The organism is Nonomuraea antimicrobica (genome assembly GCF_039536965.1).
GTDB classification, from domain to species: Bacteria; Actinomycetota; Actinomycetes; order Streptosporangiales; family Streptosporangiaceae; genus Nonomuraea; species Nonomuraea antimicrobica.
This window is the reverse complement of record NZ_BAAAZP010000003.1, coordinates 151,919-259,407: the sequence shown is the minus strand read 5'-3', so window position 1 is coordinate 259,407 and position 107,489 is coordinate 151,919. Positions and strand designations below refer to the sequence as shown.

The 107,489-nt window shown below is 72.1% G+C and carries 91 protein-coding genes and 1 pseudogene (1 of these 92 cut by a window edge); 51 read left to right on the top strand and 41 right to left on the bottom strand.

What is annotated here, in order from left to right; genetic code table 11:
• The 4 genes from ABD844_RS01240 to ABD844_RS01225 form a co-directional block, all read left to right on the top strand.
• The coding region (locus ABD844_RS01240) for a hypothetical protein (protein ID WP_344871992.1) at nt 1–684 on the top strand (684 nt) is incomplete at its 5' end.
• On the top strand, nt 666–1,994 hold the full coding sequence (locus tag ABD844_RS01235) for an O-antigen ligase family protein (protein ID WP_344871990.1): 1,329 nt from the start codon (nt 666–668) through the stop codon (nt 1,992–1,994). The genes ABD844_RS01240 and ABD844_RS01235, both read left to right, overlap by 19 nt.
• On the top strand, nt 1,991–3,229 hold the full coding sequence (locus tag ABD844_RS01230) for a glycosyltransferase family 4 protein (RefSeq protein WP_344871988.1): 1,239 nt from the start codon (nt 1,991–1,993) through the stop codon (nt 3,227–3,229). Before ABD844_RS01235 ends, ABD844_RS01230 begins: the two co-directional genes overlap by 4 nt.
• Before the next feature lie 29 nt (nt 3,230–3,258).
• Entirely contained in the window at nt 3,259–3,999 is a 741-nt protein-coding gene (locus tag ABD844_RS01225; protein WP_344871986.1) for a class I SAM-dependent methyltransferase, read from the top strand.
• Here the strand turns inward: ABD844_RS01225 and ABD844_RS01220 are convergent.
• Complete coding sequence (locus ABD844_RS01220) at nt 3,950–4,354, bottom strand: cupredoxin domain-containing protein (RefSeq protein WP_344871984.1); 405 nt, start codon at nt 4,352–4,354, stop codon at nt 3,950–3,952. The genes ABD844_RS01225 and ABD844_RS01220 overlap by 50 nt on opposite strands.
• Nucleotides 4,355–4,584: 230 nt before the next feature.
• Here ABD844_RS01220 and ABD844_RS01215 point away from each other — a divergent pair, with 230 nt between their 5' ends.
• A complete protein-coding gene (locus ABD844_RS01215; RefSeq protein WP_344871982.1) occupies nt 4,585–5,781 on the top strand; it encodes a type 2 periplasmic-binding domain-containing protein in 1,197 nt (398 codons plus the stop codon).
• An 89-nt stretch (nt 5,782–5,870) separates the two neighbouring features.
• Complete coding sequence (locus ABD844_RS01210) at nt 5,871–6,752, top strand: sulfotransferase family protein (RefSeq protein ID WP_344871980.1); 882 nt, start codon at nt 5,871–5,873, stop codon at nt 6,750–6,752.
• On the opposite strand, the gene ABD844_RS01205 is transcribed toward ABD844_RS01210, so the two are convergent.
• The 4 genes from ABD844_RS01205 to ABD844_RS01190 are packed head-to-tail and all read right to left on the bottom strand — an operon-like array spanning nt 6,694 to nt 12,878.
• Nucleotides 6,694–7,935, bottom strand: a complete 1,242-nt coding sequence (locus ABD844_RS01205; RefSeq protein ID WP_344871978.1) for an MATE family efflux transporter — start codon at nt 7,933–7,935, stop codon at nt 6,694–6,696. The two genes, ABD844_RS01210 and ABD844_RS01205, sit on opposite strands and share 59 nt — an antisense overlap.
• Nucleotides 7,936–7,967: 32 nt before the next feature.
• Complete coding sequence (locus ABD844_RS01200) at nt 7,968–8,927, bottom strand: GumC domain-containing protein (protein WP_344871976.1); 960 nt, start codon at nt 8,925–8,927, stop codon at nt 7,968–7,970.
• Between the two features lie 10 nt (nt 8,928–8,937).
• The gene (locus ABD844_RS01195) at nt 8,938–10,461 is read right to left on the bottom strand and encodes a sortase (protein WP_344871974.1); all 1,524 of its coding nucleotides are present in this window, start codon (nt 10,459–10,461) and stop codon (nt 8,938–8,940) included.
• Nucleotides 10,458–12,878, bottom strand: coding sequence for a substrate-binding domain-containing protein (locus ABD844_RS01190; RefSeq protein ID WP_344871972.1), 2,421 nt, complete (start codon nt 12,876–12,878; stop codon nt 10,458–10,460). Before ABD844_RS01190 ends, ABD844_RS01195 begins: the two co-directional genes overlap by 4 nt.
• 248 nt (nt 12,879–13,126) lie before the next feature.
• Between ABD844_RS01190 and pstC the strand changes: the two genes are divergently transcribed.
• Genes pstC through ABD844_RS01160 form a run of 6 tightly spaced genes read left to right on the top strand, consistent with a single transcriptional unit; the run spans nt 13,127 to nt 21,749 of the window.
• Entirely contained in the window at nt 13,127–14,074 is a 948-nt protein-coding gene (gene pstC, locus ABD844_RS01185; protein ID WP_344871970.1) for a phosphate ABC transporter permease subunit PstC, read from the top strand.
• Nucleotides 14,071–15,171 (top strand): phosphate ABC transporter permease PstA, encoded by a 1,101-nt coding sequence (pstA, locus tag ABD844_RS01180; protein WP_344871968.1) that lies wholly within the window; start codon nt 14,071–14,073, stop codon nt 15,169–15,171. The genes pstC and pstA overlap by 4 nt, the downstream gene beginning before the upstream one ends.
• A complete protein-coding gene (locus tag ABD844_RS01175) occupies nt 15,168–15,986 on the top strand; it encodes a phosphate ABC transporter ATP-binding protein (RefSeq protein ID WP_344871966.1) in 819 nt (272 codons plus the stop codon). Before pstA ends, ABD844_RS01175 begins: the two co-directional genes overlap by 4 nt.
• A gap of 14 nt (nt 15,987–16,000) precedes the next feature.
• Entirely contained in the window at nt 16,001–17,869 is a 1,869-nt protein-coding gene (pstS, locus tag ABD844_RS01170; protein ID WP_344871964.1) for a phosphate ABC transporter substrate-binding protein PstS, read from the top strand.
• 9 nt (nt 17,870–17,878) lie between these two features.
• On the top strand, nt 17,879–20,287 hold the full coding sequence (locus ABD844_RS01165; RefSeq protein WP_344871962.1) for an Ig-like domain-containing protein: 2,409 nt from the start codon (nt 17,879–17,881) through the stop codon (nt 20,285–20,287).
• A gap of 19 nt (nt 20,288–20,306) precedes the next feature.
• Complete coding sequence (locus ABD844_RS01160) at nt 20,307–21,749, top strand: phytase (RefSeq protein WP_344871961.1); 1,443 nt, start codon at nt 20,307–20,309, stop codon at nt 21,747–21,749.
• Here the strand turns inward: ABD844_RS01160 and ABD844_RS01155 are convergent.
• Entirely contained in the window at nt 21,721–22,911 is a 1,191-nt protein-coding gene (locus ABD844_RS01155) for a glycosyltransferase 87 family protein (RefSeq protein ID WP_344871960.1), read from the bottom strand. The genes ABD844_RS01160 and ABD844_RS01155 overlap by 29 nt on opposite strands.
• 130 nt (nt 22,912–23,041) lie before the next feature.
• Here ABD844_RS01155 and ABD844_RS01150 point away from each other — a divergent pair, with 130 nt between their 5' ends.
• Nucleotides 23,042–24,511 carry a DUF2079 domain-containing protein gene (locus tag ABD844_RS01150; protein ID WP_344871959.1) on the top strand — a complete coding sequence of 490 codons (1,470 nt, stop codon included), beginning with the start codon at nt 23,042–23,044 and terminating at the stop codon, nt 24,509–24,511.
• Between the two features lie 68 nt (nt 24,512–24,579).
• On the opposite strand, the gene ABD844_RS01145 is transcribed toward ABD844_RS01150, so the two are convergent.
• Together ABD844_RS01145 and ABD844_RS01140 are read right to left on the bottom strand one after the other, a co-directional pair.
• On the bottom strand, nt 24,580–26,379 hold the full coding sequence (locus ABD844_RS01145) for a hypothetical protein (protein WP_344871958.1): 1,800 nt from the start codon (nt 26,377–26,379) through the stop codon (nt 24,580–24,582).
• Nucleotides 26,380–26,580: 201 nt separating this feature from the next.
• The gene (locus ABD844_RS01140) at nt 26,581–27,150 is read right to left on the bottom strand and encodes a hypothetical protein (RefSeq protein WP_344871956.1); all 570 of its coding nucleotides are present in this window, start codon (nt 27,148–27,150) and stop codon (nt 26,581–26,583) included.
• 269 nt (nt 27,151–27,419) lie between these two features.
• On the opposite strand from ABD844_RS01140, the gene ABD844_RS01135 reads away from it, so the two are divergent.
• Nucleotides 27,420–28,109 carry a hypothetical protein gene (locus ABD844_RS01135; protein WP_344871954.1) on the top strand — a complete coding sequence of 230 codons (690 nt, stop codon included), beginning with the start codon at nt 27,420–27,422 and terminating at the stop codon, nt 28,107–28,109.
• A gap of 147 nt (nt 28,110–28,256) precedes the next feature.
• Here ABD844_RS01135 and ABD844_RS01130 read toward each other — a convergent pair whose 3' ends face one another.
• Nucleotides 28,257–29,117: an NAD(P)-dependent oxidoreductase gene (locus ABD844_RS01130; RefSeq protein ID WP_344871952.1), complete on the bottom strand. Its 861-nt coding sequence runs from the start codon at nt 29,115–29,117 to the stop codon at nt 28,257–28,259.
• Between the two features lie 93 nt (nt 29,118–29,210).
• Here ABD844_RS01130 and ABD844_RS01125 point away from each other — a divergent pair, with 93 nt between their 5' ends.
• Together ABD844_RS01125 and ABD844_RS01120 are read left to right on the top strand one after the other, a co-directional pair.
• The gene (locus ABD844_RS01125) at nt 29,211–29,792 is read left to right on the top strand and encodes a TetR/AcrR family transcriptional regulator (protein WP_344871950.1); all 582 of its coding nucleotides are present in this window, start codon (nt 29,211–29,213) and stop codon (nt 29,790–29,792) included.
• Between the two features lie 489 nt (nt 29,793–30,281).
• Nucleotides 30,282–30,830, top strand: a complete 549-nt coding sequence (locus ABD844_RS01120) for a hypothetical protein (protein ID WP_344871948.1) — start codon at nt 30,282–30,284, stop codon at nt 30,828–30,830.
• 67 nt (nt 30,831–30,897) lie between these two features.
• Here the strand turns inward: ABD844_RS01120 and ABD844_RS01115 are convergent, their stop codons facing one another.
• The 3 genes from ABD844_RS01115 to ABD844_RS01105 are packed head-to-tail and all read right to left on the bottom strand — an operon-like array spanning nt 30,898 to nt 32,347.
• The gene (locus tag ABD844_RS01115) at nt 30,898–31,524 is read right to left on the bottom strand and encodes a dihydrofolate reductase family protein (RefSeq protein ID WP_344871946.1); all 627 of its coding nucleotides are present in this window, start codon (nt 31,522–31,524) and stop codon (nt 30,898–30,900) included.
• Entirely contained in the window at nt 31,521–31,997 is a 477-nt protein-coding gene (locus tag ABD844_RS01110) for an SRPBCC domain-containing protein (RefSeq protein WP_344871944.1), read from the bottom strand. The genes ABD844_RS01115 and ABD844_RS01110 overlap by 4 nt, the downstream gene beginning before the upstream one ends.
• A complete protein-coding gene (locus tag ABD844_RS01105) occupies nt 31,994–32,347 on the bottom strand; it encodes an ArsR/SmtB family transcription factor (protein WP_344871942.1) in 354 nt (117 codons plus the stop codon). The genes ABD844_RS01110 and ABD844_RS01105 overlap by 4 nt, the downstream gene beginning before the upstream one ends.
• A gap of 247 nt (nt 32,348–32,594) precedes the next feature.
• Here ABD844_RS01105 and ABD844_RS01100 point away from each other — a divergent pair, with 247 nt between their 5' ends.
• From ABD844_RS01100 to ABD844_RS01050, 11 genes are all read left to right on the top strand, one after another.
• Nucleotides 32,595–33,533, top strand: a complete 939-nt coding sequence (locus ABD844_RS01100; RefSeq protein WP_344871941.1) for an ABC transporter ATP-binding protein — start codon at nt 32,595–32,597, stop codon at nt 33,531–33,533.
• Nucleotides 33,530–34,285: an ABC transporter permease gene (locus ABD844_RS01095; protein WP_344871939.1), complete on the top strand. Its 756-nt coding sequence runs from the start codon at nt 33,530–33,532 to the stop codon at nt 34,283–34,285. Before ABD844_RS01100 ends, ABD844_RS01095 begins: the two co-directional genes overlap by 4 nt.
• Nucleotides 34,278–35,075 carry an ABC transporter permease gene (locus tag ABD844_RS01090; protein ID WP_344871937.1) on the top strand — a complete coding sequence of 266 codons (798 nt, stop codon included), beginning with the start codon at nt 34,278–34,280 and terminating at the stop codon, nt 35,073–35,075. Before ABD844_RS01095 ends, ABD844_RS01090 begins: the two co-directional genes overlap by 8 nt.
• 210 nt (nt 35,076–35,285) lie before the next feature.
• Nucleotides 35,286–36,536, top strand: coding sequence for an ABC transporter substrate-binding protein (locus ABD844_RS01085; RefSeq protein WP_344871935.1), 1,251 nt, complete (start codon nt 35,286–35,288; stop codon nt 36,534–36,536).
• Between the two features lie 21 nt (nt 36,537–36,557).
• Nucleotides 36,558–37,496 (top strand): carbohydrate ABC transporter permease, encoded by a 939-nt coding sequence (locus ABD844_RS01080; protein WP_344871933.1) that lies wholly within the window; start codon nt 36,558–36,560, stop codon nt 37,494–37,496.
• Nucleotides 37,493–38,320 (top strand): carbohydrate ABC transporter permease, encoded by an 828-nt coding sequence (locus tag ABD844_RS01075; RefSeq protein WP_344871931.1) that lies wholly within the window; start codon nt 37,493–37,495, stop codon nt 38,318–38,320. Before ABD844_RS01080 ends, ABD844_RS01075 begins: the two co-directional genes overlap by 4 nt.
• Before the next feature lie 24 nt (nt 38,321–38,344).
• Nucleotides 38,345–39,277 (top strand): dihydrodipicolinate synthase family protein, encoded by a 933-nt coding sequence (locus tag ABD844_RS01070; RefSeq protein ID WP_344871929.1) that lies wholly within the window; start codon nt 38,345–38,347, stop codon nt 39,275–39,277.
• The gene (locus tag ABD844_RS01065) at nt 39,274–40,011 is read left to right on the top strand and encodes a FadR/GntR family transcriptional regulator (RefSeq protein WP_344871927.1); all 738 of its coding nucleotides are present in this window, start codon (nt 39,274–39,276) and stop codon (nt 40,009–40,011) included. Before ABD844_RS01070 ends, ABD844_RS01065 begins: the two co-directional genes overlap by 4 nt.
• Nucleotides 40,004–42,130 (top strand): alpha-galactosidase, encoded by a 2,127-nt coding sequence (locus ABD844_RS01060; protein WP_344871925.1) that lies wholly within the window; start codon nt 40,004–40,006, stop codon nt 42,128–42,130. Before ABD844_RS01065 ends, ABD844_RS01060 begins: the two co-directional genes overlap by 8 nt.
• A gap of 41 nt (nt 42,131–42,171) precedes the next feature.
• Nucleotides 42,172–44,019: a hypothetical protein gene (locus ABD844_RS01055; RefSeq protein ID WP_344871923.1), complete on the top strand. Its 1,848-nt coding sequence runs from the start codon at nt 42,172–42,174 to the stop codon at nt 44,017–44,019.
• Nucleotides 44,020–44,201: 182 nt separating this feature from the next.
• The gene (locus ABD844_RS01050) at nt 44,202–45,782 is read left to right on the top strand and encodes a DUF7405 family protein (protein WP_344871921.1); all 1,581 of its coding nucleotides are present in this window, start codon (nt 44,202–44,204) and stop codon (nt 45,780–45,782) included.
• Between the two features lie 36 nt (nt 45,783–45,818).
• Here ABD844_RS01050 and ABD844_RS01045 read toward each other — a convergent pair whose 3' ends face one another.
• On the bottom strand, nt 45,819–46,751 hold the full coding sequence (locus ABD844_RS01045; protein WP_344871919.1) for a dihydrodipicolinate synthase family protein: 933 nt from the start codon (nt 46,749–46,751) through the stop codon (nt 45,819–45,821).
• Between the two features lie 120 nt (nt 46,752–46,871).
• Here ABD844_RS01045 and ABD844_RS01040 point away from each other — a divergent pair, with 120 nt between their 5' ends.
• A complete protein-coding gene (locus ABD844_RS01040; RefSeq protein WP_344871917.1) occupies nt 46,872–47,282 on the top strand; it encodes a PepSY domain-containing protein in 411 nt (136 codons plus the stop codon).
• A 53-nt stretch (nt 47,283–47,335) separates the two neighbouring features.
• On the opposite strand, the gene ABD844_RS01035 is transcribed toward ABD844_RS01040, so the two are convergent.
• On the bottom strand, nt 47,336–48,520 hold the full coding sequence (locus tag ABD844_RS01035) for a 4-hydroxybenzoate 3-monooxygenase (protein ID WP_344871916.1): 1,185 nt from the start codon (nt 48,518–48,520) through the stop codon (nt 47,336–47,338).
• Between the two features lie 204 nt (nt 48,521–48,724).
• Here ABD844_RS01035 and ABD844_RS01030 point away from each other — a divergent pair, with 204 nt between their 5' ends.
• Nucleotides 48,725–49,444 (top strand): IclR family transcriptional regulator, encoded by a 720-nt coding sequence (locus ABD844_RS01030; protein WP_344871914.1) that lies wholly within the window; start codon nt 48,725–48,727, stop codon nt 49,442–49,444.
• Nucleotides 49,445–49,475: 31 nt separating this feature from the next.
• Here the strand turns inward: ABD844_RS01030 and ABD844_RS01025 are convergent, their stop codons facing one another.
• Nucleotides 49,476–50,420: an IclR family transcriptional regulator gene (locus ABD844_RS01025; protein WP_344871913.1), complete on the bottom strand. Its 945-nt coding sequence runs from the start codon at nt 50,418–50,420 to the stop codon at nt 49,476–49,478.
• Between the two features lie 172 nt (nt 50,421–50,592).
• Between ABD844_RS01025 and ABD844_RS01020 the strand changes: the two genes are divergently transcribed.
• The 8 genes from ABD844_RS01020 to ABD844_RS00985 all read left to right on the top strand — a co-directional run bounded on the left by ABD844_RS01020 (nt 50,593) and on the right by ABD844_RS00985 (nt 59,906).
• Nucleotides 50,593–51,666 carry a fumarylacetoacetate hydrolase family protein gene (locus tag ABD844_RS01020; protein ID WP_344871911.1) on the top strand — a complete coding sequence of 358 codons (1,074 nt, stop codon included), beginning with the start codon at nt 50,593–50,595 and terminating at the stop codon, nt 51,664–51,666.
• Nucleotides 51,663–53,276: a thiamine pyrophosphate-binding protein gene (locus tag ABD844_RS01015; RefSeq protein WP_344871910.1), complete on the top strand. Its 1,614-nt coding sequence runs from the start codon at nt 51,663–51,665 to the stop codon at nt 53,274–53,276. The genes ABD844_RS01020 and ABD844_RS01015 overlap by 4 nt, the downstream gene beginning before the upstream one ends.
• Nucleotides 53,273–54,733, top strand: a complete 1,461-nt coding sequence (locus ABD844_RS01010; RefSeq protein ID WP_344871909.1) for a benzaldehyde dehydrogenase — start codon at nt 53,273–53,275, stop codon at nt 54,731–54,733. Before ABD844_RS01015 ends, ABD844_RS01010 begins: the two co-directional genes overlap by 4 nt.
• A 139-nt stretch (nt 54,734–54,872) precedes the next feature.
• Complete coding sequence (locus ABD844_RS01005) at nt 54,873–55,931, top strand: ABC transporter substrate-binding protein (RefSeq protein ID WP_344871907.1); 1,059 nt, start codon at nt 54,873–54,875, stop codon at nt 55,929–55,931.
• A gap of 122 nt (nt 55,932–56,053) precedes the next feature.
• Nucleotides 56,054–56,902, top strand: a complete 849-nt coding sequence (locus tag ABD844_RS01000; protein WP_344871905.1) for an ABC transporter ATP-binding protein — start codon at nt 56,054–56,056, stop codon at nt 56,900–56,902.
• A gap of 4 nt (nt 56,903–56,906) precedes the next feature.
• Nucleotides 56,907–57,764 (top strand): ABC transporter permease, encoded by an 858-nt coding sequence (locus tag ABD844_RS00995; RefSeq protein WP_344871903.1) that lies wholly within the window; start codon nt 56,907–56,909, stop codon nt 57,762–57,764.
• A gap of 120 nt (nt 57,765–57,884) precedes the next feature.
• Complete coding sequence (locus tag ABD844_RS00990) at nt 57,885–58,466, top strand: NADPH-dependent FMN reductase (RefSeq protein ID WP_344871901.1); 582 nt, start codon at nt 57,885–57,887, stop codon at nt 58,464–58,466.
• A 9-nt stretch (nt 58,467–58,475) separates the two neighbouring features.
• Nucleotides 58,476–59,906, top strand: a complete 1,431-nt coding sequence (locus tag ABD844_RS00985; RefSeq protein WP_344871899.1) for an MDR family MFS transporter — start codon at nt 58,476–58,478, stop codon at nt 59,904–59,906.
• A 203-nt stretch (nt 59,907–60,109) separates the two neighbouring features.
• Here ABD844_RS00985 and ABD844_RS00980 read toward each other — a convergent pair whose 3' ends face one another.
• Together ABD844_RS00980 and ABD844_RS00975 are read right to left on the bottom strand one after the other, a co-directional pair.
• Nucleotides 60,110–60,538 carry a GlcG/HbpS family heme-binding protein gene (locus tag ABD844_RS00980; protein WP_344871897.1) on the bottom strand — a complete coding sequence of 143 codons (429 nt, stop codon included), beginning with the start codon at nt 60,536–60,538 and terminating at the stop codon, nt 60,110–60,112.
• Nucleotides 60,539–60,579: 41 nt separating this feature from the next.
• The gene (locus tag ABD844_RS00975) at nt 60,580–61,425 is read right to left on the bottom strand and encodes a hypothetical protein (RefSeq protein WP_344871895.1); all 846 of its coding nucleotides are present in this window, start codon (nt 61,423–61,425) and stop codon (nt 60,580–60,582) included.
• A gap of 240 nt (nt 61,426–61,665) precedes the next feature.
• Here ABD844_RS00975 and ABD844_RS00970 point away from each other — a divergent pair, with 240 nt between their 5' ends.
• Nucleotides 61,666–62,478, top strand: a complete 813-nt coding sequence (locus tag ABD844_RS00970; protein WP_344871894.1) for a FadR/GntR family transcriptional regulator — start codon at nt 61,666–61,668, stop codon at nt 62,476–62,478.
• A 16-nt stretch (nt 62,479–62,494) separates the two neighbouring features.
• Here the strand turns inward: ABD844_RS00970 and ABD844_RS00965 are convergent, their stop codons facing one another.
• Nucleotides 62,495–62,971 carry a cupin domain-containing protein gene (locus ABD844_RS00965; protein WP_344871893.1) on the bottom strand — a complete coding sequence of 159 codons (477 nt, stop codon included), beginning with the start codon at nt 62,969–62,971 and terminating at the stop codon, nt 62,495–62,497.
• A 216-nt stretch (nt 62,972–63,187) separates the two neighbouring features.
• Here ABD844_RS00965 and ABD844_RS00960 point away from each other — a divergent pair, with 216 nt between their 5' ends.
• The gene (locus ABD844_RS00960) at nt 63,188–63,625 is read left to right on the top strand and encodes an ester cyclase (protein WP_344871891.1); all 438 of its coding nucleotides are present in this window, start codon (nt 63,188–63,190) and stop codon (nt 63,623–63,625) included.
• Between the two features lie 124 nt (nt 63,626–63,749).
• Nucleotides 63,750–64,121: a DoxX family protein gene (locus ABD844_RS00955; RefSeq protein ID WP_344871890.1), complete on the top strand. Its 372-nt coding sequence runs from the start codon at nt 63,750–63,752 to the stop codon at nt 64,119–64,121.
• A 54-nt stretch (nt 64,122–64,175) separates the two neighbouring features.
• Here ABD844_RS00955 and ABD844_RS00950 read toward each other — a convergent pair whose 3' ends face one another.
• From ABD844_RS00950 to ABD844_RS00915, 8 genes are all read right to left on the bottom strand, one after another.
• On the bottom strand, nt 64,176–65,339 hold the full coding sequence (locus ABD844_RS00950) for an RNA polymerase sigma factor (protein ID WP_344871888.1): 1,164 nt from the start codon (nt 65,337–65,339) through the stop codon (nt 64,176–64,178).
• A 25-nt stretch (nt 65,340–65,364) separates the two neighbouring features.
• Nucleotides 65,365–65,742 (bottom strand): YciI family protein, encoded by a 378-nt coding sequence (locus ABD844_RS00945; RefSeq protein ID WP_344871886.1) that lies wholly within the window; start codon nt 65,740–65,742, stop codon nt 65,365–65,367.
• Nucleotides 65,743–65,860: 118 nt separating this feature from the next.
• On the bottom strand, nt 65,861–66,634 hold the full coding sequence (locus ABD844_RS00940; protein ID WP_344871884.1) for a maleylpyruvate isomerase family mycothiol-dependent enzyme: 774 nt from the start codon (nt 66,632–66,634) through the stop codon (nt 65,861–65,863).
• A gap of 110 nt (nt 66,635–66,744) precedes the next feature.
• Nucleotides 66,745–67,284, bottom strand: a complete 540-nt coding sequence (locus tag ABD844_RS00935) for a DUF1707 SHOCT-like domain-containing protein (protein WP_344871882.1) — start codon at nt 67,282–67,284, stop codon at nt 66,745–66,747.
• A complete protein-coding gene (locus ABD844_RS00930) occupies nt 67,281–68,084 on the bottom strand; it encodes an ABC transporter permease (protein ID WP_344871880.1) in 804 nt (267 codons plus the stop codon). Before ABD844_RS00930 ends, ABD844_RS00935 begins: the two co-directional genes overlap by 4 nt.
• Nucleotides 68,081–69,046, bottom strand: coding sequence for an ATP-binding cassette domain-containing protein (locus tag ABD844_RS00925; RefSeq protein WP_344871878.1), 966 nt, complete (start codon nt 69,044–69,046; stop codon nt 68,081–68,083). Before ABD844_RS00925 ends, ABD844_RS00930 begins: the two co-directional genes overlap by 4 nt.
• Before the next feature lie 29 nt (nt 69,047–69,075).
• Nucleotides 69,076–69,981 (bottom strand): DUF4097 family beta strand repeat-containing protein, encoded by a 906-nt coding sequence (locus tag ABD844_RS00920; RefSeq protein WP_344871877.1) that lies wholly within the window; start codon nt 69,979–69,981, stop codon nt 69,076–69,078.
• A gap of 116 nt (nt 69,982–70,097) precedes the next feature.
• Nucleotides 70,098–70,643 (bottom strand): hypothetical protein, encoded by a 546-nt coding sequence (locus ABD844_RS00915; RefSeq protein ID WP_344871875.1) that lies wholly within the window; start codon nt 70,641–70,643, stop codon nt 70,098–70,100.
• Between the two features lie 249 nt (nt 70,644–70,892).
• Between ABD844_RS00915 and ABD844_RS00910 the strand changes: the two genes are divergently transcribed.
• Both ABD844_RS00910 and ABD844_RS00905 read left to right on the top strand, forming a co-directional pair.
• Nucleotides 70,893–71,831, top strand: a complete 939-nt coding sequence (locus ABD844_RS00910; protein ID WP_344871873.1) for an SDR family NAD(P)-dependent oxidoreductase — start codon at nt 70,893–70,895, stop codon at nt 71,829–71,831.
• Nucleotides 71,831–72,673 (top strand): SDR family NAD(P)-dependent oxidoreductase, encoded by an 843-nt coding sequence (locus tag ABD844_RS00905; protein WP_344871871.1) that lies wholly within the window; start codon nt 71,831–71,833, stop codon nt 72,671–72,673. The genes ABD844_RS00910 and ABD844_RS00905 overlap by 1 nt, the downstream gene beginning before the upstream one ends.
• Here the strand turns inward: ABD844_RS00905 and ABD844_RS00900 are convergent.
• Together ABD844_RS00900 and ABD844_RS00895 are read right to left on the bottom strand one after the other, a co-directional pair.
• Entirely contained in the window at nt 72,633–72,800 is a 168-nt protein-coding gene (locus tag ABD844_RS00900) for a winged helix-turn-helix transcriptional regulator (RefSeq protein ID WP_344871869.1), read from the bottom strand. The two genes, ABD844_RS00905 and ABD844_RS00900, sit on opposite strands and share 41 nt — an antisense overlap.
• Nucleotides 72,801–72,812: 12 nt before the next feature.
• Nucleotides 72,813–73,778 (bottom strand): prolyl oligopeptidase family serine peptidase, encoded by a 966-nt coding sequence (locus ABD844_RS00895; RefSeq protein WP_344871867.1) that lies wholly within the window; start codon nt 73,776–73,778, stop codon nt 72,813–72,815.
• Between the two features lie 72 nt (nt 73,779–73,850).
• Between ABD844_RS00895 and ABD844_RS00890 the strand changes: the two genes are divergently transcribed.
• Nucleotides 73,851–74,336, top strand: coding sequence for a MarR family winged helix-turn-helix transcriptional regulator (locus ABD844_RS00890; RefSeq protein WP_344871865.1), 486 nt, complete (start codon nt 73,851–73,853; stop codon nt 74,334–74,336).
• A gap of 18 nt (nt 74,337–74,354) precedes the next feature.
• Here ABD844_RS00890 and ABD844_RS00885 read toward each other — a convergent pair whose 3' ends face one another.
• The 8 genes and pseudogenes from ABD844_RS00885 to ABD844_RS00850 all read right to left on the bottom strand — a co-directional run bounded on the left by ABD844_RS00885 (nt 74,355) and on the right by ABD844_RS00850 (nt 89,994).
• Complete coding sequence (locus ABD844_RS00885) at nt 74,355–75,572, bottom strand: TIGR02679 family protein (RefSeq protein WP_344871863.1); 1,218 nt, start codon at nt 75,570–75,572, stop codon at nt 74,355–74,357.
• Entirely contained in the window at nt 75,569–79,570 is a 4,002-nt protein-coding gene (locus ABD844_RS00880) for a TIGR02680 family protein (RefSeq protein ID WP_344871862.1), read from the bottom strand. Before ABD844_RS00880 ends, ABD844_RS00885 begins: the two co-directional genes overlap by 4 nt.
• Nucleotides 79,567–80,787 carry a TIGR02678 family protein gene (locus ABD844_RS00875; RefSeq protein ID WP_344871860.1) on the bottom strand — a complete coding sequence of 407 codons (1,221 nt, stop codon included), beginning with the start codon at nt 80,785–80,787 and terminating at the stop codon, nt 79,567–79,569. The genes ABD844_RS00880 and ABD844_RS00875 overlap by 4 nt, the downstream gene beginning before the upstream one ends.
• Nucleotides 80,777–82,291 (bottom strand): TIGR02677 family protein, encoded by a 1,515-nt coding sequence (locus ABD844_RS00870; protein ID WP_344871858.1) that lies wholly within the window; start codon nt 82,289–82,291, stop codon nt 80,777–80,779. The genes ABD844_RS00875 and ABD844_RS00870 overlap by 11 nt, the downstream gene beginning before the upstream one ends.
• Nucleotides 82,292–82,406: 115 nt before the next feature.
• Nucleotides 82,407–84,788 carry an ExeM/NucH family extracellular endonuclease gene (locus tag ABD844_RS00865; RefSeq protein WP_344871856.1) on the bottom strand — a complete coding sequence of 794 codons (2,382 nt, stop codon included), beginning with the start codon at nt 84,786–84,788 and terminating at the stop codon, nt 82,407–82,409.
• Between the two features lie 265 nt (nt 84,789–85,053).
• Entirely contained in the window at nt 85,054–86,121 is a 1,068-nt protein-coding gene (locus ABD844_RS00860; RefSeq protein ID WP_344871996.1) for a metallophosphoesterase, read from the bottom strand.
• 1,194 nt (nt 86,122–87,315) lie between these two features.
• Nucleotides 87,316–88,112: pseudogene (locus ABD844_RS00855) on the bottom strand (phosphodiester glycosidase family protein); the annotation flags it as partial.
• Nucleotides 88,113–88,707: 595 nt separating this feature from the next.
• Complete coding sequence (locus ABD844_RS00850) at nt 88,708–89,994, bottom strand: esterase-like activity of phytase family protein (protein WP_344871854.1); 1,287 nt, start codon at nt 89,992–89,994, stop codon at nt 88,708–88,710.
• Nucleotides 89,995–90,446: 452 nt separating this feature from the next.
• Here ABD844_RS00850 and ABD844_RS00845 point away from each other — a divergent pair, with 452 nt between their 5' ends.
• Nucleotides 90,447–92,054 (top strand): glycosyl hydrolase family 28-related protein, encoded by a 1,608-nt coding sequence (locus ABD844_RS00845; protein WP_344871852.1) that lies wholly within the window; start codon nt 90,447–90,449, stop codon nt 92,052–92,054.
• 68 nt (nt 92,055–92,122) lie between these two features.
• On the opposite strand, the gene ABD844_RS00840 is transcribed toward ABD844_RS00845, so the two are convergent.
• Together ABD844_RS00840 and ABD844_RS00835 are read right to left on the bottom strand one after the other, a co-directional pair.
• Nucleotides 92,123–93,505, bottom strand: coding sequence for a type I glutamate--ammonia ligase (locus ABD844_RS00840; RefSeq protein WP_344871851.1), 1,383 nt, complete (start codon nt 93,503–93,505; stop codon nt 92,123–92,125).
• 179 nt (nt 93,506–93,684) lie between these two features.
• A complete protein-coding gene (locus ABD844_RS00835; protein WP_344871849.1) occupies nt 93,685–94,617 on the bottom strand; it encodes a LysR family transcriptional regulator in 933 nt (310 codons plus the stop codon).
• A 68-nt stretch (nt 94,618–94,685) separates the two neighbouring features.
• Here ABD844_RS00835 and ABD844_RS00830 point away from each other — a divergent pair, with 68 nt between their 5' ends.
• From ABD844_RS00830 to ABD844_RS00820, 3 genes are all read left to right on the top strand, one after another.
• Complete coding sequence (locus tag ABD844_RS00830) at nt 94,686–96,047, top strand: sensor histidine kinase (protein ID WP_344871847.1); 1,362 nt, start codon at nt 94,686–94,688, stop codon at nt 96,045–96,047.
• A gap of 90 nt (nt 96,048–96,137) precedes the next feature.
• On the top strand, nt 96,138–97,988 hold the full coding sequence (gene asnB, locus ABD844_RS00825) for an asparagine synthase (glutamine-hydrolyzing) (protein ID WP_344871845.1): 1,851 nt from the start codon (nt 96,138–96,140) through the stop codon (nt 97,986–97,988).
• 212 nt (nt 97,989–98,200) lie between these two features.
• Nucleotides 98,201–98,827: a hypothetical protein gene (locus ABD844_RS00820; protein WP_344871843.1), complete on the top strand. Its 627-nt coding sequence runs from the start codon at nt 98,201–98,203 to the stop codon at nt 98,825–98,827.
• 90 nt (nt 98,828–98,917) lie between these two features.
• Here ABD844_RS00820 and ABD844_RS00815 read toward each other — a convergent pair whose 3' ends face one another.
• Nucleotides 98,918–99,382, bottom strand: coding sequence for a molybdopterin-dependent oxidoreductase (locus tag ABD844_RS00815; protein WP_344871841.1), 465 nt, complete (start codon nt 99,380–99,382; stop codon nt 98,918–98,920).
• Nucleotides 99,383–99,697: 315 nt separating this feature from the next.
• Between ABD844_RS00815 and ABD844_RS00810 the strand changes: the two genes are divergently transcribed.
• From ABD844_RS00810 to ABD844_RS00795, 4 genes are read left to right on the top strand one after another with little or no spacing between them, the layout of a single operon-like run.
• Nucleotides 99,698–101,626 (top strand): bifunctional copper resistance protein CopD/cytochrome c oxidase assembly protein, encoded by a 1,929-nt coding sequence (locus ABD844_RS00810; RefSeq protein ID WP_344871839.1) that lies wholly within the window; start codon nt 99,698–99,700, stop codon nt 101,624–101,626.
• Between the two features lie 57 nt (nt 101,627–101,683).
• A complete protein-coding gene (locus ABD844_RS00805; protein ID WP_344871837.1) occupies nt 101,684–102,073 on the top strand; it encodes an ArsR/SmtB family transcription factor in 390 nt (129 codons plus the stop codon).
• Nucleotides 102,073–102,984: a cation diffusion facilitator family transporter gene (locus tag ABD844_RS00800; protein WP_344871835.1), complete on the top strand. Its 912-nt coding sequence runs from the start codon at nt 102,073–102,075 to the stop codon at nt 102,982–102,984. The genes ABD844_RS00805 and ABD844_RS00800 overlap by 1 nt, the downstream gene beginning before the upstream one ends.
• A gap of 46 nt (nt 102,985–103,030) precedes the next feature.
• Nucleotides 103,031–104,071: an alcohol dehydrogenase catalytic domain-containing protein gene (locus ABD844_RS00795; protein ID WP_344871834.1), complete on the top strand. Its 1,041-nt coding sequence runs from the start codon at nt 103,031–103,033 to the stop codon at nt 104,069–104,071.
• 58 nt (nt 104,072–104,129) lie between these two features.
• On the opposite strand, the gene ABD844_RS00790 is transcribed toward ABD844_RS00795, so the two are convergent.
• Together ABD844_RS00790 and ABD844_RS00785 are read right to left on the bottom strand one after the other, a co-directional pair.
• On the bottom strand, nt 104,130–106,808 hold the full coding sequence (locus ABD844_RS00790) for an ABC transporter substrate-binding protein (protein WP_344871832.1): 2,679 nt from the start codon (nt 106,806–106,808) through the stop codon (nt 104,130–104,132).
• Nucleotides 106,809–106,949: 141 nt separating this feature from the next.
• Nucleotides 106,950–107,489: the 3' portion of a hypothetical protein gene (locus ABD844_RS00785; RefSeq protein WP_344871830.1), read on the bottom strand. It continues 378 nt past the right edge of the window; the window shows 540 of its 918 coding nt (coding positions 379–918); the start codon falls outside the window, past its right edge; its stop codon occupies nt 106,950–106,952.

The window sequence follows — 107,489 nt, the reverse complement described above, 5'->3', positions numbered from 1 at the left end:
GGCCTGCGCGCCGCGCTCGCCGGACCGGTCGCGCGCCGCGCGCTCACGGCCCATCAGGTGGTCTTCGAGCTGGACCGCGCCCGGACGTTCGACGCCTACCAGCTCCACTACTACGACCACTGGTCGCTGGCGCCCGACGTGCTCGACTACGTCAAGGACGCGGGACTGCCGGTCGAGGCGTGGGAGGTCGGCTCCTTCTGGCCCGGCAGCGGGTACGACCCGGCCGCCCACGGCGCGGAGACGGCGAAACTGGTCACGCACCTGCTCGCCGGTGGCGTTCGCAAGCTGGTCTACCTGCCCGTCTACCACTCGCCCGGGGAGATCGCCGGGGTGGAGACCTGGCGGGCCCTGTACGGGGCCGACGGCCGGCCCCGACCGGCCCGGTCCGTGCTCGACCGGCTCAAGGCGTACAGCTCCGGGCAGTGGCGCCGCCTGCCTGCGGTGGAGGGCGGTGTCGAGGGCGGCGCGGTCGCCTGGCAGGGCGGCACCGTGCTCGTCCTTTGGAGCGAGCGCCCGGTCGAGCTGCGACCGCCCTCCGGGACAGTGGTCACCACGGCCGCGCTGCCCGGCGGCCCGGCCCGGCCGTTGACCGGCGGACGGCCACTGGCGGTGGGCGCCACGCCCGTTCTCGTCACCGTGCGGGCGCCGATCGAGGAGACCATGAAGTGGCTGAGGGCGTCGTGATCACCAGAGCGCGTACGGGGTGGCCGCTGGTCCTGGGAGCGGCCGCCGTCGCCGTGCTGACCGGCGCCCAGGTCGCCGCCGCGGCCTCGCGCGCCGCCGTCGTGTTCCCGGTCGTGGCGGTCGGGCTGGCGCTGCTGGTCTACCTGGCGGTGACCAGGTTCGCCGCGTTCGTGGGCGCGACGCTGGCCGTGCGGGCCTCGCTCGACACGGCCAGGGGCACGCTCGACACGCGCGTGGTCGGCGACTACTCCGAGCTGCCCGCCTGGCTCGACCCTGGGACGGCCGTGGGTGTGTTGTTCCTGGTGGCGGGGCTGGCCTGGCTCGCGGCGCAGCCGTGGAAGGGCGTGCACCCCGCGATCCTGGCGTTCCTGGGGGTGGCCGGGCTCAGCACGCTGGGGTCGTACGATCCGGCGACCAGCGCCGCCGAGCTGCTCCGCCTGGCCACCTGGCTGCTCATGATGGTGGTGGTCGGACGGCTGACGAGCGAGGAGCCCGCGCTGCGCGGGCCGCTGCTCACCGCCGTCTTCGCCGCCGCGGTGCCGCCCGTCGTGCTGACCGTCCACCAGGTGGTGACCGGTGCCGACCAGGCGTACGTGCACGGGGTGCTGCAGCCGCACGGCACGTTCTGGCATCCCAACGGGCTGGGCCTGTTCTGCATGCTGCTCGCCCTCATGGGGGTGAGCCTGCTGTGGTGGAGCCGGGGCAGGGCGCGGCTGCTGCTCGCCGTCGTGGTCGCCGGGCTGGCGTTCGCGCTGGTGGCCAGCGAGGCGCGGACCGCCTGGCTGGGCGCGGTGGCCGGCCTGGTGGTGGTGGCGATCGCCCAGGACCGGCGGCTCCTGGCCGTCGTCGGGCTGGCCGGGGTGGCGGCGGCGGTGGTGCTGCCGTCGAGCCTGGGCGAGAGCCGTACGGACGCGGGCTACGCGGGCAACTCGGTGGTCTGGCGCTTCGACCACTGGGAGCAGGCCCTGGGCCTGATGGAGCGGAATCCGGTCACCGGCACCGGGCTCGGCACGACGAAAATGCTGATCATCAAAGAGGTGCACAACGACTATTTGCGCGCGGCCGTGGAGACGGGGCTTCTCGGACTGATCGCCTACCTGGCACTGCTCGTGACGCTCGCACTCATCGCCGCCCGCGCGCTGCGCGCCACGCGGGCGGGGCTCGAACGGGGGGTGGCGGTCGGGCTCGCCGCCTGCGTCGCTGCGCTCGCGGTGGCCGCGCTGGCCGACAACGTCATGACCTCTGTGGCCGTCATGTGGTATTTCGCGGCGTTCGCGGGCCTCACACACGGAAGCGGAGTCCGCAAATGAGAATCCTGCATGTCAACAAGTTCCTCTACCGGCGCGGGGGCGCGGAGTCGTACCTGCTGGATCTGGCCGAGCTGCAGCGGGAGAGGGGCGACCGGGTGGCCTTCTTCTCGATGCGCCACCCCGACAACCTCACCGTCCCGTACGAGGAGCACTTTCCCCGGCACATCGAGATGAACCCGCTCCCGCGCGGCCCGCTCGGCAAGTTACGCGGCGCCGGGCGCATGCTCTGGTCGAGGAGTGCCCGGCGCGGGATCGGCAAGGTCATCGCCGACTTCGAGCCCGACGTGGCCCACCTGCACAACATCTACCACCAGCTCTCACCGTCGGTGCTGGCCGCGCTCAGGACCGCGGGGGTGCCGATGGTGATGACCCTGCACGACTACAAGCTCGCCTGCCCCTCCTACTCCTTCCTCGACAAGGGCACCCCGTGCACGGCCTGCGTCGGCGGCAGCCTGCGCGAGCCGGTCAAGCGCAGGTGCAAGGGCGGCTCGCTGAGCGCCAGCATGGCCGTGGCCCTGGAGACGTGGCTGCACCGCCGCTTCGACGCCTACGACCCCGTCCACCGGTTCATCTGCCCCAGCCGCTTCATGGCGGGGCAGCTCACCCAGGCGGAGATCTTCCCCGACCGGCTGCGGATCCTGGACCACTTCGCCGACGACGGGGGATCGCCCGCGAAGACCGTCCCCGGTGGGCCGCTGGTCTGCGTGGGCAGGCTGAGCCCGGAGAAGGGGTTCGACGTCGCGATCAAGGCGCTGGGCATGCTGCGCGGGTTCGGCGAGCTGGTGATCGCGGGGGACGGGCCGGAGCGGATGGCGCTGGAGCGGATGGCCGACGAGGTGGCGCCGGGACGGGTGCGCTTCACCGGCCGGCTGCCCAAGGAGGAGGTGCTGCGGCTGATCCAGTCGGCCACCGCGCTCCTCATACCCTCCCGCTGGTACGAGAACCAGCCCATGACGATCCTCGAGGCGTTCGCCTGCGGGGTGCCGGTGATCGGCACCACGCTGGGCGGCATCCCCGAACTCGTCGTCGACGGAGCCACCGGGAAGCTGGTGCCGCCGGACGACCCGCTGGCGCTTTCCTCGGCGGCGCTGGCATTACTCAAGAATCCGCAGGAGACGCTGGAGATGGGCCGTTCCTGCCGCGAGGTGGCGCGCCGCAGATTTTCGCCGGAAGGCCACTACGCCGGGCTCCGCGAGATTTACCGCGAGGCCGTCAAGGCGGCGAATTCCAGCTAGCCGCGGCACCGTTTCAGGAAGGCTGATTCATGACGCAATTCCGGGCCCCCGGCAGCGCCCCCGACTCCGCCGACGACGATCTGGGCCGGCGGCTGCGCCGCCTGCTGATCGGCCGGCCTGGCTCGCTCAACACGCGGCTGCGCGCACGCAGGTTCGGCCTGCTGCTGGACCGCTTCCCCGACCTGGAGTCGATGGAGGTCGTCGACCTCGGCGGCACCGTACGGACCTGGACCAGGGCGCCGGTACGCCCCGCGCACGTGCACCTCGTCAACCTGGAACCCCCGGTGGACGAGGTGCCCGACTGGGTGAGCGTCGAGCTGGCCGACGCCTGCGACCTTTCCGGCCCGCTCGCCCGCCGCCGCTTCGACCTGGTCTTCTCCAACTCGGTGATGGAGCACGTGGGCGGGCACGAGCGGCGGGCCCGCTTCGCCGAGACCGCCTACCGGCTGGCCAGCCGGCACTGGGTACAGGTGCCGTACCTGTACTTCCCGATCGAGCCGCACTGGGTGTTCCCGATGTTCCAGTTCCTGCCGCTGCGCGTGCAGACGGCCCTGGCCCTGCGCTGGCCGCTGTCCGGCGTACGGCCGCGCACCCGCGCCGAGGCCCTGGTCGCGGTCATGGAGATCGAGCTGCTCAGCCGCACGCAGATGCGTTACTACTTCCCCGACTCGACGCTGCTGGCCGAGCGGGTGGCCGGGCTGACCAAGTCGCTCATCGCGGTCAGCTCGGCGCGGGCGTGGCAGGCTCCTGAGACGGCTCGGGAAGGTTGATCTCCACCAGGCCCGGCCTGTCGCCGGGTGCGACCTTGTAGGCGAACGTCCCCGAGGTGGGGAAATCCCGGGTGAACGACCGCCCCGGTCTGATCACCCCGGACTTCGTGCCGTCCAGCATCGTCACCGTCTGGTCGCTCGACGTGCCGTTGTGCCAGGTGACGCGGTCTCCGGGGCCGGCGATCAGATGGCGGGGCACCGGACCCCGCGCGGTCAGCTCGATCTCCTTGCCCGCGGCCACGTCGCCGGTCGCCGCGGCGGGTACGTCGGGGGCGGCGGCCCGGCCCGTGCTCCCGCCGCAGGCGACGGCGGACAGGGAGACGGCTGCGGCGATGATCACAAAGGCTGTCCTCATGGCACGGCACTATCCGCCGCCCGACCAAGAACAAAAGACACGGCATATGCTCGGCAAGTAAATGGACGGACAATTTTCGGCGCATCGGGGAAAAGCCGGGATGTCGGCGGGAGTGAAGGATTCGTTCCCCTGGCGGACGCGACCCATTTGTTTTCCTGGAGTGCCAGGGGCGTGATTATCGGCGAGGCGTCGTAAATGTCCCCAACCCCCTACGGACGGATTGAGGATTCATGTCCGCTGAAAACAGCACCCCTCAGAACAAGAAGATCCGCCGCTTCCTGACGCGCCTGGCCGTGGTGGCCGCCGCGTTCGTGAGCGTCGTCTCGATCGCCGCTCCGGCGCAGGCCATCCCGCCGTTCAACAACGGCACGATGGACTTCCCGATCCGGGGCGCCGGCTCGGACACCACCTACGAGGCCATGGCCAACCTGGACAAGGCGTTCAACGCCTCGCCCGGCTGCGCCCTGCGCGTTCCGCCGGCCACGCCGCAGTTCCAGTGCGACCCGCTGGACCAGGCCGCCGCCAACCAGCTCGAGAACTACGACCACGAGATCGCCTACAGCCTCTTCGCGCAGGGCACCTCCGCGGGCCTGCGCGGGCTGTGCGAGTTCGGGGCGTCCGGCGTCACCCCCGTCTACTACGCGCGTTCCTCCTCCGGCCCCGGCAGCCGGCCCAGCCAGTGCGTCAACAGCACCGACCAGCTCCGGTACGTGGCCTGGGCCAAGGACGCCATCGCCATTCCCAAGTGGCTGGGCGGCCCGGCCGGCTCGGTGGCCAGCCTGACGCACGACCAGCTCCGCGAGATCTTCCTCGACGTCTCCGGTGACGGCTGCGCCGAGAACTGGAGCGACTTCGGCGGCGGCTCCGGCCAGATCATGGTGCACGGCATCCAGACCAGCTCCGGCACGTACGCCACCTGGCAGTCGTTCCTCGGCGGCGACCCCAACACCTGCGTCTCGGCGACGGGCGGCCAGGTGCTGTTCGAGAACGAGTGCACCCCGATCAACAACCTGCCCGCGGCCGACCGGCAGCGCTCCATCTGGTGGCTGTCCTTCGGCAAGTACCAGACCGGCGCCGCCACCTGCACCGACGCCGCCACCGACCTGATCTCGGTGAACGGCATCGCCCCCGAGCCCGGCACCATCCAGGACGGGTCGTACCAGTACAGCCGGTCCCTGTACAACGTCTACCGCCTCGCCAACCCGGCCGTCCCGGCGCACGTCCGCGGCTACATCGGTGAGAACGGCTGGATCTGCAAGTCCAACGGCTCGCACAGCAAGCCGATCGGCAACACCGGCCCCGGTGTCGCGCACGCCAGCGCCGACCGCAACTGGGGTCAGCACATCGACCAGATCATCGCCGACGCCGGTTTCGTCAAGGTGAACCCGACCGGCAACAAGTGCACCTTCACCGACGTGAACGTCTGACCCCTCTGAACACCGCGACGTCATGAGGACCCGGCCCCGAGCGGCCGGGTCCTCGACCCATGCCCATGGGAGGACGCCTTGGAGGACATGTGCTGAGCTTCGTGATCGGGACCGGCCGCTGCGGGTCCACCCTCGTCCACGAGGTCATGGCCCGCCATCCCGCGCTGGGCTTCGTCTCCAACCTGGACGACCGCTCCCCGCGCTGCCCCTCCTCCGTACGGCGGCGCAGCGGCGCGATCTACCGCCGGGTCCCGCCCGCGCTGACCAGGAAGGGACGCGTGCGCTTCGCCCCCTCCGAGGGCTACCTGGCCCTGTCGCGCGAGGTGTCACCGCTGCTGGCCGACCCGTTCCGCGACCTGACGGCCGACGACCTCACCCCGTGGCTCGCCGACCGGCTGCGCCGCTTCTTCCTCGGCCGCTGGGAGGCCGCGGGCACCCCGCAGTTCTCGCACAAGTTCACCGGCTGGCCCCGCGTGGGCCTGCTGCGCGCGGTCTTCCCCGAGGCGCGGTTCGTGCACGTCGTACGCGACGGCCGGGCCGTGGCCAACTCGTGGCTGCAGATGCCGTGGTGGCGGGGTCACCTCGGTCCCTCCGGGTGGCACTTCGGCCCGCTGCCCGAGCCGTACGCGCAGGAGTGGGAGCGCTCGGGCCGCTCGCACGTGCTGCTGGCCGGGCTGGCCTGGAAGCTGCTGATGGACGCCTACGAGGCCGCCGCGCCGCCCCAGGACCGGTGGCTGGAGGTCAGGTACGAGGACGTGGTGGCCGACCCCCGCAAACACGTCGAGCTGATCCTGGACTTCCTGGGCCTGCCCTGGACCCCGGCCTTCGAGCGCGGCTTCGCCCGGCACCGCTTCAGCTCCGGCCGGGCCGACTCCTACCGCACCGACCTCACCCCGGCCCAGCAGGCGCTGCTCACCCACTCGCTGGAACGGCACCTGCGGCGTCACGGCTACCCGACGACACCGCTCTGAACTGGCGGATCCACACCGGCAGGGCGAGCCAGTTGACCGCCGCGAGCCCGATGACCGCTCCCGGCGCCCCCGCGACCAGCGCGCCCGCCACGCCCGCGGCGATGGAGAACGGCACGACGCCCACCCGCACCAGCGCGCTGCGCCGGGCGTCGCCCGCCGCCCGCAGGCCGACGGTGACCGCCGTGACGGCCGCGATGCCCGCGTAGAGCGCGATCTCGGCGACGAGGACGGGCCGGGCCAGCTCCCACGTCTCCCCGGCCAGCGCGGTGCCGAGCGCCGGGGGTACGAGCAGCGTGCCGCAGCCGTACAGGAACGACGCCCCGACCAGGACGACGCCGAGCCGCAGGACGGCACGGCGCAGCCGCCCGCGCCGGTGCGCGGCCACGGCGGACGGGATCGTGGCCAGGTGGCCCGCCTGCAGCACCACGTTGAGTGCGCTGAACAGCACCTCGGCCGCCCGGATCGCACCGAGCGCGGCCAGGCCGCCGAACCAGCCGACCGCGAGCATGGTCACCTGCCGGCCGCCGCTGCGGGCGGCGAAGTCGATCACGTAGCCCGGCAGCAGGTCCCGGTGCGCCCGCAGCCAGCCGGGCACCCGGGCGAGCGAGGGCGGGCAGCGGGCGTGGAACGCGCCCTGCACCGCGCCGGCCGCCGCCGACAGGCCCCAGGCGAGCACGTACCACTGCACGTCCCGCGGCCCGTGCGCCTGCACCCAGCCGACGGTGACGACCTGGGCGAGCACCCAGGTCAGGTCGCCCGCCATCGCGGCGGACTGCCGTCCAGCGGCCAGGAACACGAACCGCAGCGCGTCCTTGACCAGCAGCGCGGGCAGCGACCAGGCCAGCGCGGCGAACACCGCGCCGAGCGTGCCGCCGGTCAGCGCCGAGACCGCGAGCAGCGCGGCGAGCCCCGCGAGCCCCAGCGCCAGCGCGGCACCGGCGGAGGCACGGGAGGCGGCCCTGTGCTCGGCGGCGCCCGCCTGCCGGTCATGGGCGCTGAACCGGACGAGCAGCGGCTCGGACGCGACCGCCCTGGACACCCCCGTCATGATCAGGTAGACGGCGAAGGCCGCCCCGAAGGCGCCCAGCCCGTCGGGGCTCGCCTCGCGGGCGATCACGATCGTGAGCAGGACGTTGCTCAGGCTGGCCAGGACCTGGTCGGCGAGCGTCCAGAGCCCTTTCATCGACCCCTTCTCGGGCCTTTTCCTCGGGCCCTTCATCGGGTGGGCACGGGCACCGGGAGCGTCGTCTCGGGCACCACGACCTCGCGACGCCCGCCGAACCCGCGCAGCACCGCCAGCAGCGCCGCGATCAGCAGGCCGACCCCGGCCGACAGGGCCGCGGCCCGCAGCACCAGCGCGCCGCGGGAGGCGGGCACGGCCTGCGCGGTGACCGGGGTGATGGACGCGGTCGCGGCGGTCAGGTTCGCCTCGACGTCACGTGCCTGCTGTTCGGTGGTGGCCAGCTTGCGCGCGCTCTGCACGACGGCGTCCTGCAGCCCCTGGTACTCCTGGACCTGCGGGGCGAGGCCGGTCAGCCGGCCGTTGAGGGTCTTGATGGTCTTGCGGATGTCCTTGGGCTTGCGCTGGGAGACCGGGGCCAGCAGCTCGGTCTCCAGCCGCGAGATCTCGCCGAGCGTGGCCCGGTAGCGCTCCGCGGGCAGCCCGCCGTACTTCTTGACGGCGGCGGCGAGGTCGGCCTCGGCCTTGTCGGCGATCTCCTTGGCGCGGGCGTTGGCCGAGCCGGCGGCCGTGACCGACTGCCGCAGCAGCGTGTTCAGGGCGACGGTGGTCGCGACGCGGGTCGCGGCGGTCACCTGCTCGGGGTCGTCGCCGGTGAAGTGCACCCGGACCAGCGTGCCGCGCTGGCCGCCCTGGACCGGACGGCCGGTCGTCAGGCTCTCGCGCACGTCGTCGACGCCCACGCCGGTCTGCCGGGCGACCTCGTTCACGACTCCGGCCGAGGTGACCAGCGTACGGAAGGTCGAGATCGTCTGCTCCACGGCCGCGGCGCCGGCCTGCCCCGGCGCGGCGGGCACCTGGACCTCCGAGGAGTGGGTGTAATCAGCGGGCCTGGTCAGGGCCCAGCCCGCGCCGCCCAGCCCGGCGACCAGCGGGATCGCGATCAGGTGGGCGACGAGCCGCCGGTTGCGGCGGGCGTAGTCGGATAACTCCATCGTCGGTCCTTCAGTAGGTGGAGGGGATCAGGCGGGTGGCCGACTCGAACCAGAGCAGCACGGTCGCGAAGAGCACGGGGCTGGTGAGCACATACGTCGACGTCGTCCGCCAGCGCCGGTAGAGCACGATCGTGCCGAACAGCACACCCACCGTGGCCAGTCCCCACAGGATCGTGGGCAGCCAGCCGCCGGGGTCGCGGCCGAGACCCAGCTCGTCCACCTCGACCCGGGCCTGGTCGAGGATCTTCAGCCCGGCCGGTTGGCCGTCCAGCTTCGAGACGACCGCCAGCCGGCCGCCGTCGTCCGTGTCGCCGCTGGTCAGCAGCGTCAGCCGGTTGACGAACGTGCCCTGCGACAGGAAGTCCTTCTCGCCCGTCCTGGCCCGCTCGACCAGCTCGACCGTGTAGGTGAAGCGGCCTTCCTGGCTGCTGGCGGTGATCTTGTCGCCCGGTCGCAGCTCGCCGATCCTGGCGAACGGGCGGCCGTACAGGTCCCGGTGTCCGGCCAGCACGGCGTTGCCGATCTGGCCGGGCATGGGCGAGGGCCGGTAGTGCCCCACCGCCTGGCGCAACTCGCCGGTGCCGGTGCCCTGGACCACCACCTCGCGCAGCCCGATCGCGGGGATCTCCAGGAGCACCACGGGCGTGCCCGGCTGCGGCACGGCCGACAGGTCACGGTCCCCGGCCATGGGCGCGGCGGCGATCGTGGCGGACGCCTTGAAGTCGTCGTTGAGCTGGTCGAGCATGATCCGCTGGTTGCGCTCGTACGTCAGGTGGCCGAACCAGGAGGCGTAGAACGAGAACGCGAGCAGCAGCACACCGGCGATCGTGATGGCCGTCACCAGCGGACGGCCGAGCTTGCGCAGCTCCGGCGGGATCGTGAGCCTGCGCCGCCGCGGCGGCGGCACGGCCTGTCCCGGCATCCCCGGATACCCGTAGTACGGCGGAACCGCCCCCGGAGAGTACGGAGGCGCCGCTCCCGGCGGCACGCCCTGATACCCGGTGAAGGCGCCACCACCGCTGTGGCCGGCCGCGTGCGGCTGCGGCGGGACCGGCCCGTGACCGCCGCCCGGCTGCCCCGGAGCCTGGTGACCGGGCACCGGGAACGTGAGCATCAGCGGCTGCTGGAGGTTGATCGGCGAGTTCGGCATCAGGTGCATGACCGGCATGACCGGCGTGCCGGGCGGGAACGGCGCGCCGTACGGCGGCACGGCCGGATGGCCCTGCTGCCAGCCGGGCCCGCCGGGGTCGGACGGGTGGGGCCGATGCGCGTTGACCGACACCCCGAGGCCGCTCATGGCGGCGTCGTACCGCGTGCGCAGCATGTCGGCCCGCACCCGCAGCGCGTGATGTGACCTGGCCGCCGTGCTCGCCTGGGTGAGCAGCACGGCCAGGGCCCCGGCGTGCACCAGCGTGCTCTGGCGGTCGGCGTGCGGCGCGCCCGCGGCCACCAGCGCCACCGCGGCCTCCAGTTGCATGACGGCCTGCTCCGCCTGGTTGACCAGGTAGGCCGGGTCCGTGTTCGCGTTCGTCATGCCTGAGGAGTCGGGGTCGTGCCCGTGCCCTGCGCGTCGCCGTCGCGTCGCCGGCTTCTGAGGATCTCGTACCCGCGCCAGCCGCCGCCGAGCAGCACGCTGAGCGCGCCGATCGTGGCGACGACCCCCGCGGGCAGCACCCACGCGGCCGGGGGGATCACGCCGCCGCGCACCGAGCCCTCGCCGCTCGACTGGGCGACCGGCGTGACCGTCGTCGAGACCCCGGGCGAGGGCACCGCCAGGATCGCCGGGTCAGGCTCGCTTGCGGCGGGCGGCGTCTCGGGCGGGGTCCCGGAGTCCGCGATCGGCTGGATGTTGTCGCCCGGCGACCCGGCGGCAGGGGGCGTGCTCCGGCTCTGTGTCGAGGACGGGGTCGAGGTGGGGGACTTGGCGGGCTTGGGGCTCGGGCTGACGGTGACCCGCTGGGTCACGGTCGGCGTGGGCAGGTCGCCGTCGTCGCCGGGACCGTTCTGGCCGCCGCCGTTGCCCCCGGGGTTGGACGACGAGGGCGTGGGGGAGGGAGACCGGGTCGAGCTGGGCGTGGGCGAGGACGTCGGGGTGGGTGACGTGGTGCCGGGGGGCTGCTCCGGGTCCGGCGTCCGCAGCATCCGCACCACCTCCTCGGCCTGCGCGCGGAGCTGCTGGGGCAGGGCGGGGGCGCCCAGCTCGGCGAGCTTGTGCTGCCCGGCGTCGCTGATGGCGTACTCGATGAAGGCGGCCAGCGTCTTGCGCTTGGCCGGCGGCAGCGGGTTGCGCCCCGACGCGTCGGCCTTGGGGACCATGACGTAGTGGACCATCGGCAGCGGGTAGGCGTCCGGCCTGTCGGCCCGGTCGAACACCGGGCTGTAGGTTCCGTCGGCGTTCCTGGTCATCGTGCCGAACGCGTCGAGCACGGCCTCCTTCGTCGGCAGCACGTACCGGCCGGCGGCGTTCTTCACGGGCGCGGAGTTGATCACGTACCCGTTCGCCTTGGCGGCGGCCACCTGGGTGGCGTCGGTGAAGCCGAGCATGCCGTCGAGCTGCTTCGTCTCGTTGCTCTCCTGGTACGTCTTCCCGTCCACCTCGATGCGGTTGACGCCCTTGCCGCCGAGGGTGGCGATGTACTCGGCGGCGATCGCCCCGTTGTCCGCCGAGGTCTGGTCGAAGGCGACCGCCCTCGGGTCCAGCACCAGGTCACCGGGGGCCGACTCGTACAGCTCGGCGAACCGCCCGGACGGCAGCGTCGCGCCCAGCCAGGACGAGATCACCTTGTTCTGGGCCGACTGCCCGGCCCGCAGCACGGCCTTCTTGTTGAGCTGGGGCAGCCCGCACCCGCGGTTGTCGTTCACGGTCGGGCCCTGGAAGGAGGAGTCGGACCACTGGCCGTTCAGTCCGAACATCGTCGCCACGGAGTCCGGCGACATCCGGGTGCCGGCCAGTCCGAGACCGCCGAACTCCACCCCGTTGGCGATGCTGAGCCCGGTCAGGGAGATCGGGGCGTAGGCCACCTCGCCGCCGGTCTCCTCGCGCGTGTGGCTGAGACCCGTGATGGCGAAGTCGGAGCCCTGGGCGAAGCCGCTGGAGAAGCCCTGCTTCAGCTTGCTCGCGCCGAGCACCGACGTCCCTCTCAGGTAGGAGACGTCCCGCGCGGGCGAGGCGGCGCGGACCCCGACGAGCCAGTCGGTGACGACCTCGGAGATGTTCACCGAGCCCGCCCCGTTGATGGGCGCGTCCTGCGGGGCCTGCGGGGTCGGCAGCGGCTCGGGGGCCTTCACCTCCACCCGGGGCTTCGGCGGGGCGGGGTTGACGGTCCTGACGGGGACGCCGTTCGGGTTTTTGATCCGTACGGGCCTGCTGGCCGCCGCCAGCGCCGGGTCGGCGAGGTCGGTACGCGGGTTCGGCACGAGCTGCCAGACGGAGCCGGTCTTGGTGAAGGTGAGCGGCTGGGACCACTCGCACTCGCTGACCGTGACGATGCAGGAGGACTCCAGCCCGGTCTCCGGGTCGGTGGCTCCGTTGCACTCGAAGACCGAGTTGCCCTGGTAGTTGGAGACCTGCGTCTGGTTGAACGTGCCCGCCTTGAAGCCCGCGCTGAGCGAGCCCTCGCCGTTCGCGCCCGTCTGCGCGTACCGGCGGGTCTGGTGGGCGCAGTGGAACAGCCCGTTGTTCCACCGCGCCGACAGGTACAGGGCGACGAAGTCGGGATGCCGGCACTGGGTGATCACCACGGGCATGTTGGGGGTGAAACCCTTCCACCGGATCTCCACCTGCCCGCCGGGATCGATCTGCACGGCCTGTACGCCGTCGGCCCGCGTGGCGTTCGACCAGACCTCGACGGTGGGACTGGGCACCACGTTCGCGGCGGAGGGTGACGAGGCGAGCACCGCCGGGCCGGTTATGGCAACGATCAACAGCAGGGCACGCTTGCGCCTGTCCACCGCTCCACTCCATGGGGTAGATCCGACAATCCACGACCAGAGAAACCGGCGCGGGGCCCGCCCACAATGCCGCGATGAGTCCGCCCGCCACTGTTCCGCCCTCGTTCAACCGGTCGCGGCGAACCGGACATTTACCTAGATTTCCGCCCCGAACTCTTATGGCGGCGTTAACCCCACGGCGGCTGGGGCGTACCGGGCCGGGGCGGACACTTGGGCCCGACTCATGGACGCAGACGGTCGGAGCACCCGTGACATTGGAGACACCCCGCATCATCACGGCCAGGCTGAGCCGAGGTGACCGCATCTACCGCGTCGTCACCACCATGGCCGCGGCGACCGTGCTGGTCACGATCGTGCTCATCACGGTGTTCCTGGTACTCACCGCCCTGCCCGCCTTCCAGCGCGCGGGCTGGTCGTTCTTCACCACCACCGCCTGGAACCCGGACGAGACGAGCGGCAAGTTCGGCATCGCCGCGATGATGTACGGGACCTTCGTCACCGCGCTGATCGCGATGGCCTTCACCGTGCCGATCTCGATCGCCACGGCCGTCTTCATCAACGAGTACGCGCCGCGCGCCACCAGGGCAGGGCTGACCACGTCCATCGAGGTGATGGCCGCGATCCCGAGCATCATCTTCGCCGGATGGGGGCTGCACGTGCTCATCCCGTTCCTCGACCCGATCGAGCAGTGGGCCGTCGACCACCTGGGCGGGGTGTTCTTCGTGTTCGAGGCCCGCGAGGTCGGCTCGTCGTACTTCAACGTCGGCCTGGTCATCTCGCTGATGGCGATCCCGATCACCACCTCGATCGTCCGGGCGGTGCTCGACCAGGCGCCCCGCCACGAGTGCGAGGGCGCGCTGGCGCTCGGGGCGACCCGCTGGGGCATGGTGCGCACGGTGATCCTGCCGTTCGGCCGCACCGGCATCGTCGGCGCCTCGATGCTGGGGCTGGGCAGGGCGCTGGGCGAGACGATGGCGGCCACGCTGATCTTCAGCTTCGCCTTCGAGATCAAGCCGCGCATCTTCGAGAACGGCGGCGTCACCATCGCCAGCGGCATCGCGATCTACTTCAAGGAGTCGCGCGACGCGGGCCTCAGCGCGCTGATGGCCGCAGGCGCGACGCTGTTCCTGGTCACCTTCGTCATCAACCTCCTGGCCTCGCGCGTGGTGCAGCGGGCGGAACGGGCCGCCCGATGACCGTCACCGCACCGGCCGGTCCGCAGGAGCGCACCCGCCCGCCGGCGCCACGCCGCCGACCGGGGGCGTGGCGGCTGTCCGACACCGTCGAGCTGTCCGCCTCGGCGGCCTCCGCGTTCGTGCTCACCTGGCTGGTCTTCGCCCGGCTGATGCCGTTCACCGTGCAGCCCGCCGGTTTCGCGCTCTGCTGGTACGCGTTGTTCCTCGGCACGTACTGGGTGGTGACCAGGGACTCCGGCGGCCAGGTCGTGGCCAGGGACCGGATCATGACGGTGCTCATCTCGACCGGAGCGCTCATGGCGCTCGCCCCGTTCGCCCTCGTCGTCGGGTACGTCGTCTACCGCGGGCTGCGGAGCCTGCGCCCGAGCTTCTTCGTCGAGACCATGCAGCTCACCGGCCCGCTGCAGCCCGCCACGGACGGCGGCGGCCTGCACTCGATCCTCGGCACGCTCGAACAGGTCGGCATCGCGGCGCTGATCTCGGTGCCGCTCGGCATCCTCACCGCCGTCTACCTCAACGAGGTCAGAGGGCCGATCGCCGCGCCCGCCCGGCTCGTCGCCTCGGCCATGACCGCCCTGCCCTCGGTGGTCGCCGGCCTGTTCGTCTACGCCCTGCTGATCGTCCAGCTCCGCTGGGGCTTCTCCGGCTTCGCCGGCAGCCTGGCGCTGGCCATCCTCATGCTGCCCACCGTGACGATCTCGGCGGAACAGGTGCTGCGGATCGTGCCGGGCAGCCTGAGGGAGGCGGCGCTGGCGCTCGGCGGGCCCGAGTGGCGGGCCGTCGGCATGGTCGTGTTGCCCACGGCCAGAGCCGGACTGATCACCGCCGTGGTGCTGGGCACGGCCCGCATCATCGGCGAGACCGCGCCCATGATGCTGACCACGGTCGGCACCGCGATCCTCAACCCCAACCCGTTCGGCGGCATCCAGGACGACCTGCCGCTGTTCATCTACCACCAGATCCGCGCCCCGCAGGACACCTCGGTCGACCGCGCCTGGGCGGGCTCCCTGGTCCTGCTGTTGCTGGTGCTCCTGCTCTTCCTGCTCGCCAGGATGGGCTCCGGCGGGCCGCGTACGAGAAAGCGAGGACGGCGATGACCGCCGACACCCAGGTGATGGAGGCCGCCGAGCAGCCGGGCCCGGCCGGCGGCACGCTGGACGCGATCGGGGTGAGCGCCTGGTTCGGGCAGCGCAAGGTGCTGGAGAAGGTGGACATCGTCATGCGGGCGGGCGAGGTCACGGCGCTCATCGGGCCGTCCGGCTGCGGCAAGTCGACGTTCCTGCGCATCCTCAACCGCATGCACGAGCTGGTGCCCGCCGCGACGCTGGCCGGGTCCGTGCTGCTGGACGGCGAGGACATCTACGGCACCGAGCTGCGCCTCACCGAGGTACGCCGCCGCATCGGCATGGTCTTCCAGAAGCCCAACCCGTTCCCCGCGATGAGCATCGCCGACAACGTGACGGCCGGGCTGAAGCTCAACGGCCTCAGGTCCGCCGACAAGGAGACGCTCATCGAGGAGTGCCTGCGCCGGGCGAGCCTCTGGGACGAGGTGCGCAACCGGCTCCCCGCGCCCGCGGGCGGCCTGTCCGGCGGCCAGCAGCAGCGGCTGTGCATCGCCAGGTCGCTGGCGGTCCGCCCGGACGTGCTGCTGATGGACGAGCCCTGCTCGGCACTCGACCCGACCTCGACCAGGCGCGTCGAGGAGACCATCCACGAGCTGAAGGAACAGGTGACGATCATCATCGTCACGCACAACATGCAGCAGGCGCAGCGCGTCTCCCAGCGCTGCGCCTTCTTCCTCGCCGAGGAGAACGCCCCGGGCCGGGTCGTCGAGCAGGGGCCCACCGAGCAGGTCTTCCACGAGCCCGAGGACCCGCGTACCGCCGACTACGTCAACGGCCGGTTCGGCTAGACCCGAGGAGCATCATGTCCGTCGGACGCCTGTTACGGATCACCCTCGCCACCTGCCTGGCCCTGCTCTGCACCGCGGCCCCGGCGCCCGGCGCCGCCGCACGGGTGCGCGCCGCCCTCGCCGGGCCCGCGGTCAACGGGTCGGGATCGACCTTCGCGGCCCCGGCGATCGACCAATGGCGGGTCGACGCCGGCGCCAAGCTGGGGCTCGCCGTCAACTACAACGCCAACGGGTCCACCTCGGGCCGCAACCAGTTCGAGCAGAAGCTGGTCGACTTCGCCTCCAGCGACGTCTCCTACCGGTTCCCCGACAACCTCGCCAACGAGCCGACGCCCTCGTTCCCGTTCACGTACATGCCGCTGGTGGCCGGTGGCACGGCCATGCTCTACAACCTGAAGGACAACGCGGGCCGGCGCATCGAGGACCTGCAGCTCACCGGTGAGCTGATCATGAAGATCTACCACCAGTACTGGAAGTCGAACGGCAACCTGTTCTGGGACGACCCCATGATCAAGGCCGAGAACCCCCATCTGGAGTTCCGCCTGCCGAACACGCGGGTCAGCGTGGTCGCCCGCAAGGGCGGCTCGGGCACCACGGCGGTCTTCACCGGCTACCTCAGGACGATGGCGCCCCAGCTCTGGCACGAGTACCTCTCCAACACCGGCCAGAACTGCTACGGGGGCGCGCCCTGCCTGCCCACCAGCGACTGGCCGGCGGAGCGGGGCGGCGAGCTGCGCGCCGACTCGGCCGGGCTCGCGGACTTCGTGGCCTCGAAGGACGGCACGATCGGCTACGCCGAGTACGCGTACGCGCTGCAGCGCAACCTCCCGGTGGCCCGGATCAAGAACAAGGCGGGCAACTACGTGCTGCCCACCGCGTGCAACCAGGCCATCGCGCTGACCAACGCCGAACGCAACCCCGACGGCACCTACAACCTCACGAAGGTCTACGACCACGACCACCAGAGCGCGTACCCGATCTCCAGCTACAACTACGTGATCGTGCCCGCGGGCGGCTCCGACCCGGCCAAGGGCGAGACGATGGCCAAGTTCGTGCTCTACTCGATCACCGACGGCCAGAAGCTCGCGGCCGACCTCGGGTACTCGCCGCTGCCGAGCAACCTCATCAAGCAGGGGTTCGATGCGCTGGTGGACGTGCCGGGACACCCGGAGATCCCCACCGACCCCGACAAGTGGGGCAAGTTCTACGAGAGCCTGACGCTCCCCGACGGCACCACGTGCGGAAAGGCGGGCGAGACCGGCCAGGACGGCGGCGGCGTCGACGGCGGTGGCGGAGTCGGCGGCAACGACGACCCGGGCACCGGGAACGGCGACCAGAACGGCAACAACAATCAGGACCCGAACGGCAACAACAACCAGGACCCCAACAACGGCGGCAACAACAACAACCAGAACAACGACCAGAACAACAACCAGACCCAGAACCCGAACCAGAACAACGGCCAGAACAACCCGGGCGGCAACACCGGCCAACCCACCGACGGCCCCAAGAAGAACACCCCGGGGAACACCGGCAACACCCCAGGCCAGGACGGGGGCCCCACAGGCGGCGCCGACCCGACGACGGGCGGCAACAACAGCACCTCGCCCACGGCCGGCGGCGGCCAGCAGACGACGACCACCGGCGGCGACCCCACCCTCGCGCTGCAGCAACAGCAGCAGACCCCCGGGCAGTCGGCCGGCGCGACCGCCAACAACCTGATCGATCCCCGCCTGGCCGCGGACTCCGCCAGGAGCGTGGACAACACCGCCAAGTCCGTGGCGACCCCGTGGACGCTCTACGTCGTCGCCCTGGTGATCATCGTCGGCGTCTTCCTCCCGCCGCCCGTGCTCCGGCTCGTACGCCGGCGAAACCGTTCCTAGGAGAGGCACGTGGCGCTGCGCCGCTTCCTGATCGCCCTCATGCTCGCGGTCACCGGTCTGGCGATCCCGGCCCCGGTGGCCGCGGGTGCCGCCCTGTCCGCAGGCGCCGCCGACGCCTCGATCGCCGCGCCCGCCGTGGACAGCCTCCGCCCCGCCGGTCCCCTGCTCCTGCGGGGCGCCGCGAGCGGGGCTGCGCGGGTGCGCGTCGCCGTCCAGGACCGGGTCAGCCGCCTGTGGCTGCGGCCCGACGGCTCCTTCGGCGACTACCACGCCTTCCCGGCGAGCCTCGACGGCACGGCGTGGTCCCACACCTGGTCGCAGGCGGTGCCCGGCGAGTACGGCGTGCAGGTGACGGCCTACGACGCGGCCGGGGTGCCGGATGCCACCCTGCCCTGGGCCCCGTTCACCGTCGTCGCCCTCCCTGCGGCGGGCACCGGCGCCGCGACCGCCGCCCCCGCCGCGCAGGAACTGCTGCCGGTACGCGCGGCCACCACCGCGCGCGGCCTGGCCAGAGCAGGGGCGGGCGTGGCCGCGGTGGACCTCGCGATCAAGAACCGGGTGACGGGCCAGTGGTGGCGGGCCGACGGCACGTGGGGCGCGCACCAGTGGCACCGGACCCGGCTGGCCACGCCGGGAGGTCCGCTGACGGAGTGGAGCTTCGCCTGGACGCCGCCGCAGGCGGGCGAGTTCGCCACCCAGGTACGCACGACCTCCGCGGACGGCGGCACCGCGCCCGCCGCCGAGTGGCCGTTCACCGCGTTCACCGTCGACGCCGCGGAACCCGACGCGGTCATGGACCCCGCCCAGGCCGGCGCCCTGCCGGTCGGCCGGCCCGCCGAGTGGCGGGGACGGGCGAGCGACGCGGTGGGCGTGGCCGCCGTGTACGTCGCCGTCCAGGACCGCGCCAGCAAACAGTGGTGGCGGGCCGACGGCACCTGGGGCGCCTACCAGCGGCACGCCGCCACCCTGACGGGCCCGCCCGGCGACGAGACCTGGTCGGTGCGCGACGGGGCGCCCGCCTTCACGGTCACCGGCTGGTCGTACTCGTGGACGCCGCCGCGCGCCGGGGACTTCGGTATGCAGGTGACCGCCGTGGACGCGGCGGACCAGCCGGACCTCAGCCCGTCGTGGGCGCCGTTCACCGCGGCGGGCGGCGGCGCCGACACCGTGCGCCCGGCCGTCGAGATCACGTCACCGCGTGACGGCGACGTGCTGACCGCCGGTCCGGTACGCCTCGCCGGCACCGCGACGGACGACGCCGCCGTGACCGCGATCTACGTGGGCGTCATGGACACCGCCACCGGCAGGTGGTGGCAGCAGCCGGGCGGGTGGGGCACCGCTCCCCGGCTCACCCCCCAGGTCACCGGGCTGGGCACGCGGCACGCGGCGTGGTCGTACGTGCTGCCGCAGCCGCCGAGCGGCCAGTACCTCGTGCACGTCGAGGCGTTCGACGCGGCCGGCAACCGGGCCGAGGTCGGCGGGAGCCTGCCGCACCTGCGCGTCCGCTACCAGCAGGGGGCGCAGCGCCTGGCGACGCTGATGTTCGGGCGGGCGCAGTGGCAGGCGGTCGACCCGTGGTGCGCGCCGCTGCGCGGCTCGATCCCGCTGGGGGAGGTGGCCTCTCTGCTCGGGCAGCGCGGGATCCGGGCCGTCCCGACGGTCGTCGTCGACCGTACGCGGACCGGGGGCCGCTACTGCACCAAGGGCTTCGCCGACTACTCGACCTGGGAGGACCTCGCCGACCTGCGCGACCGGTACGGCTGGCAGGCGATCAGCCACAGCAGGACGTACCCCGCCGACTTCGCCGGGCTCACGGAGGACGCGCAGCGCTCGGAGTCGTGCGGCACGATCCCGGACCTGGAGGCGCACGGCCACCAGCGGGCCTGGGGGCTGTTCGCCTACCCGAACAACCAGTATGACCTGGCCGCGCAGCGCGACGTGGTCGCCCGCTGCTTCGCCTACGGCCGCACGTACGGCGACGGCGTCAACACCCGGCCCGGCACGGCCTGGCCGCACTTCCAGAAGACGTGGAGCTTCAACGGCGGCCGGTGCAACGACCCGGCGCTCACCTGCGCGTCCTGGGTGTCCGACCCCAAGGCGCGCAGCCACCCCGACAACGTCAACAACTTCCCGCCCTACCAGTCGCCCGAGGCGCTGGCGGCGTTCCTGTCGGGCGGGGCGGACCAGTGGCGCGCGCTGCAGGGCTACCGGCTCCTGCGCGGCCGGCGCGTCAACGCGGACGGCGCCGGTCAGTGGGACTGCACGAGCGCCGACTGGCGCGCGCACTGGACCAACAACGCGGAGTCGTACTGCCTGAACGACTTCCTGAGCGCGCTGGACCGGGTCCGGGGCGCCACCTTCACCGACCCGGCCGGCGTGGCCGAGGCGTGGGGGCGTGGCCGGCCGGTCACGCCATGAACGGAATGGGGTTCGCCAATTGTCTGCCCTGAGGGTCTCGCTCGCGCTGGGCGTCGCGGTGTGCGCCGTGGCGGTGTCCGCCGGCGTGTCCGTCGGCGTGTCTGTCGGCGGGGCCACGGACATCCTGCTCGTGGCCGATCCGGCGCAGGAGCCGCCCGGCGTCGTGAGCGCCGACCAGATCGAGACGCCCGAGGACGGGCAGGTCGAACCGATCGAGGACGGGCAGGCGGACCCGCCGGTCGAGGGCGAGACGCCCCCCGCCGAGCCGCCCGCCGAGGGAGAGGTCCAGGTCACGCCGGAGGCCGAGCCGTCCCCGACGCCGTTCGTGCCGTCCGCCAAGCCGCTCAGGGAGATCTCCAAGCCGGCCGGCCAGGTGGTCGACCCGGCGATCTGGGTGCACCCGCGCGATCCCGCCAAGAGCGTCGTGGTGAGCGCGGCGGGCGCGGGCGGCCTGCACGTGCACAACCTGACGGGCACGGCGAAGCAGCGCCTGTCCGGCAACGGGGCGAGCCTGGCCGGGGTGGACGTCGCCTACCGGTTCAGGTTCGACGCCAAGTGGTCCAACGACCTCGCGGTGGCGGCCGACTCCGCCTCCGGCGGGCTCAGGTCCTTCGCCTTCCGCCCGGTCGCCGCGGACTGGGGCAGACCGCTGGTCGAGGACGTCACCGCCAAGGGCGCGCCCGCCGTCTTCCCCGGTGGGGGAGCGCCGGAGCACCTCGTCACCTGGCGCGACGGCGGCAGGGTCTACGCCGTCGTGAGCCGCGCGGGCACGGGCACGCTGGCCCTCGTCCGGCTCCTCGCCAAGCCGGGACGCAAGGTCGGCTACCAGGTGATCAGGACCGTCGACCTGCCCACCTGGTTCACGCTGAGCAGCGGCGCCGCCTGGTCGCCGTGCGAGGCCCCCACGGTCGCGGGCCTGACCGTGGACCGCAGGGCCCGCACCCTGTACGTCGCCCAGCAGGGCGTGGGGATCCTGCGCCTGCGGGCCGACCTCGGCGACCAGCCGCACCTCGTGGACGTCGTCAGCGGCTTCGGCGCCGACACGTCCCGCGACGAGGCGTCCGGGCGATGCGTGCCGGGAACCGACCCGGGCGAAGGCGGCGACCGCCTCGTCGGGCTCGGCGGGCTGGCGTTCTACCAGGGCGCCGGGAGCAGCGGCTACCTGCTGGCCTCCAGCAGGGACAACAGCCGCGTCGCGGTCTACGGCTCGGGGGGCGGGGCCGCGTACCTGGGGCAGTTCAGGGTGGGCTCGGCGCCGCACATCGACCCCGTGCAGGGCACGCTCGGCCTGGACGTGCTCAACGTGCCCGCCGGGCGGCACTTCCCCAAGGGCGTCCTGGTCGTCCAGGACTCCGCCGACACGCCGGAGCCCGCGGGCGCCGGGCTCAAGCTCGTCCGCTGGGACACCGCCGCCCGCCTGCTCGGCCTGGCCGTCAGTCCGCGGGGATGGGCTCCCCGGTAGTGCTGCGCCACAGCCGTACGCAGGACAGCACGGCCGCGGCCACCAGCAGCCCGTTGCGCAGGAGGAGCACCCCCACGCCCAGGGGGGTGCTCTCCTGGACCGCCACGAACAGCGTCGGGAACTCCACCATCGTCACCGCGGTCGCGGCCAGCACGAGGGACACCACGGGACGCTGGGAGGAGTCGCGGGCCGTGGCGCACACGGCCGCCAGCCCGACCAGCCACACCAGGTACTGCGGGCTGATCACCCTGCTGGTGACGACGAAGAGCAGCACGGCGGCCAGCGCCGCGTCATAGGGCGTGGCGTCGGTCCAGCTCCTGACCCGGCGCCGCCAGTACAGCAGCCACAGCAGGCACAGGGCCGTCGCGACCAGCGACCACTGGCCGACCTCCCTGGTCCACGGCCCGATCATCTCCATGGAGCCGTAGCTGGAGCTGACCTCGCCCGGCCAGCCCGCCCAGCGGGCGAGGTGGAAGCCCAGCGCCCACACCGACTCCACCTCGACGCCGCGGTCCCGCTGCGCCGTGAGGAAGTCCGCGCCCTGCCCGAGGAAGACCAGCACCACCAGCGTCGTCACCGACGCACCCGCCGCCGCCCCCAGCACCGCGCGCCGCGCCTGCCCGCCGCTCGGCACGCCGACCAGGGCCAGCGCGGGCCAGAGCTTCAACCCGGTGGCGACGCCGAGCAGCAGCCCTCCGCCCGCGGGCGAGCCGCGCAGCCGCAGCAGGCCCAGCACGGCCAGGGCGGCGACCGCGAGGTCGTACCTGGCGTAGACGACGGGGCCCAGCAGTGGCACTCCGGCCAGCCACACCCACAGCCCGTGCTGCCTGGGCTGGTGGGCGAGCGTGACCGTGACGAGCGCGTCGCAGGCCACCAGGATGGCCATGAAGCCGCTGAGATAGCCGAACGGCAGCACCCCGGGAGCCACCATGAGCAGCGCGGCGCCCGGCGGGTACTGCCACGTCGGGTCGCCCACGGGTAAGGAGCCCGTGGTGCGCATGACGTCGTACCAGTTCCGGTAGACGCCGGCGACATCCACGTTCACGCTCTCGAAGAGCGTCACGACGTCCAGGACCATGAGCAGCAGGAGCACCCTGCTCGCCAGCCAGAGGTACGTGATCGTCAGGGCTGTCCTGGCGGACAGGCGCTGCGAGGTGATCACGGGCGGAGCCTAGCGGCCCAGGATGACCACGCCCTGTACGGCCCGGGAACACCTGGTCCCGCCGCGCGTGCCCGCAAGCTTCACGCCGTGTTCCCCCGGCATCCAGCATCGGCTGCCTAGAGTTGCACCCATGATCGGGAGCCGGGTGGCGGCACTCGCGCGGACCATCGGCTCTCCCGCGGATCCGGCGACCGCCGGTCGCACCAGGCAGGCGATGGCTCTCGGTGCGCTCGTGGTGCTGGCCTTCAGCGCGTACGCGCTGCTCAGCCTGACCAAGCACCGCCTGTTCCAGACGACCAGCGTCGACCTGACGATCTTCGACCAGGCGGTACGCGGCTACGCCCGCTTCCAGGCGCCGACGAGCGCGCTCAAGGGCGTCAGCATCGGCCGGGCCGCGGACTGGAACCAGCTCGGTGACCACTTCTCGCCGATCCTCGCCCTGCTCGCGCCGCTCTACTGGATCCATGACGGGCCCGAGACGCTGCTCGTCGCCCAGGCGGCGCTGCTGGCCGGGGCCGCCGTGCCGATCTGGCTCTTCGCCCGGCGCAGGCTCGGCGTCCTGCCCGCGTACCTCACGGCCGCCGCGTACGCGCTGTCCTGGCCGGTCGCCCAAGCCCTGAATTTCGACTTCCACGAGGTGGCCCTCGTCCCCCTGCTGACGGCGCTCCTGATCGAGCGGTACGACGCGGGCCGGCACGCCACGGCCGCCCTTGCCGCCGGGGCCCTGCTGCTGGTCAAGGAGGACATGGGGCTCACGGTCGCGGCCTTCGGCGTCTTCGCCGCCTTACGGGGGGACCGTTCGCGCGGCGCCGCCTACTTCGCGGCCGGCCTCGGGTGGGTGCTCCTGGTGCGCGCGGTGCTGATCCCGGCCGTGGGCGGCGATCCCGAGACGTATTGGGCCTATGACCACTTCGGCAGGGACGTCCCCGGAGCGCTGGCGGCGATGGCCGGGAACCCGCTGGACACCCTGCAGTACCTGGTCACCCCCGCCGTCAAGGCCGACACCCTCCTGCTCGTCCTCTGGACGGCGCTGTTCGCCTGCCTCTGCTCCCCGCTCCTCCTGGTGGCGCTGCCGCACCTGCTCGAACGCATGCTCTCCGACAACGCGAACTGGTGGGGGACGAACTACCACTACGACACCTTCACCGTCGCCATCGTGCTCTGCGCGGGAGTGGACGGCGCGGCCCGGCTCGCGCGCCGGTTCGGCCGGGCGGGGATCGGCCTGACCTGGGCCGCCTGCGTCTGCGCCGTCGCGCTCACGCTCGCCCCGCAGCACCCCATGGGGCAGTTGGCCAGACCCGGCTTCTACCGCGCCGGGCCGGACACCGTCGCCGCCGCGCAGGCGGTCGGACGCGTGCCGGACGGCGTCACCGTCGAGGCCGCCAACAGCCTCGGCCCCCACCTCTCGTCGCGGACCACGGTGCTGCTGTGGGAGGACGGGAAGCAGAACGCGCCCTGGGTGGTGGCGGACACCGGGCGGCTCGCCTTCCCCTGGCCCTCGGTGGCACGCCAGCGGGAACGGGTCGAGGAGCTGAAACGCGCCGGCTACCAGGTGATCTTCGACCAGCACGGCTACGTCGTCCTGCGCCGCCCGTCCTGAGGTGGGCGTCCGGAGGCGGGCGTCCGGAGGTGGGCGTCCTGGGGCGGGCGTCGTGGGGCGGGCGGAGGTCAGCGGGCCGGGGGACGGGCCGGCGCGGGCTCCTCGCAGTAGTCGCCGGTGGTCGGCACGGGTGGTGTGGAGTCGGTCCAGACGTCCCAGGCGGCCTGCCAGACCGTGCAGCGGTCGAACACCCACTGGTGGACCCGGTAGGCGGCGTCGAGATTCGTGCGATGGATGATCATTCCGTCGCACGCCACGTCGAAGTCGTCGGCGCCGTCCGCGTCGGCGTCGACGTAGCGCTCGTAGCGGTTGGGGTCGTCCTCCGCCGGACCGGCGCAGTAGCGGACCACCTCCCGCATCGCGTAGCGGTCGGCGGCGGGGTCGGCGGTCGGGAGGTACCAGCCCGGCGTGCCGCTGCCCTCGACGGGCGGCGGGCCGAACTGGGTCGGGCCCAGCTCCATCAGGCGGAAGACCGGGTGCCGCTCGGCGTACGCGGCGAGGACGCGGTACTTGTGCCAGTCCTTCTCGCGGAAGTTGTGGTTGTTCGGGTCGAAGGTGTGCCGGCCGGGGTTCGTCACGCCCACCGTGTAGCGGTCGGCGGCGTCGCCGAAGACGGTGTCGAATCCCTGGTCGAGGATGTGTTCCATGGCGGTCGTCGTGCGGTTCCTGCCTTCGGCCGGCGGGGTGACGTCGAGCATGGCGATCAACGTGGTCCGGGTGAACTGCGACGCCATGAGCCGGGTGGTCGAGACGTACGCCTCGGCCTGTTTGAGCGGGTCGGGGAGGGCAGGCTGCACGGGGCAGCCGGGCGGGTCCCAGGTGAAGTCGGCGTAGTCGATCCGGCCGAGTACGCCGACGTCGGCGTTCCACACGCCGCACCTGGTGGGCCTGCTGCTCCACATCTCGGGGTAGTGCGGGGTGCCCGCTCCCGAGAGGTAGATGCCGGCGAAGTCGGGATATTCCGCCCGGCCGTCGTACCTGGCGGCGATCTGGGACGTCACGGCCGCGAACAGGTCGCCCATCACGTAGTCCCACGGCAGCGTGCCGACCCCCTCTCCGCCGGGGAAGTGGTAGGCGGGCCGGCCGAGGCGCTGGTAGTACCAGGTCGGGGTGGCGTAGTCGCCGGCCTTGACGATGAAGATCGTCGGCAGCGGCAGCCCGCCGCGCAGGAGACGCTGCCGCTCGGCGTAGTCGAGGGCCTCGTCGATGCGCGCGGTGTCCAACGGCAGTGACGGGTCGGGCTGCAGGGTGCGCCAGGCCACGATCACCGCGATGCCCTGCACCCACACGGGCACCGCGCCCCTGACCTCCTCGATGTACCGCAGGCCCGCCGCGACCGGGGCGTCGGCCCAGCCGTTGGTGACGTAGACGCCTTTCGGCAGCGCGGGAACGACGCCGCGCACGCGGGCCACCGGGGTGAAGGCGATTCGGTCCGTCACCTCGCCCGTGGCGTCGTGGATCTCCGCGGTGTGCGGGACGTTCGCTTCGAGCGCCGCCGTGTCGAGTTCGTAGCGCATGTACCCTTCGTCGCACGCCAGCTCGGGCGGTACGACCTCGCGGACGGTGCCCGCTCCCTCCCGCGCGACCACCAGCCGCGAGGCGCATTCGTCGGCCCGCAGCACCACCGTCCCGGCCACCGCGACCGGCACGCCCGGATCCCGCGCCACGAAGCGCGTGAGGAACGTCGGCCCCGGCCCGTCGCCGCGCCCCGGAGCCACGGACCCCGGCTCCGACGTCGGCCCCGACGTCGCGCCGGCGGCCACGGACACCGGCAACGCGGCCGTGGCCACCATGGACAGTGAGCACACGGACAGTGCGGACACCAGCAGTCCGAGCCTCGCCACGACACCCCGCACCGCGATCTTCATGTCGCGTGCACCGTAAGCAGGCATCCGCAGGGGCGGCAACAAACACCGCGTTGACCCCGTGTGAACCTCCGGCCAAGACCGCGCCCGCGCCGCTGCCCGCCCCGAACGACCTGACCGTCTGTGCGAGCCGACCGAAGCCTGGAGTCGGTGGGCGCCGCGTCACAACGGGGCCCACCGAGGTCATGGCCGGTCAGGTGGTGGCTAGAAGCCTCGGCACTGGTCTTCCTTGTTGCCGTCGACGACGTTGGCGCTGCCGGTGGGCGCCGGGCGGTTTTCCTTGCACTGGAGGTTGCCGTCGACCCGGTTGCGCCGGATCTCCGCGCCGTTGCGGTTGCCGACGACCTGGATGCTGCCGCCGACCCGGTTGTCGTTGGCCTTCAGGTGCCGGCCATTGGCGTCGTACTGGATGTCGGCCTTGATGTGTGACGACTCGACCGTGGCCGCACCGCCCTGCTTCACCTGGACGCTGCCGCCGATCACCGAGGAGGCGACGACGGACACGCTGCTCGCCCCCTCCGCCTGGACATTGCCGACCACGCGCACGCCGCGGGCGAGCAGGGTAGCGTTTCGCTCGACCTTCACGGTGCCCTTGACCCGCGTGCCGTTGAGCGTGCACTTCCCGCCCTGCGGCACGCGTACGTTGTCCAGGGTCACCGCGCCGATGGTGCCGTTACAGGTGCGTTCCTCGGCGAGGGCCGGGGTGGCGAGCATCGCTGCCCCCATGCCGACCCCGAGGACGGTCCCGGCCAGAGCCAATCCGATCTTGCGCATCTCGTATCCTCCGTCGGTGTCGCTTTCTGCGTTAAAGGCAGGATTTCGACCGGCGGTGAGGTCAACGTGAGATCGACGTGAGGGCCTTCTCATGTACTTTCCGTGCAAGGAAAGTGCTTCCTGCGAACGCTTCGTCAATGCCCGCTCCCGCACGTGATCAGTCCTGGTCCAGGTTCCGATCAATTGGATGAGCGGCATTCATCTATCGGGTCTCCGTCCCGCCCATCACGCTGTAGCCGGACCCTCTCGAATGGACGGAGGAGCAGCAGGTGAGAAGTCTGAGAAGAGGCGTCACGGTTCTCGTCCTGGCCCTGGTGGCCGGGCTCTTCGGCGCGGCGCTGACGGCCGTGCCGGCGCAGGCCGAAGCGGGCTGGATCGCCCCGGGCAGCACCGTCTGCACGGGTCAGACGGGATCGGGCACCGGAGTGGTCATTCACGCGACCAACAACAACGGGCCCGCGGTGTGGACGGTGCGGGCCGCCGCCACCGCCGGCGGCCAGGAAACGGAGATCTTCCGGCGGGTCACGGCCGAGATCCCCGACCATCCCACCATCACGCATCCGACCCCCGGTTTCCACTTCTACCGGATGTGCGTGACGAATCCGCGTACCGACCAGTTCAGGATGGTCGTCTCGTTCAACATGCAGACGAAGGATCCGGCGGGCCAGGCCGGTGCCGCGCCGCTCACGGCGGTGCTCACGCCGCATGAGAGCGGCGGAAGCTTCTGCGGCGGGCTCGTCTCCGGCGCCGTGCGGTTCGTGGCGAACTCCGACGTGCCGGTCCAGTTCCGGATCACCGGGGTCGACGGGAACGACCGGCACCACACGATTCTCGACGTGACCGGTACGGCCGTCGACCAGGCCGTCACGGTGCCGCCGGACGTCGTGGTGGTGTCGGCGTGCGTGCACAACTCGTCCTCGGTCAGGGCCACGGCCTCGTACGACCTGCGGACCTCGTAGTCATCACCGGGCCGCGCGGTCGCCGGGCAAGGGACCGGCCGGGACGTCACACTCCCCGGCCGGTCCTCCTGCTCTCGGGCCACGATTTCCGCGAAGGACGCCACCCCTTGGCCACGTCGCCCCTTACCACGTCGCCCCGGCGGCTCCTCAGCGGTTCTTCAGCACGCCGATCAGGCTCGTGAGGCTGTCCTGGGCGTGGCCGTCGGTGGCGCCCCGGCGGAAGATCTCCAAGACGGCGGACGGAAGCGAGTCGTCCACCCCGGCCGCCCGCGTGGTGTGCACCACGTGCTCCAGGCTCGCCACGCCCATGCTGACGCGGTCGACGTCTCCCTCGTGGTTGCCCGCGGTGATGCGGGGCGCGTAGAACTCCAGGAAATACCGCAGCTCCAGGGTCCGCACCGCGTGCGGCAGGAAGTCCTCGGCCGAGATGCCGTTGGCCTCCGCCACCGCCTGACCGTGCAGATAGCCGGTCAGCGCGGTCCAGAACATGTCGATGCCGATCTGGTAGTACAGCGCCGCCAGCCCGTGGTCCTCGCCGAGATATTCGATCCCGGTCAGCACCTCAAGGGCGGGCCGGTGTGCCTCGACCGCGTCCTCGGGCCCGCTGTAGTAGGTCATGGAGCCCGGCTTGCCGATGCCCGGTGGCGGCACCAGCACACCGCCGGTGACCTGTACGGCTCCGCGCTCGGCCAGCCACGCCGCCGCCCGGCGCGACCTGTCGGGGTTGTCGGAGGTGAGGTTGGCCAGCGTACGTCCCTTCAGGGCGGCCGGTGGGGCCTGCGCCAAGATGGCGTCCATCGCGTCGTAGTCGGTCAGGCTCAGCACCACCAACTCGTTGGCGGTGAGCGCCTCCTCGACGGACTCCGCCCTCTTCGCACCCCGCGCCACCAGCTCGTCCGCCCTGGCAGGGGTGCGGTTCCACACGGTGACCTGGTAGCCGGCGTCGAGGTAGGCGCCGACCATGGCCTGCCCCATGGGGCCCAACCCGATCACGGTCACGGACTGCATTCTCGCTCTCCTCATCACTAGAACGAACGCTCTATCGAGAGAGCGACGATAGCACACCACTAGAACGAACGATCTACCTAGTACGATGAGACCATGCGAACCCAGCACGAGATCGGCACCAGGGAGCGGATCGTCCGGACGACCTCACGCCTGATGCAGCGGCAGGGCTATGAGGCGACCGGCCTCAAGCAGATCTCCCTGGAGGCCCGGGCCACGCTCGGCTCGGTCTACCACTTCTTCCCCGGCGGGAAGCGGGAGCTGGCGATCGAGGCGGTCCGCCACGGCGACAGGGAGTTCGCCGACTTCCTGCGTACGGTGTTCGACCAGGAGGACGACCCGGCCGCGGCGATGCTCGCCTGCACCCGCGACCTGGCGACCGGGCTGCGCGAGTCCGGCTGGCTGGACGGCTGCCCCGTCACCACCACGGCGCTGGAGAGCGCGGGCCGTGAGCCCGAGATCCAGCAGGCCGCGGAGGCGGCCTACGAGAACTGGCGCGCGCTGGTCCGCGACAAGCTCACGCGCTCCGGCTTCGCCCCCGACGTGGCCCACGACCTCGCGCACAGCGTGATCAACCTGCTGGAGGGCGCGGAGCTGTCGGCGCAGGTGTCCCAGAGCGAGGCGCCATTGGTGATCGCCGGCAGGCATCTCGCCCGGCTCGTCGACTCCTACCGGTGACGGCCTCGTAAGCGCGCCTGACTTCCTCGCGGCCTTCTTCGAACACAGGTTCGCAATGCGGTAAGGTCCGCGGGTAGCGTGATCATGGTGTTCGGCGTGCGCTCCCTGCGCTGCCGATCACCTGGTCGCATTTCCGAGAAGACACGGAAAGGCGAAATGAAGCGCATTTAGGGGTGTTCGCCATCGCAGCACTGACCTCGGGTTTCGGGTCCGCGCCTGCCTCGGCTGCCGACGTGGCGGTCGAACCGCTGGCGGCCACGGCGGCCGCCGCTCAGGAGGTCGCGGCTGGCTCGGAGACGGCGGCGCCAACCTGCGGAATGCCACTCCTTACGACGTCCAGACCGTGATCACGGGCGAGATCCTGCCGGGCACCGGCATTCCGGCCGACACCAAGCCGGGCTCCGTCGTGCCTGTGCCGGGCAACTCGGGCGGCAAGACGCTCACCACCTCGGGCAAGGTCTACTTCGTCACCGCCGACGGGCGGCCGCAGTGGTGCACGGGCACGGCGATGCAGTCGCAGTACCGCAACCTGGTGGCCACCGCCGGGCACTGCGCTCTCGACCTCGCGACGAACGCCGGGCTCGGCAAGTCGTCCCCACCCCCGAGGGCGGACTGGCCGACTCGGGCAGGCTCGGCGACCGCGTCGGCGGGCTGGGCCTGGCCTGGAACCAGCCGCTGGGTGAGCCGGTCGTCGTCTTCGGCTACCCGGCCGGTGCGCACCTCGACGGTAAGCGGCCGTACTCGGGGGAGAGCCTCGAATCGTCCCGGGGCCGCACCTCGTCCGCGGCGGTCCCGAGTCTGAAGGCCGAGGGGTTCGTCACCGTCGACTCCCCGTTCACCGGTGAAGGCGCGCTCGGCTCGTCCTGGGTCTCGCACTACACCGACGGCCTGGGCTACCTGAACGGCATCACCGTCAGCGTCGCCGACACCGACGGCGACCAGCGCTACGACACGAGCTTCTCGCCGTACTTCGACGGCGGGGCGTTCCAGATCTACAAGGCCGCCGCCCCGTCGTGGACCGGTCGCGTCATCCTCTGACCAAGACCTGCGGCACCGTACCGTGGCGGTCCTGGGCTGCGGCTTGTCCGCGGCCTGGGACCGGCCCTTATGCGAAGGCGGTGACGCCCTCGTACACGCCTTGGGTCGCCGGGCCCGTGGTCTCGTATTCGAGGAGCAGCAGACCGTTCGGCGTCGCCTCGTGGCGAACCAGGCGGAGACCGGACGCGGCGCCCGGCACGCCCAGAAGACGCCTGCCGGTCCTGAGCACCGTGGGCGCGACCACGAGCCGGACCGTGTCGACCAGGCCCGCCGCCAGCAGTGTGTCGCCCAGTCGGGCGCTGCCGTGGATCTGGAGTTCCCGTCCCGGTCGCTCCTTGAGCTCGGCCACCGTCCGGACGGGGTTCCCGCTGAGCACGGTCGTGGGGTGCCAGGCGCCCTCGGTGAGAGTGCTGGACACGACGTACTTCGGCAGCGCGTTCATCCGCTCGGTGAACGGGTCGGCCGGATCGGTGATCTTCGGCCAGTCGCGGGCGAACGCCTCGTAGGTGCGCCGGCCGAGCAGCAGGCCGTCGGCGAGGTCGAGCCAGTCGGAGGCGCGCTGGAGGAACGTCCCGTCGATGTGGGGCACGAGCCAGCCGCCGCGGGTGAAGCCGTCGCCGGTGTCCTCGTCCGGCGAGCCGGGGCCCTGGCTGACTCCGTCGAGCGTGACGAACTCGGTCAGGGTGAGCCTCATCGCGGGTCTCCGCCCTCGGCGAAGGCGGCCAACTGGGCGGCGACCGTACCCCAGCCGTCGGCGAAGCCGAGCTTCTCGTGAAGGGCGCGGGCCTCCGGGTCGCGGTGCCGGACGAGCATCCGGTAGTCGGTGCCGTCGGGGTGGTCGTCCAGCGTGATCGTGGCGGTCATCGCGACGGGGGCGGGATGCGCGGGCCGCCAGGTGCTGTCGATCGCGTTGGTGAACACGATGCGCCGCAGCTCGTCGACGGCGAGGAAGCACGCGTCCAGGTGCGGGACGAACTCGGCCCCGTCGTCACTCAGCCGCGTCACGAACGCCCCGCCGGGCCGTGGGTCCAGCCGGTCCACCAGGCAGCGCGACGGAGCCGGGACCCACCATCGCGCAAGCCGGGCGGGGTCGGTCCAGGCGCGCCACACGGTCGCGCGCGGGGCGCGGATGATCCGTTCCAGGCTGAGGTCGAGGTCGGGGTTCACCGCTGGTCCTCCTTCTGGTCGGTGACGAACGGGTCGGTGACGAACTGTTCGAGGCGGTCGGTGCGCTCCTCCCAGATCCGGCGCTGCTCCGCGAGCCAGTCGTCGACGAGGGCGAGCCGCTCGCGGTTGAGCACGCACGTGCGTACCCGGCCGGACTTGGCCGTGTGGATGAGCCCGTTCGACTCGAGCGTCCGCACGTGTTTCATGAACGAGGGGAGGGTCATCGGGAAGTCCCGGGCGAGCTCGCCGACGCTCGTCGGCCCGCGGCCGAGGCGTCGTACGACGGCCCGCCTGGTCGGGTCGGCGAGCGCGATGAACACGCCGTCCAGTTGTGCCGAATACTGTGCCATGGGGCTAAGTAATACTGGACCCCCGATGGTTAGCGCAAGAGCTAAGTGTCGGGCGTCTCCGTGCGTGGGTGGTGCGGAGCCCGCTCTGGCCGGGCGGCGGCGGTGGAGTTCGGGCTCCACCACATCTCAGAAAGCGTCCTGCCATTTATCCGATTGTCCGCCGAAATCGCCGGCCAGAAAGCTCGGAAAAGTCCGCTGGTAATGAAAACAACTTGCAGGAGGCGTGTTCCGTAGAAAGAATTCTTCCATGATCGAAGTCGAGGGGTTAACCAAAGTCTTTCGCCGGCCACGCACTTTCTCCGGACCTTTCGGGGCGTTACGCACGCTGGTCACCCGCCAGTACGACGACAAGACCGCCGTCGACGACGTCAGCTTCGAGATCGACGAGGGTGAGGTCATCGGCTACCTCGGCCCGAACGGCGCGGGCAAGTCCACCACCATCAAGATCCTCACCGGCATCCTCACCCCCACGAGCGGCACCGTGCGGGTCAACGGCCTGGTGCCGTGGCGCGATCGCTCGGCCAACGCGCGCAACGTCGGCGTGGTCTTCGGCCAGCGCAGCCAGTTGTGGTGGGACCTGCCGCTGATCGAGTCGTTCCGGCTGGTGGGCTCGCTCTACGACGTTCCCGCGCCGCGCTTCGAGGCGTCCATGAAGAGGCTGCGCGACGTGCTCGGGCTCGACGAGTTCCTCGACACCCCGGTCCGGCAGCTCAGCCTGGGCCAGCGGATGCGGGGCGACCTGGCCGCGGCCATGCTGTACGACCCACCGCTCCTCTACCTCGACGAGCCCACCGTCGGGCTGGACGTGCTGGCCAAGGAGGCCGTGCGCGAGTTCATCGTGGAGACCAACCGCGCCGGCCGCACCACCGTCATCCTCACCACGCACGATCTGGCCGACGTCGAGGCGTTGTGCGAGCGGATCATCCTCATCGACCACGGCCGGGTGCTCTTCGACGGCGCCATCGGCGCGCTGGTGAACCAGCCCAGGCGGCTGGTGGTGCTGCTGGAGTCCGCGCCGGAGGAGGTGCGCGGGGTGTCGCGGGACGCCGAGGGCCGCCACGTCTTCGAGATCCACGACGACCTGCCGGGTGTGATCGCCTCGATCGCCGCCGAGCACACCATCCGCGACCTGTCGGTCGAGGAACCCGACCTGGAGAGCGTGATCAAGGGGATCTACACCCGATGACGCGCATCGGTTTCCGCCTCGCCCTGGCCTACCGCAGCAACATCGTGATGACCTGCGTGACGCTGGTCGCCCAGGTGTTCCTGCTGCGCATGATCTGGACCTCGGTGTACGGCTCACGCCCCTCCGCCGCCGGGCTCACACTGGAGGCGCTGCTGGCCTACCTGACCCTGGCCAACCTCCAGGGCTTCGCCACCCAGACCCTCGTCTCCCGGACCGTCCACCATCGCATCCGTACCGGCATGGTCTTCTTCGACCTGGCCAGGCCGGTCGGCTACCTGAGGCAGATGGCCGCCTTCCAGGTCGGGAACACCGTGGGCGGCCTGCTGCTGCTCGCCCCGGTCGTCCCGGTGGTGCTGCTGGTCGGCTCGATCACCACGCCGGTCAACGGCCTGGGCTACGTGGTCACGCTGGTGCTCGGCTACGTGATCGCGGTGCAGCTGGCGCTGCTGATCAGCCTGATCGGCTTCTGGACGATGGAGATCGGGGCGATCTCGCTGCTCTACCGGCTCGTCAGCCAGTTCTTCGCCGGGACGATGGTGCCGCTCGCCTTCTTCCCCGGCTTCCTGGGCGCGCTCGCCGAGGCCCTGCCCTTCAAGTACCTGGGCTACGTGCCCGCGGCGGTCTACGTCGGTCACATCCCGGACGTCACGGGCCCTGTCCTGGTCGAACTCGCCTGGGTCGCGGGGCTCTGGGGCCTGCTCGCGCTGACCTGGTCACGGGCCCACCGCAGGGTGGTGATCCAGGGTGGCTGAGATCCTGCGCGCCCTGCGGCTGTACGTCCTGCTCCAGCGCGCCTCCGCCCGCGGCGCCATGCAGTACCGCATGAACACCGTGATCGGCATCCTCAGCGGGGCGATCTGGCAGGGCACCGGGTTCGCCTTCATCTGGGTGGTGATGCACACCTTCCCGTCGCTGGCGGGCTGGGGCCTGGCGGAGATCGCCTTCCTGTACGGCCTGCGCCTGACCGCCCACGCCCTGGCCATGATCCCCCTGATGAGCATGAACGACATCCAGTGGCTGGTCCTCGGCGGGGAGTTCGACCGGTTCCTGCTGCGCCCGCTCAACCCCCTCGTCCAACTCATGGGCAACCGGATGGGCATCGCCCAGTTCGGCGACCTGCTCGTGGGCCTGACGCTGCTCGCCGTGGCTAGTCAGAGCGCGCAGGTCCCGTGGAGCGCCTGGTTGATCGCGTTCTGCCTGATCGCGATCGTCGGCGGCGCCCTCATCGAGGCCGCCTTCTTCCTCGCGCTCTGCTCCCTGTCGCTGCGCATGATCGACACCTTCGCGCTGCGGGTCTTCGTCGACGACGTCTTCAGCAAGTTCGGCTCGTACCCGATGAAGATCTTCGGTGGCGCGGTCGAGTGGGTGCTCACGTTCGTGGTGCCGGTCGCCTTCGTGGCGTACGTGCCCGCGAGCGTCGTGCTCGGCAAGCTCGACAGCCCGTGGGCGCCGGCCGCGCCGCTGCTGGGGGTGGTGCTCGTCGCGCTGGCGTACCGGGTCTGGCGAAGCCAGCTCGACCACTACCAGAGCGTCGGCCACTGAGACCCGCCGAGCCTTGGGAAAGCCCTTTCTAGCTGGGGAGGCCGCGTAGCCCCAACGGGTCTGCGCGGCCCTCCGGATTCGGTCCTCGCGGTTAACCGTCCCTGTCATCGGAGGTGGGTGGTCCGTAACGAACGCGAAACATCTCATTGACAGAGGTCAGATATCTAATCTATGTTCCGGTCCTGCTGATCCACGAAACAGGAGGGCCTCATGAGACTTGGTGGGGTTTCGCTTCGCCGCGTCGCGGCGCTGCTCATGGCGGGTGTGCTGGCGACGGGATGCGGGGGAGGCGGCGGGACCGACTCCGCCGGAGACAGCGGTGGCGAGAAGACGCTGACCCTGTGGCACTACTACGGCCCGCCGGACAGCGCGACCGGAGGGGCGTTAGTGCGACTCGTGGAGCGGTACGAGCGCGAGCACCCGGGCGTCGACGTCCAGCCGCGGCACATCCCGTTCGGCGACTTCACCCGCACGCTGCTGCAGTCCGCCGCCGGCGGCGAACTGCCCGACATCGCGCTCATCAACGCCTTCCACACCCAGGCGATGGTGGAGGCGGGAATCATCCAGGAACTCGACGACAAGGTCGCCGCCTGGGGCAAGAAGGACGGCTTCTTCCCGGCGAGCTGGCAGACCACCCAGGTCGGCGGCAAGACCTACGGCCTGCCGCACCTCGCCGACGCGTACGCGCTCTACTACAACACCGACCTGCTCGACGAGGCCGGCGTGGAGCCGCCGAAGACCTGGGACGAGGTGGCGGCGACCGCGAAGAAGCTGGCCACCGGCGAACGCCAGGGCCTCGCGGTGAGCGGCATCGAGGGCGACGAGGGAGCCACCGGCCTGATCATCCGCATCCTGGCCGCGGGCGGCGACGTCGCCAAGGTGAACACGCCGCAGGCGACCAAGGCGCTCACCCAGTTCAAGGAGATGGTGGACTCCGGAGCCATGTCCAAGGGGATCCTGGGCTGGAACGAGGAGGACGTCAAGAACCAGTTCGCCAACGAGCGGACCGCCATGATGATCAACTCGGCCACGTACGTCAGCACCCTCCGTACCGAGAAGCCCGACCTGAAGTGGAAGGTCGCGCTGCTGCCCAAGGACGCGCAGAACCCCACCCTGCTCGGCGCGGAGAACCTGACCATCACCTCCGGCAGCAAGAACCCCGATGCGGCCTGGGACCTGATGACGTGGATGCAGCGTCCGGAGGTGCTTGCCGAATACCTCCCCGACCGGAACAAGCTGCCCGCCCGCAGCGACGTGCCCCCCGGCGAGGACGAGGCGCGCGCCGTGTTCCAGGAGCAGCTCAAGTCGGCCTGGGTGCCCGAGGGCCCGCTGGCGGCCTCCGCCAGCGAGGTGTTCACCCACCTCCAGGGCGCGCTGCAGGCCGCGATCAGCGGCTCGGCGAACGTGGGCGACGCCCTCACCCAGGCTCAGCAGAAGATCGACCAAGCGCTGGCCGGCTGAAGGCCCAGGTGAGGAGAGGCAGTGGCTCTGCTGCTCGGTAAGCGCTCCGCCGCGGCCGCGGGGGGAACCCCGCGCCCGCGGCGGCAGGTGCCGATCTCGACCTATCTCTTCGTGCTGCCCGCGGTGGTGTTCGTCACCGTCACGGTGCTGTACCCGCTCGTCTACAACATCGGGGTCAGCTTCCGTGACGTGGGCGTACGCGAGATCGTCGCCGGTGGCGGCGACTTCGTGGGGTTCGACAACTACCTGAGCAGGTTCGCCCGGCCGGAGTTCGGCCGCGCGCTCGCGATCTCGGTGATCTACACGGTGCTCTGCGTCGCGCTGTCGTTCGGCGGCGGCCTGGCGATGGCGGTGTTCCTGAACCGCCGATTCCCCGGCCGCAACCTGATGCGCTCGGTGCTGCTGGTGGCCTGGGTGCTGCCGAGCGTCGTCAGCGCCAACATCTGGCGGTGGATGCTCGACGGCACCTACGGCCTGGTCAACACGGCGCTGGGCGCGCTCGGCCTGCTCGAACGTGACGTGTTCTGGCTGGTCGAGCCGACCACGGCGCTCGTCGCGGTGGTCCTTGCCACCACGTGGACCATGGCCCCGTTCGCGATGATCCTGCTGCTGGCGGGCCTGCAGAACATCCCCGACAGCCTGTACGAGGCCGCCCGCATCGACGGCGCGAACACCTGGCAGCGCTTCACCCGCATCACCGTGCCGCTCCTGCGGCCGGTCAGCATGACGGTGCTGATGCTGCTGTTCGTGACCGTGTTCAAGACCTTCGACACCATCTACCTGATGACCCGCGGTGGTCCCGGCGGCGCCACCACGATCCTGCCCATTCACGCCTATCTGGAGGCTTTCCAGTTCTTCAGGTTCGGCACCGGGGCCGCCGAGACGACTGTCATGCTGTTGATCCCGCTGCTGCTGAGCGTGTTCTACTTCCGCTCGCTGAGGAAGGAGGAGCTGTCGTGACCTCCCTCCGCGCCTGGCTGAGCACGTCGATCGGCATACTCCTGGCCGCCCTGTACATCGTGCCCGTCTACTGGATGGTCGCGACCTCGCTCAAGCTGCCCGGCGACATCTTCGCCAGCCCGCCCGACCTGGTGCCCTCGCCGGTCACGTTCGGCGCGTACGCCGACAGCGTGCTGAACAACTCGGCCGTGCTGCGCGGCCTGGGCAACAGCACCGTGGTCGGGGCGGCCACGACGGTGCTGACGCTCGCGCTGGCCCTTCCCGCGGCGTACGGGCTGGCGCGGTTCCGGCTGCGCTTCGTCAACGCCTTCCTCCTGCTGTTCCTCGTGGTCCAGATGATCCCGGCGATCAACGTGGCGCTGCCGATGTTCGTGATCTTCAGTAATCTGGGACTCGTCAACACCTACGCGGGACTGGTCGTGGCCAACTGCTCCCTGGCGCTGCCTCTGGCCGTGACCGTGCTGCGGCCGTACTTCCTGGCGGTGCCCGGCGAGGTCGTCGAGGCGGCCCGGGTCGACGGCTGCAACCAGTGGCGGGCGTTCGTCCGCATCGCGCTGCCGGTGTCCGTGCCGGGCATCGTCACCGTCGCCGTGGTGAGCTTCCTCGGCGCCTGGGGCGAGTTCGTCTTCGCGCTCGCGCTGGCCACCAAAGACGAGATGCAGCCGATCAGTGTGGTCCTCGCGGGGCTGACCAACGCGTTCGGCACGCGCTGGAACGACGTCATGGCGGTCTCCGCCGTGGTCGCTTTGCCGATCTTCCTGGCGTTCCTCTTCCTGCAGCGCTTCGTCGTCGGAGGTCTGACGGCCGGGGCCAGCAAGAGCTAGCTCCCAAGAGAGAAGGGTTACTTGATGCACGTTGTTCCCGGAGGCACCGGCCTCGAGATCTGGGCGGCCGTCAACACGCCGTTCGGCCCCGAAGGCGAGCTTCGCCTGGAGGCCGTCGGCGAGCAGGCCGCCCACCTGCTCGGGGAGGGGGTGAACGGCGTCTTCGTCGGCGGGACGACGGGGGAGTTCCCCGCCCTGTCCACCGCTGAGCGGTTGGAGCTGGCCGCGGCGTGGGCCGAGCACCGTCCGTCCGGGCTGGGGCTCGCTGTGCATGTCGGGCACACCGCCCTGGGGCAGGCGTGCGAACTCGCCGCTCAGGCGGCGAGCCTCGGGGCCGACATGATCGCCGCGGTGGCCCCCTACTACGGCACCTCCGCCAAGGTGGAGGCGGTGGTGGCGCACCTGGCCAAAATCGCGGAGGCGGCGCCCGGCGTGCCGCTCTGCTACTACCACATTCCCGGCATGACGGGCCTGGACCTGCCGGTGTCCGCGGTGGTCGCCGAGGGCGTCAAGCACGTCCCGACGCTGGCCGCCGTGAAGTTCACCGACGGCGACCTGCTGGAGTTCGCCAGGACCCAGGAGGTCGCGCCCGGCGTGCGCGTCTTCTGGGGCAAGGACGAGCTGCTCCCGGCGGCGCTGGCGCTGGGCGCGCGGTCCGTCATCGGCAGCCTGTACAACTTCCTCGCCCCCCGCGCCCGGCAGGTCTTCGCCGCCGCCACGGAGGGACGCCTGGACGAGGCCGCCCGCCTGCACCGTCCCTTCCGGGACGTGGCCGAGCTGGCCGACCGGCTCGGCTCGCTCGCCACGGTCAAGGAGCTGGTCTCCCGGTTCGGGCCCCGCACCGGGCGGTGCCGCTCGCCGTGGGACTCGCTGCCCGCCGACGCGATGGCGCAGATCGACCGCCTGGCTGAGGACCTGCGGCCGATCGTGGCGGAGCGGACGGGGACGGCGAGTTGACCAAGTCGCCCATCTACCGCGAGGCGCAGGCCCGCCTCAAGGAGTACATCCAGACGCACAGGTTGCGTCCGGGCGATCGGCTGCCGCCGGAGGCGGCCCTGGCCAGTGAGCTGGGCGTCAGCAGGCTCTCGCTGCGGGAGGCCACCAGGAGCCTGCAGACGCTCGGGGTGATCGAGGCACGGCACGGCAACGGGCTGTTCGTCTCCGCCTTCTCCTTCCGTCCCATCATCGAGCAGTTGCCGTACGGGCTGGCCGACACCGGCGCCCGCTTCGGCGAGATCCTGGTGGCGCGCGAGGCCATGGAGGTGGGGCTGATGGCGTTCGTCGCCAAGCTCCCGGCCAGCGTCGAGCTGCACGAATGCGAGCGGCTGGCCAAGGTGATGGGGGAGCGGGAGACGGCCGGGGTGCCCACCTCCGACGTGGACAAGGAGTTCCACCTGCGGCTTTACCGGGCGCTCGGCAACACGCTGGTCGACCAGGTTATAGAGACGTTCTGGGAGCTGTTCGCCCGGCTGGGCGAGGCTCTCAAGGCGCCGGGGACGCGCCGCCTGGCGCCCATCCACCTGGCGATCGTGCGGGCCCTGCGCGAGGGGGACGCAGAGCTGGCGGCGGCCGAGATGCGCGCGCACTTCGACGACGTACGCCGGCGGATCGCCCTCATCGACCCGGCGGACGCCCGCCCGCCCTCCGGCGAACAGGCCCCACCGGCAGGTCAGGGCGGCGCGCATGCCTGAGCCGCTGATCCTGAGCGCCGACGGCACGGCGCTCGTGCTGAGCCTCGACGGCCCCGGGTTACCCAGCGTCCTGCACTGGGGCCCGGCCCTGGGCCCGCTGGACGGCGTGTCACTCGACGCGCTGACCGGCGCCTGGGCCCCTGCCCGGCTCGGCGCCTCCCCGCCGAGCCCGCCCGTGCTGTCGCTGCTGCCCGGCGAGCACGAGGGCTGGCAGGGACGGCCCGGCGTCGCTGGACATGGCGAGGGCCGACTGCCCCACCTGCGGTTGCGTACGACGGACATCGAGGCGGAGGCTCTCGCGGGCCGGGTGCTCGTCCGAGCCGAGGACGCGGAGGCGGGCGTCGGCACGGTGACCGAGCTGCACCTTGAGCCCCAAGGGGTGGTGCGGCTGCGGCACACCCTGACCAACCTCGGCACCACCCCGTGGACCCTGGCCGCGCCGCTGTCACTGCTGCCGGTGCCCGACCACGCGGGCGAGCTGATGGACTGGACCGGACGCTGGGGCCGCGAGCGCCACCCCCAGCGTTCCCCCTTCCACCAGGGCATCCGCTCCCTGGAGCTGCGCCGGGGACGCACCGGGCACAGCGCCACCGGCCTGCTGGTCGCCGGCACCCCCGGCTTCGGCTTCCGGCACGGGGAGGTGTGGGCGGTGCACCTCGGCTGGAGCGGCAACCACCAGCACCACGCCGAGCGGCTTCCCGAGGGCTGGTCGGTCATCGGCGCGGGCGAACTGCTCGGCCCCGGCGAGGTACGGCTGGCCCCGGGGGAGTCGTACGAGTCCCCGTGGGCCTACTTCGCCTACTCCGACCGCGGCCTCGACGGTGTGAGCGACCGCCTGCACCGGTGGCTGCGCGCCCGGCCCGGCCACCCGCGCACGCCCCGCCCGGTCGTGCTGAACACCTGGGAGGCCGTCTACTTCGACCAGCGGCCCGACCACCTCCTCACCCTGGCAGAACGCGCCGCCGAGATCGGCGTGGAACGGTTCGTCCTGGACGACGGCTGGTTCCACGGCCGCGGGAACGACACCGCCGGGCTCGGCGACTGGCACGTCGCGAAGGACACCTGGCCCGAGGGGCTCAACCCGCTGGCCGACCGCGTCCGCGAACTCGGCATGGAGTTCGGGCTCTGGGTCGAACCCGAGATGGTCAACCTCGACTCCGACCTGGCCCGCGCCCATCCCGACTGGCTGCTGGCCGCGCCGGGCCGCACCCCGCGCGAGTGGCGTCACCAGCACGTGCTCGACCTGGCCGTCCCCGACGCCTTCGAGCACATCCTCGGGCGGCTGGACGCCCTGGTGAGCGAGTACGGCGTCGGCTACCTGAAGTGGGACCACAACCGTGACCTGCTGGAGGCCGTGCACGACGGCGGCCCCGGCGTCCGGGCGCAGACCCTGGCCCTCTACCGGCTGCTCGACCGCCTGCGCGAGCGGCATCCACGGCTGGAGATCGAGTCGTGCTCCTCCGGCGGCGCGCGCATCGACCTCGGCATCCTGGCCCGTACCGACCGGGTGTGGGCCTCCGACACCAACGACCCGCTGGACCGGCAGGACATCCAGCGCTGGCTGTCGGTCCTGGTGCCGCCGGAGCTGATCGGCTCGCACATCGGGCCGCCGACCGCCCACGTCACCGGCCGCGCCGCCGACCTGCCCTTCCGCGCGGCCACCGCGTTGTTCGGCCACGCGGGGCTGGAGTGGGACCTGACCACCTGCTCGCCCGAGGAGCTGGCGTACCTGCGCCGCTGGACGGAGGCGTACAAACGGCTGCGGCCGCTGCTGCACGGCGGGGAGGTCGTCAGGGTCGACCCGGGCCACCGGCCCGAACTCCTGACCCACGGCGTGGTCTCGGCCGACCGCCGTCATGCGCTGTTCGCCTGCGTCGCCACCGCCACCTCCCCGTACGTCGCGCCGCCCCGGCTCCGGCTGGCCGGGCTCGACGAACACGCCACCTACCACGTGACACCCCTGACCGACCTGACCGCCGCCCCGGACCGCCGCTTCCGCCAGCCGGCCTGGTCGGCCGCGGGAACCACGCTGCCCGGCGCCCTGCTCACCCGGGCGGGGCTCGCGGCCCCGCTGCTCAACCCGTCCCAGGCAATGCTCATCGAGCTTCGCGCCCGCTGAGCCGTAACGGATCCCTCTCAACCCCCATGCAAGGAGCCGTCATGTCCCATGCCCCCGTTCCCCCGATGTCGCGGCGCAGCCTGCTCGGATACGCCGGCGCAGGCGCCACCGGCGCGGTCCTCCTCGGCGCCTCCCCCGCCGCGGCGCAGACCGAGGCCGGACAGACCGAGGCGGCTCGGCGGGCCGCCGCGGCGCTGCCGGTGGCCAGCGCGTCCGCGGTCGCGTCCACTCACGTACCTCCCACGCACACGGTGCTGCGCACCGACGGCTACGCCGAGCCCGGTGACGGCGGCGGCGCGCTCTACCGGCGGCTGACCGCCGCCCCGGCCAGGACCGACCGGTGGCACCTGAAGTCGGCGGACGGCGCCTGGTGGGAGATCGCCGACGACGTGGTCTCGGTCCGGGCCCTGGGCGCCAAGGGCGACTACGACGAGGAGAGCGGCACGGGCGCCGACGACACCGAGGCCCTGCTGGCCGCCGCCCGCCTGAACCGGGTCATCTACGTGCCCGGCACCGACAAGACCTACCGGACCACCCAGCTCATCTCGCTGCAGCTCGACGGCACGACCTGGTACGGCGACGGCTACCGTTCCAAGATCACCCTGTTCTCGATCGAGACCGGGGCCGGCGCGCTGATCGGCATCCGCGGTGACGCGCCCACCACGGCCGACGGCCCGCCCGCGCGCACGGTACGCGGCGTCCGGGTCTCCGGCCTGCACCTGGACACGCGCAACACCAAGAACAACAACGGCCTGGGCGGCTCGTTCCTGGCGGACGTGCGCGTGGACAACATGTACTTCAGCCGCATCGGCCGCAAGGCGCTGACCTTCCAGTACCACTGCCGCAACGTGCAGTGCCAGGACGTCACGATCTACAGCACCGCGACCGAGCCCGGTTCGACGTTCTCGGCGATCAGCGTGGAGGGGCAGACGGCGGGGGTCGACCTCAGCTACTACCCCGGAGGCGTGAAGAGCACCGCCGACCTGGCCGGCACCGACATCTCCGACATCGGGTTCACCAAGGTGTCCTGCGCGACCACGGGCTACAACGGCATCGTGGTCTCCAACGCCTACCGGGTGAGCTTCCGGGACATCGACTTCGGCAACACGTCCGGAGCGGGATCCTTCGTGATCTTCACCCGGCTGGTGCGCGACAGCCACCTCAGCGGCATCCGCGGCGGCGACACCAACCGCCGCATGATCTTCTTCGACGCCAACGTGCGCAACTGCTCGGTGCGCGACTTCCACTTCGGCGCCACCCTCGGCAGCGCCGCCGACGGCCGGGCGATCCACTGCGCGGGGCCGTCGAACACCTTCGCCGACGGCTCCGTGGCGCACCGCAACTCCGCGGCGCCGGAGGCGGTCTTCGTCACCGCCGCCAACGTCACGGTCTCCGGCCTGGAGGTACGCGAGAGCACCGGGACGTTCGTGCTCAACGGCGCGCCCGCCGCCGAAGGGCTGACCCTCACCGGCTCGCACTTCGCCTCGGCCGGGGCCGCCGCGTTCCGGGTCAAGGGCCCGAGGACCGTCATCCACCACAACCGCTTCGACGTCGCCGGAGCGCCGTTCGCCGGTCGCTTCGAGGGGCCCGACAACCAGTGCGTCGGCAACACCATCGCCGGCACGGGCGAGCAGCGGCTGATCGTCACTACCGGGGCCTCGGCGCTGATCGCCATGAACACCTTCGGCGCGGGATCGAAGATCAAGTTCGACGGCGGCACCCTGTACGCCGGGGCCTGCTTCGGCAACACCGGGCTCGACGGCATCGCCCCCAACCACCTGCCCATGGGCGGCGGCGCGCTGCACGTGGACGGCGGCGGCCGACTGCGGGTCAAGCCCACGCCCTTCACCTCCGACACCGACGGCACGGTCGTCGGCACGCAGACCTGACCCTCAGAGCGCCGGTGGTCACCGGGAAGGCCGTCGCGCCTTTCCGGTGACCACGGGATCGGCCCTGGGAAAGTCCATTTCGAATAACCGCCGCTTATTTCGGAAATTAGTCGGGATAAAGCGCCGTCCAAAATGCGGAAAAACCGGTTTTGGTGGGCGGGCGGCGTGGTACGACGCCCGGCATGGCAGGCAGCGAAGGAAGCGACTCGCCCGAGGCGCAGAACAAGAGAATGCCGAGCAGACGGTATCTGCTCGCCGGGGGCACCCTCGCCGCGGCCCTGGCCTCCGCGGGAATCTACGAACTCGTCGACGCGCTGATCGGGACGCCGGAACGGCCGACCCCGCCCACCCCCTCCACCCCGCCGGCCCGGCCCGCCCTGCCGCCGGAACAGTACGTCTTCCCACGCCCGCGCGTCATCATGGACGACGGCACCGGAGTCGCCAGCAGCAAGGGCACGATGGCGGTCGCGATCCCGCCGTACCACGCTCATGTCATCACGGCGAAGCTGAACGTGCCGGCAAACGCGAAATCCCTCCAGGCGGCGCAGCGCCGCCTGGAAGAAGTGCTGCGCCGCCTGGAACAGCAGTTCCCGCCCGCCCCGAGCGGAGTCACCGTCACGGTGTCCTGGGGCCTGCCGTATTTCGAGCATTACGTTCCCCGGCTCGGGAAGGGTTCCAGTTATTTCGACGCCGGCACGGCGTATCCGGCGTATTTGCCGGTGGACCTGACCACCTCGAAAGAGCGCGGAAAAACCGTTTACGCGCTGCAGGAGTCGAGGACCTTTCCCAGCGACGAGCCGCCACCCGGCTTCGGGCCGATCCGCCTGGAACAGAACGACATGGCCGTCCTGCTGCGCGGCGACTCGCTCACCACCCTCATGGCCGCCACGAACGCGCTGTTCGGGACGGGCGACGACCAGGCGGGCGACCTGTTCAAGGTCACCAGCATCCGCCGGGGCTTCACCGGCGGCGGGCACACCGGAGGGCAGACGCTGGCCAGCAAGCTGGCGATCGAGCACGACCTGCCGGGCGCGAAGCTCATTCCCCGGCAGTCGCCGATCTTCCTCGGGTTCACCACCACGCTCAGGGACGCGGAGAGCTCCACCCCCGTCTCCAACTTCGAGACGTTTCCCGGCTGGACCGACCAGTGGCCCAACGGCTATTTCAAGCAGGGGACCATCATGCCCCTGTCGCACCTCTTCCAGGACCTCGTGGCCTGGTACTCCACGACGTTCCCGAAATTCGAGGACCGCATCCACGCCATGTTCCGCCCGGGAATCTCCTTCCCGCCGAACACGGTCACGGCGGACCCGCCCGAGCAGAACGAGGCCGACGTCCTTCACGACATAGCGAAATTCCACGCCTACGGGCACAACGGGAGCATGCAGCCGGTGAACCGCCTGCAGCGGGAACTGACCAGCAACTACGGCCACCGCTACCCCGTGAACACGGCCATCACGAACCGCGGCGACTTCGCCACGATGGACAACCCGTTCCACTACACCTCGGATCCCGCGGGAGACCATTACAGCAAGCAGCCGGCCGCCGGGCTGCATTTCCTGCTCTTCACCCCGACGACCGAGATCTTCAACCGCGTACGTCTCGCCATGGACGGCGAGCTGCCCGGCGGCAAGCGCGCCTCCTTCTCCCCGCGCTCCCGGGCAGCGGGCCTGAACTCCGTCGTGCACACGACGCACCGGCAGAACTTCCTGATCCCGCCGCGCTCCCACCGGTCCTTCCCGCTCGCCGAGTTCCTGGCCTGAACGCGGCGGCGCGGGCCGGCGGTCACCCGGGTCGGCTCACCGGGCGTCCGGGAACAGTTCGGGCAGGTCGGCCCGGGCGATCGGGCGCAGCCGCAGCGCGTACGCCTCATCGACCGACCGGTACGGCCACCGGATCCGGGTCCCGAGGTCGGCCCAGCCGCCGACGTGGGCCAGGAACTTGTCGAGCGCCGGGTTGGAGTAGCCCTCGGCCTGGAGCGGGGCCACGTACTCGGCGAAGAACCGGGCGATCCGCCGCTCGACGTCGCGCGCTGCCGCGCCGTCCGACCTGATCAGCCGCTGCCAGGCCATGGCGCCGGTGGGATTGAGCGCGGCGATGTTGGAGTAGGAGCCCTTCGCGCCCAGCTCCGTGCCCGTGGCGAGGGTGTGCCCGGCGACGAAGAGCGCGAGGTCGCCCGCCTTGCCGGTGATCTCGGCGTACCAGGCGGGGTCGCCGCCCGCGACCTTCATCCCGATGAGCGCGGGCAGGCGCTCGGCGAGCACGGCGTACTCGTCCGGCCCCACCTGGGTCTTGGCGTGCGGCGGGTTGTAGAGCACCAGCGGGACGGGGTCGGCCACCTCCGCGGCCCGCTCCAGGAACGTCAGGACCTCGGACCGGGAGAGCGGCACCCAGTCGGGCAGCGTCACCTGGATCGCGCCGGGCTCGACCGCCCGCGCCATGGCCACCCGCCGCAAGCAGGCCCGCGCGCTCATGTGCCCGGCGCCGATCTGGACCGGGCGTCCCGCGAACCGCTCCGCGACCAGCTCGTTGACCTGCTGGAACTCATCGTCGTCCAGCTCGTGGAACTCACCGGCCGTGCCGTGGGCGTAGACGCCGTCGAGCCCGGCGGCGGCCAGCACGTCCAGCTCGTCAAGCAGGCGGGGGCGGTCGATGGTGTCGTCGGGGCGGAGCGGCAGCAGCACGGTGCCCCACGTTCCGCTGAGGGTCTCGCGGGAGAGAAATTTGGACATACAACGAATCTTGCCCCCTCGGCCGCACGCGCGTTCCCGGCACCCCTCCAGGAGCCCGGCCTTAACCGCCGCTTAGCGCGCGGTTACCGGGGCCGGCGGTTGAGTGAGGCCATGCAGCTCATGAAGAGGTTCATCGTCGTAGGTACCGGAGCCGTCACGTTGATCGCGGGCGGAGGCGTGGCCCTGGCCGCGACCGCGTCCGCCCCGGCGGGCACGACCGCTCTCACCATCGGGGCTACCGGTAAGGTCACCAGACAGCAGGCCGTACGCATCGCGCTCAAGGCGGTGCCGGGAGCCAAGGTCACCAAGGTCGAGTACGAACGCCGGGGCACCCGCCCGGACGTGTGGGAGATCAAGCTCCTCAAGGGCTCCCAGCGCCACGAACTGTACGTCGCCGTCGCCACCGGCAAGATCATCCATCACGAGAGCCGCCGGGCCGACAAGGACGACCACGGCGGTCGCGACGACGACGACGGCCGGCACGGCGACGACGACGACCACGGAGGTCGGCACGGCGGCGACGACGACTGATCGCGCCGGTCCCGGGTCACCCGCGCGGTGACCCGGGACGGCACACCCGAGGCTCAGCCGTGCGGCCAGCCCGTGTACCCCTCGGCCAGGTACGTCGCCCCCGCACGGGATCCGGCGACCGCGTCCAGCTCGCCGAGCTGCCTGCGGACGTCGAAGTCCGAGGACTCCTCGATGGAGTGGAGCATCGTGGTCATCCAGTAGGAGAAGTGCTGGGCCCGCCACACCCTGGCCAGCGCGCGTTCGGTGTAGTCGTCCAGCGCCGAACGGTCGTTCTTGCGCAGGGCCCGTTCCAGCACCTCGGCGAGCACCCGTACGTCGGCGAGCGCCAGGTTGAGCCCCTTGGCGCCGGTCGGCGGCACGGTATGGGCGGCGTCCCCGGCGAGGAGCAGGTTGCCGTGGCGCATCGGCTCGCAGACGTACGAACGGAACGGCAGCACGGTCTTCTCGAAGATCCGGCCCTCCTTCAGCGTGAAGCCGTCCTCGCCCGCGAGGCGTGCCTGCAGCTCCGACCAGATCCGGTCCTCCGGCCAGTCGTCGACCGCCTCCTCGGGCGAGCACTGGAAGTACATCCGCTGCACGCGGTCGGTACGCTGGCTGATCAGCGCGAACCCGCGATCCGACCGGGTGTAGATGAGCAGTGGCGCGCTGGGCGGGGCCTCGCACAGGATCCCGAACCAGGCGAACGGATACTGGCGGAAATACTCTTTGCGCCCGGCGACGGAGAGGCGGGTCATGCTGCGCGAGCCGTCCGCGCCGACCAGGACGTCGCAGCGCACCTCGTGGGCCACGCCGTCGGCGTCGGTGAACAGCAGGCCCGGCCGGTCGGAGGTCACGTCCACCACCGACGTCTCGGTCACGCCGAAGCGGACGTCGCCGCCGTCGCGCAGCCGGGCGTCGGCGAGGTCGACGAACACGTCGGTCTGCGGGTAGAGCCAGGTCGAGGCGCCGACCAGCCCCTGGAAGTCGATCCGGTGGCTGACCCCGCCGAAGCGCAGGTCGATGCCCGAATGCTCGTGCCCCTCGCGCAGCACCCGGTCCGACACGCCGGACTCGACCAGGAGCCGGACGCTGTCGCGTTCGAGGATGCCGGCGCGGTGGGTGTGCTCGATCTCGTCACGGGTGCGCAGGTCGATGACCACCGACTCGATGCCGGCGACGTGCAGCAGGTGCGACAGCATGAGACCGGCGGGCCCACCGCCGACGATGCCCACGGTGGTGCTGGAGACGGTACGGGGCATGCGGCTTCCCTTCACTGATCGTCGGGACGTCGGGCGGGCACGTGCCCGGGGCAGCAGCGTGGCCTGGCGCGGGTGCCCGGTTCGAGCCTAGGCTTCCACTGAGCGGAAGGACAGGACGACGGCGAGGGACCGGACGGCGGACGACGCGAAGGACGGGCCGGAGGGCAGGCGATGGCGGGTAACACTTCGGCACCGGGTGCCACGGTGGTCTCGCGTGCGCTGGCGCTGCTCTACGCGTTCGACGACCGGCACCGCCGGCTGACGCTCACCGAGCTGGCCCGGCGGGCGGGCCTGCCGGTGCCCACCGCGTACCGGCTGGCCGGGGAGCTGGTCGCCGGTGGTGCGCTGGTGCGGCGGGCCGACGGCGCGTACGTCGTGGGCCGGCGGCTCTGGGACGTCGGGCTCCTCGCTCCCGTGCAGACCGGGCTGCGCCGGATCGCCGCGCCGTTCCTCAACGACATCCACGCCGTCACGCGGGCGACCGTGCACCTCGCCATCAGGGACGGCGCCAAGGTGCTCTACCTGGAGCGGCTGTCCGGGCGGGCGTCGGTCCCGGTCGTGAGCCGGGTCGGCGCGCGGCTGCCCATGCACGCGACCGGCGTCGGCAAGGCGCTGCTCGCGCACGCCCCGTACGAGGTCCAGGAGGCGGTGATGGCCGACCTCGCCCCGCTCACGCCGTACACGATCACGCGTCCCGACCGGTTGCGCGCCCAACTGGAGCAGGTACGCCGCGACGGCTGCGCCACGACGGTCGAGGAGATGACCCTCGGGGCCTGCTCGATCGCGGTCCCGGTGCGCGGCAGGGACGGCGAGGCCGTCGCCGCGATCGGTGTCGTCGTGCCGACGCTGAAGCGCGACCGCGCCCGGCTGCTGTCGGCCCTCCAGGTGGCCGCGCAGGGCGTCACGCGCAGCCTCGGCGGCTGACCCGGTCGCCGTGCCGCCCGGTCAGAAACTTTCAGGATCTGTGCCCGCGCAGGTCGAGCGTGATGGCGGCGGCCGTGGCGGTGAGCGTCGGCGCGAGCGCCACGAGCTGCCTGCGCGTCCACCGGGTGCGCGGGGCCGCGACGGTGAGGGCGGCGATCGGCCGGCCGTGCGCCCCGTTGACCGGTACGGCGATCGCGCACACCTCGACGAGGTGCTCGCCGAGGTTGAGCGCGTAGCCGCAGTCGCGGGTCTTCTCCAGCTCGTGTTCGAGCGCCTGCCGCTCCGGCAGCGTGTACCGGGTCACCCTCCGCAGCTCGGACGGGTAGTAGGTGCGCAGGATCGCCTTCGGCAGGTACGCGAGCAGCACCTTCCCTCCGGCGGTGGCGTAGGCCGGTAGCCGGGCACCGGTGCGGGTGGCCACGTGCAGCGGCTGGCGGGACTGGACGCCGTCGATGAACAGGGCCTCCGCGCCGTCGAGCACGACGAGGTTGACGGTCTCGTCGACCACCGAGCGCAGCCGGGAGAGGTGGGAGTGGCCCACGGCGACCAGGTTGTGATCGACCCTGCTCTGCTCGGCCAGCTTCCGTGCCGCGAGCCCGAGCCGGTACCTGCGGGAGTGCGGGTCCTGCTCGACGAAGTCGTGCTGACGCATGATCGAGAGCAGGCGGTGCGCGGTGGACACCGCGACGTCTAGCTCCCTGCTCAGCTCGCTGACCCCCAGCGACTCGTGGGTGGCGAGCACGAGCAGCGCCCGCAGGCACTTGCTCACGGCATCGTTCGGCTCGCCCTTCGGCGGCAGAGCCTCGTTCGGCTCGCCCTTGGGCGGCACGGCATCGTTCGGCTCGCCTTTCGGTGGCACAGCCTCGTTCGGTTCGCCCTTCGGCGGCACGGCGTCGTCCGGCTCGCCCTTGGGGGCGGCCGGGTCGTTCGGGTCGCCCGTCGGCGGGGCCGGGGCGGTGGGGTCGGTCTTCGGCATCGTGGAAATCCTCGGCTCCATTATTGCCCGGTTATCTGGGTCGTCATTAGCGTGCAACCTCCAGGAAATCTTCGCCAGACGCATGCGACGAAGCCGCAGGAGTTTTCGACATGTTGGAAAGGAGGGGCTCCACGTGGACGCTTCTTCCCCGGCCCCGACGAGGGCGGTCTGAGTGAAACTCGCGATCAGGCGTACCTATCTCGGCGACCGGCTCTGCTTCCCGGACGTCGTCGGCGACCGTCTCGTCGACGTGCAGGCAGCGTACGCCCGCATGCTGGAGACCCGCGGCAGCCACCGGGACGACGCGATCCCGCGGTCCCGGCGGGAGATCGCGGAGACCCTCCCCGCAGCCCTTCAGGCCGATCCGGACCTCCGGACCGTACGCGCGGCGCACGAGTGGGCGCTGGCAGCCGTCGGCACCGGCGACCTGACGGACGACTGCACGTGGTCCGCCGAGCGGCCGTCGTACGGCCCGCCCATCGGACGTCCCCACACGATCTGGGGCATGACCGGCAACTACCCGAGGGACCGTCAGGCACCGCCCCCGGCGGACGACGCGCCGCCCCGTCCCCTCTCGGGCTTCCTGAAGGCGCCCGGCGCGCTGGCGGGCCCGTACGACGACCTCCGTCACCCGGCGATCAGCCGCCGCGTCGATCCGGAGCTGGAGCTCGCCGTGGTGATCGGGCGGCGCTGCCACGGGCTCGACCGCGAGAACGCCATGCGCGCGGTGGCCGGCTACGTCGCCCTCGTCGACGTCGGCGCCCGTGACATCTCCGAGCTGGACAACCGCCGGATGGACCGGGGAAAGGGGTTCGACACCTTCGCCATCGCCGGACCCTGGTTCGTCACGGCGGACGAGATCCCGGATCCGCACGCGCTGCGCGTCCGCTTCTGGGTCAACGGTGAGCTGCGGCAGGACGGGAGCACGTCGGAGATGTTCCACGACATCCCCGAGCAGTTGTGCTGGCTGACGCGGGCACTCACGCTCGCGCCCGGCGACGTGGTCTCGACGGGCACGCCGCCGGGGGTGCGCAGCGTGGTGCCGGGTGACGAGCTGCGCGGGGAGATCGAGGGACTGGGCGTGCACGAGAACACCGTGGTCCCCGAGCCCGCGAGCCTGGGGTCCGCACCCGGGTCGCCCGCAGCCGTGTCGCCCGGGTCCGTGTCGTCCGGGTCCGTGTCGACTGGGTCTGTGTCGACTGGGTCCGTGTCGACTGGGTCAGTGTCGATCGGGGTGGCGCGATGAGGACCGTCCGCGATGCCACGATCGACGTCCTGCGCCGGTGCGGGGTGACCCGGCTGTTCGCGAACCCGGGCTCGACCGAGATCCCCTTCCTCGTCGACCTGCCCGACGACCTGGAGTTCGTTCTGGGCCTGCACGAGGGCGCCGTGGTCGGCATGGCGACCGGGCACGCGATCGCGACCGGGCAGCCCGCGCTCGTCCAGCTGCACACGACGGCCGGGCTGGGCAACGCCGTCGGCGCGCTGGCCACCGCGCGGGTCAACCGCGCGCCCCTGGTCGTGCTGGTGGGCCAGCAGGACCGCCGCCACCTGGCCATGGAGCCGTTCCTGGCCGGGCGGCTGGAAGGGCTGGCCGGGGCGTACCCCGTGTGGGAGCACCTGCCCGTCCGGCCGCAGGACGTCCCCGGCGCGGTACGGCGGGCGTTCCACGAGGCGGCCCAGCACCGCGGCCCGGCCATCGTCGTGGTCCCAATGGACGACTGGTCGGCCCCGTTCGACCCGGACCTCGACGTGGCAGGGCCGCTCGCGGTGGCGCGTGCCCGCAGGCGGCCGGGGCCGGACGTCGAAGGCGTGGCACGGCTGCTGGACCGGGCGGAGTCGCCGGTGCTGGTGGTCGGGGCGGGCGCCGACGAGCAGCGGGCCTGGGAGGCGCTGGTCACGCTGGCCGAACGCCTCGGCGCCCCGGTCTGGCAGGAGGCGTTCGGCGCCCGCGCCGGCTTCCCGCAGGACCACCCGCAGTTCGCCGGTCACCTGCCGGCCGGCCGGTCCGGTCTGCGGGCGGTGCTCGCGGGCCACGACGTCGCGCTCGTCGTGGGCACGGGCGCGTTCCGCCAGTACGTCTACGAGCCGGGCCCGCTCGTGCCGGACGGACTCGCGGTGGCCGTGATCTCCGACGACCCGGACGAGCTGCACCACAGCCATGCCGACGTGGCCCTGCTTGCGGACGCAGCGTCCGCGTGCGCGGCGATCACGGAACGGCTGCGGCCACGGCCGGTCACCGCCGTCCGGCGTCCGTCGCGGGCCGTGGCTCCCCCGGGCGCGGGTGGCCGGCTGGCCGCCGCGCACGTCTTCACGGCGCTGGCCGAGCGGCTGCCGCGCGATGCCGTACTGGTCGAGGAGACCCCGTCGTCCCGGCCCGAGCTGCACCGGCTGCTGCCGGCCCGCTCGCCACGCGGGTTCGTCAGCGCGGCGATGGGCGGTCTCGGCTTCGCCCTGCCCGCGGCGGCCGGGCTCAGGATGGGCGACCCCAGCCGTCCCGTCGTGGCCGTGCTGGGCGACGGCTCGTCCCTCTACGCCGTCCAGGGGCTGTGGAGCGCGGCGCGCTACTCGTGCGGCGTGCTCTTCATCGTGCTCACGAACGGGCGCTACGCGATCATGGACCAGCTCGCAGGGGACGCCGGGGGCAAGCCGCCGTGGCCGGCGTTCACGGACGTCGACATCGCCGAGCTGGCCCGTTCGCTGAACTGCCCGGCGCGCCGCATCACCACCCACGCCGAACTCGTCAGCACCCTCGACGAGGTCCTGCCCGCCCTCGCCACCAGGACAGAGCCGCTGCTGCTCGACGTCGCGGTGGCCGCCGACGACCCGACCACCCAGCCCGGAGGAACCGCATGAGCTTCCTGGAAGAGAGCATCTGGCACGCCGCCGTCTACAGCGACGGCTGGGTCAAGCCCACCGGCGGCGACGCCCCGGTCAAGGCGCCGGCCACAGGTCACGAACTGGGCCGGATCGGCGTCGCGGACGCCGAGGACGTCGCCAGGGCCGCCTCCCGCGCGGCGCGGGCGCAGCGCTCCTGGGCGGCGCGCCCCTACCTGGAGCGGGCCGCGATCCTGCGGCGGGCCGGACAACTGTGGGAGGAGCACGCCGCCGAGGTGGGCGACTGGCTGGTACGGGAGGCCGGCTCGATCCCGCCCAAGGCGGGCGTCGAGACGGACACCGCGGCGCAGGAGTGCTACGAGGCGGCCGCCCTCGCCTCGCACGCCGTGGGGGAGATCATCCCGAGCGCGCAGCCACGGCTGAGCCTGGTCCGGCGGCTGCCGGCCGGGGTGGTGGGCGTCATCTCGCCGTTCAACTTCCCGCTGATCCTGGCCATCCGCTCGGTAGCCCCTGCGCTCGCGCTCGGCAACGCCGTCGTGCTGAAGCCCGATCCGCGCACCGCCGTCTCGGGAGGCGTGGCGATCGCCCGGATCTTCGAGGAGGCCGGGCTTCCCGAGGGCGTGCTGCACGTGCTCCCGGGCGGCGCGGACGCGGGGGAGGCGCTCGTCACCGACCCGAACGTCAGGGTGATCAGCTTCACCGGGTCGACCGCCGCGGGCCGGCGCGTCGGCGAGGTGGCCGCCCGGCATCTGAAGCGCGTGCACCTGGAGCTGGGCGGGAACTCGGCGCTCATCGTGCTCGAAGACGCCGACCTGGACCTCGCCGCCTCGGCGGGCGCTTGGGGGTCGTTCCTGCACCAGGGCCAGATCTGCATGACCACCGGACGGCACCTGGTCCACGAGAGCGTGCTCGAACCCTATCTGCGGCGCCTCGCCGAGAAGGCCGACCACCTGCCCGTCGGCGACCCGGCCACCGGCCAGGTGGCGCTCGGGCCGATCATCGACGAGCGCCAGCGGGACAAGATCCACGCGCTGGTGACGTCCAGCGTGGACGCGGGTGCCAGGCTCGTCGCGGGCGGTACGTACGAGGGGCTCTTCTACCGCCCGACGGTGCTCGCCGACGTCACGCCGGACACCCCGGCCTACGCCCAGGAGGTCTTCGGCCCGGTCGCCCCGGTGATCGGCTTCGGCGACGTCGCGCAGGCCGTCTCCCTGGCCAAGGGCACCGAGTACGGCCTCTCGCTCGGGATCCTCGGGAACGACGTGATGGCCGCCCTGGCGATCGCCGAGCAGATCCCGAGCGGAATCGTGCACATCAACGACCAGACGGTAGGAGACGAGGCGGTGGCGCCCTTCGGCGGAGTCGGCGCGTCGGGGACCGGCTCGCGGTTCGGCGGGGCCGCGGCCAACGTGGAGGCGTTCACCGAGACCCAGTGGCTCACGATGCAGGGGGCGATCCAGCCGTATCCGTTCTGAACGGCGCCGGGCGACCGCGCCGCTCAGGTCGCCGATCGGGGCCGAGGCGCCGCTCGACGACGGTCTTTCGGGGGCAGCTCGACGGCGGGCCTCCCGCCGTCCCACCTGTTGCACATTTGGACGTGGAAGGGGTCCAGCGATGAATCACCACAAAGCCGCTTCCGAGAGGGCGTTTCGAGCCGTCCGGCCCGGCCGGCGGATCTGGATCGCGCTCGCCGCGCTCGCCGTGGCCGCGACGCCGGCCTGTCAATCCAGCAATGCCGAGGTCGGCGCGGACGAGCAGATCCTGGTGTCGGTCTCGATCGCCGCGCCGTCGGCCGCACCTGTCTACCTGGCGGACGTTCTCGGCTACTTCAAGGAGGAGGGCCTGAACGTCCAGGTCAAGGAGATCGCCAACGCCTCGCTGCAGGTCGCCACCGGCCAGGTGAAGTACGGCCAGGTCAACACCAGCACGCTGCTGCAGTCGGCGTCACAGGGCATCGGCCTCCAGGCCGTCTGCGTGACGCAGATCGATCCCTCGTACATCCTGGCCGTGAGCGACGCCGTGTGGAAGCAGCGCGGCCTGACCGAGTCGATGTCCCTGAAGGAGCAGTTGACCGCGCTCAAGGGCGAGCAGATCACGGCCGTCGGCGGGCGGACCACCAACCCGGGCGCGAAGCTGCTGCAGGCGCTCCTGACGAAGAACGGGCTGCCCCCGGACTGGATCGGGGTGCTGTCGATGGCGGGCAGCTCGCAGGCGACCGCGGCGTTCCAGAACGGCCAGGTCGGGCTGATCTTCCAGCCGCAGCCCCAGCCCGACCAGGTGCTGTCGAAGGTGCCCGGCCGGATCCTCTACAACATCGGCGACTCCCCGCTGTTCGCCGAGATGGACAACGTGCCCTGGTCCACGATCGCCACGTCGGCGGACTTCGCCAAGGCCAACCCTGAAGTGACGACGAAGGTCTGCAACGCCATCGGCCGGGCCAACGACTACCTCGACGACCACCCGGACCAGGCGGCCGAGCAGCTCAAGAGCCTCATACCCACCGATTTCGAGATCCTCAAGGACAGCCTGCCGACGTACAAGTGGGCGCGCGACGGACGCATGAGCGAGGCGGACTTCTTCCGCGGCGTCGACGTGCTGGCCGCGATGGACATGTTCGCCGAGGTGACCCAGGACCAGATCAAGACCGCCTACACCTCGGCGTACCAGAAATGACCCCCGACACAGCGACCCCGATCTCATCGACCCCAGATCTCATCGACCCGGATCTCATCGACGCAGCAGGCCGTGACCACCAGGGAAGGATGGGCCAGCCGATGACGGAGCACGGCAGCCTCGTGGCAGACAAACCAGCGGTCATCACCGGCAATCTGACGCACCGGTTCCAGAGTCCGGACGGCGGCGTCATGGACATCCTGCAGGATGTCTCGTTCACGGTCAGGGAGAGGGAGTTCTTCACGGTCGTCGGGCCCAGCGGCTGCGGCAAGAGCACGCTGCTGAACGTCGCCTCCGGCCTGCTGCGGCCTTCCTCGGGCGAGGTACGCCTGGTGAAGAACGACCGCGAGCTCGAACAGCAGGAGATCGGCTACATCACCCAGGACTCGAACCTCTTCCCGTGGCTGACGGCGATCCAGAACGTCATGGCCCCGCTGGAGATCAGGGGCGTGCCGAAACGCGAACGCGTGGAGCGCGCCACCGAGTGGCTGAGCCTGGTGGGGCTGGACGGCTTCGAGGACCACTACCCGCGCCAGCTCTCCGGCGGCATGCAGAAGCGATGTTCCATCGCGCGGACCCTCGTCTACGAACCCGAGGTGCTGCTGATGGACGAGCCGTTCGGGGCACTCGACGCGATCACGAAGTCGACCCTGCAGAAGACCGTCCTGGAGCTGTGGGAGAAGCGGCAGACGTCCGTCGTCTTCATCACGCACGACCTCACCGAGGCGATCGCGCTCTCGGACCGGGTCGCCGTCATGACCGGACGCCCGGGGCGCATCCGGGCGATCGTCGACATCGACATCGAACGCCCCCGCGACGTCTACAACATCACCGACCTCCCCTCCTTCAAGTCGCTGCGACGCGAGCTGTGGCAGTTGCTGGAGACGGAGTTGGAGGCAGGGCTGGAGACGGGGCCGGATACAGGGCCGGATACAGGGCCGAAGTCCGAGCTGAAGTCCGAGGAGCAGTGACGCGATGACCGCGAACATGGACACGTTGGTCCGGGGCAACGGGCGCCTGCCCCGCGGGTTCTCCGCCAAGCGCCGCGCCCACGACGACGGCGCCCATCAGAACCCGCGGCAGCGGGCGACTCTCATCCTGGTCGCCAGGATCGGCTTCATCGCCTTCATCCTCGGGATCTGGCAGTTCCTCAGCGGCCGGGTGGTCGAGGACTTCCTCATCAGCAACCCCATCGACGTGTCGGTGAAGCTGTTCGAGCTGCTCGGCGACCCCCACATGCATCACAACATCCTGATCACCGGTCAGGAGCTCATCCTCGGCTGGACTCTCGGCTCCACGGCCGGGGCCGTGGTGGGGTGGTGCATCGGAGCGGTGAAGTTCCTCGGTGAGGTGCTGGAACCGATCATCATCGCCGTCAACGGGATCCCGAAGGTCGCGCTGGCGCCGATGTTCCTGCTCTGGTTCGGCCTGGGCATCGGGTCGAAGGTCGCGATCGCCAGCATGATCGTGTTCTTCCTGGTCTTCAACAACGTCTACTCTGGCATGCGGAACGTCCCGCAGCCGCTGGTCGACGTCGCCAAGGTGATGGGCGCGTCCCAGGCGTACATCGTGCGCAGGGTCGTGCTGCCGTCGGTCAGCGTGCCGTTGTTCGCCGCGCTGCGGGCCGGTGTGCCCATGGCCATGATCGGGGTGATCGCCGCGGAGTTCGTCTCTGCGGACGAGGGTCTCGGTCACTACTCGATGGCGGCGACGCAGCAGTTCGACTCGGCGGGGCTCTTCGCCGCCATCGTCATCATCGTGGCGATGGTCGTCGTCGGCAGCGGGATCATCAGCTTCTTCCAGCGGCGGGCCCTGGCCTGGCTGAAGGACTGACGGACCCCATCTTCCAGGCCCCCATCTTTCAGGCCCCCATCTTCCCAGGCCCCGCGGGTGCGGCCGGGCGTGTGCCGCGCCGTACCGCGCGGGGCCTCCTAGCCTCGAAGGCAGGCCCCCATGCAGAAGCCACATCTCCAGATCGTCATCGGCAGCACCCGGCCGGGCCGCGCCGGGGAGGCCGTCGGCGACTGGTTCCGCGACGTCGCGGTGAAGCACGACGCGTTCACTGTCGAGCTGCTCGACCTGGCCGTCGTCGATCTGCCGCTGTTCGACGAGCCGCATCATCCCCGTCTCGGCCGCTACGTCCACGAGCACACGAAGCGGTGGAGCGCGAAGGTCAGCGCGGGCGACGCGTACGTGTTCGTGGTCCCCGAGTACAACCGCGGCTACAACGCCGCCACCAAGAACGCGCTGGACTATCTGTGCCAGGAGTGGCGGCGCAAGCCCGTCGGCTTCGTCGGCTACGGTGGCGTCGCGGCCGGCGCGCGTTCTGTCCAGGGCCTGGTCCCGGTCGTCACGGCGCTCGGCATGGTGCCCATGTCGCGCCCGGTGCACATCTCGGCCATCGCCCGGTCGATGACCGCGGACGGCGGCTTCACACCGCACCAGCGGCTCGGCGACAGCGCCGCCGAACTCCTCGACGAGCTGGCGGAGTGGGCGGTCGACCTCGCGATGACACGGCGCGCCGCGGCCCGGTAGATGCGCGTCATGGTCCGGCCGACGACCGCGGTGACCGTCGTCTACGTCGCGGCGATCTTCCTCAGCACCATGGACACGACGATCGTGAACGTGGCGCTGCCCGCCATCGGCGACGCCTTCTCGATCCCCTCGACGTCGGTCGACTCGATCACCATCTCCTTCCTGGTCAGCCTGGCCGTCTTCATCCCCGCGTCGGGCTGGCTCGCCGACCGCTTCGGCGGCAAGCGGGTGCTGATGACCGCGATCGCGGTCTTCACCGCGGCCTCGGCGCTCTGCGGCTCCGCCTCCAGCCTCGGTGAGCTGGTCGCGTACCGCATTCTGCAAGGGCTCGGCGGGGGGATGCTGGCGCCGGTCGGCATGGCGATGGTGCTGCGGAGCTTCGCCCCGGCCGAACGGGTGAGGGCGCTCTCCATGATCACCATCGCCACGGCCGTCGCCCCGACGCTCGGGCCCACCCTCGGCGGCCTCCTGGTCACGAACCTGTCATGGCGCTGGGTGTTCTTCGTGAACCTCCCCGTCGGGGTCTGCGCGCTGGTCTTCGGCCTGCTGTTCGTCCGGGACCTCGGCGAGCGGCGGGCCGAACGGTTCGACGCCGCCGGGTTCGTGCTCTCCGCGGCCGGGCTGGCGCTGCTCGTGTTCGGCATCTCCGAGGGCCCCGACCAGGGGTGGGACGCGGTGCCCGTACTGGTCGGCATGGTCGCGGGCGCCGCTCTGCTCGCCGCGATGGTGGTCGTCGAGCTGCGGCGGCGCGCCCCGATGATCGACGTACGGCTGTTCAGGGACCGCTGCTTCCGGTCGAGCACCGCGGTCATGACCAGCGTGTCGGTGGCGTTTCTCGGCGCGGTCTACACGGTGTCGCTGCTCCTCCAGGACGGGCGCGACCTCAGCCCGCTCGTCACCGGCCTGACCATCCTGCCGCAGGCCGTGGGCGTGATGCTCGGTTCGCAGCTCGCGAGCCGGGTGCTGTATCCGCGCTTCGGCCCACGGGCGGTCATGACCGGGGGCGTCGCGGGCACGAGCCTGTTCGTCGCGCTGCTCGCGACCGTGGGATCCGGTACGAGCCTGTGGGGTGTCGGCCTGCTGCTGCACTGCATGGGCTTCTGCGTCGGCCTCGTGTTCGTGTCGACCCAGGCCGCGGCGTTCGCGACGATCCCGCAGGCGTCGTCGAGTCGCGCGTCGACCATCTTCAACGTCGGCCGGCGGCTCGGCGGCGCCCTGGGCATCGCCGCGGAGACGACCGCCATGGTGCTGGCCGGAGCCGGTGGGCCGGTCGCGGGGGGCGGGGCGGGGACGCGACCGTACCAGGTGGCCTTCCTCGTGGTCGCCGTGATCAACCTGCTGGCGCTCTGGCCGGCGCTGGCGGTGCGCAACGCCGACGCGGCCACCACCATGCCGCCACTGCCGCAACGCTCCGCGAAACCCGCCGCAGGGAAGGGCTGACCGCCCGCCGCCGGGAGGGCTGACCGTCTGCGGCAGGGGAGGGCTCGCTGATCGAGGCCGGGAGAGGGCTGCCCCTTTCCCGGCCTTTCGCTGCCTCCGTTCCGGCCCTTGTCCGGGCCGCCGCGCCACTGCCACTCGCGCGCACGCGCCGAGCGGCGCCGCGTGGGGCGGCGCCGCTCGGTGGTGTGTCCCAGGAGGGTGGGTCAGCCGACGTCGGCGACCAGGCCGATGCCCTCGACCCCGGCGACGGCCACGGCCTCGTCGTTGTCGGGACGGTCGCCGCTGACCCCGATGGAGCCGAGCAGGGTGCCGTCCTTGTCGCGGATCAGCGCGCCGCCACGCGAGGACGCGATCCGGCCCTCGGAGATCGCTGCCAGGGCGGCGAAGAAGGACGGGTCGCGGGTCGCGTGCCGGGCGCCCGCAGCGCCACCCGCGCCGGTGCCCAGGCAACCCCACGCCTTCGCGTGGGCGATCTGGGGACGCAGGATCCCGGCGCCGTCCTCGCGCTTGACCACGATCGGATGGCCACCGGGGTCGAGCACGGTGACGGTCAGGGGCCGCAGTTCGAGCTCGCGCGCCTTGCGCAGCCCGGCGTCCACGATCTCGGAGGCCTGGCTCAACGACAATGCCACTTCATGGTTCCTTTCCTTGTACGAACCGCCGGATCGGGTGGTCAGACCCGTTCCCGCGCCTTCTCGAACTGGATCGCGCCGTCGCTGGTGATGATGTCGAACTGGTCCGACGGGATGGCCGGCAACTGGATCGGGGGCAGGCCCACGTTGTAGAGCACGGTCTCCTCGACGGCGCTGACGTGGAGCTTCTCGCCGGGCTCGACCTGGAGCGCGGCCAGCTCGCCGATCTCCGTGCCCTCCGCGACGGCCTGGCCCGACAGGACCACCATGAGCTGCTTGCCGGTCTCGGACACCGAGACCCACTCCGCACCGGCGTCGATCTTGACGAACTCGATCCAGAACTGCCGCTCGGTGAACGAGCCGAGGTGCTTGCGCTCGACCCCGTCCGCGCCGGGCACCGGCAGCCAGTTGAAGTGCGCGGGGTTCATGATCAGGACGCTTTGGTAGCGGGGCCGCGGGAACTTCATCTCCCTGCGCTCGCCCCGCCGCGCGATCCCGTCGCGCTGCGCGTCCGGGCCGCGCCCGCGTCCACCGGCCATGCCCAGCCCCGACGCGCCGCCGAACTGCAGCACCAACTGCAGTTGTCTGGGGTCACCGAGCGGGTCGTCCTGGGGACCGTAGGTCTGGCCCTCGGGGAAGTAGCCGATCTCGCCCTCGTGCAGGATGCCCTGTTCGCCCAGGTTCATGTCGCCGATCAGCGGCAGGCGGATCTGCTCGAACGTGTGCCGGTGCCGCGGCATCGAGAAGTCGCCCTCCTGGCGTCCCAGGATGTAGCGGAAGTTCTCCAGCTTCTCGGGCTCACCACCCATGAGCAGGTAGTTGAAGGACACCGTGCCCCTCGGGTGGTCCATGCGGAAGCCGTTCTCGTCGTATGGGGTGATCTTCATCGGTCCTCCGTCGTCTCGCTCGGCTGTCTGTCCAGCTCCACTGCCTAGGATCCAACCTACCTGGTAGGTTGTTGTCAAGGTAGGTAGGGAACCTTGCCGCCCAGCCGAAAAGCCGGGGGAAATCGGGATCGCGGGCGGCGCTACCTACCAAGTAGGCGTAATGTCAGATGCGTGCCAGGCCCTGGCACTCCATGAGGAGCCGCAACGGCCCGGCGCAGAAAGTCGGAGGACGAACGAACCATGGCGACGCCGCAACCACCCAAGCTGTATCGCGGGCGGGTGGCCGACCAGATCGTGGACGACCTGCGTAACCAGATCCTGAGCGGCGCCCTGCCCGACGGGGCCAGGCTGCCGTCCGAGCGCGAGCTGGCGGCCCACTACGACGTCAGCGCCCCCACCATCCGCGAGGCGGTACGCGTGCTGACCGCCATGGGCCTGCTCAACACCAGGAACGGCAGCAGGACCACGGTCACCGCCGACGGCTACACCCTGCTCGCGATGTCCATCGCCTCGGTCGTCCAATTCGGCAAGATGACCGCCGCCGACGTCCTCGGCGTGCTGCGGGCGCTCAACGCGTACGCGGTCGAGCAGGCCGTCGAGCGGGCCTCCGACGACGAGATCGCCGAGCTGCGCAAGGCGGCCGAGGAGGCGGCCGAGCGCCCCGACGTGGGTTCGTCCGCCGAGGCGCTCAAACGCTTCTTCGTGACCCTGTCCGAGATCTCGCACAACCCGCTGCTCGCCGCGCTCTGCCGGGTGATCACGGAGATCCAGTTCGGCATCGCGGTCGAGCTCACCGGCGGCAGCTCCCAGGGCTGGCTGCGGGTCGCGGGGCCGATGCACACGATGCGGATGGACATCGTGGACGCCGTCGCGCGCCGCGACACCGGCACGGCCGTCCAGCTCGTCCACGACTACCACCGCAAGGTCATCGCCCGGCTGCAGTCCGCGCCCCGCGTCAAGGAGATCAGGGAGACCGATCCCGGGCTCGCCGCGTTCCTGTCCTCCTGGCTCAGGTCGAACGTGCGGCTGGGCCAGCAGCCGGGCGGATCCTGAACCACGGGAGGCACTCTCACCCAGGGGGAGCCTCGACCTTGAGCTTGGCTCCCGTGTCGGAGATGAAGATGACCAGCAGTCGTGCCGGCGCCGTCCTGCTGGTGTTCTCCGTGAGCACGTGGTGGGCGCCGGGCGGCTCGACCCAGTTCTGCCCCTGCCGGTACGTACGCACCGGCCCGTCACCGAGCCGGCTGCGTACGGTTCCCTGGAGCACGTAGGCGTAGACGAAGGCGTTCCCGTGCCGATGCGGCACGGCGCGCGCCGCGGGCGGGAAGTCCACGAGCGCCGAGGTGAACGTCTTGCCCGCGACGCCGGGCAACGCCTGGTCGTACAGCGGCGACAGGGTCTCGGGCGGCGGCTGCGTGACCGCGGCGACGGGCATCCCGGCGGCGACGGGCGCCGTGCCGGTCGCGTGTTCGGCCGGGAGAGCGCATGCCGCGGTCACCAGGCCGGCAGCGGTCAGGACCCCGCAGGCGAACCGTACTCGGATCACGACGACTCTCCTCTCGTGCCGGAACTTCCGGGTACGGCTGCCCAGACGTCCCGCATTCGTGCCGAACGCAACCCCAAGCCTTGGTGACAGTGTCCCCATGTACGGGTCGACCTCCGGAGATCTGACCGGGTTCGTGTCCCCTGGGCGGACGCCCGTTCGTCGCCTGGATGTGAACGCCCACCACCGGACGTTCCGGCCGATTCCAGGGAGAGACGCATGTCAGCAGGCACGAGCAACAAGGCGGTCTTCGCCCGCCTCCAAGAGGCCATCAACAGCCGCGACGAGGCGCGCATCGCGAAGATGATCGACGAGATCGTCGAGCCGGACGCGCTGTTCCACTCGCCCGCCCCGACGGACGCGACGGCGGCGCAGGCGCTGAAGCAGGTGTGGACCGTGCTCCTCCGCGCCTTCCCCGACATCCACGTCGCGGTCGAGGACGTGATCGCCGAAGGGGACAAGGTCGTCAGCAGGAACACGGTGACGGGAACCCACCTCGGCGAGTACCGGGGCCTGGCGCCGACCGGCAGGTCCGTCACCTACCACGAGATCTTCATCATCCGGTTCGCCGGTGGCCGGGTGGCCGAGATCTGGGGGGTCGTCGACGTCTTCTCGCAGCTCAGGCAGCTCGGCGCCCTTCCCGGGGGCGCTTTGTGACCAACGGTGGCGAAGATCCCGGCGGCGGTCACCCGGACGCCCGCGTCACCGGGACCTTTGAATCCGCCTCGTTGTGTCGTCGTACTGATGAGTCCGACACCGACGAGCGCAGGGGAGACTCCCGATGAACGTGTTGTTGTGGATCGTGCAGGCGGCCCTGGCCGGGCTGTTCGGCATGTCCGGCCAGGTGAAGCTCCTCCAGCCGAAGGAGAGGCTGGCCGGCAGGTACCCGTGGGTGGACGACTTCTCGCAGGGGGCCGTGCGGTTCATCGGGGTGATGGAGGTGCTCGGCGCCATCGGGGTGGTCGTCCCGGCCGTGACCGGGATCGTCCCCGTCCTGACCCCGATCGCGGCGACCGGGCTGGCGGTCATCGCGGTGCTGGGGGCGGGCACGCACGTGCGCCGCAAGGAGCCGCAGGGGGTCGCGATCACCGCCGTCCTGCTCGTACTCACCGCGTTCGTCGCCTGGGGCCGGTTCGGTCCGTACGGCTGGTGACCGGCTGAGGTCCGCGACGGCCTCGACCGGGCTGCCCCGGTCCGGGCCGAGAGCTCAGAGCTGGTCGAGCCGCCGGGACAGGAACCGCCGTTCGGGGGTCGAGGTGGCCAGGTCGAGGGCCCGGCGGTAGGCCGTTCTGGCCTCGGCGTCCCGGCCGAGACGGCGCAGCAGCTCGCCGCGGGTGGAGTGGAAGTAGAGGTAGCCGTCCAGGTCGAGCCCGTCGACCACGCGCAGCGCCGCGGCGGGGTCACCGGCCTGGGCGAGCGCCACGGCGCGGTTGAGCTCGACCACCGGGGAGCCGGTGAGGCCGACCAGCCGCCGGTACAGCTCGGCGACCTGCGGCCAGTCGATCCGCTCGTGCGTCTGCAGCGACGCGATCACGGCCTGGACGACGTAGGCGCCGCGCCCGCCCAGCGCCAGCGCCCGTTCGAGGACAGCCCGCCCGGCCGCGATCTGGCGCGGGTCCCACAGCGACCGGTCCTGGTCGTCGAGCAGGACGAGGTCCTCACCGGAGAAGCGGGCCCGCCGACGGGCGTGGTGGATCATCATCAGCGCCAGCAGCCCGTGCGCCTCGGGCTGGTCCGGCATGAGCGCGGCGAGCACGCGCCCCAGCCGGATGGCTTCCGCACCGAGGTCGACGCGGCCCCGGTAGCCCTCGTTGAAGATCAGGTAGAGCACGGCCAGCACCGCGTCGAGCCGGTCGGGCAGCAGGTGCGCGCCGGGGACCGCGAACGGGATCCCGGTCGCCTTGATCTTGGCCTTGGCGCGTGACAGCCGTCGCTTCATGGTCTCCTCGGAGACCAGGAACGCGCGGGCGATCTCGGCGGTCTCCAGGCCGCCGAGCGCCCGCAGCGTGAGCGCCACCTGCCCCTCCAGCGGCAGCGCCGGGTGACAGCAGGTGAAGATCAGCTCAAGTCGCTCGTCCTTGATCACGGCGGTGTCGTCGTCGAACTCGTCCATGACGGCCTCGGCCGCCGGCAGCAGGTGGAGCTTCTCGGCCAGGGTGCGCTCCCGGCGGAGCCGGTCGATGGCCCGGTTGCGGGCGGTCGTCACCAGCCACGCCCCCGGGTTCGCCGGTACGCCCGACGCGGGCCAGCGCTGCGCCGCGATCGCGAACGCCTCCTGCGCGGCCTCCTCGGCCCGGTCGAAGTCACCGAGGAACCCGACGAGCGAGGCCAGCACCCGGCCCCACTCGTCACGGAAGACCCCCTCCAGCATGCTCAGCGCCGCACCACCGGCCCGATCACCGGCCCGTCCCGATCACCGCGGGTTTGATCCCCGCGGGTCCGAGCCCCACCGGCCTGACCTCCACCACGCCGCCGAGCCTGGCGGCCGGGATCCGCGCCGCCAGCTCGATCGCCTCGTCCAGATCGGCCGCCTCGATCAGGCAGAAGCCGCCGAGCACCTCTTTGGTGTCGGCGAACGGGCCGTCGGTCATCAGCGTCCGGCCGTTGACCACCCGCACGCTCGTCGCCGTCTCGGCGGACCGCAACTGCGCGCCGCCCAGGTACCGCTCGTCGTCGGCCAGCGCGAAATACTCCGCGTACGCCGCCTCTCGCTCCTCGTCCGACAGCGCGTCGAGGTAGCCGGGCTCGTCGTAGACCAACAGGGCGTACTGCATCGCGACCTCCAGGGCAATGGGCTCTCACCAGCACGACGAACGAGCGGCAGCGCAGGGGACACCTTTCGCGATTCTCTCATTTCGGCAAGGCCGTCACCCGGCCGGAGCGACGGGAGTGTCACTGCGTCGCGGCGGTTCGCAGGGCGTGGAACTGCTTGAGCAGGACGCCGTCGCCGGAGACGCGTACGGAGCCGTCGTCGCCGCGGTTCCACAACCAGAGCAGGAGGGGCACCGCGGCACCGCTCACCTGGGCGTCCCCGCCGGAGCCGGTGGGGACGTCGGCCACCTCCACCCGGCCCGGCCGCCCGCCCTCGCCGGCCACGGCCGCGAGCGACCAGGCGCGCCCTTCCGTGGCCACCGTCATCGGACGCTCGTCCGGCGCGTCGAGCAGGGTGCCGAAGTCGTCCAGCCAGCGGGTGCTCCCGTAGCCGAGGAACAGCTTCAGCACCTCGTCGATGCCGTCGAGCGCGAGGTCGTCGGGGATCGGGGAGACCGGCCCGCCCGCCGCCAGCTCGGCGTCCACGCGGTGGATCACCGTCTCCTGGGCCATGCGGCGGATCCAGAAGCCGACGCTCTGGTCGGGCTCGTGCCAGGTGGCGGCGGGGCCGGACGGTGGGCGTTCGGCGAAGTGGCCGGTCAGCTCCGCGTAGGTGCGGTCCAGCGAGATCACCGGGTCGGGGTCGAACACGCCCTCCGGCCACTCCTCGGGGAAGGCGTTGAGCCGGATGCACTCGGCCTTGTGCAGGTAGACCTCGGAAACGTGTTTCGCGAGATCGCCGAGCGACCAGTCGGGGCAGGACGGGACGCGTACGGACGGGTCTGCTCCGGCCACGGCGGCGCGCAGCCGGGCGAAGTCGTCGTCGAGACAGGCGAGAAGCCGGGGAAAGTCCATCGGGCCATCGAACCAGCCGCCTCCGGCCTTCCTGAACTGGTTTTTCCCGGACCGGATCCCCGGGACCGACCTTCGGGCAGCAGCGCCGCCCAGGAGCCGGGCGGCCGCCCTCACCTGCGCGTGGTGCGGATGGTCAGACGGCCGTAGGTCAGCTCTCCGGAGACCTGGACGTGCAGCGTCCCGGGGCGCGGGCGGCTCGGCGCCCTGCAGACCACGCCGTGCCAGCCGGCGTGCACCGCGTCGGTGTTCGCGCTCGCGCCGGCGGGCAGGACGACCCTGGCGTGGCCGTACGTGAGCCGCAGCTCGATGTCGATCTGCCCGAAGGGGATGTGGGCCCGCGACAGGTCGAGGAGCACTCGGCCGTACTCGGACTCGACGCGCAGCCTGCGCGGGACCAGCCAGTCGCCCGTCCGCGTGACGCGCCCGCCGATGGAGGCGATCTGGAGCACCTCGTCGCCGTGGTCGTCGTGCGGCAGGTCGGAGACGACCGGCTCCAGCTCCTGAGAGGAAGTGGCGGTGAGCGCCAGTTCGAGCCGCTGGTCCAGCTCGGCGGGGCCGAGCCGGCCGTCCGCGTACGCCTGCTGGACCAGCGCGACCGCCCGCTCACGGTCGAGGCGGTCGAGGCGGTCGAAGCCGGGGACGCCGCTCACCTGCTGACCGCCCTCTTGTACAGCCGCGTGGCCAGCGGCACGAACACGGCCAGGAGCACGACGATCCACAGCAGCGACACCGGCACCGCGTGCCGCAGCGGCCAGGCGTCGGGCGCGGGCATGGCCGTACTGGTGTTGCCGAACAGCTCGCGGGCGGCCTGGATGAACGTGGAGACCGGGCTCCACTCGGCGATCGGCTTCAGCGGACCGGGCAGGCGCGCGCTGTCGACGAACGCGTTGGACAGGAAGACCAGCGGGAGCGACACGAGGGTGGCCACGTTGTTGAACACCTCTGGCGTGCGCAGGGTCAGCGCGACCGTCGCCGTCACCCAGGAGAAGGCGTACGCGAACAGCAGCAGCAACAGGAAGCCCAGCAGCGCTTCGAGCGGCGAGCTGTGGATACGCCACCCGACCAGCAGCCCCACCAGCGCCATCGTGACGATGCTGGTCACGTTCATGATCAGGTCGCTGACGGTCTGGCCGGTCAGCACCGCCGAGGGCGACATCGGCAGGGTGCGGAACCGGTCGAAGATGCCCCTCTGCAGGTCCTGGGTGAGGGTGTAACCGGTGATCTGCGCGCTCGTGGTGATCGTCATGACGAAGATGCCGGGGAGCATGTACTCGGCGTAGGACAGGCCGGGCAGCTCGATCATGCTGCCGAAGACGTAGGTGAACAGCAGCACGAACACGATCGGCATCATGATCACGCCGCCCAGCAGGTCGGGCGCTCGCCTGATCTTCAGCGCGTTGCGCTTGGTGATCGTCAGGCCGTCGGCGATCGCCAGTTGGAGGGTGTTCATCGGACGCTCTCCTTGGTCTTCTCGGTGGTCTCGTGTCCCGTGAGGGTGAGGAACACGTCGTCCAGGGTCGGCCGGCGCAGCCCGGCGTCGCGCACGGCGACGCGCTGGGCGGCCAGGTGCCCGAGCGCGCTGGTCAGCGCGGCGGCGCCGCCGGTGACCGGGATCGTCATCTGGAGGGCGGCGGTGTCGGTCTGCACCTCGCCGACGGCCAGCGGCGCCAGCGTCCGCCTGGCGGTCTCCAGGTCGGCCGCGCTCGTCACCGACAGCTCGATCCGGTCGCCGCCCACCTGGTCCTTGAGCTGGTCGGCGGTGCCGAGCGCGATCACGCGGCCGTGGTCGACCACCGCGATGCGATCGGCGAGCCGGTCGGCCTCCTCCATGTACTGGGTGGTGAGCAGCACCGTCGTGCCGTCCGCGACCAACTCGGCGATGACGTCCCACAGGCCCGCCCTGGCCCGGGGGTCGAGGCCGGTCGTGGGCTCGTCGAGGAACAACACCGGCGGGGCGGCGACCAGCGCCCCCGCCAGGTCGAGCCGGCGGCGCATGCCTCCGGAGTAGCCCTGCACCGGGCGGTCGCCCGCCTCGGTGAGGTCGAAGCGCTCCAGCAGCTCGCGGGCCCGCCGCTTGGCGCGCTTGACGCCCAGGTGGTAGAGGCGGCCGACCATCTCCAGGTTCTCGGCGCCGGTGAGGTGGTCGTCGACGGCGGCGTACTGGCCGGAGGCGCCGATGTGCGCGCGCAGCCGGGCGGCGTCGCGCACGACGTCGAACCCGGCCACCGTGGCGTGCCCGGCGTCCGGTCTGAGCAACGTGGTGAGGATGCGCACGGTGGTGGTCTTGCCGGCGCCGTTCGGGCCGAGCAGCCCGAACACCGTGCCCTCTGGGACGGTCAGCGCCATCCCGTCGAGGGCGACCACGTCGCCGTACTTCTTGACCAGACCTTCTGCGACGATCGCGTCAGGCATGAGGATCTCCTTTCCAGGCGGGAACGCGTTCAGGAACGGCGGACGAGGATGTCGCCGTAGGTGGTGTGGGCCCGTGCCTCCACGACCCGGTCGGTCTCGCCGGGGGCGTCGCCGGCGTCGAGGGAGACGGTCACGGTGCCGTACTGGGAGCTCACGTCCAGCCAGGCGGCGGTGCCCTCCCGGATCCCCAGGTCGAGCCCGCCGCCGGTGGTCTCCATGACGACCGATCCGGACACCACCTCGCGGATCTCCACGCTGCCGTACGCGGTCTTGGCGGCGACGCCGGCCAGGGCGCGGTTCACCGTGATGTCGCCGTGGGCGCTGTTCAGCCGCAGCTCGCCGGTCACCTCGCCGAGGCGTACGTCGCCGTGGGAGGTCTTGACCGTGGCGGTGCCCTTCAGCTCGCCGATGTGGATGCCGCCGTGGGTCGTGGTGACCTCGGCGTGCCCGCAGGCGCGGGTCACGGTGATGTCGCCGTGGGTGCTCTTCAGCCGGAGCCGGTCGGCCTGCTCGATCCGGATGTCGCCGTAGGAGGTGGTGATCGTCACCTCGCCGAGCGGGCCGTGGCAGCGCAGGCTCGCCGACGTCTTGGCGTCGAGGCGGGAGCCGGCCGGCAACTCGATCGTCACGTCGATGCTGCCCGGCCCGAGCAGCAGCGAACGCGCCCAGCTCATGGGCGACTCGACGAGCTTGTCGAGGGCCAGGCCCTGGCCGGGGAAGGCGCCGGCGTGCGCCTTGTCGGTCCGCACCAGCAGCCTGCCGTCGGCGTACTCGGCGTGGGTGTGCTGGGCGGCCTGCACGTCGGCGTCGTTGTGCGCGTCGCTCGGGCGGATCTCGACGACGGTGTCGGCACGGTCGCTCGCGTTGACGCGGATCTCGGCGGTCGCCAGGTCGAGGACGGCGAGGATGGGTTCGGGGGTATCGAAGGTCGGCATTCCGGGCCCCTTGTCGTGGGTGGGCATCGTCATGGGCACAGTCGTGGGCACAGTCGTGGGCGCAGTCGTGGGCACAGTCGTGGGTGCGGTCTTCCGCGTGTTCACCGGGGCGGGCGTCAGCGAACCCAGCCGCTGAAGCGGTTGCCGGTCTGCTGAGCCGGGCGCGGGCCGGCGCGGCGGCCGGCGGCGCCGGGTTCGAGCGCGGCGGAGACGGCGCGGACCAGCCAGGCGTTGACCGACAGCCCGTCGCGGGCCGCCGCCTCCTCGATGCGCGGCTTGAGGTGCTCGGGGACCCGGAGCGAGATCCGGGACGTGCCGCCCTCGTCGGCGTCGGAGGGCGGCGGCGGGGCGGGCGGGGGCGCGGTGGGCGGCCGCTCGGCCTGCCCGGACTCACCCCCGCCCGCGAACGAGGGGGCGCTCGGCGGCGGCGTCACGACGAAGGCGGCGTCACGCCCGCGCAGGCGCACCTCGACCGAGCCCGGCGCGAGGTCCTGGGTGATCTCGTCCGCGGCGGTTGACAGGGCCTCCAGCAGCGCGAGCCGGGTGGCCGACTCGAGCGTGGCGGCGAGACGTTCCGCCAGCGCGCGGGCTTCCTCGCCACCCGCTCCCGCGGCGATCGCGAGTTCGCGGCGGAGCTGATCGACATACGGCGCAAGGTCCATGACGTCATCATGACACCACTATGGCGTCATCACAAGTGGAGCTGGACCCTTCATGGCGTCATGGCGACGCCATGCGTGACGGTGCTCGGGTTGCGGGAGTCTGTCCGTGTTGGTGCGCCTTTCGGCTGCCCGGTGGAACGCCGCAGCCAGACGGGCGAGACGTCGGCCGATGGCCATGACGATTGCGCATGGCCACCTTGAGAATGTGTCGCTTGTGGCATGGCCGGTCGGCTGCCTAGCGTGAGTGGCATGAGTCTGATCCAAACGCCTTTCGGTTTTGCCAGCACCGCCGCCGAGGTCGTCGCGGACATCGATCTGACCGGCAAACGCGCCGTCGTGACCGGCGCGTCCTCCGGGATCGGCGTGGAGACCGCGGCCGCACTGTCCGCCGCGGGCGCCGAGGTCACCCTGGCGGTCCGCGACCTCGCCGCGGGCGAGCGCGTGGCCAAGGACATCGGCGCGACCACCGGTGACAGCGTCCCGCACGTCGCGCGGCTCGACCTGACCGACCCGGCGTCCGTCGCCGCGTTCGCCGACTCCTGGACGGGCCCGCTGCACATCCTGGTCAACAACGCGGGCGTGATGGCGAGCCCCGAGCAGTACACCCCGCAGGGCTGGGAGTGGCAGTTCGCCACCAACCACCTCGGTCACTTCGCCCTGGCCACCCGGCTGCACGCGGCGCTGGCGGCCGGCGGTGCGGCGCGGATCGTGGTCGTCAGCTCCACCGGGCACCAACTGTCGCCGGTGGTCTTCGACGACGTGAACTTCGCCTTCCGCCCGTACGACCCCTGGCTCGCCTACGGCCAGTCCAAGACGGCGAACGTGCTGTTCGCGGTCGAGGCGACCCGGCGCTGGGCCGCCGACGGCATCACCACGAACGCGCTCATGCCCGGCGCCATCTACACCAACCTGCAACGCCACACCGGCGGACGCGGCAGCGGGTCGGTCCCGCCCGAGCTGATCAAGACGCCCGCGCAGGGCGCCGCCACCTCGGTGCTGCTCGCCACCTCACCCCTGCTGGAGGGCGTCGGCGGACGCTACTTCGCCGACTGCAACGAGACCGAGACCATCGACCGGCGCGGCGCCGCGCCGCCACTGCACGGCGTGGCCCGCTACGCCCTCGACCCGGAGGGGGCCGAGCGGCTCTGGGCCCTGTCGGAGAAGCTGCTCGCGGAAGGGGCGCCGTGATGGCCGCGCCGAGAGTCGCCCTGGTCACCGGGGCCACCCAGGGGCTGGGCCTGGCCCTGGTCGAAGGGCTCGCCCGCCGCCTGACCGCCCACGACACCGTCTACCTCACCGGACGCCACCTCGACCGCGTCAACCAGGCCGTGGACGCCCTGCCCGGCGGTGGAGCCCGGGTCCGGGGCGAGATCCTCGACGTGGCGGACCGCGAGGCCGCCGCCCGGCTCGCCGTACGCCTGGGGGAGCGCCACGGCGGCGTCGACATCGTCTTCAACAACGCGGTCATGCGCGTGGGCCCCGACGACGACCCGCGCGCAATTGTCGACGACTACGCCGAGGTCAACAACTTCGGCACCACTCGGGTGCTGCGTGCGTTCGCGCCGCTGCTCAGGGACGGCGGCAGGCTGATCGTCGTGGCCAGCTCGCTGGGCACGCTGCACCACCTCGCGCCCGTGCTGCACGACCGCTTCGACGCTCTCGCGTCACTGGAGCAGGTGGACGAACAGGTCGCGGCCTGGCGCGACGCGGTCAAGGACGGCAGCGCCCGCTCAGGCGCCTGGCCCGGCTTCGTCAACATCCCGTCCAAGATCGGCCAGGTGGCCGCCGTGCGCGCCCTGGCCGCGCAGCGCCGCGAACAGGACACCGAACGCGGCATCCTGCTCGCCGCCGTCTGCCCGGGGATGATGAACACCCCGACCTCGGGCATGTGGTGGGACGTCTCCGGCGCGCCCAGCCCGGCCCGGGCCGCCGTCGCCCTCCTGGACCTCGCTCTGGAGCCCGCCAAGCCCGGCCACTACGGCGAGCTGGTCAGGGAGGGGGCGGTCCTGCCCTGGGCTCCCTGGAGGTAGCCGGGGGTGCCAACTGCCCCGACCGATGACTCACCCCCCCGTCCGCCGCCCAGTCGTGCAGGGCGTTGAGCGCGGGGGTCAGCGTGGCTCCCGCCGGGGTGAGGTCGTACTCGACGTGCGGGGGCACCTCGGGTGGGCATCAGACCTCGTCGCCGAGCCTGGAACGGAGGAAGCCCACGACGATGTCCATGACCTGCGTGCTGGTCCAGGCCCTGGCCTGGGGTGACAGGGCCCCGTGCCCCGCGCCCTCCAGCACGTACCTGGTGCTGTCCACCCCGGCGCGGCGCAGGGCGCGATGCAGGCGCGCGGTCTGCACGGGAGCGATGATGCGGTCGTCGTCGCCGTGCAGCAGCAGGAACGGCGGCGTCGCGCCGGTGACGTGGCTGACCGGGTCGGCCCGGGTCACCTCGTCGGGGTGGTCGGCGAACGCCCGGCCGGGCCCCAGCACGTAGGCGGGCAGCGGTGTGCCGGGGGCGGTGGTGGCCGCCGCCGTGTCCGGGTCGAAGCCCGCGGCCACGGTGGCCAGGTGGGTGGCCCCGAACACGTCGACCACCGCGTCCACCCCCGCGCCGGTCAGGGCCGCGACGCCGTGGTCGGGGTCCGTCGCGGCCATGGCGGCCAGGTAGCCGCCCGCCGACTCGCCCCACAGCGCGGTCCTGGCGGGGTCGATGTCGTACCGGGCGGCGTGGGCGCGCAGGAAGCTCACCGCCGCGGCCACGTCGGCCAGCCCGTCGCGGTACGTGGCGCCGTCGCCGACCGTACGGTATTCGACGGCCGCCACCGCGAACCCCGCCTGGGTGACCTGGCGGCGCTGGCGGGCGGCCATCGCGCGCCGGGCCGTGACGAAACCGCCCCCGGGCAGATAGACCACCAGCGGGTGCGGCCCGGGGGTCCGGGGGGTCAGGAGGTCGAGGCGGAGCTTGCGTCCGGCGGCGTACTGGATCCCCCGATGGGCGTGGAAGGCGCGACCGGGCGTGATCTGGTCGGCGGGATCCACCCGCAGCCGGAGGCTGTCGGGGTCGTCGTCAGGGGCGGCCACGCTGGACAGCCGGATCGGGCGGCCGGTCAGCGCGGCCAGGGCCATGATCAGCCGCATTCCGTTCATGCGATGCTCCTCTCGCGCGGGCCAGACCAACGGTAACCTAGTAGTTAACCAGTTAACAAAATTGGAGGTGGCATGAGCCGGGGCGCCGATCGGGTTCGTGAGCTGTGGGCCGCTGCCCGTCCCGACCTCGACACGTCCCCGATGGAGGTGATCGGTCCGCTCAAGCGCGTCACCGCCCTGCTGGAGGAGGCGCTGGACCACCTGTACGCGGACGCCCCGCTCACCGGCGCGGAGCTCGACGTGTGCCTGCGGCTGCGGCACGACCCCAACCCGACGATCGCACGCCGCCTGGCCGACCAGATGCGCCACTCCCGCGCCGCGATCAGCAAGACGCTGCTCCGGCTGGAGCAGCGCGGTCTGGTCACCAGAGAGCCCAGCCCGGCCGATCGCCGCGCCGCGCTGGTACGCCTCACCCCCGTGGGCGAGGCGGCCGTCGACGCGCTCTTCCCCCGGCAACTGGCCAGGGAGGCCGAGCTGCTGGACGGGCTCGGCGCGGATCGCGACCGCGTGATCGAGGCACTCGAGCTGCTGGCCGAGGTCCTGACCAGGCGTACGTGAGCCCTGGTCAGGGGCACGTCAGGGCGCGTCGGCGGCCCGCAGGTCGTGGATCAGGTCGTCGACGAGCCGTTCCTCCATGACCGCCCGCCCCGTGACCGTCATGCGCGCCGCGAGGCCGAAATCCCACGGGCTGGCCGCCGGGCTGCCGCGCAGCGGCTCGGAGTCCCCGCCGCCCAGCGCGCGCTCGTAGGTCGCCACGTCCATGCGCCAGGGCTCGGCTCCGTGGCGGGCGACGGCCTCGGTCGTGGTACGCAGGCCCGTCCAGTCGAAGTCACCGCGCCACCACACCCGCCGGTCGACGCAGGCGGCGAGCAGCCGGTGGCAGGCGATGGAGGGGATGCCCTCGGTGCAGACCAGCGCCGCCCCGGCGACGCCCACGGCGGCCCGCAGCACGGCGGGGTTCTCGCACACGAACACCACGGGCGAGGTGACCAGGACGGGCATCGTGACGAGCTGGTGCAGGGTCACGCGGAACGGCGTGGCGTGACCGGCCGCCGCGGTGAGCCACTCCCCGAGCGGCGAACCCGTCGCTCTGAGCCCCAGCACCAGCACCTGGCTGGCCAGGTCGTCCACGATCACGCCCGCCGACTCCCACAGCGCCCGGCGCTGCGCCGCCGAGGCGGGCGCCGGTTCGCTCGCGCGCGCGGCGAGCGCCCGCAGGACGAGCCGGGCCAGCGGCGTGCCCGACAGCGCCTTGGTGTCGCCGGTGACCTGCTCGGCGAGCACGCTGATCGGCCTGGCGTCGGCCGGGAGCACGTCGAGCACGGCCCGCGCCCGGCTCACCGGCTCCCCGCCCTGGCGAACGGCCCTGGTCAGGGTGCCGTCGGACGACAGGTCGGCCAGCCACTCGGCGAACCACGGCTCGGCCGCGTGGCGGCACTCCGCCAGCAGGGCGAGCAGCGCCGCGCGGGCCTCCGCCTCCCGGGCCCGCTCGTGGGAGCGGACGGAGATCGGGCCCACCAGGGTGTCCAGGGCCTCGCGGAGGTCGTCGCAGATCCCGGCCAGGCGCAGCGCCGACTCGACCGCTTGAGGGCTGACGCCGAGTCTCCCCGTCCCCTGCCGGGCGCGGCGGCCGAGCAGCCGCTCCACGGCTCTGCGTTCCTCGTCGGTCGGCTGGGCGAGCACGACGGGCGCGTAGAGCTCCCGGTCCTGCTCGACGCGGGCCGCGAGCCGCGCGATCAGCCGTCCGAGCCCCGGCGCGCCGAGCGTGCGGCGCAGCCGTGCCGGGTCGGTCACCACCGTCCGTCTTCCTGCCGGGCCTTCGCGCCGGGGCGGCGGCTGGTCGCGGCCCGCTCCACCTGCTCCGCCCTGGTGCCGTTCCACTCCCAGGTGGTCACGTGGACGGCGTCGATGCCGTCGCGGCGTACCAACTGGTGGGTGGCGATCCCGGGCACGGTGGGATAGAAGCCCCACTCCCGTTCGCTGGTCATCGCCACGTCCAGGTCGAACGTCGTCAGCAGGCCCAGGCACTTGGCCCGCGCGTCGTCGTCCACCCCGGCGAACGCCTCGTCGAGCGTCACCAGGCGCGGCGCGTACGGGTGCGCGGAGCGGTAGTGCGACGACGCGGCGGCGAACAGCGGCAGCGAGACGGTGAGCACCCGCTCGCCGCCCGAGGCGGGACCGGTCGCGGGCCGCCAGCGGCCGTCCTGGTAGCGCTCGATCAGGAACGTGTGCCAGCCCCGGTAGTCGAGGGCCCGGCGCAGGTGCTCGGCCCAGGTGCCGTGCTCGTTGTCACGCCGTACGGCCTCGATCTGGGCCTGGAGGAAGTCGGCCACTGCCGTGCGGTCGGCGGGGGACCACAGGTCGGCCCCCTGGCGCAGCAGCCTGGCGCGGGCCTCGGCCAGGCCGTCGGGCGCGTCCTTGGCCGGGACCCAGGACATCCGCAGCCTCATGCCGGTCGAGGTGGGCCGCTCCTCCAGCTCGCGGTTCATCTGGGCGACGTGCTCCTCGGCGTCGGCGATGAGCTGCTGAAGGTGCGCCGCCACGTCGTTGACCAGATGCTCCTCGACGATCTCGCGCTGGCGGGCGGTGAGCGTGCGCTCCCGGTAGTCGATCTCGGCGTCGAGCAGCGTGGTCAGCTCGCTCGGCGGACGTTCCCTGCCCTGGAACTGGATGGTCACCACGAACCAGTCCGACAGCCCGGCCACCGCGTGGTGACCGTGCCGGGTGAGCGCCTCGGCCAGCTCGCTGTAGCGGCGGGTGATCTCGTCCTGCACCCGGTGCCAGGCCTCTTCTGAGTCGTCGACGTCGGACAGGAGCTGCTCGATCCGGCGGGCCAGTCGTACCGCGGGGTCGGGCGCCCAGGAGCCGGTGCGCTCCACCTCGCACGCCACGTCGAGCAGCCCCGTCTCGGTGAAGCGGCGCAGCGACCCGATGGCGGCCTCGCGCCGCTCGACCGTCGCCACCAGTTCGGTCCTGAGCTGCTCCTGCTTGCCCTCGGCTCGCGCGCGCTGCTCCACCGCCCGCCTGTGGGCCTGCTCCAGGCTCTTCAGCTCCGCGGACAACGCGGCGATCCGAGACTTGGTGCCGGCGAGGCGGGCCTTGAGCTGCTCCACCGAGGCTCCGATGGCGGCCCGCAGGGTCGCCAGCCGCGCCTGCTCCTCGGCCGCCCGCCGCCTGGCCGCCCGCTCGCGCTCGTGCGCGCGGCGCACGTCCTCCTCGGCCGTCTTCACCTCGGCCGCCCAGGTGTCCACCTCTGCCTGCCTGCCCGCGTGCACCCGCGCGGCGGCGAGCAACTCGGTGACCACCTGCCGGTACGCCAGCAGCGCCCCCTCGACCTCGGCCAGCTCGTCCGCCGTGGCAGGCAGGGACGTGTCCGCCGCCGCCCGGTCGCGCTCCGCCACCGCCGTGTCCAGGTCGCGCTCGGCCCACCGCACCTCCTCTGCCTGCTCATCGACCGCCCGGACGGCGTCCTGGTGGCGTTCTGCGGACGTGGCGGCCGACGCGTGCGCGTCGCGGAGCCCGGCGTCGTCGGGGTGCCCGGCCGACTCGCCCGCCAGCGCCCGCTCGCGGGCGGCCAGCCGGTCGACGGCGTCCTGGGCATCGCCTGCCGCCTGCTCCGCAGCCTCGACGAGGTCGGCCAGCTCGGCGAGCCGCCGCTGCCTGGCCCGCTCGCGGGCGATCGCGCCCAGGTACTCGGCGCTCGGCTTGCCCCACGCGCCGTGCAGGGGGCCGAGCCGCCACCTGCCGTCCGCGCACACGTAGGAGCCCGCCTGCTCCTCCAGGCCGATGCCGTCCAGTACGGCCCGCGCGCTCGCGTCCGCCGTCACCAGGGCCTCGCTCAGCGGCCGGACGGCCCGCTCACCCGGCAGGGCGACCACGTCGTGGGTTCCCGGGGCGAGCAGCCGCCCGTCGGGGGTGACCCAGGCGTCCAGCAGGCCGGAGGCTTCCAGCGCCGCCTCCAGCCCTGCCCGGGACCGCTCGTCGAGGCCGTCGCGGAAGTCCGCCAGCGCCCACAGGGGCGCGCCCGGCCGCCCCTCGCGTACGCCTCCCGCCCTCGTGTACGGCTCGCGCGGCCGGGCCTGCTCACCCGCCGCCAGCCGATCCCGTTCCTCCCGCAGGGCGGCCAGGACGGCCACGGCCTGCTCCCGCTCGGCCGCCGCCGCGGCCTGCGCGTGCGCCAGCTCCTGTCCGGCCCGCCGGACGGCCTCGTGCAGGGCCCGTTCGCCCGGATGCGGCCCCGACAGGGTCTCGGCCCAGGCGGCCAGTGCGTACTCCTCCGGGTCCGGCAGGGTCAGCTCGCGCAGGCCGAGCGCGTACCCGCGCCAGGCGGTGACGTGGTCCGACATCGCGGCGGCGAGTTCCCCGCGCACGTCGGCCAGCCGGTCGGCGGCTCTGTCGCGCTCGGACTCCCGCTTGGCGAGCGCGCTCCTCGCCAGGCCGAGATCGCGCTCGCGCGCGACGGCCTCCCGCGCCAGTCGGGTGACGTGCGCGACGGCCGCCGCGCGCGAGTCGACGGCCGCCCGGATCCCGTCACCCCCAGGCTCCTCGCCCAGGGAGGCCAGCAGCGTCGCATGGGGCACGGCGAGCCCGGTGCGCTCGGCGAGCGGGGCGGCGCGGTCCTGGTGCGCGGCCACCTCCCGGTGGCTGACCGCCGCGGCGGCGACGGCCTCCCCGTGCCTGGCCCTCCTGGCGGCGGCCGTGGCCTGGGCGCGTCCGGACGCGGCCTCCTCGGCCGACAGCGCCCGGTCGGCCTCGTCGGCGTAGCGTTCCGCGGTGTCCAGGTCCTTGATGCGCGAGTCTCCGGCCAGCTCCTCGCGGATGGCCTGCTGCTCGGCCAGTTCGGTCTGCGCGCTCTCGGTCCGCTCCTCTGCCTCTGCCTCGGCGCGTGTGGACTGCTCGATCTGCTCGGCCACCGCGCCCAGGTCGCGGTTGACCTGCTCGTAGGAGGAGTGCGCGGAGCGCAGCTCGGCGCTCTGCCGGCGGGCCGCCACCGCGGCGTAGCGCTGGTAGCGGGTCAGGAAGCGGCGTACGTGCTCGTGGGTGTCACGCAGCCCGCTCAGCTCCTCCCGCTGCTGCTCCAGGTCGTGGAAGGCGCCCGCGACGTCGGAGATGAGGGCCTGGTCGACCGGGGCGAGCGCCTGCGACAGGGCGGCCGACAGCTTCTTCTCGTCCGGGCGCTTGGACAGTTGCGGCTGGCGTAGCTGGATGAGGAGGTTGACCAGCGCCTCGTAGCGTTCGAGGCCCAGGTGGAAGAGGTGCTCGTCGAGCAGCCTGCGGTAACCCTCGGCCGTCTGGGTCACCTGCCCCGACACGCCGACGGCCTCGGTGAGCCGGTCGCGGGTGAGCGCCGTCCCGTTCTCGCCGATGAGGAAGAGGTCCCGGCCGACGCGCTGGGAGGTCAGGAAGAACCAGCGGTCGGCGATGCCCCTGCCCTTGACGGCCTTCATCCCGCAGCCCACGGTCACGTACGCGCGCTCGCCGTCCTCGGTGACGCGGCCGAACTCCAGCCAGGAGTAGCCGAGCCGCTCCTCGTAGCGGTCTCCCAGCAGCAGGTTCCACTCCATGCGCTTGCCGGGGTCGCCGTCGGGCTCGACCCGGCTGGGCGACAGCTCGCCGTCGAGCAGGAACGGCAGCGTCAGCGCCAGCACCTTCGACTTGCCCGTGCCGTTGTTGCCGCGGAACAGGATCCGTCCGTCGCGGAACCAGAACTCCTGGTCGTCGTAGTAGAACAGGTCCACCAGCCCGGTACGCATCGGCTGCCAGCGGGTGGTGGCGGCGGTCGGCAGGCTCATACGTCGTCCTTTCCGCTTCCCGGCCTGTTTCCTGACCTGTTTCCCGAGATGACCGGTTCGGCGAAGCCGAAGCGGGCCAGCGCGGGCAGGGGAGTGATCCTCCTGTCGCGCACGCGGATCAGCCCGAGGGCCTCCAGGCGGTGCAGGGCGCCCGTGGTCAGCTCGGGCACGGAGACGTTCTTGCGCCACAGGCCACGATGCCGCTGGGCCAGCCCTTCCATGTGCGCGCGCAGGTCGTCGGGCTCCACCGGCTGGTCCGGATACGTACGCAGCCGCTCGGCCAGGTGCTCGGCGAGCAGCAGCGTGGCGTGACCGTCGGTGCCCTCTTCCGGCAGGCCGAGATCCGTGGCCTCGCCGGTGGGGTCGAGTAGGGCGATGCCCTCGGCCCTGACCTCGGCCACGAAGCCCGTGGCCTCGGTGATCCGCTTGAGCATCGGGCCGCGCTGCCGTTCGAGGTAGGCGCGTTCCGGCCCGGTCAGCTCCCAGAAGTAGAGCACGGGGTCGTCCAGCAGCCGCCGGGTCAGTGAGTGGCGGATCATGCGGTTGTGGCCGTCCTCGGTGTCGGGGACCAGCTCCTCGCCGACGGTGGCGAGCCGCTCGTCGAGCGCGGTGGCGGCCACCGTGGAAGGACCGCGCCGGGTGGCGAGGAGCACGGCGAGCACGCGGCGGTGCACGTCGTAGAGCGCGTCGCCCGACCCGCTGACGTACGCCGACTCGTCGCCCGCCACCTTGGCCAGGACGCCCGTGCCGATCAGCAGCCCGGCCACCGCGGCCAGGTCGGCGCGCTCCTCCCTGCTGCCCAGCGTGAACACCATCCCGGCCGCGGCCAGCTCGGGATCCGCCGCGAACGCCAGCAGCCGCTCGGCCAGCCAGCCCAGCGTCACCTGGCTCTCGGCCCGCTCCAGCGCGGCCAGCGCCAGACAGGTCAGGACGTACCGGCGGCGGCTGAAGGGCACCTTCCCCTTCGCCTGCGCGGCCCGGGTGCCGTCGCCGTGGCGGGCGGGCACCTTCCGCAGCCGCGCCACCGCGGTGTCGGCGTGCAGGGTCCAGCCGGCCTCCCTGGCGAACCAGTCGGTCAACCAGCCCTGGTGCTTGCGGACCAGCCGGTAGTCCGCGTCGCCGGGGACGAGCAGCGGGCGGCGCAGCAGGGCGCGCAGGGCCCGGCGGCGCTCGTCCTCCCGCTGGGCGTCCTGGAAGTCGCGCAGCTCAGCCGCCATACCCGGACGCCTCCCTGGGCCTCGTCACATCGGTGATCACGACCTCGTGGTCGGGGCCGCGCAGCACGCCCGTCTCGGTGCGGATCTCGGCGTAGCCGTCCACCGGCCGCAGGCGGATCTCCATGCCGCCGTCGGAGGTCCTGACCGTCACCTCGCCGGGGCCCATGGCCAGCGCCTCACCGAGCAGCCTGAGCAGTAAGTGGAACTCGGCCGGGTCGAGTTCGCCCAGCTCGCTGAGCAGCACGGGGCGGCCGGTGGCCAGCCGCTTGCGCGCCAGCTCGGCCTGCTCGCGCTCGGCGGCCACGAACGCCGCCAGCCGCTCCCGCTGCGGGCCCCGGTCGACGACCTTGCTGGGGGCGCCGCGCCTGGCGTAGCGGCCGGTGGCTCGCAGCCGTACCGAGATCTCCGCCTGGGGCGCGTCCAGCCAACTGGTGGCGGCCGGCACCTCCTCGGCCGATTCCGTCTCCGCGGTCAGGTGGCGGGCGGAGGTCAGCCCGAAGGCGGCCCGCCACAGCCGATGGGCCTCGGCGTCAGTCGGGCACTGGGCGAACCACCGGGCCAGGGCCCTGAAGTCGGCGGAGCGGTCGCTGCGGCCGGCCCGGCGCTCGTGCAGCACGCTGATCGTGGCCAGCAGGTCGGGGATGGCCTGCCGGGCCCGTGTACGCAGCAGGTCCGCCTGGCACGGGCGCGTCCGGTCGCCGACGAACCACGAGCGCAGGCCGGACCAGCGGTCGCGCCACTCGGCCAGCTTCGTCTCCAGCACGTGGCCGGGCTCGTCCGCCTCGCCCGGCGCCACGTCGGCCGCCTCGCGCGCCGCGGCGAGCCTGAGCAGGTCGTCGATCCCGGCCAGGCCGCGGATCTTGTCGGCGATGTCGAACGCCTTGACGACCAGCTCGGAGACGAACCGTTCCAGGTAGGAGATCAGCCGGTCCTTGTAGGCGAGGAACGCCTCCTCCTCGATGTCCTGGAGGTCGATGGTGCGCTGCAGACCGCCCATGAACGCGATGGCGTTGGCCGCCAGGCTGTCGAGCCTGCTCATGATCTCCAGCAGCAGGTTGTGGACGATCGCCGGATCCGGACGTTCGCCCACGCCGGCGAGCGCGTGCAGGCGGACGCGGATGTCCTCCAGGGCCACCGCCTGCAACTCGCCCCTGCGCCCCAGCTCCCGCTCGAAGACCTCCAGCGCGTGCTCGGCCGCCTCGCCGTCCTTGCTGAGCTGGTACAGGTAGCGCGCCCGGTAGAAGTCCTCGACCGTGGTGACCCGCCCGGTGTCGGGGTCGGCCCGCAGGTTTCCCCATTCGCGCAGGCTGCTCAGGGCGTTGTCGACCTGCTCCTGGGCGACGGGCTCGGCGCCGTCGGCACGGAGGGACTCGGCGACGTCCTCCGGCCGGAGGTGCACGACGAACCGCCGCTTGTTGGCCATGAAGACGTCCATGATCCGGCGGTACAGCGGCGCGGTCGGCGTGCTGAGGTGAGCGAAGACCTGTGTACGCGTATGAGACATGACAAGTGGTCAGTATGCCGTCACACGGGCCCCGCCCGGGTGCGGTTGGCCCCGGTGATCCGGGCCGCGGCCGCACGGGCGGCCGCGGCGGGGAGACCGCCGCGGCCGCGCGGGTTCAGAGGTTCAGACCCACCAACAGCGGGTCGTGGTCGGAGGAGCGGAAGGGGTCGGGCGCGTACAGGTAGGGCGGGTTGAACTCGGTGTTGTAGTCCATGAACCGGCCCTCGTCGGCGTTGACGTGCCAGATGGTGGCGTCGGTCACCAGCTTGCGCGCGCCCCTGTCGGCCAGCACGTGGTCCAGCTCGCCGGACAGGCCGTCGAAGACGTAGCTGTAGCGCTCGTCCTTCTTGATGTGCTTCTTGCTCAGGCTGGTCAGCCCGGCCTCCTCGAAGGCGTGGATCGGGTCCTCCTCGCCGTAGGCGTTGATGTCGCCGAGAACGAGGGCGTTGGGCAGCTTCAGCTCGTCGATCAGCGCCAGTACGGCCTCGGCCTGCTTGACGCGCTTGGCGTTGTAGCAGCTCTGCCCGTCGCCCTGGTCGGCGTCGTCACCGGTGGCGGGCCCGTCGACGTCGGTGCAGCCCTTCGACTTGAAGTGGTTCACCAGCACGGTGAAGGTCTTGCCCTTGCCGTCGGCCTTGCCGAAGGTCTGCACCAGCGGCGGCCGGTTGAAGATCGGGTCGGACGACGACCGCGCCTGGCCGATCGGGGTGACCTTGGCCGGCTGGTAGATCAGCGCGGTCTGGATGAGGTCGGTGCCCGGGTTGGGGTGCGTGATCGCCTTGTACGTGCCCGCGCCGGCCTTGGCGTTGAGCGCGTCGACCAGGGCGTTCAGCGCCACGTCGTTGTTGCGCTCGACCTCCATCAGCCCGGCCACGGCGGGGTTGAGCGTCGTGATGTTGGCGACCAGCTTGGCGAGCTGGCGGTCCCGCTCGGCGGCGTTGGTGGCCCCACGGGAGCCGAGCGTGGTGAACCAGTTGAGCGTGTTGAGGCTGGCCACCTGGACGTCGCCGCCGACCCGCTCGGGACGGGCGGGGCGGGGGTTCTCGGCCCGGAAGTCCACCGGCTCGGTCGGCTGGACGCGGTAGACGCTGAAGCCGTACGTGAGGACGCCGGTCAGGTCCCGCACCTCGTCGCCGATCCGGACGGTGTCGGAGCCCTTGGTGTGGTACGGCAGCGTGGGCGGGTTCTGCGCGTTCGAGCCGTCGTCGAGCAGGATCTTGCGGCGGGCGTCCTTGTCGGTGTCCACGCCGTCGCGGTCGGTCGGCTGCCACAGGCGGCTGTCCGCGGAGAGGGTGATCTCGCCGTAGCGGCCCAGGTTGTAGACCTCGGAGACGGCGAGGTCGGTGTCGAAGGTCACGAGCATGCTCTCGTGGCGCTCGAAGGTGACGCCCTTCTTGAGCGGCAGGTCGACCTCGACCGGCTTGACCTTGCCGGTGCCGCAGACGTTCACGGCGGTGGCCGGGGAGATCTCGGTGAGGCCGTTGTACTCGATCACCTTGCCGGAGACGAGCACCCGGTCACCGGCCTTGACCGGCGACGAGCTGAACACGAACAGACCCTCGGAGGTCGCCGGGTCGGCGTCCGGCCGCAGGGACTGCAGGGCGAAGCCGCCGAGCCCGCCCGCGCCCTGGAAAGAGCCGGTGACGACGCCCTCGACGCGCACGTTCTGGCCGTTGACCGGGCTGGTCTCGCCGCTGCCCTGCACCTGGGAGATCTGGTGCGTGGCCGCGGTGTCGCAGCTCTCGGTCGGCGTCGGGCTCGGGGTGGGCGTCGGGGTCGGCGTGGGGGTCGGGGTGGGCGTCGGCGACGGGTCACCGCCGCCGCAGGGGGCGGCCGTGGTGGCGCTGTTGCGCGGCGCGGGGGCGCCGGTCTCGAAGTCGGCGCCGTTGTCGTCGGTGTCGGCGCAGCCGCCGCTCTTGCGGAACGCGCCGGTGGCGTTGGTGATGGCGGGGGCAGGGGAGCCCTCGGAGAAGTTCGCGGTGCCGTACCCGACCAGGTCGGCGAGCTGCGCGAGCTGGTCGTCGGTGCACGGCGTGGACGAGCCGTTGCAGGCCAGGCCGTCGGCCGAGCGGACCAGCGCCACCTTGCCCGCGGTGCCGCTCATGTTGATGGAGCCGACGCTGTCGGGCTGGGGGAGCGCGCCGCTGGGGGTGGTGCCCGCCGCGAGCTGGACGAGGTGGTACTGGCCGGGCGCGAGGGTGCCGGAGAGGCCGGTCTTGTTGGCGGAGAAGTTCCCCGTGCCGGTGGCGCTCGTGTACTGCACCGACCAGCCGTCCAGGGACACGGGCGCGCTGCTCCGGTTGAACAGCTCGACGTAGTCGTTGGTCAGGGGAGCGCCGGAGTTGCCGCCTCCGCCGTAGACCTGGCTGACGACCACGGTTCCGGGGGCCGCGGCGGCGGAGGGCTCGGCCACGGAGGGTGAGGAGAGGGCGGCGATCGAGCCGACGAGGACGCCGGCCGCGACGAGGATCGCCGGGACCCGGGACTTTACATGCATGCCGGGGAGCGTAAACCGACAAACGCGGAGATCTATATATGAAGAGTGGACAAGTCATGAAATCTCAGGTCATGACCTTTGACCGTGGTCTGAGGTCAACCTGGTCAGTTGCCTCGTGCCCCGCCTTCGCGCCCGGCCTGCACCGGGCCCGAGGGCGGGGATGAGACTCATCCGGTCGCCGGACTCGCCGGACTCGCCGAACCGACCGGACTCCGCTGACTCGGCGGAGTGGCCGGGCTCTGCTGACCCGGCGGACCGACCGGACCTACCGGACGATGGTGAGCGTGGCCTCGCGGGTGACGTCGTTGACCGTCACGGAGAGCGTCACCGTGCCCGTCCTGCGCGCCGTCAGCGTCCCCGTCGCCGGGTCGAAGACCGCGACGTCGCCGCGGTCCGCCGACCTGGCCTCCCCGACGTGCAGGTCGCGGCTGCCCGACCAGGTGACACCGGCCGGATAGGCCGCGGGCACCTGCCGGGAACCCTGCGTGATCGTCGCGCTCACCTGGGCCGACGCGCCGACCTTGAGCTGCGCGGGGGCGGTCACGGTGAGCTCGTCCACGTGCGGCCGCAGCTCGGCGGTCAGCCAGCGCGGCCCGCCCGCGAACGGGAACAGCTTCGCCGCCGTCCGCTCGGCCTTGCCGACCGGGTCGACCGACAGCAGGCTCCAGCCGGTGAAGCCGCCCTGGGCGGGCGTCGTGGACGGCGTCTTGGCCGAGTTGCCGTTGATCAGGTACGGCACGCCGTCCACCCGTCCGGCGTCGAAGGTGCCGACGTGGCCGCCGACGAACGCCGCGCCCTTGCCGGTACGGTGCTGGAAGTCGGCGAGCCACTGCTCGACCAGCGCGGCCTCCTTGCGGTCGGCGAGCTGGCTGAGCTTGGCGGCCGTCGGGTCGCGCGGCGGGTGGTGCTCGATGACGACGAGCGAGCCGACACGGTCGTCCCCTGCCGCCTCGTCCAGCGCGGTGCGCAGGCGTTCGAGCTGGTCGAAGCCGCCGCCCCGGATCGTGCCGAGCGAGGTGTCGAGGGTGACGAACCTGGTGCCCTTGTGGTCGAACGTCCGGTTGGTGGCGCCGAAGTACGTACGGAAGTTGGCGATGCTCGCGCCCATCACCTCGTGGTTGCCGGGCACGTAGTAGTACGGCAGCGCGCCGCCGAGCTCCTCGTCGAGGATGCGCTTGGCGAGCTGGAAGTCCGCCTCCGACGCCTCGTCCACGAGGTCCCCGGCGATCACCAGGAAGTCGGGCCCGGCCGCCTTGATCTCGCGCAGCGTCCGCCGGGCGCCGGCCACCAGGGCCGAGTCCGGATCCCGGGCGACGAACTGGGCGTCGGACATGACGGCGAACCGCCAGTCGCCGCGTCCCTGCTGCCCGGAGACGAGCCGGTCGCGCACCTGGGGCGCGGCGGGCGCCTCGACCGACGGGGCCACCTGGGCGTACAGCTCGTCGATCAGCACGTCGGAGGCGTACTGCCGGTTGGCCTTGATCTCGATCGCGTAGAACCGGTTGACCGTGACGGGCTGCGCCAGCCCCGCGGGCACCGGGAACTCGATCTCCCGCCAGCCGTTCCACGTGATGTACGGCCCGTAGACCGACGTCGCCTTGCCGGTGGCGTCGATGACCTGGATCGCGGTCCATTCGCCCTGGCCGCGCCCGTAGACCGACAGCCCGAACGCGCGGGTCTGACCGGGCTGGCCGAGCCGCTGCGGCGAGGTGGCGTAGGCGGTCCGCGTGGCGGTGGACTGGGTGAAGTCGTAGGCCAGCTTGAGCCCGCCGCCGCTGACGCCCTCGGCGACCGGGGTCACGGTGGCGGTGCCCCGGGCCGAGCCCGCCGTCCACTGGGCGGCGTTGTCGAAGTTCGCCAGGGTCCGCTTCTCCACCCCCACGCTCACGGCCACGGTCGTGGTCACGTCGCCTACCCGGACGGTCACCAGACCCGCGCCCGAGGGCTTCCTGGCGGTGATCCGGTATCCGCCCGCGTCGTCGGCGGTGAGGTCGAGCAGCGTGGTGTCGTACGTCAGCGTGAGGTCCCGCGGCTCGACCGGGGCCGAGTTGCCGTGCTCGTCGTAGCCCACGATGCCGAGTGAGGCACTGGCCGAGGCGTCGGCGATGTTCACGGACGTCTGCGTGGGCTCCAGCCGGACCGCCCGGCCGAGCACCTCCAGCCTGGTGCTGCCGCGCACCGACCTGGACGACGCGGTCACCGTCGCGGTGCCGGGCAGCTTGGCGCGGAAGACGCCGTCGTCTGCGCTGCCGTGCGTGGCGCTCCACCGCGGCTCGCGGGCCGCGGCGTTCGCGCCGTCCACCGGTCCGTACGTCTCGTCGTGGCCGGTGGCGGCGATGGTCCTGGTGAGGCCGAGGAACACCCGGTCGGGCCGGCCGCCGGGCACCGGTCCCGTCCCGGGGGCGAGCGAGGTCTCGACGGCCGGGCGCACCCACAGGCCGCGCAGCTCGCCGCTGCCCTTCTTGCCGTAGACGGCCAGGCCGTTGGGGACCAGGCGCTCGGTGCCGTCGTTCGGCTCGTTGGCGATCCGTACCTGGGCGGAGCCGGGGGAGCGGGTGGCCATCGTGGCCGAGCCGCCGCCGTCGATCTCCAGCCCGACGTTCGCGCCGAGCCGGACGAGCCGGTCGGCCATCTCCTTCAGGTCGCGCCGCGGCTGTTGGCCGTACGGTTGCCGTCCACGGTCACCAGGAACATCTTCCTGCCGTCGGCGCTGAATCCGACGGCCATGCGGGCGGCGAGGGTGCCGTCGTCCACGGTCTGCGCGGCGCCGTCCTTGACCAGCAGCGCACGCCCGCCGACGGCGGTGACCAGGTCCGCGTCCACGGACGGACGGACCCGGTAGGAGACCTCGACGGCGTCGCCGGGCTTCAGCGCCGCCAGCCGGGCGGCCCCCGCGTCCCGGCCGAGCAGCACGGTCGCCCCCGCCGGGATGTCGCCCTGGCCCGCGCCCGAGGTGACCTGCCGCACCTTGCCGTCCACGATCAGCGCCTCGGTCACCTGTGACACGTTCTGCACGGCGCGGGCCCGGGTGTAGGAGCCCCAGCGCGCGTCGTACGCGCCGATGCCGCCGGCGGGCAGGGCGGCGGCGTTGAGCCGGGCCAGCGGCGTCCGCTCTCCGCCCGGGAGCGTCACCGTGCCCTCGAAGAGCACGTCGAGGACGCGCCCGACGCCGGAGGAGTCGATGGCGACGGCCTTGCCGGAGTTGCCGGATGGCGACTTGACGACGTTCCCGTCCTGGATGCCGACGCCCTCGGGGGCGCCGGAGTTGTTGATGTCGAAGAAGTCGCCGTTCACCGCCGCCACCGCGCCGGCCCGGTCGGCCATCTCACTGATCCTGCCCGTCGCCGCGACCTTGCCGGTGTCGAGGTAGCCGATCCTGCTGCCCTTGGTGAGGTCGATGGTGAGGGCGTCGGAGCGCTGCCAGCCGCGCGGGTCGACGGTGTCGACGGAGTCGAGCACCACGCCGGGGGCCACCGGGCGGTCGGTCCGGTAGGTCTCGATGGGCCCGCCGGTGGCGGCCGCCTGTGCCGCCGTGTCCGCTGTCGCGTCTGCTGCCGTACCTGCTGGGGCGTCGAGCAGCGGAGTCGCCGACGGGAGGTAGGAGGAGGCGAGCCACGCCTGTTCGGCCGTCTCTGCCACCGGGTCGGACGGCTCCGCGTACGCGGGCGCGTGGAGGCCGGTGAGGGCGAGCGCCGCCGCCGCGAGCAGTGCCGCGGCGCGTCTGCGGCGCCTGTGAGACAGGGGGGCCTGCCATAAGTTGATGTTCACATCGGAAGTCAAATCGCTCTAAAGCATCACATTCCACACGTGATCGGTGAACGCCAGGCGACAGATCGCTCCCCGGGTCACCCCGGCGTCGTGGTGCCGGGGTGCCGCTCGGATCCGCCGCCTGGCGCCACAACGCCGGGGCCGTGGGCCGTCAGTGGAGCGGGCGGGCCAGGCGGATGGTGACGATCCGGCTCTGTACGCCGGTGTCCACCAGCCGGCCGTCCGCGCCGAACTCGCCGAGGCCGAAGTCGTTGTCGTTGGCCACGACGAGCGTCCGCCGGTCGCCGAGCAGAGCGATGCCCTCGACCTTGCCGGGCAGCGTGGGCGCCACCTGGGACAGGTCGGCGACCAGGGACTTGGCCGGGAGCTTGACGCCCGACGGGTCGGCCTGCGCCTCCAGCGAGGGCGCGGTGGCCCGGTCGTCGTACCGTCCGCCCAGCAGGTTGGTGGCCTTGGCCAGGTCGATCTGGTAGATCCTGGCGACGTTGTCGGTGCGCTCGTCGACCAGCAGCCTGCGCCCGCCGACGTGCGACAGGCCGGAGATCTTCATCTGGTTCTGGTCGCCGTTCGCCTTGGGGTCGAAGGTGGTGACGTCCTCGAACCGGTAGGCGTACTCGCCCGTCACCTTCTCGGAGCGCAGGTCGAACGTGAGGATGCGGGCGATGCGGGAGGACGTGCCGGTCTTCTTGTCCGGGTTCTCCAGCGGGCTCTGCACCGCGAGGTAGAGGGTGTTGCCGTCGATCGCCAGGCCCTCGAAGCCGCGGTTCTGCTGGCGGGTGGCGAGGATGGCCGGCAGCGACTCCTTGACCGGGTAGTCGGCGCCGGTGAGCCCGAGGCCCTTGGGGACGTACCGGGCCAGCACCCGTCCCTGCTCCGAGACGTGCAGCAGCGACGGGCCGTACTCGTCGATCAGCCAGAAGTCGCCGCGCGAGGTGCGCACGATGTCCTCGGTGTCCACCCCGCTCGGGTTGTACGACAGCGCGGTCCGCGCGTCCCAGGTGTAGGGCCGCTCGTCGTGGCCCGCCTGGTTGCTCATGCCCGTTACCGGCTTGCCGGAGCGTCCGACCAGCGGCACGTACTTCTTGATCTCGACGCCGAACCGGGTGGACACCTGGACGATCGCCGGGGCGAACTCGGGGATCGGGAACGTGCGGCGCTTCTCCGTCCCCACGGTGATCTGCCCGTTGGGCCCACGGTCGGTGACCATCCAGTAGTCGCCGCTCCGCCCGGCCGGGAACAGGCCGCTGCCGACCCCGCCCAGCTTGACCCCGCGATCGTCGTCGATGGACGCCTGTAGGTCGCCCAAGGGGACGGGGGGAATGCTCACATCCTTGACGACCACGGGCCGCGGCGCGGGCGCGGGCTCGGCCGAGGCGGCGTGCGGGACGGCGATCGTCGCGGCGGCGAGCGCAAGACCTGCGAGAACAGGACGGAACATGACATGGCCTTTCAGCACAGCAATCACCAGCGTCCAGACGCTATTGTCGGCAAATGACCGCATGCTGACGTGCCGATGAATCCCGGCAGTCGGTCACCGCCCGCCCCGACGCCGGGACACGCCGGCCGGGAACCGGCAGCGGTCGGCGGGGTCAGCTATCGTGGGCCGCATACATCGGATGTGTGCCCGGATGGTAACCCGCGGCCTCCCGAAGGGCAGGCGCCTGCGTCGAATCACGCACGGGCATCCAGGCGAAACCGACTTCGTCAAGATTTGAATCCCCTCGTGGCACCATTTACGCTCAGAGATCCGATGTCTCCACGACCTCCCGGTGGTGACCGATGCCGTCTCGACGTGCCGCGATGCGTCACGATTCCGCAAGTCTGAGCCGCCGGGCGTTGCTCGGTGGAGCGGTGGCGGCCGCCGCCGTGCCCGCCACTGTGTCAGCCCCCGTGTCAGCCGCTGTGCCCGCACTCGCGGATGAGGCTGCGGCGGACCGGTCGCCGGACGCCTCGTCCGCGTTACTGGATCAGTGGGCCGACGGGCCAGGAACCCATCCCCTGATCCCCGACGTCTCCCGCGCGGGCCACCGCCTCGGCTCGCGCCCGCCACGCGGCGAGATCGTGACCCGGGTGACCGATCACGGCGCCCGCGCGGACGGGACGACAGACTGCGCCCCGGCGTTCAACGCCGCCCTGCGCGCCGTCGGGGAGCGCGGCGGCGGCGTCGTCCTGGTGCCGCGCGGAACGTACCTGCTGGCCTCGCCGGTCTTCGTGCACTGGTCCGGCGTCGTGCTCAGGGGCGCCGGGCGAGAGGCCACCGTGCTGCACTTCAGCCGTACGCTCGACGACGGCTACCGGCAGGCCCGCCAGTCCAACGGCAACAGCCGCTGGTCGTGGACCGGCGGCCAGATCTGGTTCGTGGCCGCCGAGCGGCGGGCCCGCTCGGAGGCGGAGGACTTCGCCGGCACCGAGGGCTGGCTGCTGGGCGACACCCTCGCGGACGTGGCCCCCGCCGCACGCGGCCAGCGAACGCTGCTGGTCTCGGCGACGAGCGGGCTGCGGGCCGGCGACATGGTGGTGCTCGAATGCGACAACCCGCCGGACGCGAGCCTGCTGACGCATCTCGCCGGGGACGTTCCCGGCGCCCTGTCGTACGACTGGCCGCGCCGCGCGCCGCAGCTCGTCACCGGCTCCGGCGGCCAGTACGTCCAGTACGCCACCCTCCAGTGGCCCGTCCGCGTCGAGGCCGTCCTCGGTGACCGGCTGGTCGTCCTGGCCCAGGCACTCAAGCACGACCTGCGCCCCGGCTGGCCGGCCCGGTTGAGGGCGATCGGCCCCACGGTCAGCGACAGCGGCGTCGAGCACCTGACCATCCGCAACGAACCGGTCGCGATGACCGCGCACAACAGGCACCCCGGCTCCAACGGGGTCTGCTTCCAGGCCGTGCACGACTGCTGGGCGAGCGGGGTCCGGGTCGAGAACTGCGACCTCGGCTTCGGGTTCACCTCCGCCAAGTCGGTCACGCTCTCGGACGTCGTGGTCGGCGGCCGGGCCGTACACCACAGCTTCGCCTGCCGGATGCAGTCGCACGACAACCTCGTCGAGGACTTCGTGATCGAGGAGTTCACCGTGCCGGTGCCGTCCGGGGCCATCCACCACGGACTCAACGTGGAGGGCCTGTCGTCGGGCAACGTCTGGCGGCGCGGCCGGATGGCGGAGGGCACGTTCGACACCCACCGGGCGCTGCCCTTCGAGAACGTCAGGACCGACATCACCCTGGTGAACAACGGCCGGGTCGGCGGCTCGGCCGCCTCCGGCCCGCTGTTCGGCGCCAGGATGGCGCACTGGAACGTCCGCAGCACGGGCGACAGCGCGTACGCCGTGGCGGTCGCGGACGTCGCCCCGCGCAGCGTGACCCTGGGCGTGCGGGGCACCGGCGACACGGCCAGCGGGCTGCCCCGGGACTTCGCCGGTGACCTGCAGAACCTCGCCGCCCAGCAGGGCTCGACCCCCCGCGTCACCGACCTGTACGCCGCCCAGCGCGACCACCCGCACTGACCTCACCGAGCCGAGCCGGGAGGGCCGGGGCAGGCCGAGCCGGGAGGGGGCCGGGGTGGGAGGGCCGGTCAGTACAGCCAGCGGTGTGCCCGGACCACCTCGGTCGCGTCGCGGTCGGCGGCCCACGCCGCGTCGGACGCCCGCACCGTCAGGAACGCGCCGGCCAGCTCCTCGCCCAGCGCGTTCCTGATCCGCTCGTTCCCCAGCAGCGCCTCCGTCTGCTCCGCCACCGTCGTGGGCAGGCGGCGGACGCCGAGTTCGGCCCGGCGGCACTCGCTCCACCGCCCGGGGTCCTCCTGGATCGCGGGCGGCGGTGTGAGCCCGTCCTCGATCCCGGCCACGCCCGCCGCGATCACCACGGCCAGCGACAGGTACGGGTTCCCCGACGCGTCCGACGGCTTCAGCTCCACGTTCGCGTGGTCGGGTCCCAGCAGCGGGGTGGAGGGCACCAGGCGCAGGGCCGCCTCCCGGTTCTCGACGCCCCAGAACGCGTACGCGCCCGACCAGAACCCCGGCCGCAGCCGCTGCAGCGAGCACTGGCTCGGGGCGGTGACGGCCACCACCGCCGGCAGGTCGCGCAGCAGCCCGGCCAGGTACGCGGCCCCGTCGGCGGTGAGCCCGTGTGGACCGTTCCCGCCCGACAGCAGGTTCACCCCGGCCCGCGACACCGACGTGTGCAGGTGCCACCCGTTGCCCACCTGACCCAGGGTCACCAGCGGGGCGAAGCTCGCGCGCAGCCCGTGCGCCCGGGCGGCGGCGTGGACGGTCTGGCGGGCCAGCACCTGCTGGTCGGCCGCGGCCAGCGGATCGGCGGGGGCGATGTTGAACTCGAACTGGCCCGGACCGTACTCGCCGTGGAACTGGCCGACCCGGATGCCGTTCTCGCGCAGGTCGCTCAGCAGTTGACCGGCGAACTCGTCGACCGCCAGCAGCTTCGCGGGCCCGTACGAGGGGCCCTCGAAGGCCGGGCGCGGCAGGTCGCCGTCCTCGTGACCACCCGTCGTGAGCTGGAACTCCATCTCGTAGCCGGCCAGGAACCGCAGCCCGAGGTCCGCCGCGCGGGCCACCTGGCGCTCCAGTACGCCCCGCGGGTCGTAGGCCCACGGCGACCCGTCGGCCTCCGTCAGCCGGCCCGGCACCCAGCCGAACCCTGGTTGGCCCGCCAGCCGCACCGGCCGATCGTGGACCGGCACCAGCCGGATGTCACCCGAAGGCGTGCCCAGCGGCGCGTGCTCGAACGTGATCTGGTCGTGCGAGTCGAACACCGCGAACAACGGCGTCACCCCCACTCCCCGGCGGACCGCCGCGTCGAACTGGTCGACCGGCACCGTACGCGAGCGCGGGATGCCGTTGTTGTCGGCCCACACGATGGTGACCCCGACGACGCCTTCCTTCGCCAGGTCACCGGCGTCCCGCCGAACGGCCGTGCTCTCCAGGTCCTGCGCGATCATCCTGTACTCCCCCCAAGGGATCCGTGTTGCCCGGCCGGCGCCGCGCGGCGGGCGCCGTCACGCGAGACCGTCATCCGTGCGGAACGGCGGTGAGACCGTCATCCGCATGGAACGGTACAGGTGACGGGCGTCACAGCTCCGGGAACCGCGGAATTCCTGGCGCCTTCGATCGAGGTGTCTTACCTGGCCAGGCCCTTCGGCTGCCCGGCCCGGCCCTTCTGCGCGGGGTGCGGGCGCGAGCGTTGTGGTGGTATGGGCGGTGTGCTCGCGTACAGTTCACGGGTCATCTCCAGCAGCGCGTCCAGGCAGGGTGGCGGGTCGTCCTTCCACCAGGCCAGCCGGACGTCTATCGGGGGCGCGTCGGTGACGGCGCGGTAGGCGACGCCGGGCCGCGGATTCTGGTTGGCGGTGGCCTCGGCGGTGACCCCGACGGCCTGGCCGGAGGCGATGAGCGTGAGCCACTCGTCGACCCCGTCCGTGAAGCGGGTCGCGGGGCGGGTGCCGGGCGGCCACAGGTCGGGGGTGGTCGTGCCGCTGCGGTGGTCCATCGCGACGGTGTAGCGGGCGAGCTGGGCCAGGCTCACCGAACGGCGCCGGGCGAGGGCGTGGTCGACGTCCATCGCAGCGTAGCGGGTCTCGACGCCGACCGAGGTGACCTCGAAGCGGTCGTCGGAGAGGGGGCGGCGGATCACGGCGACGTCGGCGATGCCCTCGCTGAGACCGGCCGTCGGGCTGTTGGAGTGGACGAACACCAGCGGCATCCCGGGATGGGCCAGGGCCCACGCCTTCTGCAGGCGGCGCGTGTGCTTGCCCAGGGCGGCGTAGGCGTAGCCGAGCCGCAGCTCGGAGTGGGTCTCGTCGGCGATCCGCCGCAGGTGGGCGATCTCGTCGAGGACGCGCCGGGCGTGGGAGAGGACCCGCCCGCCCGCGCTCGTGAGCGCGACGTGGTGGGTGGACCGTTCCAGCATCCGTGCCCCGAGCGAGGTTTCGAGTGCGGCGATGGAACGGGAGACCGCGGCCTGTGAGCAGCCGATCAACGCCGCCGCGTCGGTGAAGGTGCCCGCGTCGACCACCGCGACGAGGGCGCGAAGATGGCGTAGCTGCACGTCCATGCCATAAGCGTATAAAACTCGCTAAAAGCGCATTTCTCTCCGGTCCCAATTGTGCTGAGACTATCGACATGGGGAGGTTGACGGATTCCATCCGCGCGCGTTACACGTTCGCGGTGGGGGCGTTCGCGCTGGTCATCCTCACCGGGCTGGGCGCGACGCTGGACCTGGCGATCCGCTACAAGCTCCAGAACTCCGTCTTCGACCAGGCCGAGCGCGTGGCGAGTCAGTGGAGCGCGCTGGCGCGGCGCGGCGCCATCCCCGAGGAGATCCCCGCCTCCGCCCCGGTCGAGCTGGTCCAGATCGTGGACGCCCGCCACCGCGTGGTGGAGTCCAGCAGGCGGGCCTCGGAGACCATTCCGCTCAGCCGGGTACGCCCGCCGCCGGACGACCGGTTCATGCGGATCATCGAGTGCCCGGTGAAAGGGCCGTGCCTCGCGCTGATGGCCATCCGGCTGACCCCGGCGGACGACGCCGCCGTCGTCTACGCGGGCACTCCCGAGCCCGACCTGCTGGCCATGCCCCGTCTCGAACTCCTCATCGGCGCCGGGATCGTCCTCATCACGACCGTCGCCGCCTGGACGACGTGGCTGCTGGTGGGGCGTACGCTGCGGTCCGTCGAGGCCATCCGCGCCCGGATCTCGGAGATCACGGTGAGCGACCTGAGCCTGCGGCTCCCCGTCCCGCCCGGGGACGACGAGCTCGTCCAGCTCGCCCGTACCGCGAACGTGACCCTCGCCCGCCTGGAGGGCGCGGTGGAGCATCAGCGCCGCTTCGCCTCGACCACCTCGCACGAGCTGCGCACCCCGCTCACCGGCCTGCGTGCCCAACTGGAGGAGGCGCTGCGATATCCCGACGACACCGATCCCCACGCGACGATCCGCTCGGCGCTGGCGGCCACCGACCGGCTGGAGGCGATCGTCGACGACCTGCTGCAACTGGCCCGCCTGCGGGCCGCCGACCCCGTGCCCCCCGAGCCGATCGACCTGGGCGAACTGGCCGAGACGGAGGTGTCCGTCCAGAACGGCCGGGTGCCGGCCACGGTCGAGGCCACTCCCGGGCTCGTCGTCTGCGGGTCCCGGATGCAGCTCATCCGCGTACTGGACAACCTGCTGGCCAACGCCCAGCGGCACGCCAGCTCCGCAGTCGTCGTGAGCGTCGAACGGGACGGCGGCGAGGCCGTCCTGGCGGTGACCGACGACGGCCCCGGCGTCGCCCCCGCCAACCGCGAACGCATCTTCGAACGCTTCGTCCGCCTGGACGACAGCCGCCGCCGCGACCCCAACGGGAGCGGGCTCGGCCTGGCCATCTCCCGTGACATCGCCCGCACCCACCGCGGGACCCTCAAGGTCGAGGACTCGCCTCAGGGCGCCAGGTTCGCCCTGCGCCTCCCGATCGAGGGCTGCCCGCCTTCGCCAAGAGGCCATCGATAAAAAGCGACATACACCACATTTAGCGACAAATCCCGACAATCTACCTAAAAGCGGGCACGTCTAGGAACCTCGAAAGATGGGGGGACCAACATGTGTGGCATCTGCGGATGGGTCGACTTCGAGCGAGACCTCCGGGAGGCCCGCGACACCGCACAGGCCATGACCGACACGATGGCCTGCCGCGGACCCGACGACGAAGGGCTCTGGACCGCGCCCCACGCCGCCATCGGGCATCGCAGGCTCGCCATCATCGACCTCGCGGGTGGGCGACAGCCGATGGTGGCCGACGACGACGGGCGGGAGCCCGCCGTCCTCACCTACAGCGGAGAGGTGTACAACTACCGCGAACTGCGCGCGGAGCTCATCGCCCGCGGCCACCGTTTCCGCACCCAGAGTGACACCGAGGTGGTGCTGCGCGCGTACCTCGAATGGGGACAGGACCTGGCCGAGCACCTCAACGGCATGTACGCCTTCGCCATCTGGGACGCCCGCTCCGAGGAACTCCTCCTCGTCCGCGACCGCATGGGCATCAAGCCGCTGTACTACTACCCGACCCCGCGCGGCGTCCTGTTCGGCTCGGAGCCGAAGGCCATCCTGGCCAACCCGATGGCGCGGCGGGTGCTCGACGCCGAGGGGTTTTGCGAGCTGATGGGGTTCGTGAAGACGCCGGAGAAGGCCGTCTTCGCGGGCATGCACGAGGTGCGTCCCGGCCAGCTCGTCCGGGTGGACCGGGACGGCATCCGCAAACGCCGCTACTGGCAACTGGAGTCGCACGAGCACCACGACGACGTCGAGTCGACCGTCAAGACCGTACGCGGCCTGCTGGATGACATCGTCACCCGCCAGCTCATCAGCGACGTCCCCCTGTGCGCGCTGCTGTCCGGCGGCCTCGACTCCAGCACGATCACCGCCCTGGCCGCCAAGGACCTGCGCGATCAGCACCTCGGCACCGTACGCTCGTTCTCCGTCGACTTCGTCGGCTACACCGAGCACTTCAAGCCCGACCAGACCCGCGGTACGCCCGACGCCCCCTACGTCCACGAGCTGGTGCGCCACGTGGGCGCCGACCACACCGACATCGTGCTCGACTCCGCCGCGCTCATGGATCCCGGCGTGCGCTCGGCCGTGCTGCGCGCCCGCGACCTGCCGATCGGCATCGGCGACATGGACACCTCGCTGTACTTGCTGTTCAAGGCCATCAGGGAGCACTCCACGGTGGCGCTGTCGGGGGAGTCGGCCGACGAGGTGTTCGGCGGCTACCGATGGTTCCACGACCGCGAGGCGGTCGAGGCCGACACGTTCCCGTGGCTCGTCGGCACGGACATGCCCGGCCGCAACGGCACCGAACGGCTGCTCAAGGACGACCTCGCCCACGACCTCGACCTGCCCGGCTACCGGGCCGAGCGCTACCGCCAGGCGCTGGCCGAGGTGCCGGATCTGCCCGGCGAGAGCGGGCACGAGCGGCGCATGCGGGAGATCAGCTACCTGCACCTGACCCGGTTCGTGCAGATCCTGCTCGACCGCAAGGACCGGATGAGCATGGCCGTCGGGCTGGAGGTGCGGGTGCCGTTCTGCGACCACCGCCTGGTCGAGTACGTCTTCAACGTGCCGTGGGCGGTCAAGACGTTCGACGGGCGGGAGAAGAGCGTGCTGCGCGCCGCCGCCGCCGACCTGCTGCCCGACGCCGTCCTGCAGCGGGTCAAGAGCCCGTACCCGGCCACCCAGGACCCCTCGTACGACCGGGTCCTGCGCGAACGGGCCCGCGAACTGCTCCGGCGCGGCGACTCGCCCGCCGACCGGCTGGTCGACCGGGACAAGGTGCGGGCGTTCGCCGAGCCGTCCGGCGGCGACCCTGGCGACTCGTCGAACCGCGCGGCGCTGGAGGGCTTCCTCCAGCTCGACCAGTGGCTCAGGGAGTACTGCGTGGACATCCTCGTCTAGGACGCGTCAGGGAGGCCGTCGTCTGGGAGGCCGCCGCCAGGGAGGCCGCCGTCCGGGGCCGCTGGGGGCCGTGAAGCCCCGGCCCGCTCCGTGCCCGAACGCCGGGGCGGGCCGGTTCCACCCGGGTCGAAGAGCACCGTTCCGAGGACATCCCATTACCCACGGTGACATCATGGGTGCCGTCCGAACACGAGACGACTGGAGGACCTGGTGTGCTGACCGGGGTCGATTCACGCGGGCTGCCGCACCAGTCCCGTCAACGCAGGCCGCGCCTCGCCGGGCTCGCGCTGCTGCTCGTGCTCGGCGGCGCCCTGGCCACGACCGTGCTGGTGATGCGGGCCGACGAGCGTACCTCGGTGATCCGGGTCACGAAGTGGATCGGCGCGGGCCAGCCGCTCGACCGCAGCGCTCTCCAGGAGGCGCGCGTGGCCGACGACGGCGTGGCCTACTGGTCCTGGTCCGAGCTCGACCGGGTCACCAGGACCGTCGCCACCGTCACCGTGCTCCCCGGCACGCTGCTCACCCGGCCGATGGCCGCCGTCGACAACGGGGCCGTCACCGGGCGCCCTGTCAGGGTGGGCCTCGACCTCAAACCGGGACAGGCGCCCTACGACCTGGAACGGGGCGAACGCGTCCAGCTCATCCACGTGCCAGGGCGTGGCCCCGGCGCCGGACGTCCGTCGCTCCTCGCCGAGCAGGCCGTGGTCGACGGCGTGAGCTACGCGTCGGGGGCGGCCGACCAGGCCACCGTCATCGTCGACAGCGCCGTCGCCCCCTCGGTCGCGCTGCACGCCGTCAGCGGCGAGATCGCCGTCGCCGTCCTCCGCACCCTGCCCTGACGCCACCACGACCACCCTGCCCTGACACCGCTGCGACCACCCTGCCCTGACACCACCACGGCCCTCAGCCACGAACGCGCGGTGCCCGGCTCAGGCCCATAACCGGTCGTCCGCGCAGACCCTGATCTTGGCGACCCCACTGACGTGCCGGGCGCCGCAACGGTCGCCGGGCACCACCAGGTGCGGGCCCTGCTCGTCGAGGTCGCGGCAGTCCATGGCCACGGCCAGCAGCGCCGCCGCGTTGCCGAACTCCGGGTCCAGCTCGCCCCACGACAGCACCGCGCGGTGCCCGTCACGGCCCAGCACGGAGACGAGGAAGCGCAGCCGGTCCTTGCGCTCGGCCGGGTCGAAGAGCGGGCCGGCGGCCTGGAGCACGTCCATCAGGAGTGGTCCGCTGAAATGGTGGCGCCGCAGCCCGGAACTGCGGCACTCGAAGGTCACGATCGTCTCCCGCTGCGGCATCGAGCGCAGCGCGGCCACGCTCAGCGCCGCCGGCGTGCGCACCTCACCCGACAGGGTCATGTCCGTACGTGTGTCGATCGACTCGGGCCACATCGGCACCCTCCCCGCCTCTGCGTACGCCTCCCTTCCGCATGCCCGCCCGCCGGGCCTTCGACACTCACTTGCGCCCCTCTTTCTCGATCACCCTGGCGTTTACCAGGCAGATCCGGCGATCAAGCTCGCGACCGCGCCAACGACCAGTCCTCCCGACTCCCTGTCGGCAGAGGCGAACCGCGCCTGCCGTCCCTGCGTATCCCCAGACATGCGGCACAGGACGGGACGTTGACCATGGCCAGGCCCTATCCGACCCGACCCGATTCGACCCGGCCCGATTCGACGCGCGCGAGTGCCCGGCGGGAGCGACGGCCGGTGCTCCGCCCGCCGGTGCCCGGTGACGGCCGGGCCCGGCGACTTTACGCGGGTTCGGCGCTGATCGCCGCGGCCGTCGTACTGCTGGCCGTCGCGCTGGCGCGCGACGGGTCCGAGCCGGAGATCGCCGGGCTGCCCGAGGCGGGACCGCTGACCGAGTGGGGCCTGCCGCTGGTCCGGCTCGGCTACCAGGTGTGCGCGGTGGCCGTCGTGGGGACGCTGCTCGCGGCCTCGGTCCTGGCCCCGGCGGGCTCCTCGGCGAGGGCGGTGTGCCTGCGCGCGGCCGGTCGGTGGGCGCTCGGCTGGGCCGTCACGGCGTGTCTCGGCTACGTGCTGACCGTGTCGGAGGTGAGCGCCCTGCCGGTCGCTGACCTGCTCGCCGACCCCGCCACCCTGGGCGCCGGCCTGTCGATCTCGCAGGCCCGCGCCCTCGCGCTGGTCGCCGCCGTCTCCCTCGCGGTCGGCGCGTCCACCCGTCTGGGACGCACTCCGGCGACCCGCCCGCCTGCCGCGTCCGCCCGTCTAGGACGCACTCCGGCGACCCGCCCGCCTGCCGCTCCGCGGTCGGTCGCCGGGGTGCTGGGGCGGCCGCCTGCCGCGTTCCTGCTGGTCGTGGCGGCGGCCGGGCTCCTGCCGCCCGTGTTCGTCGGTCACGCGGCCTCCGCCGGTGACCACGATCTGGCCGTGTCGGCGCTGGCGGTGCACGTGGTCGCGGTGTCGCTGTGGGTGGGCGGGCTGGGCGCGGTGCTCGTGCACCTTCGCGGACGCGACGACCTCCCCGTGGTGCTGCCCCGCTTCAGCACGATCGCCCTGTGCTGCTTCGCGGCCGTGGCCGTCTCGGGCGTGGCGGCGGCCTGGGTCCGGATGAACGCGGTGCCCGACCTCTGGCAGACCACGTACGGGCGGCTCCTGCTCGCCAAGACCGCCGCCCTGGCCGCCCTGGCGCTGTTCGGGCGGGCCCACCGCCGCCGTACGGTGGCACGGGCCGCCGACCGCACGGTACGGGCCACGTTCGCCCGGCTGGCGACCGGTGAACTGGTGGTGATGGCGGTGGCCCTGGCCCTGGCCGTCGCCCTGTCGCGAACCGCCCCACCCGGCACCGGCGACGGCGGACACGACCCCGGCGTGCTCGGCTACGACCTGCCCGGCCTCACACCCGTCGCCCTGCTCACCGAGGCACGCCCCGACCCGCTGGTCCTCCTGCTGCTGGCCCTGCCCGCGATCGGCTATCTGGTCGGCGTGCGCCGGGTCCGCGAGTGGCCGCTCGGGCGCACGCTCGCCTGGTACGCCGGTCTGGCCGCCATGGGCTTGGTCCTGCTCGGCGGCGTCGGCGCGTACGCGCGGGCGACGGCACCGGCCCACGCCCTGCAGCACACCGTGCTCGCCGTGGCCGTCCCGCTGCTGCTCTGCCTCGGCGCCCCGCTCACGCTGGCCGCCCGCGCCACCACTCCCGCCTCCCAGTACGGCCGCGTCCGCGCCCACCTGACGGTCCCCCCGGCGTTACTGGCCGTGGTCCCGGTGGCGTACCTGGTGGGCTTTCCGCTGCTGTACCGCACCGGCTGGCTGGCCTGGTCACTTTCCGGGCATGTTCCCCATGTGCTCACCCAGTTGTCGTTCCTCGCCGCGGGGCTGGTGGTGTTCTGGCCCCTCGCGGGCGTGGACCCGCTCCCGCGCCCGCTCTCCCGGCCGGTGCGCGCCGTTCTGCTGGGCGCGGTGGCCGTGGTGCTCCTGGCGGTGGGCGCGTTCCTCCTGGTGACGCCGCCGGTCGCGGCCGAGTGGTTCGTGGTGGCCGCGCCGCCCGGTGGGCCTGACCTGTTCGCCGGTCAGCGGCTGGCCGGGGCCGTGTACCTGCTGGTCGCGTTCCTGGTGCTCGTCCCCTTGGCCGTACGCATGACCCGCCCCCGCCGTGAGAAGGCGCACCCCGCTTGACGGGGCACCAGTACCACCCGCTACTTTGCTCATATGAACAGTCCTTCAGATGACAGAGTGTTGGCATTGGACTCCTGTACCACCCGGGTGGTCGACGCCGACCGGGTGACGGCCGTGCGCGAGCGCATGCCGCAGTCCGAGGACCTGATCGACACGGCCGACGTGTTCGGCCTGCTGTCGGACCCGAACCGGCTGCGCCTGCTGGTCGCGTTGCTCGACGGCGAGCTGTGCGTGTGCGACCTGGCGGCGGTGACCGGCCAGAGCGAGTCGGCGGTCTCGCACGCGCTGCGCCTGCTGCGGGCCCACCGCATCGTGGCCGCCCGCCGTTCCGGCCGCATGGCCTACTACCGGCTGGAGGACCCCCACGTACGCATGCTGCTCGACGTGGCGCTCGCGCACACCGAGCACACCGAGGCCCTGCACCCCGAACGCGACGGGAACACCTGATGGGCACCGGCCACGGACACGGGCACGCGCAGGGGCACGCGGGCGGCCGGCACCGCTGGCGGCTGGCCGTGTCGTTCGTGCTGATCGCCGGGTTCTTCATTGTCGAGCTGGGTTACGGCCTCGCCTCCGGGTCGCTGGCGCTGCTCTCGGACGCCGGTCACATGGCCGCCGACGTGGTCACCCTGGGTGCGGCGCTGGTCGCGACGAGGATCGCCACCCGGCCCGACACCACCGGGCGGCGCAGCTACGGCTCCTACCGGGCCGAGGTGTTCGCCTCGCTGCTGGCCGTCGTGCTGATGCTGGCCGTGGCAGTCTACGTGGTGGCCGAGGCGGTCGGCAGGATCGGCGGTCCCGCCGAGGTCTCGTCGGGGCCGATGGTGGTGGTCGGCGCGATCGGCCTGGCCGTCAACCTCGTCGCGCTGGCCCTGCTGCGCGCGGGCGCCCGCGAGAGCCTCAACGTCAAGGGGGCGTACCTGGAGGTCGTGGCCGACACGGCGGGCTCCGTCGGGGTCGTCGTGGCCGGTGTCCTGGTCTCGGTCACCGGGCAGGCGCTGTGGGACACGCTGGTGGCGCTGGCCATCGGCGCCTTCGTCGCGGTACGCGCCATCGGGCTCGGCCGCCAGGTGTTCGCCGTGCTCGGCCAGCACGTGCCCGAGGGGGTCGACGCCGCCGCCGTCGCGGCCGACCTGGCCGCCATCGACGGCGTACGCGACGTGCACGACCTGCACCTGTGGACCCTCACCTCCGGCATGAACGTCGCCACCGCCCACCTCGTCGCCGCCGATCTCGGCGACAGCCACGCCGTCCTCGACCGGGCCCGCGAGGTGCTGCTGTCCCGGCACGACATCGCGCACGCCACCCTGCAGATCGAGCCGGCCGACCACAGCGGCTGCGACGAACTCGGCTGGTGACCTCGTACGGCCGCCCTGCCCGCTAGGTATATGAGGGAGAGATCCCATGCCTGGCAACAAGGGCGTCGTGTACGAGGGCCCGGGCAAGGTGGAGGTCGGCGAGATCGGCTATCCCGAATTCGAGCTCAAGGACGGCCCGGGGGTGCACCCGGCCAACGTCGGCAGAAAACTGCCGCACGCCGCGATACTCAGGACGGTCGCCACCAACATCTGCGGCAGCGACCAGCACATGGTCCGCGGGCGCACCACCGCGCCGCGGGGCCTGGTCCTCGGGCACGAGATCACCGGAGAGGTCGTCGAGACCGGTCCCGACGTGGAGTTCGTCAAGATCGGTGACCTGGTGTCCGTGCCGTTCAACATCTCCTGCGGACGCTGCCGCAACTGCAAGGAGGGCAAGACCGGGATCTGCGAGAACGTCAACCCGGACCGGCCGGGCTCGGCGTACGGCTACGTCGACATGGGCGGCTGGGTCGGCGGCCAGGCCGAGTACGCGCTGGTGCCCTACGCCGACTGGAACCTGCTGAAGTTCCCCGACAAGGACCGGGCGATGGAGAAGATCCTCGACCTGGCGCACAGCTTCGGCTGCGAGACCGTCAACGTCGCGCTGGGCGAGCCGAAGGACCAGATCGAGCACATCCTCGGGACGCCGGAGGTCGACTGCGCGGTCGACGCCGTGGGCTTCGAGGCGCACGGGCACGGCCACGAGGCCGAGGTGGAGCGCCCCGCCACCGTGCTCAACACGCTCATGGACGTCACCAGGGCGGGCGGCGCGCTCGGCATCCCCGGCCTGTACGTGACGGGCGACCCCGGCGCGGTCGACGAGGCCGCCAAGCAGGGGTCGCTGTCCATCCGGTTCGGTCTCGGCTGGGCGAAGTCGCACAGCATCGCCACCGGCCAGTGCCCCGTCATGCGCTACAACCGCCAGCTCATGGAGGCGATCCTGCACGACCGGGTGCAGATCGCGAAGGCGGTCAACGCCACGGCGATCCCGCTCGACGAGGCGCCGCGCGGGTACCGCGAGTTCGACCAGGGGGCCGCGCACAAGTACGTGCTCGACCCGAACGGCCTGCTCGGCACGGCGGCCTGACCGCTCGCCCCGCACGTCCCGGCGGCCTCGGAGGGGCGGGCCCAGCGTGCGGTCCGCTCTATTGCGTGGCCGGGGCGGCGGTGCCCTCGTCGATGGTGTCCCGCAGCTCCGCGCACAGGCGGTCCTTCGTGGGCGGCGCGTACTCGGGCGGCTCGTCGGTGTCGAGGCGGCCACAGCGGACGACGGGGTGTGAGGATGTCGTCTCCTTACCCGTCCCCGTCCTCTCCACCTTCATGATGGCGATGGACTTGTTCATGGGCGTGTGCCGTTCCTCGCTGGTGAAGTCGATCACGCCGCCGGACCCCGCCCACGGGGTGTCGCCCGACATGCGGGCCAGCCGGTAGAGGATGTCGCCCCGGCTGGGCAGCCGCTGGTCCTCCTGCCCGCCGGTCGTGCTGGCGACCCGGTAGGCGGTGTTCGCGGCGCGGTAGACCACGTCGGCCGCGTCGTAGGTGAGGATGAGGTTGTCGTCGGAAAGATCCTCGTGGACGCCGGCCAGCAGCCTGCTGACGAAGCCGGTGGCGGACTCGGGCGTCCACAACGTCCGGTGCGCCAGGGCCATGTGGTAGACCTCGACCTGCCTCATGTCCGCGATCTCCTCGCCGTGGTCGCTGACGACCTTGACGACGTCGTCCGCCGCGATGACCTTCACCCGCCCGCACGCCTGGCCCTCGATCGCCCGCAGGAAGTCGCGGAACTCCGACGAGCGGCCCGCGTAGACGAGCATGTTCGGCTTGCGCAGGCAGGCCTTCCCGGCCGCGGAGGAGATGCCGCCCTCGTCCACCGTGTACGGGATCCGCTCCGCGACCGTGACCCCCTCGACCCCCAGCGCCCGCTCGAAGTCGTCGGCCAGGTTGCCGGTGTACTCGTCGCTCGGCGAACGGTCCTCCACGATGACCGCGACCGGGTTCGTCACCTCGCCCAGGAGGGTGCGCCGGGCGTAGCGGGCGCCCAGGGTCGCCTGGCGGAAGTTCGTCGGCCCGACGTGGAAGAAGTAGGGGGACGGCTCTCCCCGTACGGGTGACTTCTCGTCCTTCCTGACGTAGCCGAGCCGGTCCGCGGTCGCCGTGCTCGACACCATCGGGATCTTCGCCAGGTGTAACTCCTTGATCGCCTCGCTGACGCCGCTCACGCTGCGGGGCAGGCCCACGACGGCCATCACGTGCGGGTCACGCTCGGCCATCTCCGTGATGAGCTGCGCCGTCCTCCTCCCGTGCACGAAGTTGTCGCCCGCGTTCGCGATCAGCACGCGCAGGCGGGGCGTGCTGGTGACCGTCCGCTGGAACTCCATGACCGCCGTCAGCTCGGAGATCGCGGCGGCGAGCCGGGTGTCGTCGGGAGTGGTCTTCTTGATCGAGAACTCGCCGAACAGGACCATGCTCACGTATCGCCCGGACTCGGTCGCGTAGACGTTGTTCCTGTCGATCTCCTGGACGAGTTCGCGCACCTTGCCGGCGAACATGTCCTCGGGCGTGGCGCGGGAGGCGTTGACGATGCCGACGCACTCGTTCTCGATGCGCTCGGTCCAGGGCAGGCCGCCGCAGTGCTCGTCCCGGTCGCGCTGGATCCAGAAGACCAGCGAGAGCGGCACGACCAGCAGCAGCGCCATGACCGCCCAGTAGAACCTGGCGCGCGCGTGGCGCGGCGGCGGCGGCCGGTACGCGGGAGTGCTCGCGGGCGGTGCCGTGGCCAGGACGGGCAGGCTCAGGTCGGGCACGCCCAGCCGGGCCGTGTTCCGCCACCTCCTGACCGCCTCGTCGAGGTCGTCCAGGTCGTCGGGCCGTGCCGGTCGGCTGGGCGGCACCTCGGGCACGGACGCCAGCACCACCATCGGGGTGAGCAGGCCGGTCCTCCTGGTGATCTTCTCGAACAGGTCCAGGAAGCGCGCGTTGGTCCCGTCGGGGGTGTCCACCTGGAGCGCCAGAAGCGCGTACAGGCCCCTGCCCCAGCTCGGCCAGGGGATGACCCACTTCCGGTACGCGTCCAGCAGGTCCTGCATCATCGCGTGGACCAGCAGCTCCTCGGCCTGCGCCGGTGTCGCGCCCGCTATGCGCAGCGCGTACTGGGGGAGCCGCTCGAAACGCTTCCGCCTCAGTACGGGCTTCTTGCGCAGCCAGCGCATGAAGAGCGAGCCCCGGATCGACAGCAGGCCCTGTGCCCCGGTGCCGGCCAGGGCCACCACGGCGCCCAGCAGCCACGGCACGACGCCCACCAGGTCGGAGGCCCCGCCCACCCACCAGACGGCCAGCGTGCCGACGGGCACCCACGTCGTGGCGGCGCGGGTGAGAAAGTCGGCGGAGGTCCGCACGCCCCGGTCGCCGCCGCTGCTGCGCCTGCGCCAGGCCCGCAGCCGCTTCCTGAACTCGCGGTAGCCGGTGTGCGACTGCGGCTCGGGCGGCCAGGGGTCGGTGGTGCCCTGCGGCGGCAGGTCGCGCTGCTCTCTCGCCCAGAGCACGAACTGGGCCAGCGGGAAGCGCGGCGGCGGCAGGAGCGAGCCGCCGACCGGCTTGCCGAGTTGGCCGTGCTCGCCTGCCAGCGCCTTCACCAGGTCGCGGATGGAGGCGTGCTCGTCCTTGACGAACGCGTACGGCACGGAGTCGGCGAACGGCTCGGCGAGCCGCTGGACGGCGGGCAGCGCCTGGTCACCGGTCACCAGCACGGTCGGGAGGGGCGGATCCGCCCGCCAGAACACGGGCCGGCGGATCAACCCCTCGATGACGCCTCGTAGCTCGGCCACCTGGACACTCCCTCAGCCGGATCCATCCCGTGCCTGGTGAACGAAGAATGACGCAGTGGTTCATCATCATGACCCACGGCAGGAAGCGGGTCCATTCCTTTGTCCACACCCGTATGGCATTCGCGAGAGGGACGGCCCGGTTCACAGGCGGCGTATGCGGACGTCGCCGATCGCGCCGCGCACGAAGTCCTCGTCGCCGGAGGCGGCCAGGTAGAAGCCGTCCCGGCAATCGCTCCGCGCGATGGCGTGCCGCGCGTCGAGCACCACGCGCGCCCCGCCCAGCCGCCCGCAGTCGGGGACCGGCACCAGCACCAGCATGCGGCGGCTCAGCCCGCCGAGCCAGAGCTGCGGCCCGACGAGCAGGCCGTCGCGGATCTCGCCGGGCCGCGACAACCGCAGCGGGCCGCCGCCCGACAGGGTGAGGAATCCGTCGGGGGTGAGCGTGCCGCGCAGGTTCTCGGCCCAGGACAGCCGCTGGTCGAAGGTCAGGCTCGCGTGATCGTCCTGTAGGGCCAGCCGCCACTCGCCGAACGCGAACAACAGGACCTGACCGGTGGTGTCGCTGCCGGGCGGGCCGGGCCAGAGCGTGACCCCGGGGGTAAGCGGGCGGACCATCGGGCGACCGGCCGCGATCTCGGGCTCGCCGTAGAGCGGGGTCGTGAGGGCGCGGAACGCCTCCTG

Coding starts and splice junctions, on each gene's coding strand:
- ABD844_RS00940 (WP_344871884.1), bottom strand. CDS start 66,634: ATGGACTTTCCCCGGCTTCTCGCCTGTCTCGACGACGACTTCGCCCGG.
- ABD844_RS01230 (WP_344871988.1), top strand. CDS start 1,991: ATGAGAATCCTGCATGTCAACAAGTTCCTCTACCGGCGCGGGGGCGCG.
- ABD844_RS01040 (WP_344871917.1), top strand. CDS start 46,872: ATGAAGAGGTTCATCGTCGTAGGTACCGGAGCCGTCACGTTGATCGCG.
- ABD844_RS01115 (WP_344871946.1), bottom strand. CDS start 31,524: ATGAGGCTCACCCTGACCGAGTTCGTCACGCTCGACGGAGTCAGCCAG.
- ABD844_RS00945 (WP_344871886.1), bottom strand. CDS start 65,742: ATGCAGTACGCCCTGTTGGTCTACGACGAGCCCGGCTACCTCGACGCG.
- ABD844_RS01140 (WP_344871956.1), bottom strand. CDS start 27,150: ATGCGCAAGATCGGATTGGCTCTGGCCGGGACCGTCCTCGGGGTCGGC.
- ABD844_RS00970 (WP_344871894.1), top strand. CDS start 61,666: ATGGCGACGCCGCAACCACCCAAGCTGTATCGCGGGCGGGTGGCCGAC.
- ABD844_RS01095 (WP_344871939.1), top strand. CDS start 33,530: ATGACGCGCATCGGTTTCCGCCTCGCCCTGGCCTACCGCAGCAACATC.
- ABD844_RS00850 (WP_344871854.1), bottom strand. CDS start 89,994: ATGTTCCGTCCTGTTCTCGCAGGTCTTGCGCTCGCCGCCGCGACGATC.
- ABD844_RS01225 (WP_344871986.1), top strand. CDS start 3,259: ATGACGCAATTCCGGGCCCCCGGCAGCGCCCCCGACTCCGCCGACGAC.
- ABD844_RS01220 (WP_344871984.1), bottom strand. CDS start 4,354: ATGAGGACAGCCTTTGTGATCATCGCCGCAGCCGTCTCCCTGTCCGCC.
- ABD844_RS01025 (WP_344871913.1), bottom strand. CDS start 50,420: ATGCCGAAGACCGACCCCACCGCCCCGGCCCCGCCGACGGGCGACCCG.
- ABD844_RS01200 (WP_344871976.1), bottom strand. CDS start 8,927: ATGGAGTTATCCGACTACGCCCGCCGCAACCGGCGGCTCGTCGCCCAC.
- ABD844_RS01215 (WP_344871982.1), top strand. CDS start 4,585: ATGTCCGCTGAAAACAGCACCCCTCAGAACAAGAAGATCCGCCGCTTC.
- ABD844_RS01060 (WP_344871925.1), top strand. CDS start 40,004: ATGCCTGAGCCGCTGATCCTGAGCGCCGACGGCACGGCGCTCGTGCTG.
- ABD844_RS00925 (WP_344871878.1), bottom strand. CDS start 69,046: ATGCCTGACGCGATCGTCGCAGAAGGTCTGGTCAAGAAGTACGGCGAC.
- ABD844_RS01085 (WP_344871935.1), top strand. CDS start 35,286: ATGAGACTTGGTGGGGTTTCGCTTCGCCGCGTCGCGGCGCTGCTCATG.
- ABD844_RS01175 (WP_344871966.1), top strand. CDS start 15,168: ATGACCGCCGACACCCAGGTGATGGAGGCCGCCGAGCAGCCGGGCCCG.
- ABD844_RS00905 (WP_344871871.1), top strand. CDS start 71,831: ATGGCCGCGCCGAGAGTCGCCCTGGTCACCGGGGCCACCCAGGGGCTG.
- ABD844_RS00955 (WP_344871890.1), top strand. CDS start 63,750: ATGAACGTGTTGTTGTGGATCGTGCAGGCGGCCCTGGCCGGGCTGTTC.
- ABD844_RS01195 (WP_344871974.1), bottom strand. CDS start 10,461: ATGACGAACGCGAACACGGACCCGGCCTACCTGGTCAACCAGGCGGAG.
- ABD844_RS00950 (WP_344871888.1), bottom strand. CDS start 65,339: ATGCTGGAGGGGGTCTTCCGTGACGAGTGGGGCCGGGTGCTGGCCTCG.
- ABD844_RS01105 (WP_344871942.1), bottom strand. CDS start 32,347: ATGGCACAGTATTCGGCACAACTGGACGGCGTGTTCATCGCGCTCGCC.
- ABD844_RS00910 (WP_344871873.1), top strand. CDS start 70,893: ATGAGTCTGATCCAAACGCCTTTCGGTTTTGCCAGCACCGCCGCCGAG.
- ABD844_RS01055 (WP_344871923.1), top strand. CDS start 42,172: ATGTCCCATGCCCCCGTTCCCCCGATGTCGCGGCGCAGCCTGCTCGGA.
- ABD844_RS00865 (WP_344871856.1), bottom strand. CDS start 84,788: ATGCATGTAAAGTCCCGGGTCCCGGCGATCCTCGTCGCGGCCGGCGTC.
- ABD844_RS01035 (WP_344871916.1), bottom strand. CDS start 48,520: ATGCCCCGTACCGTCTCCAGCACCACCGTGGGCATCGTCGGCGGTGGG.
- ABD844_RS00875 (WP_344871860.1), bottom strand. CDS start 80,787: ATGGCGGCTGAGCTGCGCGACTTCCAGGACGCCCAGCGGGAGGACGAG.
- ABD844_RS00815 (WP_344871841.1), bottom strand. CDS start 99,382: ATGTGGCCCGAGTCGATCGACACACGTACGGACATGACCCTGTCGGGT.
- ABD844_RS01070 (WP_344871929.1), top strand. CDS start 38,345: ATGCACGTTGTTCCCGGAGGCACCGGCCTCGAGATCTGGGCGGCCGTC.
- ABD844_RS00870 (WP_344871858.1), bottom strand. CDS start 82,291: ATGTCTCATACGCGTACACAGGTCTTCGCTCACCTCAGCACGCCGACC.
- ABD844_RS01130 (WP_344871952.1), bottom strand. CDS start 29,117: ATGCAGTCCGTGACCGTGATCGGGTTGGGCCCCATGGGGCAGGCCATG.
- ABD844_RS01050 (WP_344871921.1), top strand. CDS start 44,202: ATGGCAGGCAGCGAAGGAAGCGACTCGCCCGAGGCGCAGAACAAGAGA.
- ABD844_RS01125 (WP_344871950.1), top strand. CDS start 29,211: ATGCGAACCCAGCACGAGATCGGCACCAGGGAGCGGATCGTCCGGACG.
- ABD844_RS00995 (WP_344871903.1), top strand. CDS start 56,907: ATGACCGCGAACATGGACACGTTGGTCCGGGGCAACGGGCGCCTGCCC.
- ABD844_RS00975 (WP_344871895.1), bottom strand. CDS start 61,425: ATGAAGATCACCCCATACGACGAGAACGGCTTCCGCATGGACCACCCG.
- ABD844_RS01145 (WP_344871958.1), bottom strand. CDS start 26,379: ATGAAGATCGCGGTGCGGGGTGTCGTGGCGAGGCTCGGACTGCTGGTG.
- ABD844_RS01005 (WP_344871907.1), top strand. CDS start 54,873: ATGAATCACCACAAAGCCGCTTCCGAGAGGGCGTTTCGAGCCGTCCGG.
- ABD844_RS01015 (WP_344871910.1), top strand. CDS start 51,663: ATGAGGACCGTCCGCGATGCCACGATCGACGTCCTGCGCCGGTGCGGG.
- ABD844_RS00915 (WP_344871875.1), bottom strand. CDS start 70,643: ATGGACCTTGCGCCGTATGTCGATCAGCTCCGCCGCGAACTCGCGATC.
- ABD844_RS00930 (WP_344871880.1), bottom strand. CDS start 68,084: ATGAACACCCTCCAACTGGCGATCGCCGACGGCCTGACGATCACCAAG.
- ABD844_RS01045 (WP_344871919.1), bottom strand. CDS start 46,751: ATGTCCAAATTTCTCTCCCGCGAGACCCTCAGCGGAACGTGGGGCACC.
- ABD844_RS01100 (WP_344871941.1), top strand. CDS start 32,595: ATGATCGAAGTCGAGGGGTTAACCAAAGTCTTTCGCCGGCCACGCACT.
- ABD844_RS00985 (WP_344871899.1), top strand. CDS start 58,476: ATGGTCCGGCCGACGACCGCGGTGACCGTCGTCTACGTCGCGGCGATC.
- ABD844_RS00895 (WP_344871867.1), bottom strand. CDS start 73,778: ATGAACGGAATGCGGCTGATCATGGCCCTGGCCGCGCTGACCGGCCGC.
- ABD844_RS00960 (WP_344871891.1), top strand. CDS start 63,188: ATGTCAGCAGGCACGAGCAACAAGGCGGTCTTCGCCCGCCTCCAAGAG.
- ABD844_RS00880 (WP_344871862.1), bottom strand. CDS start 79,570: ATGAGCCTGCCGACCGCCGCCACCACCCGCTGGCAGCCGATGCGTACC.
- ABD844_RS00835 (WP_344871849.1), bottom strand. CDS start 94,617: ATGGACGTGCAGCTACGCCATCTTCGCGCCCTCGTCGCGGTGGTCGAC.
- pstS (WP_344871964.1), top strand. CDS start 16,001: ATGTCCGTCGGACGCCTGTTACGGATCACCCTCGCCACCTGCCTGGCC.
- ABD844_RS00830 (WP_344871847.1), top strand. CDS start 94,686: ATGGGGAGGTTGACGGATTCCATCCGCGCGCGTTACACGTTCGCGGTG.
- pstA (WP_344871968.1), top strand. CDS start 14,071: ATGACCGTCACCGCACCGGCCGGTCCGCAGGAGCGCACCCGCCCGCCG.
- ABD844_RS01150 (WP_344871959.1), top strand. CDS start 23,042: ATGATCGGGAGCCGGGTGGCGGCACTCGCGCGGACCATCGGCTCTCCC.
- ABD844_RS00920 (WP_344871877.1), bottom strand. CDS start 69,981: ATGCCGACCTTCGATACCCCCGAACCCATCCTCGCCGTCCTCGACCTG.
- ABD844_RS01205 (WP_344871978.1), bottom strand. CDS start 7,935: ATGAAAGGGCTCTGGACGCTCGCCGACCAGGTCCTGGCCAGCCTGAGC.
- ABD844_RS00840 (WP_344871851.1), bottom strand. CDS start 93,505: ATGATCGCGCAGGACCTGGAGAGCACGGCCGTTCGGCGGGACGCCGGT.
- ABD844_RS00795 (WP_344871834.1), top strand. CDS start 103,031: ATGCCTGGCAACAAGGGCGTCGTGTACGAGGGCCCGGGCAAGGTGGAG.
- asnB (WP_344871845.1), top strand. CDS start 96,138: ATGTGTGGCATCTGCGGATGGGTCGACTTCGAGCGAGACCTCCGGGAG.
- ABD844_RS00890 (WP_344871865.1), top strand. CDS start 73,851: ATGAGCCGGGGCGCCGATCGGGTTCGTGAGCTGTGGGCCGCTGCCCGT.
- ABD844_RS00860 (WP_344871996.1), bottom strand. CDS start 86,121: ATGTCCGACGCCCAGTTCGTCGCCCGGGATCCGGACTCGGCCCTGGTG.
- ABD844_RS00990 (WP_344871901.1), top strand. CDS start 57,885: ATGCAGAAGCCACATCTCCAGATCGTCATCGGCAGCACCCGGCCGGGC.
- ABD844_RS01010 (WP_344871909.1), top strand. CDS start 53,273: ATGAGCTTCCTGGAAGAGAGCATCTGGCACGCCGCCGTCTACAGCGAC.
- ABD844_RS00800 (WP_344871835.1), top strand. CDS start 102,073: ATGGGCACCGGCCACGGACACGGGCACGCGCAGGGGCACGCGGGCGGC.